This window comes from Hydrogenophaga sp., from assembly GCF_041913525.1.
Lineage (GTDB): Bacteria > Pseudomonadota > Gammaproteobacteria > Burkholderiales > Burkholderiaceae_C > Hydrogenophaga.
Map to the genome: position 1 here is coordinate 1 of NZ_JAYSFD010000003.1, position 110460 is coordinate 110460.

The window sequence follows — 110460 nt, forward strand, 5'->3', positions numbered from 1 at the left end:
ACGTGCTGGACGAGCCCAGCATCGGCCTGCACCAGCGCGACAACGACCGCCTGATTGCCACGCTGCAGCACCTGCGCAACCTGGGCAATTCGGTGCTGGTGGTCGAGCACGACGAGGACATGATCCGCACCGCCGACCACGTGATCGACATGGGCCCGGGCGCGGGCGTGCACGGTGGCCACGTGATGGCCCAGGGCACTTGCGAGCAGATCATGGCCACGCCCGGCTCCGTCACCGGCCAGTACCTCAGCGGCGCGCGCCAGATCGCGGTGCCATCGCGGCGCACGCCCTGGTTGCCCGTGGTGAAGGCCGAGCCCAAGGCCGCGCCGGCCAAGCCGCGTTTCCCCATGAGCCCGGCGGCCGAGCGACGCGCCGCGCGCCAGGCGGCGCACGAGGCCTCGCTGGGCGACCTGCAGGCCATTCGCGTGGTCAACGCCACCGGCCACAGCCTCAAGGGCGTGACGGTGTCGTTCCCGGTGGGGCTGTTCACTTGCGTCACGGGGGTGTCGGGCTCGGGCAAATCGACCCTGGTGAACGACACGCTGTACGCCGCCGTGGCGCGCACGCTGTACCGCTCGCACGACGAGCCCGCGCCGCACGACGCCATCGAGGGCATCGAGTTCTTCGACAAGGTCATCAACGTGGATCAGTCGCCCATTGGCCGCACGCCGCGCAGCAACCCGGCCACCTACACCGGCCTGTTCACCGGCATCCGCGAGCTGATGGCCGAAACCCCCACCGCGCGCGAGCGCGGCTACGGCCCCGGGCGCTTCAGCTTCAACGTGGCCGGCGGCCGTTGCGAGGCCTGCCAGGGCGACGGCGTGGTGAAAGTGGAGATGCACTTCCTGCCCGACGTGTACGTGCCTTGCGACGTGTGCCAGGGCCAGCGCTACAACCGCGAGACGCTGGAGGTTCAGTACAAGGGCAAGAACATCGCGCAGATCCTCAAGCTCACGGTGGAGCAGGCGCACGACTTCTTTGGTGCCGTGCCCACGCTGGCGCGCAAGCTGCAGACCCTGCTGGACGTGGGCCTGAGTTACCTCCAGCTCGGGCAGTCGGCCACCACGCTGTCGGGCGGTGAGGCCCAGCGCGTGAAGCTGGCGCAGGAACTCAGCAAGCGCGACACCGGCCGCACGCTCTACATCCTGGACGAGCCCACCACCGGCCTGCACTTCGCCGACATCGAGCTGCTGCTCAAGGTGCTGCACCAGTTGCGCGACGCGGGCAATACCATCGTGGTGATCGAGCACAACCTGGACGTGATCAAGACCGCCGACTGGGTCATCGACATGGGCCCCGAGGGCGGGGCGGGTGGGGGCACGGTGGTGGTGCAGGGCACGCCGGAAGACGTGGCCGCGCACCCTGAGAGCCACACCGGGCGTTACCTGGCGCGGCTGCTGCCGGGCTTGGCAACTGACGCCGCGGCCTAGTCGCTGCGGTAGGCCAGGCCCACCGAGGCGCCATACACGGTGCGGCTGGTCACCAGCGGGCTGCGCGCGGCGTCGCCCTGCAGTTGCGAGACGCTCACGCCCGCAAACCCCACCCAGCGCCGGCTCAGGGCCGAGGTGAGCCGCCAGCCGATGGAGGCGCTGTCAATCCCCGAACCCAGGGTGTGGAAGGGCAGGCCGGTGGCGGCGGCGCTGGCGGCGTCAATGCCGTAATGCGTGCGGTTGTAGGTGCCGTTGGCCCAGCCCAGGCCAAGCGACAAGTCCCAGTGGGTCTGGTCGGAGATGGGGTAGCGGTAGCTCAGGCCACCGTCCAGGCGCAGGCCGCCGTCTCGGCCCAGCAGGTCTTGCGAGGCGCGCAGCGAAGCCGAGAGCCGCGATGTCAGGCTGGTGCTGGCGGTCAGCCGTCCGCGCAGGGTGGAGCGCACATCGGGCAGGCCCCGGTACACCGGGTCTTTGTCCCAGTCGCGCCCCTCCTCAAAAGAGAGCGAGGCACTGAGGGTGGTGTGGGTGGTGGCGCGCAGTTCGGTGCTCACGCCCGAGTCCACGCGTTGGCGGCCCTGGCTGAGCAGGGCGCTGGCGCCCGAGGTGGCAAAACGGAAGCGCCCCAGTTGGAAGGCCCACATCGCGCCCGCGCTGATGCGCTGGTCTTCGGTGCCCAGGTGGGGGCGGCTTGAACTGATGGAGGCGCCCACCAGGTAATCGCGGCTGGCCTCCAGGGTCGGGTCGGCCGCCTGCGCGGCGGCCCATCCGCCGGCCAGGGCCGGCAGGCAGGCGAGGGCGCGCGGCAGGCGTGCGCCGGGCATGGTCAGAAGCGGCCCAGGTCTTCGATGGCGTCGATCACCATGCTGGTGCCCACGGCGATCAGCAGGATGTCGGCCGCCACGCGCACATATTTGTAGCCGGCAGGCGGCACGCCCAGTTGCACCGAGACGCTGTTGGGCACGGGGTAATACACCACGTCAGACGGCAGGCGCGAGCCCACGCGCCACTTCTTGGCCTGGCCCGGGGGCTGGCAGCCATTGCCTTTCTTGGCCAGGCCGGGCGGGCAGTTGCCCGAGCGGAACTGCGAGCCGTAGTAGTCGTAGGCGGCGCGGCGCTGGGGCTCGCCGAAGTAGCCACCGATCTGGATGTTGATGGAGGTGCCGCCGCCGTAAGAGCGATCGCGGTCACCGCCTTGCACGTAGCGCGGGCCGTCGTCGCGATCGCGTCGATCGCCGCGCTCGCGGCGCTCATCGCGATCGTGCTTGTTGCCCCGGTCGCCCTTGTCCGATTTCTCCCATTTGTCCTGTTTGCCGCCGCCGGCGTGGTCGGGCTTTTCGGCCACGGCGCAGCCGGCGCTCAGGGCCATCACCAGGCTCAGGCCCAGCAGTTTGAGGGTGGGTTTCTTCATGGCTTGTCTCGGTTCAGGGGAAGGTGAAGTTGGCGCTCAGGTCACCGGTGGTGGTGCTGGTGTCGGTGTCGGCGATCAGGGTCAGCGGGCCGGCGTCTTTGGTGATGCCGTTGGCCACCGCTCGAACCGTCAGTTTGCCAGCGACCGTGGTGTCTGTGGCAAAGGTCAAGGGGGCGCCCGAGGCCGAGTAGGTGGCCACGCGCGGGTCGTTCAGCGGCAGGCCAGCGAAGGCGTAGTTGCCCTGGGTGGTGGCGGTGGGCGTGGCCGAAAGCACGGGCAACGCCGCCAGTTCAATCGGCAGCCCACCCGAGAGCGCCTGGCGCAGGCTCACCAGGGCGTCCACCGCCGTGGCCTCGGTGGTGCTCACCTGGCCGGAAACGGTGGCTGTCGCGCCAGGGGTGACGCCGTCGGTGGACACGTCTTGCGCGATGGGGGCGCTGCCCACCACCACGGTCTGGCCCGAGGGCACGCTCACTTCTTTCACCACGGCGGTCGCGTAGCCGGGGCGGGTGATGACCAGGGTGTAGCTGCCCGGCTCAATCGGGCGCAGCACAAAGTTGCCCTGGGCGTCGGCCACGGTGGCGCGCACCGGGGTGCCCGCTTGTTGCAGCGAGACGGCCGATCCCACCTGCGCCACGGCGCCAGAGACGCCGGTGAAGGTGCGCGGAATCACGCGCAACACCGGCTTGAGGTTGTACTTGCCCGAGCTGCCCGCCACCACCACCGACTTGCAGGCATCGAAGTCGATCACGAAGTCGGCCACCTGGTTCGGTTGCACCGTCATGTTCACGTTCAGCTTCAGGCCCGACTGCTGGGCGCTGGGGGTGTCCAGGGCGATCTTGGCCGTTTGGCCCTCCTTGACGATCCAGTTCGCGTCAGCGTTGCCGCCGCTGTTGGCCGCCAGCACCAGGCGCAGCTGGGTGTAGCTGCCCGCGGGCAGGGCGGTCTGGCCCAGCTCTTCCAGGGCGCCGTTGGTCAGGTCCAGCAGATCGATGGTCTTGGGCTGGGCCAGCACAATCTCCGACCAGCCAGCCGCGTTGTCGGCCGCGCCACTGCTCTGGTGCACCCGCACGCGCTCCACGGTGACGTTGACCGATTCGTAGCCGCAGGCGGGCGCGTCGGTGAGGGCCAGGCGCAGCGTGCCGGTACCGGCACCATCGCCGCCGCCGCCACAAGCGGCCACCGTAGCCAGCAGCGCAGCAGCGCCCAGCGATTGCAATGTCTTTTTCATGGGTGTCCTCCGAGCAGGTGAGCCCCATGCCGTCGCGGCATGGGGTTCCGAATTCTGGGCACCCCCATACTCTCGGGGGTTACCAGATGTAATGTTTGCCGCTGATGCGCTGCCAGCCCGCCGCTGGTCGGATCGGGTGTTGGCTGGCAGACTCAGAGGCTTTCCCTCACTGGTGGGCTCATGCCCCTCGGCTGCCATGGCACAGGAAACCGAACTCAAGCTCAGCCTTGCCGCTGACGACCTGCCCCGCTTGTTGGCGCACCCCCTGTTGCGCACCACACCGCGGCGGCAGCACCTGCTCAACACCTATTTCGACACCCCCACCCTGCAGCTTCGCCAGCAGCGCATGGCGGTGCGCGAGCGTGTGGTGGGGCGGCAGACGCTGCTCACGGTGAAAACCGCCGGGCAGTCGGTGGGCGGTCTGTCGCGCCGTGGCGAGTGGGAGGCGCCCACGCGCCCGGGGGCTTTTGATTTCGCCGCGCTGGTGGACGAGCCCACGCTGGCCGCGGCCCTCTCGCGCGTGGCCTGGCAACTGGTGCCGGTGTTTCGCACCGACTTTCACCGGCGCACCTGGTGGCTGGACCACGCGGGCGCGCGCATCGAGGTGGCGCTGGACGAAGGCGCCATCACCAGTGGCGCCGCCCTGGCCCAGCCGATTCTGGAACTGGAGCTGGAGCTGCTCGACGGCCCGGTGGACGCCCTGCTGGACCTGGCCCACACCCTGACTCTAGGCCCGCAGGGCGACGCCCGCCATGCCCTGCGCCTGCGCCCTGCCCAGCGCAGCAAGGCCGAGCGCGGTTACGCCTTGTTTCTGGGCGAGCGCGCCCAGCCGGTGAAGGCCGCGCCCCTGGCGCTGCAGCCCGACATGCACCCGGTCGAGGCGTTTCGGGCGGCCGCCTTGTCGTGCCTGGCGCACCTGCAGGCCAATGAAGACGGCGTGCAACTGCCCGAGCCAGACCCCGAGTTCGTGCACCAGGCCCGCGTGGCCCTGCGCCGCCTGCGCACCGGGCTGCGCCTGTTCCAGCGCCACCTGCCCCCGCGCTTCGCGCGCCATTGGGCCGCCGAATGGAAGGCCTTGGCGCAGACTTTGGGCGAGGCCCGCAACTGGGACGTGCTGGTCACTGAAACGCTGCCCGCCCGCTTGCCGGAAACCGACCGCAGCCCCTCGGCGCGGGCGCTGCGCGAGTGGGTGCAGGCCCAGCGCCAGGTGGCCGACATGCGGGCCGCCGCCGCCCTGGCCAGCCCGGCGCACGCGCTGCGGGTGCTGGCCTTCACGCGTGGGGTGCTGGCCTTGTCTGCGCCCGACGCCAAGGCCCAGGGCAAGGCGCTGGCGCGCTGGGCCGCCGCCCACCTGCGCCGCCGCCACGCACGCCTGCGTCAGCAAGCCCGTGAGGCCCGCCAAGCCGGCCCGGAGGGGCGGCACGCCTTGCGCCTGGCCGTGAAACAGCAGCGCTACGCCCTGGAGTTTCTGGCCAGCCTGTTGCCCGCCAAGCGCGCCGCGCAGGCGGCCGCCACCCTGGCTGATGCCCAGGCCTTGTTGGGCGACTTGAATGACCTCACCACCGCCCAGTTCCTGCTGGCCGAGGTGCCCGCCGGCCTGGCCGATGAGGCCGTGGCCGAGGTGCAAGAGCGCCTCACCGAGGCCCTGAGCCAGGGCTTGCGCGGCCTGCCGCGCCTGGAGCGGGGGCTGGAGCGCACCGAGCGCCCCTGGGGCTGAGAGGCCGCCGCGCCCTCAGACCAGGGCGCTGGGCCGCTCGGCCACGCGGTCGCGCCAGGCCTGCAGGGCTTGCAGGCCATGGTCGGCTGGCTTGAAGTGGGCCAGTCGGGCGAAGTCCACCGCGCAGAAGGCGGTGATGTCGGCAATGGTGAAGCGGTCACCGGCCACCCAGGGCTGGCGCTGCAGTTCCGTATCCAGCCAGCGCGCACCCTCCAGCGCCTTCTGGAACTGCGATTGCCCGTAATCGGGGAACTGCGGCTGCTCCAGCGGCGCCAGGCCGGGGTGGGTGTGGCGAATCGAGTTGGCCATGGGCAGCATCAGGTACCACTCCACGCGGCGGTCGGCCATTTCGATGAAGGCGCGCTCTTCGGCGGTGCGCCCCATCAGGTTGGGCTCGGGCACGCGGCCTTCCATGAAGGTGCAGATGGCGCGGGTTTCGGTGAGCACGCGGCCGTCGTCCAACTCCAGCGCGGGCACGCGGGCCAGCGGGCTCTTGGCGCGGTACTCGGGCGTCTTGTGCTCCTGGGCGTTCAGGTCCACGTTCACCAGGTCCAGGCCACTGATGTTCTTTTCCACCAGAAACATCAGCACGCGGCGCGGGTTGGGCGCGCGCGGCGACACGTACAACTTCATGCGGGGGTCTCCTCTTGTTGTCGGGGCCTCAGCCCTTGAGGCTTTGGCCGGTCTCCACGATGGTGCGGGCGTTGGCCGAGAAGCGGGCGGCGGCCTCGTCGCCGTCGCGCGTGAGGTCCACCTGCGAGGGCGGCGCCTCAATGCCGCGCTGCACCGCCGGGCGCGCGCGGATCGCATCGCGCCAGCGCTTGAGGTGGGGCAGGTCGTCGATCTCCACGCCCGACCAGCGGTGCGTGCGCACCCAGGCCCAGTTGGCGATGTCGGCAATGGAGTAGTCGCCCGCCAGGTATTCGTGGTGCTGCAGGTGGCCGTCGAGCACCCGGAACAGCCGCTTGGTTTCGCCTTGGTACCGGTCAATCACGCTTGTGATTTTCTCCGGAAAGTAGCGGAAGAACACATTGGCCTGGCCCATCATGGGCCCCACCCCGCCCATCTGGAACATCAGCCACTGCAGCACGCGCGAGCGGCCCTTGGCGTCGGTGGGCATGAGGCGCCCGGTTTTTTCGGCCAGGTAAATGAGGATGGCCCCCGACTCGAACACCGCGAAGTCGTCGGCCTCGCGGTCCACGATGGCGGGGATGCGGCCATTGGGGTTGATGGCCAGAAACGCGGGCGTCTTCTGGTCACCCCGGCTCAGGTCAAGCACCTGCAGCGTGTAGGGCAGAGCCAGTTCTTCGAGCGCGATGGACACCTTGTGCCCGTTGGGCGTGGCGGCGGTGTAGAGATCGATCATGGGCACCCCGGCAAAAAAGCTGGCCCATGCTAGGCCGTGGGGTGCCCGGTGGCTGTCGCGCAGGCAACGCGACAGCGGGCCTTCAGCCGCGGGCGGCCTGCAGCTCGGCGCGGGTGCGCTCGGCCACGGTGCGGGCGGCGGCGGCGAAGTCGGTGCCGCTGCTGGCGTAGAGGATGGCGCGCGAGGAGTTGACCACGATCGGGCCTGTGACCTCAACGCCCTGCGCGCGCAGGCCGGCGCGCACCGTGGCGGTGGCGTCGCCGCCCTGGGCGCCCACGCCCGGAATGAGCAGGGGCAGCGTGGGGGCCAGGGCGCGCACGCGCTCGATCTCGGTGGGGTAGGTGGCGCCCACCACCAGGCCCAACTGGCCGTTGAGGTTCCAGGGCCCTTGGGCCAGGCGGGCCACGTGTTCGTACAGCAGGGGCTGGCCGTCCACCGAGGCCAGGCGCTGGGCCTGCAGGTCGTCGCCGCCGGGGTTGGAGGTGCGGCACAGCAGGAAGGCGCCCTTGCCGTGGTACTTCAGGTAGGGCTGCACCGAGTCAAAGCCCATGAAGGGCGAGAGCGTGACGGCGTCGGCCCCGTAGCGCTCGAAGGCCTCGATGGCGTACTGCTCGGCGGTGCTGCCGATGTCGCCGCGCTTGGCGTCCAGAATCACCGGCACTTGCGGGGCGACGCGCTTCATCAGCGCCACCAGGCGTTCCAACTGGTCTTCGGCGCGGTGGGCGGCGAAGTAGGCGATCTGGGGTTTGAAGGCGATGGCCAGGTCGGCCGTGGCCTCGACGATGGCGGCGCAGAAGTCGTAAATGCGGCTGGCGTCGCCCTTGAGGTGGGCGGGGAACTTGGCCGGGTCCGGGTCCAGGCCAACGCACAGCAAGGAACGGTTTTGGCGCTCGGCGCTGCGCAACATGTCGAGGAAGTTCATGCGCGGATTTTAGGCGGCCCCTACACTGCGCCCCCATGCCCGCCCTGAACCGCCGCCAACTCATCCTGCTCGCGCTCGTCACCCTGGTCTGGGGCATCAACTGGCCGATCATGAAGTTCGGCGTCACCGGTTACCCGCCGCTGACCTTCCGCACCCTGTGCATGTGGCTGGGCCTGCCGCTGCTGGGCGCCTTCGTGCTGTGGCGGCGCGAGCCACTGCGCATCGGGCGCGAGCACTGGCGCGAGTTCGGCGTGCTCACGGTGTTCAACATGCTCATCTGGCACACGCTGGCGATCCTGGCGGTGCAAAGCCTGTCCAGCGGCCGCGCGGCGATTCTGGGCTACACCATGCCGGTGTTCTCGGCCGTGATCGGCGCGCTCTTCCTGAGCCAGCGCCTCTCGGCCCGCGCCTGGGGCGGGGTGGGGGCCGCCGCGCTGGGGGTGGTGCTGTTGCTGTGGCACGAGGTCACCACGCTCACCGGCCGCCCGTCGGGCGTGGTGATGATGCTGGTGGCGGCTTGCGCCTGGGCGGTGGGCACCCAACTCATGCGGCGCACGAAGCTGCCCCAGTCCACGCTGACGCTGTCGTTCTGGATGACGGTGGTGGCCACCGTGTGGATGACGGCGCTGGCCGTGCTGTTCGAGCGCCAGTACTGGCACTGGCCCACGCCCGGGCAGTGGGCTTCGATTCTTTACAACGCGGTGGGCGTGTTCGCCTTCGCCCAGGTGGCGTGGCTGATGCTGGCGCGCGAGCTGCCGCCGGTGGCCTCCACCCTGTCGGTGATGTTCATTCCGGTGCTGGGTGTGTTCAGCGGCGCCTGGTGGCTGGGCGAGACCCTGCACTGGCAGGACTGGGCGGCGGTGGGGCTGGTGATGGTGTCGATCGGCTCGGTGTTGCTGCCTTCGCGCGCTGGGCGCTGAGCTCAGAAGATCGTCTGCTTGTCGAGTTTGGCCTTCACGATCAGGTCCACCACCGGCTGTTCGCGCTTGTTGGCGCGCATGCAGTGGTCTTTCTGAAAGCGGTCGGTCACGCGAATGACGAAGCGTGCCCAGCGCTTGTGCTCGCGCACCCGCCAGGCATGCGACGAGATCGATTCCCACGCGTAGCCGTTGAACACGGTGGCGTTCACGAAGTGGTCGAGTGCGCGAACGCCGGCGCGGCCGCGCGCGTTGGGGCCGAAGACGCCGATCCACACCAGCAGCAGGTAGCCCAGCACCGCCAGCGGCACCACGGCGCACATCAGCAGAAAACCGGCCGCGCGTTCTTTCACCGTGCTCATGCCGAGCCCTCCCGCCGGTGCAGGGTGAGGCGCACGCCGTTGGCCGAACGAATGGTGAGCCGGCCCACCGGGCGCGGCACGTGGCCCGGCACCGCGGCCAGGCGGTAGCGCCGCAGCAGGCTGGCCAGGATGAGCGTGGCCTCTTGCAGCGCGAAGGCCGCGCCCAGGCACACGCGCGGGCCCATGCCAAAGGGCAGGTAGCCCTGGCGCAGCGATTCGCGCGAGGCGTCGCCTTGGTAGCGGTCGGGGTTGAAGGCGTCGGGCTCGGCCCACAGGCCGCGGTGGCGCTGGATGAGCCAGGGCGCCACCACCACCGTGGCGCCTTCGCGCACCGGCTTCTTGCGCAGGGTGCAGGCGCCGGCCGACTGCCGCGCCATGAAGCCCACGGGCGGAAACAGGCGCAGCGTTTCGCGAAACACATTGCGCGTGAGCGCCAGCGCTTTCATGTCACCCACCTCGGAGGCGCGATCGCCCAGTTGCGCCAGCGCCTCGGCGTGGGCGCGCTCTTGCACCTCGGGCGCGTTGGCCAGCAGGTGGGCGGCCCAGGTGAGGGCGCTGGCCGAGGTTTCGTGCCCGGCCAGGAACAGCATGGCCACCTGGTCCACCAGCTCGTCAAAGCCGAAGGGCTGGCCGCTGGTGGCGTCGCGCGCTTCCATGAAGCTTTGCAAGATGTCGCTGTGCGCGGCCGCTTGCCCGGCCTGGTGGGCGTCAAAGCGCGGGCGAATGAGTTGCTCCAGCAGGCCGCGAATCTCGCGCGCGGCGCGGCGGCTGTGCCACACGTCCCAGGGCCACACCAGCCAGCGCAGGCCATAGATGGAGGGCAGCAGCAGGCGCGGGGCGATGGCCTGGAAGCGGGCGAAGGCCTCAAAGATGCGGCGCGCATCAGCCCCTTCCATGGGCACCGAGAAGATGGTGCGGAAGATGATGTCGGCCGTCACGTGCGTCATCTCCACCTCGATGTCGTGCTCGGCGCCGTCTGGCAGCGCGGCCAGGCGCTGCAGCATGGCCTGGGTGGCGGCCTGCATCACCGGGAAGGCCACCGCCAGCCGCGCCTGCGCGAAGGCCGGGTCCATCATGTCGCGCTGGCGGCGCCACTGCGCGCCGTTGGTGGTGAAGATGCTCTCGCCCAGCAGGGGTTGCAGGGCCTCGCCCAGCAGCGGGCTTTTGGGGAACTGCTCGGCCTCGTCGTCCATCACGCGGCGCACCAGCGCCGGGTCGTTCACCATGTACAGGTCAAGGCCGGGCAGGTGCACCTCGCCCATTTGCATGGCGTAGCTGCGCTCGTACAGCGCGTCCAGCCACGAGCGGCGGGCGCTGAAGAACATCAGCAGGCTGGAGGCCTTGCTCTTGCGGGGCTTCGGGTAGGCGGGGCAGAAATGCATGGGGTCAGGGCGCGGGCGCCAGCGTTCGCAGGTGTGGCTTGAGCGCGCGCGCCAGCCAGCGGGCGTAGGTGCCGCGATGGTAGTGGTGGTCGGCGCGGTCGCGGCGCTGCCAGGCGGGGCTCACCAGGCCATCGGGGCCGAGGCTGGCGGCGCGGTCGTCCAGGTAGGGCACGCCCAGCGCGGCGCAGGCGGCGGCCACGCGGTCGTTGAAGGCCAGGGTGAGGGCGGTGCGCTCGGCCTGGGTGTGGGGCAGTGCCTTGCGGGTGGTGCCCACGGCGTTGGCGGGCTCGAAGTCGTCGGGCAGGGTGGGCAGGGGCGCGCTCACCACCAGCAGGCGGTGGTGGGCGGCGAGTTCGGTGATGAAGGCGATGTAGCGGTCGGCGGCCTGCTGCATCAGGCGTTGCGGGGCCTGCGCGTCCTGGGCTTCTCGGGCGGCGCGGGCCCAGATGGTGTAGCCCGTGTCCACCTCGCCCAGGTTGAGCACCACGCTGTCGTGCGGCACCGACCGCAGCGCCGCCAGAAAGCGCGAGGCCGCCTGGGTTTGCGACTTCGGGTTGGGCAGGCCGGTGGCGGTGCCGCCGGGCACGTATTCGATGTGCCAGCGCACGCGGGGCAGCGCCCACAGAAACCACCAGTGCTCAAACACCCGCACGTGTGAGTCGCCCAGCACCAGCACGGTGTGCGTGGCGCGGCGTTCGCGCCGGGCCTGGGCCCAGCGCAGCAAGGGCAGGCGCCAGTCAGCCACCGGCCGCCCCCGCTGGGCGTGGCACCAGGCGCACGCGAATGCCCTCGTCTGAGCGCACGGTGAGCCGGCCCACCACGCGCGGTGTGGGGCCGCTGCCGGGGTGCAGCTCAAAGCGCTGCAACAGGCTACCCAGAATGAGCGCCGCCTCTTGCTGCGCAAAGCCCGCGCCAATGCAGGCGCGCGCGCCCAGGCCGAAGGGCAGGTAGGCCCCCTTGGGGTGCTGGCTGTGGCCCCCGGGCCCGAAGCGGCTGGGGTCAAAGGCGTCGGGTTCGGTCCACCAGCGGCGGTGGCGGTGCAGCAGCCAGGGCATCACCAGCAGCGCGTCCCCCCGGCGCACGCGGGCGCCGCGAATCTCGTGGTCGGTGGTGGCCTCGCGCGGGAAGTAGCCCACCGGGGGGTACAGGCGCAGCACCTCGCGAAACAGGGCGTGCAGGCGCACCAGGCGGCGCGCATCGGCGGCCTGCAGCTCGCCGCCGCCGGTGACGTCCTGCCACTCGGCGCGCAGGTTGTCTTGCAGCTCGGGGCATTCGGCCAGCAGGTACAGGCACCAGCTCAAGGCGCTGGCCGAGGTTTCGTGCCCCGCCAGAAAGAGCATGCAGATTTGGTCCAGCGCCTCGGTCTCGCTCAGGCGTGAGCCGTCTTGGGCGTCTTGCGCGCTGCGCAGCCCGGCCAGGATGTCGGCGCCCTGTGCCTCTTGTTCGGGCGCCAGCGTGGCGAAGCGCTCGTGCACGCGCTGCGCCAGAAAGCCGCGAATCACCGCCGCGTGGCGCTGGCGCCGCCGCCCCAGGCCCAGCGAGGGCAGGCGCAGCAGCTTCAGAAACACCACCCGCTGCGACAAGCGCTGGTAGCGGGTGAAGGCGTCGAACAGGCGCTCGGCTTCGTCGCCGCGCAGCGGCCGCGAGAAGATGGTGCGGTAGACGATGTCGGCGGTGACGTGCGTCATGGCGCCGTCCACGTCCAGCTCGCCGGGGGCCAGGCGGCCCAGCATGTCGGCGCAGGCGGCCTGCATCAGCGGGAACACGCGGCCCAGGCGGGCGTGGCCAAAGGCCTGGTCGAGCATGGCGCGCTGGCGCTGCCACAGTGGCCCGTTGGTGGTGAAGGGGCTGGAGCCAATGAGCGGCTCCAGCGCCTCGTGCATGTGCCGGTGCTTGGGGTAGTGCTGCGGCTCGCTCACCAGGATGCGCTCTACCCAGGCCGGGTCATTGATGACGAACACCCGCATGGCCGGCAGCCAGAAGTGGCCCATGAGCATGTCGTAGCTGCGCGCGGTGAGCGCGTCCAGCCACGAGTGGGCCACCCGCGCGAAGCCGCGCAGGCCCAGGCGGCGCTGGCTGGAAGGTTCGGGGCGCGGCGGTATCACGGCTCCCCCTTGCGTTGCACCTGCTCGGCCAGCGTGCGCGGGCCGTAGAGCACGTCCAGCGGCTGGAAGTTGCCGGGCTTGTCCGGTGTCATGAGGTAGAGGAAGTGGGTGGTGAGCTTGTCGCGCCGGATGTGGGCCCAGCGCGCGGGCTCGTACATCTGGAAGAACTTGGCGTTGTGCCGCAGCGGCTGGGGCGCGCCCCGGTGCGGCACGCCGCTGCCCGCCAGGGGGTGCACGTTGTAGAAGCACAGCGGGTCAATGCGGGCCGTCACGTCCCACCACATCAACCGGGGGTGGTGGCTCAGGCGGTGCAGGGCCTCGCGCAGGTGGGTGGCGGTGGGCACCAGGGCCACGAAGGGAATGCACTGGCCCAGGGTGACCATGCGCGTGGGCTGGCTGGCGGGCAGGGCTTGCCAGCGCGGGTCGGCCAGCAGCAGGTCCACCGCGTCCACCATCACCAGCGTGCCCACGCTGTGGCCCACCAGCAGCACCTCGTCCACCGGGTCGGCCTGCTGCATGGCGATCACGGTGTCGGCCCATTCGCGGGCGCGGGCCTGCATCTCGGGCAGCGGGGCGCGCCCGCTGCGGATGATGAAGGTGAAGATGCGCAGCAGCCAGAACAGGCCCTGCTTCGCGCCAAAGGCCCAGAGCCCCGCCACCAGCGCCGCGCCCAGCGCCCAGGCCAGCGGCCCGATGAGCAGCGCCAGCAGCGCACCGGCCAGCGCCCCCAGGGCCAGCGTGCCCAGCAGGTACACCGCCGGCAAGATGCCGGTGAGAAACGCGGTGCGCGACAAGGCCCTTGCCCGCATGGGCCCAACGCCTTGTGCAATGCCGGCGTAAGTGCCGAAGAACTCGCGCAGCAGCGCGCCGGGGCGGCGGCTCCAGTGGCGGCGAATGATGTCGTCCCAGCCCATGAACACGTGCTCGGTGTCCACCGCCGGGTGGCCATCGGGCTGGGCGTGCCATTGCACGCGCCAGCGGCTGTTCAGGGGCGAGAGGCGCTCGCGCCGGCCCACGCTGAAGTGCCCGCCCTGGGGCTGGGGCTTGGCGGCTTCGTCGCGGCACAGCCGGTGGTAGAAGGCCGGGCCGCGCGGGTCGAAGCCGCTGAAGTAATGCACGCGCCGGCGACGCAGCGCGGGTGCTTCGTTCATGGTGGGCGTCAGGTGGCCAGCAGGTCACGCAGCGCGTGGCCTTGCTGGTCTTTGGCCGAGAGCAGCGGGGGCTCGCCCAGGTCGGGCCAGGCAATGCCCACCTCGGGGTCGTTCCACATCAGGCAGCGCTCGTGCGCGGGGGCGTAGTAGTCGGTGGTTTTGTAGAGGAAGTCGGCCACTTCGGTGAGCACCACGAAGCCGTGCGCCAGGCCGGGCGGAATCCAGAGCTGGCGGTGGTTGTCTTCGCTCAGTTCCACCCCCACCCAGCGGCCAAAGGTGGGCGAGCCCACGCGAATGTCCACCGCCACGTCAAACACGGCCCCGCGCACCACGCGCACCAGCTTGCCCTGCGGCTGCTGCACCTGGTAGTGCAGGCCGCGCAGCACGCCCTTGCGGCTGCGGCTGTGGTTGTCTTGCACAAATGGCACGCTCAGGCCGGTGGCTTCCTGGAAGCTGCGCTGGTTGTAGCTTTCCAGAAAGAAGCCACGGGCGTCACCAAAGAGCTTGGGCTCCAGGATGAGAACGTCGGGGATGTCGGTGCGGGTGACTTGCATGCGATTCGATGGTGTGAGGGTTTTGTGCGGTCAGGGCAAGGCCTAGGGTCAGCCCTTGAGCCAGGCGTGCAGAAGGATACGGGCCTTGCGGGCCTGCCGCCGCGCCCAGCCGCTGCGCAGCGCGTCCAGGCCGCCGCTGGCGACCAGCGCGTCGCGCTCGGCCTGCAACTGGCGCAGCACCGCCATGCAGGTGGTGTGGCCGCGCAAGGTCCAGTCCCAGTAAATGGGGTAGCGCAGCAGCGTGCCGGCCACCAGCTCGTCCAGGCTGAGCTGGCGGTGCCGCCGCGCCAGGGCCGCGCCACCCACGGCGCGGTCGTCGGTGAGGCCCCAGCCGGCGTAGAAGGGCTGGCCGTGGGTGACCACGCGCTTGCCGCGCAGCAGCGCATCGAAACCGGCGAGCGATGTCATGGTGTGCAGCTCGTCGCAGGCGTCAATACAGCTCACCACCGAGAGGTGGGGCTCCACGTGGTCGGCCCACTGGCGGGCCTGGGCCAGCGCCAGGGCACCCGCGCGGTTGCCGCTGCTCACGTCGGGGTGCGGCTTGTAGACGATGAAGGCATCGGGGCAGGCAGCGCGCGCGGCTTGCAGCAGCGCTGCGTTGGTCTTGACGGTGGTGCAGCCCAGGCGAATGGAGGCGTCGTCTTCCACCTGGCCAGGCACCAGCACCACGCGCCGGCCTTGCGTGGCCCAGCGGGCGGGCTCGCGCGGCTCGTGGTTGTATTTGGTGATGCCGTGGGCCACGATGAACGCCCGCACCCGCGCGGCCTCGGCCAGTTCGTCGGCGCCAAATGGCGCCGTGGCCAGCAGGCGCTCTAGCGCGCTGGGCTGGCTCGGGTCAAAGTAAATGCCCTCGGCGTCCAGCACCAGCGAGCGCGGGCGAATGAGGTCTGAGCCCAGGCCCACCGAGCGCACAAAGCCGTCTTCCACCCGCACCAGGCGCGCGCCAGTGCGCTGCGCCAACTCGGCCATGCCCGGCTTGGGCGTGCCCCAGCTCACCAGCGCGTCTGCGGCGGTGGGGTGCAGGGCGGCGGCGGCTTCGGCCGTGGGGGCGTGTGTCAGCGCCGGCAGGTGCACGCCGAGCATGGGGCTCAGGTTGTATCGGCGCCAGCGCGGAAAGCCCACGGTGATGCCGCGCCGAATGGGCGGGCGGGTGTCGTCCAGCAAGCCCGCCTCGCGGCGCTGGCGGGCCAGCCAATGGATCACGTTAAGAATGGTGCCGCGCTGCAGGGTGTCGGGGTTCAGGTAGCGCGCGTGGTGCAGGTAGGCCGCGGCGAACAGCTCGTCCACCGAGCGCGTGCGCGTGCGGCGCGGGCAGCGCTGGCGGTCTTGGGTGGCACCCCAGCCCGCGTACCAGGGCAGGCCAAAGCAGGTGACAGGTTTGCCCGCCAGCAGCGCCTCAAACCCCAAGGTGGAACTGACCACGTACACATGGTCCATCTCGCGCAGCAGGCTGGCCGGCTCAATGGCCTGGCGCAGCACCACCACGCGATCGCTGTTGCCCAGCGCGCCAAAGTGCCCGCCCTTGCGCCCGGCCGACACCTCGGGGTGGGTTTTCACATACACGGTGGCCTGCGGGTGCTCGGCCAGCGCGGCGGCCAGCATGTCGGCAAAGGTCTGCGCGCTGGCGCCGCCCAGGGCAATGCTCAGGTCACCCGCGGTCTGGTCCACCACCAGCACGCGCTGGCGGTCTTGCGGGCGCAGCAAGGGCGGCAGGCCCTGCGCCGCCTGCTGCGCTTCCACCTGCGCCAGCGGCGGTGCGTGGTTGTATTTGCTCAGGCCGTGGCGCTGCATCAAGGCCCGCGCCTGCGCCACCGTGGCCCTGTGGCCGGCCAGCACATCCACCTCGCTTTGCAGCAGGTTCTCCAGCGCACTAGGGCGGGTGCTGTCGTAATAAATGCCCACCTCGTCCACCACGATGGACAAGGGCGGAAAGCGGTCACCCGTGCCGAAGGAGCGCAGAAAGCCGTCTTCCAGCCGCAGCAGGGGCAGGCCGCGCCAGCGGGCCAGCCAGCGCGCCCGCTGCGCGCTGGGCTTCTGGCCCCAGGCCAGCACGCCGCGCCCCGGCCCGGCGTGGCGCACCGGGGCACCCAGCAGCGCGGGCAGGCCCGGCAGGCGGCGCAGGGCAGGGCTGGCCGTGAGCCAGGGCAGGGCTTCAGCCATGGGCGGCCCCCGCGTCGAGGCGGCGCAAACCCTCGGCCTGCCAGCGGGCCAGCCAGGCAGCCTCTGCCGGCCAGGCGTGGCGGTGCCCCGGTTTCTGCTGTGGCAGCGCCAGGTGGTAAGGCTGCTGGCGTGGACCGACCCCAAAACCTATGCCCGCCGCGCGGATGCCCGCCCAGCCCCGGCCCGCGTTGAGCGAGCGCAGCCACTGCAGTATGAGCACCCCCGCGCTGGGCGGTGCCTGCAAGGTGGCCACACAGGCGCGCCACTGGGGCAGGGGCACCGTCAACACGGGTGTGTCCTGCTGCAGCAGCGGGCCCAGGTAGCGCCAGTCTTGCAGCCGAAACAGCATGTCGGGGCCAGACACCACCACCCAGCGCACCGCCGCAGGGGTGGGGCCGTCGTACCCGGGCGACACCACCCACACATCGGTGCGCTGGCCTACGTCGGCCGCCCATTGCGGGCCAGTGGCAAATTGGTTGAAGCGCACCACCAGTTCAGCGGCGTCAATGGCAGCGCCCAGGCTCTGGCCGCGCAAGCCTGCGGCATTGCCCACCACCTGCACGCCACGCCCATTGGCGGCGCGGGCCACCTCAGCCGCGAAGGCATGGCGCCAATCGGCCTGCAGGCGCGCCACCCGGGCCAGGGGGCTGGCGGGCAACACGTTGGCGGCCACGGGCGGCACATGTGGCGCAGCATCGGCCAGCCAGTGCGGCTTCACTTGGCCAACGCTCTCTGGGCGCGCCTCTGCCAGCAGGCCCAGGGCCGCCCGGCGCCGCGGCGCCTCCAGCCGGGGCAAGCCATCGCGCAGGGCAGGCACGAAGCGCGCCGGCACCGGCAAGCCCATGTCTCGCCGAAACGCCAGCCAGGCCAGCAAGCGGGCAGGGGTGGGCTGTTGGCGCCAGGCCGCCAGGTAAGCGGCCAGCGTGGCCCGCGTGTAATGGCCCAGGCTGCGCTGCCGCGCGGCCCACAGGCCCCTGGCATGGGCAAGCAAAGGCGGCATCAGTCGGTCAGCCCCAGCACATCGGCGCGCCACTGGCGTGCCACCGCGTGAATATCGGCCAGCGGGCGCACGCGCTCGCGCAAGCCGCGCGGCTGCCAGCCCTGGCGCAGCAGGGCGTGGGTGGCTTCTTCAAAGTCGGCCGGCGAATCGACCATCACCGCGCCCGCGTCGGCAAAGCGGGCCGCGTCGGGCAGCGCAGAGCACACCGTGGGAATGCCCCACCACGCCGCCTCCATCACCTTGATGGCCGATTTGCATTCGGTAAACGGCGTGGCCTCCAGCGGGGCCAGGTTCACGTGCACGCCCCGAAACAGCTCGTGGTAACGCTCAAACGGCACCTTGGGCTGGTGCACCACGCGCCCGGCCCCCTGCGCCACACCCGGCACATCGAAATTGAGCGGCCCCGTGACCGACAGGCGCGCCTCGGGGTGGCGCTGCAGCACCCGGCCCAGGCCGCCGGCCACCGTGGCGAAATCGCGGTCATGGCTGCGCGTGCCGGGCAGGTAGCTCAACACAGGCTCAGGCCCCGGCTCGGGGTGGGCGTGCATGCTCAGCCACGACCAGTGCAGCGCATTGGGCACCACCACCACCTTGGCCGCTGAGCCCGGAATGGCCTGGGCATGCACCGCCAGAGGGGGCGTGGACACGGTGATCACATCAAACCGCGCCGCCGCCCGCTGGTGCGAGCGGAACTGCGCCTGCGTGGCCTCCAGCGACACCAGGCCGTTCAGCACCCCAGGGCTGTAACGGGCCAGCGCCGGGTCAAACACCAGGTCGTCGAAATCGGCGATCAGCTTTGTGCCCCGGCGGGCCAGCCAACGGGTCAGGAATCGCAGGCGCCAGGTGTCACGTGGGCGGTGGAACACCACGGCGTCCCAGGGTTGCCACCAGGGGAGTTGGGTGATGTGGCCGGTCCAAAGATGCAAGTTGAGGTCAACATTTCCGCCGGATACGTTTGAGCAGCGATAAAGAAACGCCGGATCAGAGTTTATGAATCTGGGGTTCTTCGCTGTGGTGGCGAATGAAATTCTCATTCCGTGAGCACAAATTTCATGATTGACTCAGTAAATAGATCTTGCCGAAGGATATGGATACTGTCTTCGTGTCCATTTCGTGGATCTATCTGATCTAATCCGATGCGAGTGGTGTGTTTTCCGTTTGGCTGAAAAGAAGTTGTATTAATTGTCTTTTGATGCTCTGAGTTCAAAGCCGAGCTCGGCAAAGAACCGCTTACTCCGTTCTGAGTCAGGCGCAGTTACAGCCGCCCACGCCTTGAGAAATTGGTCATCCATAATTAAATCAGAAGCGCCCCTCAGATATGGGTAGAGTGCAAAAGCATGGGCCTCGGTGTCGGGGATGACATTTGAAAGGTATCGCTCGGCATTTCCTGTGAAGATGATATCTGGCTTGATGAGGGTGATCATCTCGGGGTGAAGGAATCGGGTACGTAGGCAAATCACCCGCGAAAACACCGCACTGAGATGGTCTAGCATCATTCGGAAGAAACTGTCCCCGAGCAATAGCACCGTCTTGTCCGCTAATGCTTCGGTATTGAACACGACGTCCACCATACCGTCGTTGAAACCACCAGAGCTACGGAATTTTTTCTGTGGCCAATCGGGCTCTAGCACTAGCCCCTCCTGAAACAATGGTGGGTCGAACTTACTTCCTAGGTCGCCCTGCCAGCGCTGCGGTCGAACAATGCGCGAACGGATTCGATCCAGTGCGACATTTGCTTCCATGCCGATTGCCTGCAACATCATTCGTAGGACCGCCAATGAGCCGAGATCTGTCATGTGGGTATCTAGCGGCAGATAAGGATTTTCCGTCTCGAGCTTCAATTGGTCGGCGGGCCAAAGGACATGCGCCTTGAGTGCTGGGCCTAGCTGCGCCATGTAGGCGTCACCTAGCCGATGCAAGGGGGTGATGGGAAAGGCATTGCTCAGCACTGAGTGCTTGTCGGGGAAAATGACATGCAAATATGGGCATCTTATGTTTTGGGCTAGTGCGACGCGGCTAACGATATTTGCGCGAAAAGCAGCTAGCGATTTCGCAGAAGGACGGAGTTCGCCGGTCGCAAACTTCAGCACGGCATGGTTACCGCCGATCAGGAAAGCGACATTGTCCCGAGTCAGCAATACTTCACCTTCGGTGCGCCAAGTGGGTGAGGCAGCCAATTTTTCCGCTAATGCCTGCAGGACAGCCACTATACCGCTCCAAGAGGGCATCCCGAGCGGGCCTTGTTCCACCGCATGTGCCGGCAAATTCAAGCGTATCGCGGCTCCGATGGCCGGTAATTGAGTATTGATACGGATGAATTGCGGTGTTTCTCCACGTTGGCGGATTATCGGTTCCGTGGCGCTTTCCCAATCGAGACATGGCTGGCTGTGCCAGAAGCCGGATGCTGTGCTGAACAGACGATCGAGCAACGCCGACAAATCGCCACCACCGGCTGACACCACAAACGCTTGACAACTGGCCAGCGGATATCGCTGCAACATTTCAGCGGGTGTGGGCTGCCCTGGATGCCGATCAAGCGGCACTAAGACCAATCCGGCCTCGGCTAGTTTCGATACCCCGGTCGCCCCGAGGATTTGCATCAGCACATCCAGCCAGATCGAACGTCCTGTCAGAAGCACTGGTTTGCCGACCTTTTCACGGGCTTTTCGCGCCAATGCAACGAGGTCCTCCTCGACGGTTGCCACAGCCCGGTCGTAGGCGGTAATAGCATCCAGACCATCGAACAGCAGTCCGTTCAGCAACAAATAGCCGACTTGTGAGGGGTGCGAAGATGTGTCGATGAACAGGCGTCGCACGTCATGCATTGGCCTGCGCAGCAGCGGTGACAGGTCAATAATCTCCAGGTCTGGAAGGGCCGCAGTGATTTCGTCGTAGTTGAATACCGGGTGGTGGTACCGGCCTTCACCGACGTACTTGCCTGCCAAGCGGTCATGAACCTGACGGCCGAACAGACACCAAAAGACATACTGAGCACGTTCGCCAAAGCGCTGGTGCCACAAATGCAAAGCGTCCATGCCGCGCTTCAGCATGAGACGGTCGTTTTCAGTTGTTAAGGCGGCCGGGTTGATGCCGAGAAAACCATCTTGTTGCAGTGGCCCCGCGTTTGCTTTTGAGTCAAGAACGATTTCGTTCCCGAAACGAAAATCAGGTACAAGTAGTATGATTCTTCCTGCCTCATCTAGCGCGGAGACTGATTGCTCGAACAGAGTGCTAGACCAAACTGGGGCTCCGCCAACGCCGAAGAACCGATTCGCTGAAAGGCGACTGGGGATTAATCCATCCCGTAGGTGCCATTGCCAGCGAACCGCATGGCTGGAGCCAACGACTTTAAGCACATTTCCACAAGGGGGGGCTGACGTCTTTTGAGAGTCAAATCTATTCCCTGTTTGCCGGGCGCCTAGGAGGGATTTGGGAAGAGTGTTAACAATCTTTTCATATTCCTCCATGTAAGCACGGTAACCCGATGGTGATCTTCGGTAAATCTCGGGGTGGGGATGATAGTTCGTTATTGTCTTCTCTAGCCCAAGCGAAATTGCCTTGGCGGCTGGATACTTCACACCATGCCAATGCACAATACTTGCCTCTTCGTTAAACCCCCAGTATGGTTTCCAATTAAATTTGGGATCGAGTCGGTTTAATCTGCCGCGGAAAAAATCGTTAATATGGCCTTGATCATAGGGGTCGCCCGATGAGGTCTTTAGATTTCCACTCAAGATCTTTTCTGTAAAATCCGGGATCTCTTGTCGGAGGCCGGGTAGATTGATGAGGAGAACGCCGGAATTTATGTGATTGTAGTTTTCTATATTCATTTCCGGCGCCGCAGCCATAATGGTTGGCGATAGGCTGGAGAAATCTGGATCTGACCGAAACATGACATCAACGTCAGTGTAAATGGCGTATCCATCGCCCTTGTCAAGTAGCGGGATGTCTAGGCGAAGAAAAGCGCCAGATGCAACGTCAAAGTTAACCGAGCTTTTATTGCAGACATCGCGCAATCTTCCTTTGAAAGATAGCTCGTGCTGAATAATTGAACATCCAAGGTCCTGTAGCTGTCTGATATAGTCAGTTATAGGGCCATCGTAGATAAGATGGGTTGAAAGGTTCGTGTTTTGCACTGACGACTGCACTGTAACCGCCACATGAACCTTGTATCGATCACCAAGTGCAGTAAGTCCGCTTTCATTAATGCATATGTAGTGATTCATTCTGGGGTGTGATGCAGACAGCCTCACCATGCTAATGCCCCTTTTCTCGTTGAACTCGCCATCGGTGCTCGCTTATTCTGCAAAGCCTGCTCCATTCGAACATGCATCTTTATGGCCAAAGGCTCCGGTTTTTCGTTAAGTGGAGCATCAGGTGTCAGGGGGGCAGACATAACCCACCCGGCCGCACTTGCTGCATGGCCAAATAGACGCTCGATCAAGTGCGCCAGGGCACCATCATTTGTCCCCGTCTCAGGCGCAAAGGAGGTGATTGAAAGCTTTAGTTCGTCCACTAGCGGCTGAAGGCAATGGGGTCGAACCCAGAACATCGTGCCAGCGAAGAAACCCTCCGCCTCTGCTTCGCCAAGTACCAACTGCGAGAGCACGCCCTGATCGTGATAGGGGTACTCTTTCAGTCCCAGATAGTGAGGCTCGGGACCGACCATGGTCAAATGTTGCCTAGAACGGAATGCATCTAGGATGGCCGAGATCCGCTCACGACTTCCCAGCAAAGCATCGAAGGCTTCCTCGCGCCAGAGGTCACCGAGTTCTGAGCGCAGTTTCCCCGCCACGTAATAACCACGCTTGGTCTGGATCTTCAGAACCGCATCGTAATTTTTACTCATGAGCACTGGCAATAGATCGCAAAACGGGCCAATATCGCGTCCTCGATTAGCGGCGCGATAGAATGCGGCTGCCGGGTAAACTTTTCGTACCATTTCCTCAATGCGTCGAGCCCCCCACGTGGGCATCGTGACGATCAGATCGAATGCTTCTGGAATCATTTGTAACCTTTCCAGAATATCGGGGACCAAATCGCGGTAATACAGATGCGCGACAACTGCAATACGTCGACCGCTGCGCGCGATCTGGTCCCGCAGTTGTTTCAAGTCCTTTTCACGCAGAGCTGACTCCTCCGCTTCAAGCGGATGGTCGGCAAGGTAATCGCTGCCCATTGACAGGAGGAAATCTGCCGCCGTGGACAAATTTTCTACCAACTCCTGTTGCGTGACACCTGGAAGGCGAGCCTGAGGGGCGCGTTTTTCTCCGAGGCCATACAAAACATAATGAGTAAGCGGATCAATTCCTGCTCTTTTGACGTCGGGGTGTAAGTCCAAATAATGTTCTGGGTTCAGGATATTCCCAGTAATAACAATTTTTTCTATGCCGCCTGGGGTCGCCAAGGTTTCATTTAACCATCGAGTGAAGGTTTGTGTGGTATTGAGTTCTGTTTGCGTGATTAGGCGGCGTGTCGCAGGTATCCAGGGGGCAATTTTATCCTCAAGCTCACGCTGGATCTCGGTGTTGGGCTTATTGTCTGGGATGCGTGGGGCGTGGAATTCTTGATTTCCAGGTTCTGATTTTCCGGAAAAGGCCAGCGATTCGGCGTGCGTTTGGATCGAGGGTGAGGTGACCTCCCAGAAGCCTCTGGCCACTGCGGCTGGGTTGTCCCCTTGATGGCGGTAAAGTCGGTCCATCAATGCGATTAATCGCTCGAAAGTCGAAATTTCGGAACGAACTCGCTGCGGTTGCAGATATCCCCCGAGGAAGAAACGACGCAACCAGCCAATCCCTTGGAGATACGCTGCATGATCGAATCGTCCTTCAAGGAAATCGTCCAGAGTAGGGAACAGATCGCGAGGTTTATAGACTGCCTCGCCCAGCACGACCACTGGCTTGTCGAAGTACAGGGCTTCAAAACCAACCGAGCTGTTCACCGTCAGTACAACATCGCACATTGATATCAACTGGGAGTTCTCAGGGCGCTCACTCCCAGGCTCAAGCCAGATTACCCCTTCAGCCCAATCACTCAAAGCAGCTTTGGCCATTGCTGTCGTATACGCCCCTTGAGGTCGATGCCTGGTAGCGGGATGCGGCGTGATGATGACGGTGTATCCCGCAGTAACCAACTTCGGTACCGTGTCAAGCACGACATCGCTCAGCGTGTCGTAAGGAGAGAATCGCAGCAGGTTGGCGTCGTCGAAAAGTTGTAACGGTAGAAAGGCAAGCTTTTTTGCCTTGGAAATCCGATGAATGCAATCGCCAGGTAGTGGCTGAAATTGCTGGGCATAAGGCTTGGCTTCAATACTCTGAGAATATGCCAGCAGTGCTTCTTGTCGCGACATTGGTATGCCCCCAACGATGTCGCGTATATCAGTAATTGAGAGTTTAGGAACCACCCCCGCGCCGTTGGTACCGTATGGATCCATCACCACAGTGTCAAGGAATGGCGGTCGTGTACATCCGAGCTCCATCGCAATCCGGGTGATCGCGCGATCCTTGATAAATTCTGTCACGGCGCCGTTCTCTCCCCAATGAACGATGATGTCGAAGGGGAAACGCTGCCAGATCCGTTTCAGAACCCTTTGGTAATCTTCGCTGACCTTACCCGTGCCTGCCATGAGATCAAGCCACACAGGAATTCCCTCTGAAAGCCAGTTCACGTTGTAACGGTCAAAGATTTCCTCCTCCTCGTTTGTTGAATGGATCAAATGCTTCTCATGAGGTGTAATCGATTCTTTGATTAGGGAGAATGTGGCGCGATTGGCAAACATCCTGGCGTCAATCTGTGGGCTGTTTGATAATAGAGGTAGAAAACCCTTGGCCACTGAATGAAAATGAGTCTTTTCGTCGCGAAGAGGATGTGGCTCGATATAGAAAAGGACTCTCATTGAAGTTCTCCCAGCGCAATGTAGCTTTCAACGGTACTATTTTCTTTTAGGAATGTAAAGTTGCGCGCAATCAGTGCGCGCTGGGTGGTGCTGTTTAGTGGCTCGGATAAGGCTTCATACCAAGCGTCTAGATCGGCTGCAAGTGTTAAATGATTTGGTCCGATAGCCTGCATGTCTGGAATCGGGCTGGCAACAAGTCGGCAACCCGAAAGTGCGGCCTCCAAGAACTTGACCCTTGATTTACATGCGTTGAACGCGCTGTCTTCAAGGGGGGCGATAACGGTGTCGCACTTGGTCATTAATCCCGGTAGCCGCAAATAATTTACTACCGGCGCGATTGAGACGTTCGGGAGCGATGCGATGCTTCTTGGCACGGCAACCGGGCCCACGATCATTAGCTTGGAGTCCCTGTTTTCCGAGAGTACACGATGGAGGGCTGCTTCGACCACGGGAAAGTCTCGGTCGTGGCTCTTGGTACCAGCAAAATAACCGATTGTGCAAGAAGGGCGTTTCCTTAATGGCGTCCCAAGCGACTCATGAAACGAGATCACAGATTTGGAAACTATATTGGGTGCCACCATAACTTGGGCGTCCGGGTTGTATTCCCGCACTCGATCTGCCAACGGTGCAGTAGACGCGGTGACTTTATCGAAGAATATTAGTCCTTCGAGATTGCTTGCAAATGCATCAATCGCACGCTCGGGAGTTAGGGTGCGATTTTTGACTGCCGACGAGTCAAGCGCAAGCTCCTCGTTGCCAAAAATGAGGTCGTCATAGTCTGCAATCAACGTGCGTTTGAGCCTTCTCAGACCTGTGACGACTTGGCGAAACGTCGCGCGAGCCATGTTGGGCCGATGAAAGATATAGACGTCGTAGTCGAAGCAAGGGTTCTTATAGAACTGACTAGCAGAGTAGATGGTGCAGAAGTGCCCTGCGTTCAGCAGCGCCTCAGCGGGATGATATGCGCGATACCGAACAGATGGATCGTTTAATGGTCGATCGCCCTGTCCTGTTTCAGATATAAAACAAATGGTTTTGCGTCTCATTGAATTTCTCGTGATGGCAATTGCAAAAGAATGGAGATGTCCGCATCGTTTTCTTTGGCATCCGAAGTCGTAGGACCCAAATCAACATCCACGCAATAGACACTTCAAATGAGTGGGGTACAGGATTTCTAAGGAGCAAGGTCCAGCCACTGCAGCCAAGGGCTTCGGGCAAGGGGAGCATTCGAGGGGGTGGGTACAGAAGCACGGATGTTGTGATTGAGCGCTCTGGTCGGGGGCTGTGTTGATCGCAGTGACTGCTCTTGGATCAAGACGCTGTCCACTCGGGCCTAGTTGTGAATGGAGTCACCGATTGCGACGAAATCCATAGACAACCTAAAGTCATGTGGAGCACCAGCAGATGTGCCACATTGGGTGCCTATGTTGGCCCGGCCAGCGCTATCTCTGGCAGGTTGAGGGGGTATCCGTATTGCCGCGCGCTAGCGCAACGCTGGGCGCTGCTGTGCCACGCTTTAACCTCGAGCTGCACCGCGTTGCTGTCGCGGCCCACCCGGTGGGGGGTGGCCTGAACATCAGGGGCTTGATCCTGCACGGGCTGCTTGGTGGATGTCTGAAACAGTTTCACGGTTGGATGGGGTGGGTTGGGTTCGATAACGGGGCGTCAGCGCGGGTCGCCCATGGCGGCGGCGAGGGCGTGCGTGATCTGGGCGGGTTCGGGGCGGACTGGCGGCACGACGAAGACCGCCATGCGGTCCACTTCAGTGAGCGGCTTGAGAAGGGCTGCTGCACCGTGGTAGTGGGGGCGGTCGGTGTAGTCGTCAAACAAGACGCGACAGCCCGCGGGTGCGTTGAGCAGCGTGGCAAGGAAGCACGCCAGGCGGAAGCGGCCGTCAATCAGCACCAGGTCTGGCGCCAGGCCCATCTGCTGGCACTTCGCCCATGGCGACAGGGGGTATTGCCAATAGTTCTTCCAGTGCGAGTCGTCCACCGGGTAGCCCAGCGCCTTGGTGGGGCCGATGTCGACGTGCATGGGGTGCAGGCGGTCTTTGGCGCCCTTGATGGCGAAGGCTTTGTCGAGCACGCCCTTGAGCCATGCCGGGTCGCTTTCCACCGAGACGATGTGTTCGGCCGGCGAGCGCGCGGCCAGCAGGGTGCTGCCGCCCGAGCCGTATTCAAGATATACGCGCGAAGCGCCCAGGGCAGAGGTGAGCAGCTCAATGCAGGCCGCGGGCATGGCGGGCTGGTCGGGGGTGCTGTTTGCTGCGGCTTGCTGCGGCCGGTTGGGGCCGGTGTATCGCCACTGGGCGTGACCGCTGCCCGACAGCTTGGCTTTTTGCGCGCCGTCCACGGCGTGGAAGGTGCTGGTGTCCAGGTCGGCCGCCAGCAGTGCGTCGTGGGGCAGGGCGAACTCGGCGAGAAAGCCGCAATGAAGACCGGCCGAGGGGAAGCGGCGCGCCACGTCGGGCCGTTCACGCTTCACCAGCGTCGAGCTGATGGCCGATCCACCGGGCCACTCGATCAGAAGCGCCGGGCTTTCGGCGGTGCTGATCAGGGGGCTCCAGCCGGAGACGCTAAGCCGACGCGCATCAAGGGTTACCTGGTCGACGTGTCCCACCAGGGGGGGCTCATCCACGCGAGGGCGGGGAGCACCTTGGCGGAAGGCCACGGCATCGAGCAGGTGCCGAGGGAGGATGGACTTGAGCTTCACGATCTCTTTCTGAAGGCGGGCGAGGTGGTCGCCTGAGGCGGGGTCTTCCACCTCGTTGCGGTCGTGGTGAAAAAAGTAGGCGTCGCCCTTCACCCGGCCGGGCGTGGTGGCGCTGCCGTTGGGGCGCTTCTTGGCGTCGAACTCTTCTCTTGACTTGAGCACGTAGTGGTCGAGCCGCACCGGCGACCACACGACGCGATCGCTCAGGCCCACTCCGCGATCGGGGTGGTGGAGCAGGGGGGTGCCATCGGCCAGCACATAGCGAAAGCCGTTCTGCAGCGAGAACATGTGCGGCGTGCCGTGGGTGTTGGCGTAGGCCCGGGTGCGAACAAGGCTTTTGTAGTGGTGGTTGTCGATCACCGATGGCTCGGCACGCCAGCGAAACCGGGCCGCCACCGGAGCGTCTTCGTAGCCCGCCTGATGCCCAGAGCCGTAGATCGCCCAGTTGATGGCGATGGCGCCCACGTCGGGCGCCTGGCCCAGTGCATCCACCAGTGCGGGCAGCGTCAGCGTGGGTGGATCAAAGCGGAAGAACTCGTCCGCATCGATGAAGGCCATCCAGTCCACCGCCTGGCCGTGGCGGCTCATGATCTCGCGGTAAGCGCTGAGCTGGGGAGGCTTGCCTTCTTCGCTGGGGAAGGGGATGTGCACGATCAGCCCTTGCCGGTGGAGTTCTGCGAGCAAGGTGGTGGAGCCGTCGGTGCTGTTGTTGTCGGCGATGCAGATGAGGTGGGCGCCAGCCAGGCGGCAGGCCGCGATCCATTCCAGCAGGTAAGGGCCTTCGTTCTTGAAGATGGCGGCAATGCCCACCGTGGGCAAACCGGGCGCAGGCAGGGTGGGATGGGGGGCTTGTTCAGGCACGGTGGTCACGGCAATCAGGGGGTGACCATCCCCAACGAGTAGTCGGAGTGGATCAGGCTGAGGTTGGGGTTGTAGGCAGGGTCGCGGTCGAGCAGGGCACCCCAGCGCGTGCGCATGGCATTCACTTCGCTCTCGAAGCGCGCGCGCTTCTCGGGGGTCTGGTCGGGCCCGCGCGTGGCCGATTCGTGGTGGTACAGCAGGGCGTGGGGCGTGCAGAGGTTGCGGTAGCCGCGCGCGAGCACCTTGAGGCACAGGTCCACGTCGTTGAAGGCCACGCGCAGGTGCTCGGCGTCGAGGCCGCCCACTTCGTCGAACACGGCCTTTCGCATCAGTAGGCAGGCCCCTGTGACGGCGCTGGGGTTGTGGGTGGCCCACAGGCGGCCAAAGTAGCCCGGCGATGAGGCCGGCAGCTGGCGCAGCGCGTGGTTGGCCACGCCGCCAATGCCCAGCACCACGCCGGCGTGCTGGATGGTGTCGTCGGGGTAGAGCAGCTTGGCGCCCACGCAGCCCACGTCGGGGCGCACGGCGTGGCTGACCATTTCGGTGAGCCAATCGGGTGAGATGACCTCGATGTCGTTGTTGATGAGGCCGATCACGCTGCCGTAAGCCTGGGCCACGGCGTGGTTGTTGATGGCCGAGTAGTTGAAGGGGTGGTCGTAGCGCAGCACGCGAACCCGGCTGGACGGGAGCCCAGAGGGGTGGGCTTGTTGCCCGCACTGTGCGAGTGCCGAGAGGTAAGCAAGCGTTTGTTCGCAGCGGCTCTGGTTGTCCACCACCAGAATTTCGTAGGCGGGGTAGTCGGTCTTTTGCAGGATCGAGTCGATGCAGGTTTTCAGCAGTTCGTAGCCGTCGCGGGTGGGCACGATCAGGCTCACCAGCGGGGGTGGCGAGGGCAGGGGCCAGTGGCTGCGGTAGATGCCAGGGGCGATCAGGCTGACGCTTGTGCCCGGGTGGTGCCGGTCCATGTGCTCTTGCAGGGCGCGTCGGCCGGCTTCGCTGGCGTAGTCCTTCTGGTCGTGGCCGAGGGCCGTGGAGCCCTCGGCCATGCGCCAGTGGTAGAGCACTTGCGGAACGTGAACGATGTCGGCCGGGTCTGGCGTCTGGGCGATGCAGCGCAGCAGCAGGTCATAGTCTTGGCTGCCTTCAAAGCCTTCGCGAAAGCCGCCCACTTGCTGCACCAGCTCGCGGCGGTACACGCCCAGATGCGATACGTAGTTTTGCGAGAACAGCAGGTCGGGCGACCAGTCGGGTTTGAAGAAAGGCGAACAGCGCGCGCCGTACTCGTCGAGCTTGTCTTCGTCTGAGTAAACCAGTTGGGCGGTGGGGCGGGCTTGCAGTGCCTCGGCCACGGCGAACAGGGCATGGGGGGCCAGCGTGTCGTCGTGGTCGAGCAGTGCCACGAAGTCGCCACTGGCCAGGGCCAGCGCCGAGTTGCTGGCGGCCGAGATGTGGCCGTTGCGCTCGCGCAGCACCGGCCGAATGCGCGCGTCGGCCTGGGCGTAGTCGGCCAGGATCTGCCGCACCTCGGGGTGTGTGGAGGCATCGTCGGCGATGCAAAGTTCCCAGTGCGGGTAGGTCTGGGCGAGCACGCTGTCCAGGCACTCGCGAAGCCACTCCGGCCGCGTGTTCCAGGTGGGCACGATCACCGAGAAGCGTGGCTGCAAGGCCCATGCCTGCAAGCGCGCTTTCTGCTCGGTGAGGCTCGGGGTTTGTGGCGCTTCAACCTCGGCGATCCAGCGCGCGTAGTCTTGCGGGGTTTCGGCGGTGAATTCAAACAGCGCGTTGTAGTCGGCCCAACAGGCCTGTGGGTCGGGCCATGTGGTGGCGGCCTTGTGGCGTGGGTGCAGCCGTCTGAGCTTGCGTTGTATGCGCTGCAAGGCCGAGCGCTCCAGCATGCGAACCAGGCGGAAATGCCTCAAGGTGAAAGGTCCCGCATGGGCCAGCGGGTCAAAGCGAAGTCGCGCGTTGTGGTCTACGCGGAGCAGCCTCTTGCACACCTGGCCGGAACGAACCGGCAGCCCGAACGACAGGTCTTCGCTTTCACCGTGGCCTTGGTCGAGATAGAAGCGCGCTTGGCCTTGTCCTCCAGGGAATTCCAAGGCCACTTCGGCCATGTACCAGCCCGCTGGCAAGGGGGGGCGCAGGCGGAACTGCGGATCAGGCCCGATGGCCAGGTGAGGGTGCGCAGACCCTGCCTCGGGTGCCTCGATTTGGACGCTGGCCACCAGGTCTTGCGCGGTGAACTGCAGCCGCAGTCGCTGCCGCCAGGTGAGGGCGATCGGCTGGTGGTTGGCCATCTCAGGACTCACGCCTGCCATCTCAGTTGATGCCAAACACCACGCCCGCCGTGATCGCGATCTGCGACAGGATGCGGGTGATGTCGAGCGCGAACTGGCGGTTCTTCACGTCCACCTTGGGCAGCACCAGCACCTGGTCGCCGGCGTTCACGCGGGTGTTGCGGTCCAGGTCGCTGGCGTCGGCCTGCACGAAGCTGCCGTCCACGCGGGCCACCACCACGCGGGCGTTGTCGGCGTTTTGCGTGAAGCCGCCGGCGCGCTGGATGTAGTCGTTCACGCTCAGGCGCGGCTCAAAGGCCACGCTGTTGGGGAACAGCACTTCGCCGCTGATGAGCACCAGCCCGTCGCGGGTGGGGATGCGCAGCACGTCGCCGTTTTCCAGCATCAGCTCATTGCGGTTGCCGTTTTGCGCGATGAGCACCTGGCCCAGGGGTTCGATCTGCTTGGCGCGCTCCACCCACTGCAGGGTGAGATTGGCCTCTTGGGTGCGCAGGGAGGCTTCTTCGCCGCTGCCGCTGCGGGCGGTGAGCAGGGCGGTTTCCAGGCTGCGCAGGCTGGTGGCCAGCAGGTCTTTCTGGCGCTGCTTCACGCTTTGGCGGAAGAGCTGCACGTTTTGCATCTGCGAGCGGTCGTTGAGCTGGATGCGGCTGAGCAGGTCGCCCAGTTGGCTGCCATAGGGCAGCACGTATTCCTGCGGGCTGTCGTGTTCGCCTTCCACGCGCACGGTGATGGTGCCGGGCTTTTTGTCGGCGGTGAATTCGAGTTCGTCGCCGTTGCCCAGGCTCACCTGCGCGGCCTCGCCCAGGGCGTAGTACTCGGTGTTGCGCACGGTGCCGGTGTTGCGCACCACGCGCACGTGGGTGGCGGCGGCCTGGGGTTTGGCCAGGGCCATCAGGTCGGCCACGGTGCGGCGCTCGCCGCTGAACTCGAAGCGCCTGGCGTTGGCGGCCAGGCCGCTTACCTTCACGGTGTTCTGGCGCGGGGGCACGAAGATCACGTCGCCGCTGGCCAGTTGCAGCGTGGGCATGTGGCCTTGCAGCAGGAAGTCATACAGGTTCACGCGGCCACGGGTCTGCCCGTTGCGCTGCACTTGCACCTCAAGAAAGCTGCCGCGTTCGGGGTCGATGCCGCCGGCCTGGTCCAGGTAGTGCAGCAGGCTGTCCATGCTGGTGCCGCTGTACAGGCCGGGGCGCGGCACGAAGCCGCTGACGAACACGCGCACCGGTTGGGCTTCGGCCAGGCTGGCGTAGCTGCTCACGTTGGAGCGGTACACCCGGCCCACGGCGCGGGCCACCGTGGCTTGCAGGTCGGCGTTGCGCACGCCTCGCACGGCCACCGGGCCCACGTTGGGCACGAACACATTGCCTTGCGGGTCCACCACGAGCTGGGCGTCAAATTCAAACGCGCCCCACAGGCGCACCTGCACGCTGTCACCGGTGGCCACCACGTAGTCGGGGTTGAACACGGTCGCGCCCTCGCGGGCAAATGCGCCGGTGAAGAGCTGGGCGCCGAACACGTCGCTGCTCACCAGGGGGGCCGCTGTGGGCATGGGCGTCACGCGTGGCGCTGCTGCTGCGCCCAGGCTGGGCGCGCTGGCGCGGCCCTGAAACAGCGAGCCGGTGCGCCCGGGGGCTTGGGGCGAGGTGCTTAGCGCCGGGCTGGCAGCGCTGCCGCCTTGGGCATTGATGGCGTTTTGCAGGGCTTGCTGCTGTTCGGCGGTGAGCTGGGCGTGGGCCGCTGGCGCGGTGGAAATGGTCAGGGCCAGGGCCAGGGCGGGCAGGCAAGAGCAAAAAGAAAGGCGCATGGGGGTCAGTCCTGGTGGTCGCGCACGATGGCCAGCAGCAGTTGCAGCACGCCGGCCACCAGCAAGGCGGCCAGCGCGTACACCGTGGCGTTGTACAGGCGGCGGGGTTGCAGCGGGTGTTCGGGCAGGTTGGGCGACTGCATCACCTGCACCTTCTTGAGCGTGCGCGAGGCGTCCACCCGGCCGCGCTCCAGCGAGGTGAGGGCGGTGGTGAGCACGCGCTGGGCGAATTCGGCGTCGAGTTGCAGGCGCTGGAACTCTTCCACCGTCTTGTTCAGCGTGCCCCCCTCGGGCGCGGCCAGGCGGGCGCGTTCGCGCTTGAGCTGGTCTTCCACGGCGGCGATCTGCGCGTTCACCTCGGCCAGTTGCGGTGCCTTGGGTTGCAGAAAGCTCTGCAGGCCGGTGCGGCGGGTTTGCAGCTCGGCCAGCTGGGCCTCAAGCCGGGCCACGATGGCGGCCAGGTTCTCGGCCGTGGCCTGGGGCGAGACCAGGCCCTTGCGGTTCTGGTAGCTCAGCACGGCGGCGCGGGTCTGCTTCACGCGCTCGTTGAGTTCGCCCACCTGCCGCTCCAGAAACTGCACCTGCTCTTGCGCCAGCTCGTGGCCCAGCGCGTTCATGTGGCGTTCGCCCTCGGCCAGCAGGGCGGTGGTGATGGCCTGCGCCATCTCGGGCGTGTAGGCCTGGGCCTGGATCACCAGCACGCCAGAAAACTCGTCCAGCTCCACGCTCACGCGCTTGAGGAAGTGGCGGTGGAATTCTTCGATGGGGGCGTCGGTCTGCCACAGGCGCGAGAGCCAGTCGCCCTGGCCGCTGAAGTGCTCACGCAACTTGAGTTCGGCGTCGAGCTTGCGCAGCATGTCGATGGAGCGCAGGTGGTCGCGCAGCAGCAGCTGGTCGGCCCGGTTGCCGCCGGTGGCGCCGCTGATGAGGCTGGCGAAGTCCATGGTCTGGCCGCTGGAGAGGTCGGCCCGGGCCAGGGTCACGCGGGCCTCTGACACATAGCGGTCAGAGGCCACTGCCAGCCAGTAGGCGGTGCTCAGGGCAATGAACAGCGCGGCGGCCCACAGCACGGGGGCGCTGCGCCAGCGTGGCAGGCGAGAGAGAAGGCTCATGCGGAAATGCTTTCTTGGTACGCGGCCAGGGCGTCGTCGATGCGGTCGAACCAGTGGGCCTGGCCTTCGTGCAGCCAGATGCCCGCGGTGCAGAACTGTTTGAGGGTGGTGGCGCTGTGCGAGGTCATGATCAGGCTGGAGCGGCCCACCAGGTCTTTGAAGGCTTTGGCGGCCTTGGCCTGGAAGGCGGCGTCGCCGGTGGAGGTGACCTCGTCAGAGATGTAAACGTCGAAATCAAAGGCCAGCGACAGCGCGAACTGCAGGCGCGACTTCATGCCGCTGGAGTAGGTTTTGACGGGCTCGTCGAAGTAGCGGCCGATCTCGGCGAAGGCCTGAATGCGGTCGAGGATCGGCCCCATGTTGTCTTGCTGGCCGTGGATGCGGCAGATGAACTTGGCGTTCTGCCGCCCGCTTAGCGAGCCTTGCAGACCGCCGCCAAAGCCCATCGGCCAGGACACGCGGCAGGCGCGCACCACCTCGCCGCGGGTGGGCTGATCTGCCCCGCCGATGAGCCGAAGCAAGGTGGACTTGCCCGCGCCGTTTCTGCCGATGAGGCCCACATTGGTGTTCTTCGGGATCATCAGTTGGATGTCTCGAAGAACCCAAGGGCCTGCGCCGTGGTCGGTCTGGTAGCGCTTGTAGATGTTTCGCAGCTCAATCACAGGGAAATCAGTCGAGAGCGAAACCGGGCTTGCAGGGCCAGGCCAAGAAAAATGAGGACCAGGGTGCAGGCGTAAATAAAGCCCATGCTCATCTCTGGTGCGTGGTGGTAGTAGGGCGAGATGCCGGCCCGCACGGCTTCAACCCCGTGCGCGATCGGGTTGAACATGACCCATTCGCGCCACCCATGGGGAATGGCGGCGAGCGGGAAGACCGCTCCCGAAATCACCATCAGCGGCATCATGGCCAAATTCAGAATCTCCTTCGCCTCGGGAATCAGCTCAGAGGCAACCGATGCCGCGAGGCCCCACCCCAGCCCCAGCAGCCACAGGCCCAGGATGGCGTTGAGCACCAACAGGGGGTCTTCCAGCTGGAGGTGCACCCCCAGCAGCGCTTCGCCGGCAAAGACAATGACGGCCGTCAGCAGCATGACCAAGCCCTCCAGCCAGCTGCGCACCAGCACCGTGTCCACCGGGCGAACTTGTCGATAGGTGTAGAGGGCCAGGTTGGCGCCAATGGCGGCGGCGCCCTGCGTCGCAACCCGGCGGAACAGGAAGAAGGCCAGCATGCCCGAGGTAAGCCAAAGTGCGGTGTCCATGCCGCCCACGTGCGTCGCCCGGATGAGCCCAAACATCGCGACCATGAACCCGATCTGCGACACGGGCTCCATCAGCAGCCAAATGATTGCGCCCCGTCGCGAAAACATGCGCGCCACCGCTTCGCGCAGCAGCAGCGCGTGCCAGACCGACCAGGTGATGTGCCAGGCAGACCGGCTCATGGCGCGGGGTGGGCTTGCACCGACCAGAGTAGCGGCTCGCTGGCCAGGTCGTACACGTGGCAGGGCACCTGGGTGAGCGCGATGAGCTGTTCGATGAAGTGGTGGGTGTGCTCAGGGCTGGGCGGTGGCGTGCTGGCCCAAAAGTCGTCCAGCGGGCCACTGAAGCACAGCTTGGGCTGCTTGTAGAGCGCATCGCCCAGCACCGCCAAGGGCTTGTTGCGCATGAGCGCCTGCAGCCCCACCGTGCTGTTGATCACCACGACGCCCCGGGCATTCGTCACCAGCGTGGGGGTGTGGCCTTCCACCAGGTACACCACGCGGTCTTGCACGCCGAGCTGGCGCGTGAGTTCGCGCAGAAAGCGCGCCGGGCCGCGCCCGCCACGGGCGTGCGGATGCTGGCGCACCACCAGGCGGGTGTGCGCGGGCGCATGACGGGCAAAGGACGTAACCACCTCCACCAGAAAGTCGGTGGTGTTGTCGAAGCGGCTGTGGTGGGTGATTTGAGAGTCGCCGTCGTGCTGCAGGGGTACGAAGTAATAGGGCTGGTCGGCCAGGGCCTTCACCCGGGCGTGGTCGGGCAGCCACCGCCAGTGCTTTTTGAGCCACGAGGTCACCCAGTAGCGGCTGTGGTGCACCACGTCGGTTGGGCGGTGGTGCTGGTAGTGGGCAGACAGCGGCTGGCCCCAGTGCAGGTGCCAGTAGTGCCGGCAGGCGAACCAGGCCATCTGGCGGAAATGGTGATCAGACGGCGCCGGTCGCTGTGTCTGCACTCGCGGGCCCGGTGACACCGGCACCCACTGGTAACGCTGCAGGGTGTTCGAAAACCCGTTCACGCCGCCCAGTTCCATGGTCATGTAGCCCGGGCGGACGTATCCCTCTTCGGTGACCACCACTGCCAGGCCTCGTGCATTTGCCTGGGCGATGGCCAGGGCATGCAAGCGACGCGCTTGTCCGAACAGCACCAGGGTGTCGATACCCAGGCGTTGAATCAGCTCGTCCAGAAAAGCGGGCCACTCGCCGTGACCGCCGGAGTAGGCAATGGGGGTGAGGGCCTGGCAGTCGCGCTTGTCACCGGGGTGGAACACCACGCGGTGCACCTCGGCCCCCTGGGTGCGCAGCCAGCGCGTGAGGCGATCGAAAAAAGGGCCCACAGGCCCTTGCAGCAGGAGCACGCGTTTGGCGTGGGCAAGGCGCAGCAGGGCAGGATTGGATGACACCGCCGCGAGTGCTGGCGGGTGTGCGGGTGCGGGCGAGGCGGCCGTGCCAGCCTCAGGCAGCGGGTTGGTCAGCCATCTTGCCAATGGGGCGTCCTTCCTTGAATTTCCAGCGATTGCCCGTTGACAGGGCGTTTTCTTTTTGTCGCTGTGGCCAGTTCGCACGGCTCGTGGTGTGCGTTGGCTTGTAGGTAATCTGGACGATATTGTAGGTGTTTGACCTGAAGGAAATGAGCCTAGTGAAGAGGCGGAGAAACTTTAGCGTGAAAAATTGGCGGCTTTAAAACGAAGGCGCAGCCTAGGTGGGTGTGCCTTAATTCGTCTGGCGTAGCCCGCAGTGGGGACGGCTCGTTGACAGCCCTACGGACGAGGCAATTCACGGGCTCGGCTGGGCGTCGGGCGTGGGTTGGCCCAGGCCAGGTCTGGCGGCCCGCAGGAGAAGATGTGGGGGCGTTAGCCCGCAGGGTGGACGGTGGAGGCCGCGGCCAAGGTGTCCATCGCCAGGCACAGGTCGGCCCAGGCCTTGGCCTTGTCGGCCGGGGTGCGCAGCAGGTAGGCGGGGTGGTAGGTGACGACCACCGGCACGCCTTCGTAGTGGTGCACGCGGCCGCGCAGGCGGCCGATGGGGTCGGTGGTGTTCAGCAGGCTTTGCACCGCGAATCGGCCCATGGCGATGATCACGCGAGGCTTCACCAGGGCCACCTGGCGGGCCAGGTAAGGCTCGCAGCGCAGCACCTCATCGGGCGCGGGGTTGCGGTTGGCTGGCGGGCGGCACTTGAGCACGTTGGCGATGTACACGCCGCGCTCGTCGGTGGCCTGGCGGTCGTGCTGGATGGCGCGCAGCATGGCGTCGAGCAACTGGCCAGCCGGGCCCACGAAGGGCTCGCCCTGGCGGTCTTCCTGCTCGCCCGGGGCTTCGCCCACGATCATCACATTGGCCTGCGTCGAGCCCACGCCGAACACGGTTTGCGTGCGGCTGCGGCACAGGCCGCAGGCCTCGCAGGCGGCCACGGTGGCTTGCAGCTCGGGCCAGTCCATGCTGGCCACGGCTGAGGCAGGGGGGGCTTGAATCGGGGCCGGGGTGGCCGTGGGTGGCGCGGCTGGCTCGGGCGGGCGCGCCGAGGGGCGAGCGGGCGGCGCAGCCACGGGCGCGGCGGGTGCGGCGGGCGCGATGGCGGGTTCTGGCTGTGCCGCAGGCACCGGTGCTGGCGCTGGTGCGGGCGCTTCGGTGGCGGCTGGCGCCCACACCCGCACGCCCATCTCGGCCAGCATGGCGCGCTGGCGCGGGTCAAGCTGGGCCACGTAACTGGTGTCGGGCTCGCTCATGGCTGGCCTCCGATGCCCAGGCTCATGACGATGGCGTCTTCGCGCTCGAAGCTGCTCACCGGGTAGTAGCCGCGGCGCACGCCCACTTGCCGAAAACCGTAGCGTTCGTACAGGCGCCGCGCGGGGGCATTGCTTTGTCGCACCTCCAGCCACAGGGTGTTGGCGCCTTGTCCGCGCGACCAGGTGACCAGCGCGTCCAGCATGAGCCGCGCCCAGCCCTGGTGCTGGTGCACCGGGGCCACGGTGATGTTGAGCAGGTGCACCTCTTCCACGCCGGGCATGGCCACGAGGTAGCCGATAAGCACCTCTCCGCCGGGCACGGTGGGCAGGCCGGCGTCGCCGGGCAGGGGCTCACCCAGCAGCATCACGGCCGGGTAGCCCGAGTGCAACGAATCGTGGAAATGCCGGCGGTTCCAGGGGTGGGCATAGGCGGTGACCTCCACCGCGTGCACGGCGTCCAGCGCGTCTTCGCGCATGGGCACGAAGTGCACGCGCCGCGCGGGCGAGGCGGTAACGGGCTCGGGCCAGCGCAAGGCCGTGGCGGTGGTGTTCACGGCGTGGCCCCCTGGGCGCGTTGCTCGCGCTCGGCGGTCGTTTGGGCCACCTTGTCGCGCACATACAGCGGCATGGCCTGGCTGGCGGGCACGGCCGCACCCTGGGCGAACAGGGCCGGGGCCAGGCGCAGCAGCGCGGTGGCGGTGGGCAGGGCGGTGCGGCGCTGGCCGGGTGCGTGGGCCAGGCGCTCGGCGTAAGGGGTGAAGGCGTTGCCGGCCAGCAGGATGTGATCGTCGGCCTGCACCGGTGGCTGGGCCAGCCAGTTGGCCAGGGCCTCGGGCGCGCACAGGCGGGCGGGTGCCACGGCCTCAAGGCCTGACGGCGTGAGGGCGTAGGCCGCCAGGTAGATCTCGTTCATGCGCGCGTCCAGAAGGGGCACGAGGGTGCGGGGCGCGGACAGGCCGTCGGCCTCGTGGGCGTGGCGGGCTTCTTCGGCCAGCACCAGCAGCGTGTCCACCGGCAGCACGGGCAGGCCTTCGGGGTGGGCGTCGGTGCGGATGCCATAGGCCAGGCCCTGCGCCACGGCGCAGGCGGTGCGCAGGCCGGTGAACGAGCCGGGGCCTCGGGCAAAAGCGATGGCGCTGAGGTCGGCCAAGGCCCAGCCGGCCTCGGTCAGCAGGTGTTGCACGGCGGGCAGCAGCGTGGCCGAGGCCTGCGCCGCGCCCGGGCCGCTGTGGGCCCACACCGGGTCGCCCGGCTGCCCGGTGCCCAGCGCCAGCGACAGGGTGTCGGTGCTGGTTTCAATGGCCAGGAAGCGGGGCGGTGGGGGCGGCAGGGGCATCGGCGGATTATCGGCCACGCCGGTCATGGGGCAGGTCGATAATGCCGCGATGCCCCGCCTCGCTGACCGCTTTCGTTTGTGGACACGCTCGCGCCTGGTCGCGGGCTTGTGGCTCTGCCTGGCCCTGCCGGCCTGCGCGCAATTTCGCGAGCCCTTGCCGGCCTCGGTGAACGGCGCCTTGCAGCGCGCCCAGGTGCCGCCCTCGGCCATGTCGGCCCTGGTGGTGGCGGTGGACTCGGGCGGCGCGGTGAAGCTGCGCCACCAGGCCGGCGAGCCGGTGAACCCGGCTTCGGTGATGAAGCTGGTCACCACCTACGCGGCCATTGATTTGCTGGGGGCTGACTACACCTGGCGCACCGGTTTCTACACCGATGGTGTGGTGGACAACGGCGCCCTGCGCGGCAACCTGTACGTGCGCGGCGGCGGCGACCCCAAGCTGGTGATCGAGCGGCTGCAAGAGGCGTTCGGGGCGCTGCGCGCGCGCGGGGTGTCGGTGATTTTGGGCGACATGGTGCTGGACCACAGCGCCTTCGATGTGCCCGAGCGCGACCCCGGCGCCTTCGACGGCGAGGCCCTGCGGCCCTACAACGCCACGCCCGACGCGCTGCTGGTGAACTTCAAGTCGGTGCTGCTGCGCTTCGTGCCCGACCCGGCCGCCGGCGTGGCGCGGGTGGTGAGCGAGCCGCCCCTGGCCCGCGTGGCCATTGACGCCACCGTGCCCCTGGGCCAGGGCCGCTGTGGCGACTGGCGCAGCGGCCTGCGCGCCGATTTCGGCCGCCCGGACGCCATTCGCTTCGCCGGGCGCTACCCGGCCGCCTGTGGTGAGCTGCAGTGGCCGGTGGCCTACCAAGAGCCAGGCAGCTACGCGGCGCGGGCGTTTGAAGGCATCTGGCGCGCCAGCGGCGGCCTGCTCACGGGTGTGGTGCGCGGCGGGCTCACCCCGCCTGGGGCCACCTTGTTGCACGAGGCGCGCTCGCTGCCGCTGGCGGACATCATCACCGACGTGAACCAGTGGAGCAACAACGTGATGGCGCAGCAGGTGTTCCTCACCCTGGGCCAGCTCGCGCCCGACCCGGTGCCCCAGCCCGCGCCCGCCGCCGCCCCGCGCAGCAGCTTCGAGCGCGCCCGCACCGTGGTGGCCGGCTGGTGGCGGCGCACCTTTGGCGAGCGCTTGCCCCAGCCGGTGCTGGACAACGGCTCGGGCCTGTCGCGCGACGAGCGCCTAACGTCCGAGGCGCTGGCGGGCCTGTTGCGCCACGCCGCGCGCCACCCGCAGGGGCAGCAGTTCATTCAAAGCCTGTCGCTGGCCGGTGTGCAGGGCACGGCCCAGCGCTACGGGCGCGACCCGCGCCAGGCCGCGCACGCCAACGCCTGGCTGAAAACGGGCACGCTGCGCGACGTGGTGGGCGTGGCCGGCTACGTGAACGGCCCGGGGGGTGTGCGTTACGCGGTGGTGGGCTTCGTCAACCACCCCAACGCCAGCGCGGCGCGCCCGGCGCTGGAGGCGCTGGTGGAGTGGGCGGCCAACCTGTCGGACGCCGCGCCATGAACTGGGCCGAACCCGTTGGCTTCGCCGCCGCTTTCCTCACCACGGCCAGCTTCGTGCCGCAGGCCTGGCTGACCTTCCGCACGCGCGACGTGAGCGGCATTTCGCTGGGCATGTACAGCGCCTTCACCCTGGGGGTGGCGCTGTGGCTGCTGTACGGCCTGAGCCTGCGCGCCTGGCCGGTGGTGGTGGCCAACGCCATCACCCTGGCCCTGGCGCTGGCCATCCTGGTGATGAAGCTGCGCTTTGGCCGGCGCCCGCCGGGCTGAGGCCTCAGCCCGCGCCGGCCAGGGCTGAGAGTTCGTGCGCGGCCTCGCCCAGCAGGGCCACGATGCGCTCCATGGCGGCGTCGTCCACCCGCGCGCTGGGGCCGTACACCGCCAGCGATCCCAGCACGCGCTGGTCGCCCGCGAACACCGGGGCGGCCATGGCCACCGCGCCTTTGATGAGTTCGTCGCGGCTGATGGCGTAGCCCTGGTCGCGGATGCGCACCAGCGCCTGGCGCAGCGCGGGCAGTTGCGCGGCCGGCACCTTGTCTTGCAGATAGGGCTCGGCATCGGGCACAAAGGCCAGGATGGCCCGGCCACTGGCGCCGTTGACCACGTTTTCGCTGTGGCCCACGCCGCGCTTGAAGCTCAGGGGCTGGGGGCTGGGCAGTTCGGCCACGCACACGCGCTCGCTGCCGCGCAGCAGCAGCAGGGCCACGGTCTCGCCGGTGGTCTCCCACAGGCGGCGCATCACCGGCTGCGCCAGATCGGCCAGGTTGGTGCCCGAGCCCCACACGTGCGCCAGGTGCGCCACCGACGGCCCTAGCTGAAAGCGCTGCGGCTCACCCGAGGCAAGGATGAAGCCGCGCATCTCCAGCGTGCGCAACAGGCGGTACAGCGTGGGGCGGCTCAGGTCCACCCGCTTGAGCAATTCGCTGGCGCTCAGGCTGCGGTCGCCCTGGCGAAAGGCCAGCAGGATGTCGAGCGCGCGGTCGACAGCGCGCACGCCCTCGGTGTCTTTGTTTTTCGGTTCCATGGTGGTGCTGGGCGGGGCCAAGCCCTCGACTTTAGGGTGATTTTGTCCGCTGTGTGGACATTGTGTTCATTTTCTTTGACTTGGATCAAATCGCATTTCCATAATGGACTGTCGTCTCAACAGGCGTACAGATTTGACCCCGTCGCCCCGCCCCCCGAGGAGAACACCATGAACAAAGAAATGTCCGAAACCCTGACCCGCGTCGGCCCCGGCACCCGCATGGGCAACCTGCTGCGCCGTTATTGGGTGCCCGCGCTCATGTCCAGCGAGATCGCCGAGCCCGATGGCCCGCAGGTGCGCGTGAAGCTGCTGGGCGAGAAGCTGCTGGCCTTTCGCAACAGCGACGGCCAGGCCTGCCTGATCAGCGAGTTCTGCTCGCACCGTGGCGTGTCGCTGTACTTCGGCCGCAATGAAGAAAACGGCATCCGCTGCGCCTACCACGGCGTGAAGTTCGACGGCATGGGCCACTGCGTGGACGTGCCGTCTTCTCCCCAGGCCTGTGCGCGCATGCACATCAAGGGCTACCCCTGCATCGAGCGCGGCGGCATTGTGTGGACCTACATGGGCCCCGCCAACGAGCAGCCCGCCCCGCCCGAGCTGGAGTGGTGCACCCTGCCGCCCGAGCACGTGTTCGTGTCCAAGCGCCTGCAGTACTCCAACTGGCTGCAGGCCATGGAGGGCGGCATCGACACGGCGCACGTGTCGTACGTGCATCGCTACGAGGTGGACACCGACCCCATGCACCAAGGCGTGAAGGCACTGGACTACATCAAGGCCGACGGCAACGTGGTGTTCGAGATCGAGAAGCAGCCCTTCGGCCTGAGCCTGTTTGGCCGCCGCAACGGCGAGCCCGACAGCTACTACTGGCGCATCACCCAGTGGCTGTTCCCCTGGTTCACGCTGATCGCCCCGTTCGGCGAGCACGCCCTGGGCGGCCACGTGTGGGTGCCCATTGACGACGAAAATTGCTGGGCCTGGAGCATCAACTGGCAACCGCACCGCCCGCTCACGCAAGAAGAGCTGGACGCCATGCGAGCCGGCCAGGGCATTCACGTGGAGTACGAAGCCCCGGGCAGCTTCGTGCCCAAGGCCAACCGCGACAACGACTACATGATCGACCGCGTGGCCCAGCAGGAAAAGCGCTCGTATAGCGGCGTGTTCGGCTTCTCGGCACAAGACTATTCGCTGCAGGAAAGCATGGGCCCCATTCAAGACCACGAGGCCGAGCAACTGCTGCCCACCGACAAGGCCATCGTGATGGCGCGGCGAATGCTGCAAGAGGCCGCGCTGGGCTTGCAAGAGGGCCACACCCCGCCCGCCCTGGACGCCAGCGTGCAGCGCGTGCGCCCGGCCGGCGTGCTGCTGCCGCGCGAGCAAGACCCGGTGGAATGGGCCCGCGAGCAACTGGCCGACAGCCTGGACAAGCCGGTGATCAGCCTCTGAGCCCCGGCCACTTTTTCCCCACGACAACACAGGAGACAACCATGAAGAACTTCCGACAACTCGCCGCGGCGGCGGCCATCGCCCTGGGCACCACCTTGGCGTGCGGCGCGGCCTGGGCCCAGGCGGACTGGGCGCCCAGCAAGCCGGTGCGCATCGTGGTGCCCATCGTGGGCAGCACCAACGACGTGCTGGCCCGCATCGTGGCGCCCAAGCTGCAAGAGGTGTTTGGCCAACCCTTCGTGGTGGAGAACAAAGGCGGCGCGGGCGGCAACATCGGCGCGCTGGACGTGGTGCGTTCGGCGCCTGATGGCCACACCCTGCTGGTGGGCTACAACGGGCCGCTGGCGATCAACGTCACCTTGTTCGACAAGATGCCGTTCGACCCCACCAAAGACCTGGCGCCCATCACCCTGGCGGTGAAGGCCCCGCAGTACCTGGTGGTGAACCCCGCCACCGGCATCACCTCGGTGCAAGACTTCATCGCCAAGGCCAAGGCCAACCCGGGCAAGTACTCCTACGGCTCGGTGTCCATGGGCAGCGCCTCGCACCTGACCATGGAAATGATGAAGTCGGCCGCCGGCTTTCGCATGACCCACATCCCCTACCGTGGCGCCGGCCCCGCCGTGGCCGACCTGGTGGCGGGCAATGTGCAGGCCGGCTTCTTCGTGCCCGGCAACGTGCAGGGCTTCGTGAAGGAAGGCAAGCTCAAGCTGCTGGCCACCTCTGGCCACAAGCGCTTCCCCAGCACGCCCGATATCCCCACGCTCAGCGAGTCGGGCCTGAAGGACTTTGAGGCCACCTCGTGGATCGGCTTCCTGGCCCCGGCCGGCACGCCTGCCCACATCGTCAACCGCTACAACCAGGAGATGGTCAAGATCCTCAACTCGCCCGAGGTGAAGGCGCGCCTGGTCGAAATGGAGTTCGACGTGGTGGCCAGCTCGCCCAAGCAGTTCAGCGACTGGATCCGCACCGAGATCACGCGCTGGGGCCAGGTCATCAAAGACACCGGCGCCAAGGCGGAGTGAGCGGCATGAGCGAACCCAGAATGGCGGGCCGCCGCGCCCTCATCACCGGTGGCGGTGGCGGCATCGGCGCGGCCACGGCGCGCGTGTTCGTGCAAGAGGGCGCGGCCGTGCTGCTGGTGGACGCCGACGCCCAGGCCCTGGCCCGCACCCAGGCCGCGCTGCTTCAGGCCCACCCCGATGCCCGCGTGCTCACCGTGGCCGCCGACGTGAGCGACGAGGCCGCCGCCCAGGCGGCGGTGGACCAGGCCGTGGCCGCCTGGGGCGGGCTGGACGCCCTGGTGAACAACGCCGCCATGCGCAACTACAGCGCCGCCGCCAACGCCACGCCCGCCGAGTGGCAGGCCATGGTGGCGGTGAACCTGGTGGGCATGTCCAACTACTGCCGCGCGGCGCTGCCGGCGCTGCGCGCATCAGGCCAGGGCAGCATCGTGAACGTCTCGTCTTGCTACGCCGTCACGGGCCGCAAGGGCATGGCGCTGTACGACGCCACCAAGGCCGCGCAGCTCGCCTACACCCGCTCGCTGGCCTTTGAGGAATCGCCCAATGGCGTGCGCGCCAACGCGGTCTGCCCTGGCTCCACGCTCACCGACTTTCACGTCGGCCGGGCGCAGACGGCCGGCAAGAGCGTGGAGCAGCTCAAGGGTGAGCGGCGCGACACCTCGCTCATCGGCCGCTGGGCCGACCCCGAAGAGATCGCCTGGCCTATCCTCTGGATGTCATCGCGCGAGGCATCGTTCATCACCGGCACCACGCTGCTGGTGGACGGTGGCCTGCACATCATGTGAGGCCCGGGGCCCCAGCCGGGGCCCCGTTTTCTTTTTCTTTCTCCCTCTGCTCATGTCTTCCCCCACCTTGCAGGCGCTGGTGTTCAACCTGCGCCACGAAGCCCGCGGCATCATCAGCGTCGAACTGCGGCCCGCCCCTGAGGGCGAGCGCTGGCCCGAGGTCGAGGCCGGCGCCCACATTGACCTGCACCTGGGCAACGGCATGGTGCGCAGCTACTCGCTCACCAACCCCGGCGAGTGCCACCGCTACGTGGTGGCCGTGCTGAACGACCCGCGCAGCCGAGGCGGCTCACGCTACGTGCACGAGCAGTTGCGCGTGGGTCAGGTCATCACCATCGGTGCGCCGCGCAACCACTTCCGGCTGGACGAGGCCGCGCCGCAATCGGTGCTGCTGGCCGGGGGCATCGGCATCACGCCCCTGCTGGCCATGTGCCGCCGCCTGGTGGCGCTGGGCCGGCCGGCTCAGTTGATCTACTGCGCCCGCTCGCGGCGCGAGGCCGCTTTTCTGCAGGCCATCGAGGCTGAGCGCGAGCGCTCGGGCGGCGCCCTGCGGGTGAGCCTGCGCTTCGACGATGAGCACGGTGGCCCGCCCGACTTGCAGGCCCTGCTGGCCGGCCGCCCCGCCGACACGCACTTCTATTCCTGCGGCCCCGGCCCCATGCTCGACGCCTTCGAGCGCGCCTGCGAGGCCCTGGGCCAGACCCATGTGCACCTGGAGCGCTTCGCCGCCGCGCCCACTGCCGAGGCACCCGCCCCGGCAGCGGGCGCGTACACGGTGGAGTTGCGCCAATCGGGCAAGACCTTCGCGGTGCCAGCAGGCGTGTCGCTGCTGGACGCCATGCTGGAGGCGGGTGGCGACCCGGCCTTCAGTTGCCGCGAAGGCGTGTGCGGTGCCTGCGAGACCCGCGTGATCGAGGGGGAGGTGGACCACCACGACCACATCCTCACCAAGTCGGAGCGGGCGGCCAACAAGTCCATGATGATTTGCGTCTCGCACTGCCGCTCGGCGCGGCTGGTGCTGGACGCCTGAGGCACACCGGGGGCGGCCGGCCCCCGCAAAAACCCGCTGTTCGCCGCCGGTGTCCGTCCCCTAGCATGGGGACGCAATTCCACTTTGTGCAATTCAATTGGAGACAAACGATGCGGCAAGTGCGGTGGTGGGCAGTGGCAGCGGTGACGGGGCTGTTGGTGGCGTGCGGCGGCGGGGACAACCCGCCACCGGTCACCACCTCGTCGGTGAAAGTGGTGGGCGACAGCCTCGCCGACAGTGGCACTTTTTCTGGCCTCAAGTTCACCGTGCAGGGCAACGCCATCTGGACCGAGCGGGTGACGAGTTCGGTGGGTGCGCCCGCCCTGTGCCCGCGCTACATCGCGCAGAGCGCCAGCCTGGTGGTGGCCAACCCCACGGCCACGGCCTGCACCAGCTATGGCGTGGGTGGGGCGCGCATCAACCCCGAGGGCCTGGTGGGCGACACCACGCCCTTCTCGGTGGTGCAGCAGCTCGCCACGCTGGCGTCCGAGAAGCCCTACAGCCCCGACCAGCTCTTGCTGGTGGACGGCGGTGGCAACGACGTGGCCGACCTGACGGGCAAGTACCTGGCGGCGGGCGGTGACAGCGGCCTGGCCTTCACCACGCTGGCGGGTGAACTGCTCACGCCCCAGGAAATCACCGGTGCAGGCACCCTGCCCGCCGTGGGCACCCTCTACATGCAGCGCCTGGCCGACAAGCTGGCCGATGCCATCACCACCCACGCGCTCAACCGCGACGCCAGCCGCGTGGTGGTGCTCACCGTGCCCGACGTGACCGTGACGCCGCGCTTCCTCGCGGTGCTGGCCGGCGTGGCTCTGCAAGTGAACAGCCAGCCGGGCGCCTCGCCCGGCGACGGCGAAGCCGTGGCGGCGGACGTGAAGGCCCTGGTCAATGCCTGGGTGCAGGCTTTCAACGCCCAGTTGCGCTCGCGCCTGGGCGCGCAGTCGCGCGTGGCCATTGTGGATTTCTACGCCTCGCTCAACCAGTGGGTGAGCGCGCCGGCCAGTTATGGCCTCACCAACGCCACCACGCCGGCGTGCCCGCGCGTGGGCACTGACAGTTCGGGCCTGCCCACCTACGACATCGCCAATTGCACCGCCACGCTGCTGGACACGCCGCCGCTGCCCGTTGGCGAGACCGCCGCCGGCTGGTGGCAAACCTATGTGTTCTCCGACAACTTCCACGGCACCCCGCGCACCAACGAGCTGATGGCGCAAACCGTGGTGCAGGCCCTTGTGGCCAAAGGCTGGAAGTAAGCCGGCCCAGGCGTGGCCGCTCAGGCGGCGGCGCGCTGCAGGCGGTCGCGCACGCCGTCCCACTCGGGCGCGGCGGGCGGCGTTTCCACCCAGATCAGCTTCACGCCGCTGGCGTCCAGTTCGCGCAGGGCGGCGAACAGGTCTTGTGCGCAGGCGGCCGCGTCAAGCGGCATGGGGCGCAGGGTCACGCCGCGTGCGGCCTTGAGCGGGGTGCGCGCGTACACCGCGATGTGCCGGGCGTCAGGCCCCAGCAAATCGAGCGCGGCTTGCAGGGCCTGGGCGTCCATCAGGCGCACCTTGGCGCTGGGCGCGTAGTGCGAGGCCAGCGTGCCCGAGGCCTTGGGCGCGGCCTCGTCGCGGGCGCGAATGGGCTGGCCGGCCACGGCCTGCAATTGTTCGGGCGTGATCATGCCGGGGCGCATGAGCACCGGCACGCCACGCGAGGCATCGACGATGGTGGACTCAATGCCCACCGGGCAGGCCCCGCCGTCCAGGATCAGCAGCTCGGCATCGCCCAGTGCCTCGAACTCGCTGGCCACGTGGGCGGCGGTGGTGGGGCTCACGCGGCCAAAGCGGTTGGCGCTGGGGGCGGCCACGCCGTGCACGCCGTGGCGCGCGGCGGCGCTCAGCAGCGCCTGCGCCACCGGGTGTGAAGGGCAGCGCAGGCCCACCGAGCTTTGCCCGCCTGCGGCCACGGCGGCCACCTCGGGCCGGCGCGGCAGGATGAGGGTGAGCGGGCCAGGCCAGAAGGCCTCCATCAGGCGCCAGGCGAAGTCGGGCACGCTGTGCGCGTAGTGCGAAACGCCCGCGCGCCAGCCGTGCTCGCCCTCGCCGGGGGCCAGGTGCACGATGAGCGGGTGGTCGGCCGGGCGGCCCTTGGCGGCGAACACCTGGCTCACGGCCGTGGCGTTGTCGGCATCGGCGGCCAGGCCGTACACGGTTTCGGTGGGCATGCCCACCAGCGAGCCGCTGGCCAGGCGCTGCGCGGCCTGCTCAATGGCGGCGGGGGCTTGCGCTTGCAGCAGCAGCGGCATGGCGGGTCAGCCCACCAGGGCCGGCAGGCCCAGCAGGGCCAGGACGCGCGCGGTGGTCTCGCGCACGGCGGCCACGCTGGGGCCAGTGATGTTGAGGTGGCCCATCTTGCGGCCGGGGCGCGCGCTGAGCTTGCCGTACAGGTGCAGGTGGGTGCCGGGCAGGGCCAGCACCTGCGCCCAGGGCGGCGACACCGCCTCGGCGCTGGCCTGCGGGCGCACGCCGTTGGGGTTGAACCAGAGGTCGCCCAGCAGGTTCACCATGATCGCCGGGCTGTGCTGGCGCGGGGTGGGCAGGGGCAGGCCGGCCAGGGCGCGCACCTGCGCCTCGAACTGCGACAGGTCGCAGGCGTTCTGCGTGTAGTGGCCGCTGTTGTGCGGGCGCGGGGCCATTTCGTTGACCACCAGGTCCAGGGCGCCGGCCTCGTTCTTCACCACGAAGTACTCCACGCACAGCACGCCCACGTAGTTCAGGTGCTGGGCAATGGCCAGGGTGGCGGCCTGGGCGCGCTGGGCCAGATCGGCCGGCACGGCGCCTTCGAACACCTCGGTCAGCGCCAGGATGCCGTCGATGTGGGTGTTCTTCTGCACCGGGAAGCTCACGGCCTGCCCGTCGGCGCCGCGCGCCACGATGACCGAGCATTCCGACACCAGTTGCAGGCGCTTCTCCAGCACGCAGGCCACGCTGCCCAGGCCTTGCCAGGCGCTGGCCAGATCGGCGCGGCTGGCCACGCCCACCTGGCCCTTGCCGTCGTAGCCCAGGCGGGCGGTTTTCAGGATGCCGGGGAAGAGGTGGTCGGGCACCTGGGCCAGGTCGGCCTCGGTCTCGATGGCCGCGTTCGGGCCCGGGGCCACGCCGCTGATGGCGGCGGCCTGCGCGAAGTGGGCCTTTTCCTTGATACGGTCTTGCGCGATGCCCACGCACTTGGCCGAGGGCGCCACCGGCCGGTGCGCGCCCAGCGTGACCAGCGCGGGCGCGGGCACGTTTTCGAACTCGGTGGTGATGGCGTCGCAGCGCTGCATGAGCTGGGCCAGGCCCTGCTCGTCGTCGTACGCGGTCTTGATGTGGTGGTGGCTGATCAGGCCGGCTGGGCTGGCCGGGTCGGGATCGAGCACCGCCGTGAAATAGCCCATTGCCTGCGCGGCCTGCACGAACATGCGGCCGAGCTGGCCGCCGCCCATCACGCCCAGGGTCATCTGTTGGCCGCGGTCGGACAGGGCGCCGGGCAGAAGGGTCTTTTGGCTCATGGGTCTTGGGTTCAAACGGGAAGCGTCATGGCGCGGGCGGCTTCGGTCTGCTGCGCACGGAAGGCCAGCAGCTTCTCGCGCAGGGCCGGGTCTTCGTTGGCCAGCATGGCCACGGCAAACAGCGCGGCGTTGGCCGCGCCGGCCGCGCCGATGGCGAAGGTGGCCACTGGCACGCCCTTGGGCATCTGCACGATGCTGTGCAGCGAGTCCACGCCCGACAGGGCCTTGGTCTGCACCGGCACACCCAGCACCGGCACCACGGTTTTGGAGGCGATCATGCCGGGCAGGTGGGCCGCGCCGCCGGCGCCAGCGATGATGGCCTTCAGGCCCCGGCCCACGGCGGCTTCGGCGTAGGCGAACATGTCGTCGGGCATGCGGTGGGCCGAGACCACGCGGGCCTCGTGCGCGATGCCGAAGTCCTTGAGGATCTGCACGGCGTGTTGCATGGTGTCCCAGTCGCTGCTGGAACCCATGACCACGCCCACGGAGATGGCGTTCATGGGGGGGCTTTCTGCCGGGGCGCGTGCGCCAGGGCGGTGTCGGGGTGGGAAGGGGCTCGGAAGCCGGGGGCGGCTCCGGTAAAGTGGCGATTTTACGTTTCGTCCCCGTTTCGAGCCGAGCCGCCATGATCAACGTCACCATCGCCAATTTCGAAGCCGAGGTCATTGAAGCCTCCATGCACACGCCCGTGCTGGTGGACTTCTGGGCCCCCTGGTGCGGCCCCTGCAAAGTGATCGGTCCCCTCCTGGAAAAGGTGGAAGCCGAATACGCCGGCCGCTTCAAGCTGGTGAAGATCGATTCCGATCAAGAGCAGCAACTGGCCGCCGCCTTCGGCATTCGCAGCATCCCCACCTGTGTGCTGCTCATGAACGGGCAGCCGGTGGACGGCTTCATGGGCGCGCTGCCCGAGGGCCAGATCAAGGCCTTCCTCGACAAGCACCTGCCCGCCGCCAACGAACTGGAGGCCCAGGCCGAGGAAGAGCAGGCACAGGAAGCCTTGCTGGAAGGCGACACCGAGGCCGCGCTGGAGAAGCTGCAGGCCGCCGTGCAGGCCGACCCCGAGAACGACGACGCCCGCTTTGACCTGGTGAAGCTGCTGCTGGAGCTGGGCCTGGACGACGACGCCAAGGTGGCCTTCGCCCCGGTGATCGCCAAGGCATCGGGCGTGCGCCGCCTCGATTCGCTGCAGCGCTGGATGGCCGCCCGCGACGCGCAGGACGGCATCGACCCCGACGCCCGCGCGGCCGAGCTGCAGGCCCGCATCGCCACCAACAAGCGCGATTTCGACGCCCGCTTCGCCCTGGCCCAGTTGCTGTTCGCTTACGGCCAGTGGACCGCCGCCATGGACGAGCTGCTGGAAATCCTGATGCGCGACAAGACCTGGAACGACGACGTGGCGCGCCGCACCTACATCGCCATCCTCGACGTGATCGAGCCGCCCAAGCCCAAGGTGGCCGAAGGCCAGGTGCCGCCCGAAGACCCCACCGTGGCCACCTACCGCCGCCGCCTCTCCAGCGTGGTGTTGAGCTGATTCAACAGACAACCGGCCCCGCGTCACGGGGCCGGCCACCGCCGGGCTTTAGCCCACCAGGCGCGTCAGCGCTTCCTGGTACTTGGCGGCGGTTTTCTCGATGACCTCGCGCGGCAGGCGCGGTGCGGGCGGGGTCTTGTCCCAGGGCTGGCCGTTCACCTTGGCGGTTTCCAGCCAGTCGCGCAGGAACTGCTTGTCGTAGCTGGGCGGGTTCTGGCCCACCACGTAGCTCTCGGCAGGCCAGTAGCGCGAGCTGTCGGGGGTGAGCACCTCGTCCATCAGCACCACCTGGCCTTGCGCGTTCAGGCCGAACTCGAACTTGGTGTCGGCAATGATGATGCCCTTCTTCGCGGCGATCTCGGCGGCGGCCTTGTACAGCGCGATGGCGTAGTCGCGGATCTGGGCGGCCACGTCGGCACCCACCATGGCCACCGTTTGTTCGTAGGTGATGTTTTCGTCGTGCTCGCCCAGCTCGGCCTTGGCGGCCGGGGTGTAGATGGGCTCGGGCAGTTTCGAGGCGTTCTGCAGGCCCTCGGGCAGCTTCACGCCGCAGACCGAGCGGCTTTCCTGGTATTCCTTCCAGCCACTGCCGGCGAGGTAGCCGCGCACCACGGCCTCCACCGGAATGGGCTTGAGGCGCTGCACCAGCATCGAGCGGCCCTTGACCTGCGGCACTTCCTCGGGCGACACCGCGCTCTCGGGCGCTTCGCCGGTGAGGTGGATGGGGCAAATGTTGAGGCCCTTGGGGCCAAGCTGGTCAAACCAGAACAGCGAGAGCTGGGTCAGCAGCTCGCCCTTGCCGGGGATGGGCTCGCCCATGATCACGTCAAAGGCGCTGATGCGGTCGGACGCCACCATGAGGATGCGGTCATCGCCCACGGCGTAGTTGTCGCGCACCTTGCCGCGCGCCAGCAGGGGCAGGGAAGTCAGGGCCGAGGTGTGCAGGGCAGTCGTCATGGCGGTGGGGCAACAGGAGGTACCAAGAAAAAGGCCCGTTGAACGCCAACGGGCCTCGTGCAGTTCGGGGCGATTATCGCAAGAACCGGTCGGTTTGCCTTTACTTCACCAGCTGGGCCAGTTCGCCCTTGGCGTACTTGGCGGCCATGTCCACCAGGGTCAGGCCCTTGATCTTGGCGCCCTGGCCTTCGCAACCGAATTCGAGGTAGCGCTGCTTGCACACGGCCTTGGCGGCTTCGCGGGCGGGCTTCATCCACTCGCGCATGTCGAACTTCTCGGGGTTCTCGGCCAGGAACTTGCGCACCGCGCCGGTCATGGCCATGCGGATGTCGGTGTCGATGTTGATCTTGCGCACACCGTGCTTGATGGCTTCCTGAATCTCGGCCACCGGCACGCCGTAGGTTTCCTTCATGGCGCCGCCGTACTGGTTGATGATGGCGCGCAGTTCCTGCGGCACGCTGGAGGAGCCGTGCATCACCAGGTGGGTGTTGGGGATGCGGGCGTGGATTTCCTTCACGCGCGAGATGGCCAGGATGTCGCCGGTGGGCGGGCGGCTGAACTTGTAGGCGCCGTGGCTGGTGCCGATGGCGATGGCCAGGGCGTCGAGCTGGGTGGCCTTCACGAACTGGGCGGCCTCTTCGGGGTCGGTCAACATCTGGCTGTGGTCCAGCTTGCCTTCGGCGCCGATGCCGTCTTCTTCGCCGGCGTCACCGGTTTCCAGGTTGCCCAGGCAGCCGAGTTCGCCTTCCACGGTGACGCCCACCTGGTGGGCCATCTCCACCACCTTGCGGGTGACGTCGACGTTGTAGTCGAAGCTGGAGGGGGTCTTGCCGTCTTCCATCAGCGAGCCGTCCATCATCACCGAGCCGAAGCCCAGGTCAATGGCGCCGGCGCAGACCTTGGGGCTGGTGCCGTGGTCCTGGTGCATGACCAGGGGGATGTGCGGGTAGGCCTCGGTGGCGGCCTGGATGAGGTGCTTGATGAAGGACTCACCAGCGTACTTGCGGGCACCGGCGCTGGCCTGCAGGATGACCGGGGCGCCCACTTCGTCGGCGGCGGCCATCACGGCTTGCACCTGCTCGAGGTTGTTGACGTTGAAAGCCGGAATGCCGTAGCCGTTGGCGGCGGCGTGGTCGAGCAGTTCGCGCATGGAAACGAGCGCCATGTGATTCCCCTAAAGCGGTTGGAGTGATCGGTTGGTAACCGGTTGGTAACCGGCGATTTTAGCGGCGGCCCAGGCAGCCGCCCCGCTCAGCGCGCCCGGCAAATCTTGAGCGTGTTGGTGCCGCCGGGCTGGCCCATGGGCTCGCCCACGGTGATGGCGTACACGTCGCCGCTTTGCATCACGCCGCGGCTCTTCAGGTCGGCCTCGGCCTGGGCCAGCGCGGTGTCGCGGTCGGTGCTGGTCTCCATGTGCAGCGGGCGCACGTTGCGGTAGAGCGTCATCTTGCGCTGCGTGGCCAGCTTGGAGGTCACGGCGTAGATGGGCATGCGCACGTTGTGCCGGCTCATCCACAGCGCGGTGGAGCCCGAGTCGGTCAGGGCCACGATGGCCTTGGCCTTAAGGTGGTGCGCGGTGAACAGCGCGCCCATGGCGATGGCCTGGTCAATGCGGGTGAAGTGCGCGCCCACGAAGTCGTCGTCCAGCGGGTCGTAGTCGGTTTTTTCGGCTTCCTGGCAGATGGCGGCCATCTGCTGCACCGTCTCCAGCGGGTACTTGCCGGCGGCGGTCTCGGCGCTGAGCATCACCGCGTCGGTGCCATCCAGCACGGCGTTGGCCACGTCGCTCACCTCGGCGCGGGTGGGCACCGGGTTCTGGATCATGCTCTCCATCATTTGCGTGGCGGTGATCACCACCTTGTCCATCTCACGTGCGAGCTTGATCATGCGCTTCTGCAGCGCCGGCACGGCGGCGTTGCCCACCTCTACCGCCAGGTCTCCGCGCGCCACCATGATGCCGTCCGACACCTTCAGGATGTTGGCCAGCTCGGGAATGGCCTCGGCGCGCTCAATCTTGGCGATCAGCCCGGGCTTGTGGCCGTCGGTGGAGGCCACGTTGCACAGCTGGCGCGCCAGTTCCATGTCGGTGGCGTTCTTCGGGAAGCTCACCGCCACGTAGTCGGCCTTCAGGTTCATGGCGACCTTGAGGTCTTCCATGTCCTTGGCCGTGAGCGCCGGCGCGGTCAGGCCGCCGCCCTGCTTGTTGATGCCCTTGTTGTTCGACAGCTCGCCGCCCACCTTCACCGTGGTGTGCACCGCGTGGCCCGCCACCTGGTCCACCGTGAGCACGATCAGTCCGTCGTTCAGCAGCAGCGTGTCGCCGGCCTTCACGTCGCGCGGCAGTTCCTTGTAGTCCAGGCCCACGCCGCCGATGTCGCCCGGCTCGGTGCGCGAGGCGTCCAGCACAAAGGGCTGGCCCGGCTCCAGCATCACTTTGCCAGCCGCGAACTTGCCCACGCGAATCTTGGGGCCCTGCAGGTCGGCCATGATGCCCACCTCGCGCCCGGCGCGTTGCGCGGCTTCGCGCACCAGGGTGGCGCGGTCGATGTGGTCTTGCGCCGTGCCGTGCGAGAAGTTCAGTCGCACCACGTTCACCCCCGCTCGAATCATGGCTTCCAGCATCTCGGGCGAGCTGGAGGCGGGGCCAAGGGTGGCAACGATCTTGGTGGCGCGAAGGGGCATGGGCAAACTCCGTTAAGAACTGGGTTGGGTGTGAGGCGATTGTGCGTCAGCCAACTGGCTGGCGGTCGGCTGCCCACAAAGGCCGCAGGGCCCACAGGCCCAGCGCCGGCCCCACGGCCAGCCAGGGCAGCAAATGGGCCAGTGGCACGTGGCGGGCCAGCGCCACGAACAGCAAGATGCTCACGATCGACAGCGCAAAGCCCGCGCTGTTGGCCAGCGTCAGCACGCTGCCCACCAGGGCCGGTGGCGCGTTGCGCGCCGTGAGCGTGGAAAACTGCGGCGAATCGCCCGCCACGGTGGTGCCCCACACCAGCAGCCACAGCGCAAACAGCGCATCCGGTGCCGCCATGGCCCAGGGCGCCAGCAGGCAGCACAGCCCACTGGTGGCCAGTTGCGTGCCCGCCACCCGCGCGCTGCCCCAGTGCAGCGCCAGCCAGCCGCCCACCGCGCAGCCCAGCGCGCCCGAACCGATCACCCCAAACGCCGCCCATGACAGGTCGGTGCCCTGCAGCCGCGTGGCCAGGATCAGCGGCACCAGCACCCACAGCGTGTACAGCTCCCACATGTGGCCGAAGTAGCCCAGCACCGAGCTGCGCACGCGCCGGTCGGTCCAGATCACGCCCAGCGCCCGCCATTGCAGCGTGCTCACCCGCGCCACCGTGGCTGGTGCGTCGCCCGTGCCCCAGTACAGCAGCAGGCCGCCGGCCGCCGCCAGCGCGGCCACGCCCAGCATCAGGCTGGGCCAGGGCAGGGTGCCCGACAAGGCCCGCAGGGCGTGCGCGCTGGCCGAGCCCAGCACCAGCGCCCCGATCAGCAGGCCCATGGCCGCGCCCAGGCCGCGCGTGTACCACTGCGCCGCGATCTTCATGCCCACGGGGTAGATGCCCGCCAGGCAAAAGCCCGTGGCCAGGCGCCAAGCCAGCAGGGCGGGGTAGTGGCGCACCATGGCCCAGGCCGCCACCGTGCACAGGGCCCCGGCCAGCGAGCAGGCCAGGAACACCGCCCGCGGGCGAAAGCGGTCGGCCACCGACAGCACCGCGAACACCAGCGTGCCCGCGATGAAGCCCAGTTGCAGCGCCGAGGTCAGCGCCCCCACCGCCGCCGCGTCCCAGCCCTGCTCGCGTTGCAGGTCGGGCATCACCGCGTTCACGGCAAACCACAGCGAGGTGCCGGCGAACTGCGCCAGCACCAGCAGCGGCAACACGTGGCGGGGGACGGAGGGGTTGGCCATCTCAGCACGATAGCCGTGCCCGGCCCCGGCCGCGTCGGTATTGCCCCGGGTCAGACCCCGCGTGCGCGGTCGTCGCGGAAGCGCGCGCGGAAGGCGCTGAAGGTGCCGGCGTCCAGCGATTCGCGCACCTCGCGCATGAGGTTCAGGTAGTAGTGCAGGTTGTGCACCGTGGCCAGCATGGGGCCGAGCATCTCGCCGCAGCGGTCCAGGTGGTGAAGGTAGGCGCGGCTGAAGCCTTCGCGTCCGCCGTCGGCCCAGCTCACGCCGCTGCGCCCGGCGCAGGCGTAGCAGGTGCAGGTCTCGTCCAGCGGGCGGTGGTCGGCCTTGTGGCGCGCGTTGCGAATCTTGAGGTCGCCGTAGCGGGTGAACAGCGTGCCGTTGCGCGCGTTGCGCGTGGGCATGACGCAGTCGAACATGTCCACGCCCTCGGCCACGCCCTGCACCAGGTCTTCGGGCGTGCCCACGCCCATCAGGTAGCGCGGCTTGTGCGCCGGCAGGCGGTGCGGCGTGTGGGCCATGATCTCCAGCATCTGCTCCTTGGGCTCGCCCACGCTCACGCCGCCAATGGCGTAGCCGGGGAAGTCCATCTCCACCAGGGCCTCCAGCGACTCTTGCCGCAGGTGGGGGAACATGCCACCTTGCACGATGCCGAACAGCGCGTTGGGGTTGCCCAGGCGCTCGAACTCGGCCTTGGAGCGCACGGCCCAGCGCCGGCTCATTTCCATGCTCTTGCGTGCCTCGGCCTCGGTGGTGAGGTGGCCGTTGGTTTCATACGGCGTGCACTCGTCGAGCTGCATCACGATGTCGCTGTTGAGCACCGTCTGGATCTGCATGCTCACCTCGGGCGACATGAACAGCTTGTCGCCGTTCACCGGGCTGGAGAAGTGCACGCCTTCCTCGGTGATCTTGCGCATGGCGCCCAGGCTCCACACCTGGAAGCCGCCCGAGTCGGTGAGGATGGGCTTGTCCCACTTCTCGAAGCCGTGCAGGCCGCCAAAGCTCTTCATGATGTCCAGCCCCGGGCGCATCCACAGGTGGAAGGTGTTGCCCAGGATGATCTGCGCGCCCATGTCGTGCAGGCTGGCGGGCGTCACGCCCTTGACCGTGCCGTAGGTGCCCACCGGCATGAAGATGGGCGTCTGCACCACCCCATGGTTGAGCGTGAGGCGGCCGCGCCGGGCGTGGCTGTCGGCGTCTTGTTGGAGCAGTTCGAATTGCAGCATGGAGGTGTGGGGCGTGGAGCCGGGCATTGTAAAGACGGGGGGCTGTGCACGGCGGCATCCATTGAGGGCACTCAATGGCGGACGCGGGGGCTCTTCCTACGATGGGTTTCCTCTGCAACCACTGGAGCCATGCCATGAACACCACTTTGCGGCGGCTGATGGCCGTGTGCCTGGCGCTGGGCGGTGCCACCGCCTTCGCCCAGCCCGCCACCACCGACTACGGCAAACTCGAATTCACCGACAAATGCGCCGTGTGCCATGGGGTCGATGGCAAGGGCAACGGGCCGTTGGGCAACCTGCTGCAGCGCAGCCCGCCCGACCTCACGCAACTGGCCAAGAAGAACCAGGGCGTGCTGCCGGTGAACCGCCTCTACGCGGTGATCGAAGGCTCGGCGGCGGTGCCCAGCCACGGCACCCGCGACATGCCGGTGTGGGGCCAGGAGTTCCGCGCGGAAGACATGCAATCGCTGCGCGAAGCGCGCGGGCGCTACGACCCAGCCGTGCCGGTGCGCATGCGTATCCTCACGCTGCTGGAATACATCAGCCGCATCCAGGCGCAGTGAAGCGTTGCCGCGGCCTCAGCGCCGCTGCAGCAGCATGGCGTCGCCGTAGCTGAAGAAGCGGTAGCGCTGGGCGATGGCGTGCTGGTACAGCGCCATCACGTGCTCATAGCCGGCCAGGGCGCTCACCAGCATCATCAGCGTGCTCTTGGGCAGGTGGAAGTTGGTGATCAGCGCGTCCACCACCCGGAAGCCGAAGCCCGGGGTGATGAAGATTTGCGTGTCGCCCTCGGCATGGCCGCTGCTGGCCCAGCTCTCCAGCGTGCGCACGGTGGTGGTGCCCACGGCCACCACGCGGCCGCCACGCGCACGACAAGCCTCGATGGCCGCCATGGTCTCGGGCGGCACGCGGTACCACTCGGCGTGCATGGTGTGCTCGGCGATGTTCTCGGTCTTCACCGGCTGAAAGGTGCCCGCGCCCACGTGCAGCGTCACCTCGGCCGTGTGCACGCCACGCTCGCGCAGCGCGGCCAGCACGCCTTCGTCAAAGTGCAGCGCGGCGGTGGGCGCGGCCACGGCGCCCGGGTGCTTGGCGAACACGGTCTGGTAGCGGCGCTCGTCTTCTGCGGTGTCGCTATGCTCGATGTACGGCGGCAGCGGCACGTGGCCGTGTTCGGCCATCAGCGTGTACGGGTCGCTCGAGAAGCGCAGGCGGAACAACTGCCCGTTCTCGTCAGGCCAGCGGCCCACCAGCGTGGCGGTGAAGCCGCCCACCATGTGCATCACGCCGCCCACTGCCGGCTTCTTGCTCACCTTCATGTGGGCCACCACCTCGTGGTCTTGCAGCACGCGCTCCACCAGCAGCTCCAGCTTGCCGCCGGTGGCCTTCTCGCCGAAGAGCCGGGCCTTGATGACCTGGGTGTTGTTGAAGACCAGCAGATCGCCCGGCTGCAGCAGGCCGGGTAACTCGCGGAACACGCGGTCCACCGGCGCGGGGCCGCTGCCATCGAGCAGGCGCGAGGCGCTGCGCTCGGGCGCGGGGTGCTGGGCAATGAGGTCGGGGGGCAGAGCGAAGTCGAAATCGCTCAGGGTGAAGGCCCGTGGGGCCAGAGAGTTCGTCATGTGCTTGAGGGCCGGACAGACCCGTTCCAAGTGGGGGAAAAGCGAAAGGCACAATTCTCCCATGACCGCCCCCGCGCCAGCCGACCGCAAGCCTTTGTCCGCCCCCCAGAAGGCCATGCACAAGCTCGGCCTGGTGCGCGACATTGACCTCGCCCTGCACCTGCCGCTGCGCTACGAAGACGAGACCCGCATCGTCAAGCTGCGCGACGCCCGCGACGGGCAGATGGTGCAGATCGAAGGCACCGTGACCGACGTCGAGATCACCTACCGCCCGCGCCGCCAGCTACTGGTGACGCTGGACGACGGCAGCGACACCTGCACCCTGCGCTTCTTCAGCTTCTACCCCTCGCACCAGAAGACCCTGGCCGTGGGTGCCCGCATTCGGGCGCGCGGCGAGCTGCGCGGCGGCTTCGTCGGCCGCACCCTGCTGCACCCGGCCTTCAAACTGGCCGGCGGTGAACTGCCCGACGCCCTCACGCCGGTGTACCCCACCAGCGCCCAGTTGCCCCAGCCCTACCTGCGCAAGGCGGTGGCCGGCGCGCTGGGGCGGGCCGACCTGAGCGAAACCCTGCCGCCCGAACTGCTGCGCAGCCTGGGCGAGGTGGTGCGTGGGTCATGGACGCTGCGCCAGGCCCTGCAGTACCTGCACCACCCGGGGCCTGACGTGTCGCTCGACGCGCTGGAAGACCGCAGCCACCCCGCCTGGCAGCGCCTGAAGGCCGAGGAACTGCTGGCCCAGCAGCTCGCCCAGTTCACCGCCAAGCGCGAGCGCGACGCCCTGCGCGCCCCGGCCCTGCCCACGCGCGCCGGGGGCTTGCCCGAGCAGTTGCTGGGCGTGCTGCCCTTTGGCCTGACCGCCGCCCAGCGCCGCGTGAGCGAGGAAATTGCGCGCGACCTGTCGCGCACGGTGCCCATGCACCGCCTGCTGCAGGGCGACGTAGGCTCGGGCAAAACCGTGGTGGCGGCGCAGGCGGCGGCCATCGCCATCGATACCGGCTGGCAGTGCGCCCTGATGGCGCCCACCGAAATCCTGGCCGAGCAGCACTTTGGCAAGCTGGTGGGCTGGCTGGAGCCGCTGCTGGCGCCCCTGGGCAAGCGCGTGGCCTGGCTCACCGGCAGCCAGAAAAAGAAACAGCGCCAGGAAATGCTCGACCTGATCGCCAGCGGCGAGGCCGCCCTGGTGGTGGGCACCCACGCCGTCATTCAAGACCAGGTGCAGTTCAAGAACCTGGCCCTGGCCCTGATCGACGAGCAGCACCGCTTTGGCGTGGCGCAGCGCCTGGCGCTGCGCAGCAAGCTCGGCGCCGACGACCAGGGCGCGGCGCAAGAGCCGCACCTGCTCATGATGACGGCCACCCCCATCCCGCGCACCCTGGCCATGAGCTACTACGCCGATCTGGACGTGTCCACCATCGACGAGCTGCCGCCCGGTCGCACGCCCATCGTCACCAAGGTGGTGAGCGACAGCCGCCGCGCCGAGGTGATTGAGCGCATCCGCGCCCAGGTGGCCCAGGGCCGCCAGGTGTACTGGGTGTGCCCGCTGATCGAAGAAAGCGAGGCGCTGGACCTGTCCAACGCCACCGCCACCCACGCCGAACTGAGCGAGGCCTTGCCGGGCGTGCTGGTGGGCCTGCTGCACTCGCGCATGGCGCCGGCCGAGAAGAAGGCGGTCATGTCGATGTTCTCGGGCGGGCAGATGGGCGTGCTCGTGTCCACCACCGTGATTGAGGTGGGGGTGGACGTGCCCAACGCCTCGCTCATGGTGATCGAGCACGCCGAGCGCTTCGGCCTGAGCCAGTTGCACCAGTTGCGCGGGCGGGTAGGGCGCGGCGCGGCGGCTTCCGCCTGCGTGCTCATGTACACCCCGCCCGACGGCGGGCGACTGGGCGAAACCGCCCGCGAGCGCCTGCGCGCCATGGCCGAGACCAACGATGGTTTCGAGATTGCCCGCCGTGACCTGGAGATTCGCGGGCCAGGCGAGTTTCTGGGCGCCCGCCAGTCGGGTGCGCCGCTGCTGCGTTTTGCCGACCTGGCCACCGATGGGCACCTGCTGGACTGGGCGCGCGAGGCTGCGCCGTGGATGCTGGCCCACCGCCCCGTGCAGGCCGAGCAGCACATCGCCCGCTGGCTGGGCACGCGCTCGGCCTATTTGAAAGCCTGAGAGCCTGAGGGCGGCGCGCAGCGATCCCGGGCCTGAGCGACCGTTGGAGCGAAAAAGAGGGGGGATGGGTGGGAGGGCTTGTCGATAAAGGCGGGGCTTGCGCCCCGCCTCCACCTCTGGCACTTTGTGCCTTTTCTCCCTGACAGTGCCGTGTGTGACGCACTGAGACAGGAATCTACGAGAGTTAGAACCAAAGCATCCAGCCGACCTGTCAGATTTGACAGGCGCACAATATCGACCATGACGCTGACCGAACTGAAATACATCGTGGCAGTGGCCCGTGAGAAGCACTTCGGCAAGGCCGCGGAGGCATGCTTTGTGTCCCAGCCCACGCTGTCGGTGGCCATCAAGAAGCTCGAAGAAGAGCTGGAGCTCAAGATCTTCGAGCGCAACGCCAGCGAAATTTCGGTCACGCCACTCGGCGAGGAAATCGTCCGCCAGGCGCAAACGGTGCTGGAGCAGGCCGCGGCCATCAAGGAAATCGCCAAGCGCGGCAAAGACCCGCTGGCCGGCCCGTTGCGCCTGGGCGTCATCTACACCATCGGCCCCTATCTGCTGCCCGACCTGGTGCGCCGTGTCATCGACCGCACGCCCCAGATGCCGCTGATGCTGCAAGAGAACTTCACCGCCAAGCTGCTGGAGCAGCTTCGCCTGGGCGAGATCGACTGCGCCATCCTGGCCGAGCCATTTCCCGACACCAACCTGGCCATCGCCCCGTTGTACGACGAGCCCTTCCTGGCCGCCGTGCCGCACACCCATCCGCTGGCCAAGCAGGGCTTCATCACCGCCGAAGAGCTCAAGCGCGAAACCATGCTGCTGCTGGGCACCGGGCACTGCTTCCGCGACCATGTGCTGGAGGTCTGCCCTGAGTTCGCCCGCTTCTCCAATGACACCGAGGGCATCCGCAAGAGCTTCGAGGGCTCGTCGCTGGAGACCATCAAGCACATGGTGGCCGCCGGCATGGGCGTGACGCTGGTGCCGCGCCTGTCGGTGCCGTCCTCCGCGCTGGACGGCACGGCCAACCCGGCGCAAGACTTCGGCGACTCGGCCTACGTGCGCTACCTGCCCTTCAAGGGCGATGCCCCCACGCGCCGCGTGGTGCTGGCCTGGCGGCGCAGCTTCACGCGCTACGAGGCCATCGCCGAACTGCGCAACGCCATCTACGCCTGCGAACTGCCAGGCGTCAAACGCCTTTCATGAACACCGCCATGCCCGCCCCGGGCGCGCCCTCGCGCCTGTCGCTTTACCTTGACCTCATCCGCTGGAACCGCCCGGCCGGCTGGTTGCTGCTGCTGTGGCCTTCGCTGGCCGCGCTGTGGGTGGCCGCCGACGGCTTTCCGGGCTGGCACCTGCTGGCGGTGTTCACCCTGGGCACCATCCTCATGCGCAGCGCCGGCTGCTGTGTGAACGACGTGGCCGACCGCGAGTTCGATCGCCACGTCAAGCGCACCGCGCAGCGCCCCGTGACCAGCGGGCGCCTGAGCGCCACCGAGGCCCTGGGCGTGGGCGCCGCGCTGGCCCTCGTGGCCTTCTTGCTGGTGCTCACCACCAACCTGGAGACCATCGCCTGGTCGGTGGTCGGCCTGGGCCTGGCGCTGGTCTACCCCTTCGCCAAGCGCCTGGTGTCCATGCCGCAAGCGGTGCTGGGCGTGGCTTTCAGCTTCGGCATTCCCATGGCCTTTGCGGCGGTGCAGGGCGGCCCGGCCTGGGCGTTGTGGACGCACCCTCAGCGCGTGGCCGAGCCCGGTTTCCTGGCCGCGGTCTGGGCCAGCGTGCCCTGGCAGGCCTGGGCACTGATGCTGGGCAACCTGTTCTGGGTGCTGGCCTACGACACCGAGTACGCCATGGTCGATCGCGACGATGACCTGAAGATCGGCATGAAGACCTCGGCCATCACCCTGGGCCGTGCCGACGTGATGGCGGTCACGGTGTTCTACCTGGTGTACCTGTCGATCTGGACCGTGGTGCTCATCGACCGCGTGCACTCACTCACCTGGGGCCTGGCGCTGATCGCCGCCGTGGTGCAGGTGGGCTGGCACTTCAGCCTGATCCGGCACCGCACCCGCGAAGGCTGCTTCCAGGCCTTCCGTGCCAACCACTGGCTGGGCTTCACCTTGTTCGCGGGTGTGGTGCTGGGCCTCTGAGCCCGGCGTGCCTCAGCGCCCGAAGTCGCGGCCCAGTTCCTCGGCGCGGCGCTGGGCGGCGAACAATGCCTCTTCAAAGCTGGCCTTGATGCCCGCTGCGTCCATGGCGGTGAGGGCGGCGTAGGTCGTGCCGCCCTTGGACGTGACGCGTTCGCGCAGCACCTGCGGCGGCTCGCTGGAGCGCTGGGCCAGGGTGGCCGCGCCCACGAAGGTGCCGGTGGCCAGTTGCAGCGCCACGTCGGCCGGCAGACCCATGCGCTCGCCGGCGTCGCGCATGGCTTCCAGGAAATAAAACACGTAAGCCGGGCCCGAACCCGACAGGGCGGTCACGGCGTCCAGGTCGCGCTCTTGCGCCACCCACACCAGCTCGCCGGTGGTGCGCACCACGCGCTCGGCCAGGGCGCGGTCGTCGGTGCTGGCCTCCGGGCGGGCGAACAGGCCCGTCATGCCCAGGCCCACCAGGGCCGGCGTGTTGGGCATGGCGCGCACGATGCGCCCGGTGCCCAGCCAGCTCACCATGCTGTCGGTGGTGATGCCGGCGGCCACGCTCAGGTGCAGGGCGCCGCCCAGGTGTGGCGCGCTGGCCAGGGCCGCTTCCTTGAACATCTGCGGCTTCACCGCCCAGATCACCAGGTCGCTGGTGCGCAGACCGGCGTCGGCGCTGGTGAACAGGGCCACGCCGGGGAACTGCTCAGTCAGGCGGGCGCGTTGCTGGTCCCAGGGTTCGACGATTTGCAGTGCGCTGGGCGGGTGACCCTGGCGGAGCAGGCCGCCGATGATGGCGCTGGCCATGTTGCCGCCGCCGATGAAGGTGATGAGGGCAGGGGTGTTGGTGTTCATGCCCGGTATTGTCGCGCCCGCCCGGGGCTGCGAGGCTTCACGGCGCGAGCGTCTGGCGCACCGCGTGCTCCCAGGCGGCCATGCGCTCGGCGGCCTCGGCGGCCTGCATGCGGGGCTCGAACACGCGCTCGGCCCGCCACAAGGCACTCAGCTCATCCAGCCCGGCGTACACACCCTCGTGCAGGCCGGCCAGGTAAGCGGCGCCCAGGGCGGTGGTCTCCACCACCGCTGGGCGCACCACGGGCACGCCCAGCAGATCGGCCTGGAACTGCATCAGCAAGTCGTTCACGCTGGCGCCGCCGTCCACCCGCAGCTCGCGCACGGGCGTGCCACCGGCGGCCTCGGCGTCGCGGCCCATGGCCTGCAGCAGGGCCGCACTCTGGAAGGCGATGCTCTCCAGCGCCGCGCGCGCAATGTGCGCCATGGTGGTGCCCCGGCTCAGGCCGGTGATGCTGCCGCGCGCATCGGCCCGCCAGTAGGGCGCGCCCAGGCCCGTGAAGGCCGGCACCAGCACCACGCCGCCCGCGTCGGGCACGCTCTCGGCCAGGGCCTGCACCTCGTGGCTGGCGTCAATGGCGCGCAGGCCGTCGCGCAGCCACTGCACCACCGCCCCGCCAATGAACACGCTGCCCTCCAGCGCGTACTGCGGGCGCCCCGGTGCCTGCGCGGTGGCCGTCGCGATCAGGCCGTTGCGGCTGTGCAGCACCTGCTCGCCCGTGTTCATCAGCAGGAAGCAGCCGGTGCCATAGGTGTTCTTGGCCATGCCCGCGCCAAAGCAGGCTTGGCCAAACAGAGCACTCTGCTGGTCGCCGGCCACGCCGCCGATGGGCAATGGCGCGCCCAGCCACTCGGGCGCAATGGTGCCGAAGTCGCCGCTGGACGGGCGCACCTCGGGCAGCACGCTGGGGGGAATGTCGAGCATAGCCAGCAGATCCGTGTCCCAGCGCTGGCGAGCGATGTCAAACAACATCGTGCGCGAAGCGTTGCTCGGGTCGGTCAGGTGCCGGGCCCCGCCGGTCAGGCGCCAGATCAGCCAGGAGTCAACGGTGCCAAAGGCCAGTTCGCCTCGCTCGGCCTGGGCTTGCGCGCCCGGCACGTGGTCCAGCAGCCAGCGCAGCTTGGTGCCCGAGAAATACGGGTCGATCACCAGCCCGGTGCGCTCGCGCACCAGCGCCTCTTGGCCCGCCTCGCGCAGGGCCTGGCACAGCGGCTCGGTGCGGCGGTCTTGCCAGACGATGGCCCGGTGCAGCGGCTCGCCCGTTCGCCGGTTCCACAGCACCGTGGTCTCGCGCTGGTTGGTGATGCCCACCGCGCGCACCTGTGCCGCGGTCACGCCAGCCTTCGCGAGGGCCTCGCGGGCGGTGTCGAGTTGCGTCTGCCAGATCTCCATGGCGTCGTGCTCCACCCAGCCCGGCTGTGGGTAGTGCTGCGGCAACTCGCGCTGCGCCATGGCCACCACGTGGCCTTCGCGGTCAAACACGATGCTGCGGGAACTGGAGGTGCCCTGGTCCAGGGCGAGCAGGTAAGTCATGGTGAAGGCGTCGCGGCGTGAGTCGGCGCAACGGTAGCGGAAAAGCCTCGGGCAGGGCCTGGGCGCTAACCCCAACTGGCGGGCCTGCCACGAATGCGCCATCATCGGCCGCCATCCTGTTGCCCAAGGGCAGCTTCTCCCATTGACCATGCACCGCAACGAACGCCTCGATTACCTGTCTCGCCTGGACACCGTGGACCTGGCGGTCATCGGCGGCGGCGCCACCGGTTTGGGGGTGGCGCTGGATGCCGCCCTTCGTGGTCTGTCGGTGGTGCTGTTCGAATCGCACGATTTCGCTGGCGGCACGTCTTCCCGTTCCACCAAATTGCTCCACGGCGGCGTGCGCTACCTGGCCCAGGGGCATCTGCCGCTGGTGTTCGAGGCACTGGCCGAGCGCGCCACCGTGATGCACAACGCCTCTCACCTCGCCCAGCCCCTGGGCTTCGTGATGCCCTCTTATCACTGGTGGCAGACCCCCTTTTATGGCGCCGGCCTCAAGCTCTACGACGCCATGGCCCGCCGCGCCGGCCTGGGCCCCACCCGATGGCTGGGGCGCGAACGCGCCCTGGCGCTGCTGCCCGGTGTGCAGCCCAAGGGTCTGCTGGGTGGGGTGGAGTATTGGGACGGCCAGTTCGACGACGCGCGCCTGGCCATCGCGTTGGCGCGCAGCGCCGAGGTGGCCGGCGCCAAGGTCATGAATTACATGGAGGTGCTGGATCGCCACTGGGCCGACGGCCACAGCACGCTGCGGGCGCGAGACCGCATCGAAGGCCGCGAAATCACGGTTCGGGCCCGTTGCGTGGTCAATGCCACCGGGGTCTGGGTGGATGCCCTGCGGCCCCCCAGTGGCCGGCCCCGCCCTTTGGTGCAGCCCAGCCAGGGCGTGCACCTGGTGGTGGACCGCGAGTTCCTGGCCGGCGACCACGCCCTGCTGGTGCCCAAAACCGAAGACGGGCGGGTGCTGTTCGCCGTGCCCTGGCTGGGCAAGCTCATCCTGGGCACCACCGACACCCCCCGACAAGACCTTCCTCGCGAGCCACTGCCACAGGCGCAAGAAATCGATTTCATCCTGCGCGAGGCCTCGCGCGTGCTGTCACGCCCCGTGCGACGGGAAGACATTCGCAGCCAATGGGTCGGTCTGCGGCCCCTGGTGGCGGCCGACCCGGGCCAGCGCACCGGCGCCCTGTCGCGTGAGCACACCATCGTGGTGGAAGACGGGCTGGTCACCGTCACCGGTGGCAAATGGACCACCTACCGGCCGATGGCCGAAGACGCGCTGAACCAAGCCATGGAAGCCGGTTTGTTGCCCCAGCGCCTGGGTGGGCTCACCGAGCGCCACCGCCTGATGGCCTGTCCGACGGACGGCGAGCCTGGCGTGCCGCTTCATGCGCCGCCAGGGTGGCACTTACTGGGCACCGATGCCGCTTCCGTGCGCCAGACGCAGGGCGCCGGGCACCTGATCGGCATGGGCCTGAATGCCGCCATGGTGCGCCATTTTGTACGGGCTGAGTATGCGCTCACTGTTGAGGATGTTCTTGCCAGGCGTTGGCGTGCGCTTTTTCTGGATGCTCAGCAGGCCGCCACCATGGCCCCCGAGGTGGCCGACTTGCTGCGGCGAGAAGGCGTGGCTCAGCCGCGCCTGGACGACTTCCTTGCCCTGTGCCGAATTTACGCCGCACAGGCTTGACAGGCCGCAGATCGGGTGCGATACTGCGCGGCTTCGTCTGAAAAGGCGATAGCTATCTGCCCACCGAAGGGGGCTGCGCCAGGTGTCTGGTGCGGTTCGCAACGACGGGCCCAAGACTGATCACTTCCGGCCGTGGTGGCGGGGAGGATTCAAGTTGGGACTTAAATCAAATGATCCAAACGCAATCTCGACTCGATGTTGCTGACAACACGGGCGCCAAGTCCGTGATGTGCATCAAGGTGCTCGGTGGCTCCAAGCGCCGTTACGCCAGCGTGGGCGATGTCATCAAAGTCAGCATCAAGGAAGCAGCGCCCCGTGGCCGCGTCAAAAAAGGCGAGGTCTACAACGCTGTGGTGGTCCGCACCGCCAAGGGCATCCGTCGTCAGGACGGCGCCCTGATCAAATTCGACGGCAACGCCGCCGTGCTGCTTAACGCCAAGCTCGAGCCCATCGGCACCCGCATCTTCGGCCCCGTGACGCGTGAACTGCGTACCGAGAAGTTCATGAAGATCGTGTCCCTGGCTCCCGAGGTTCTCTGAGGTATCACCATGAACAAGATTCGTAGTGGCGATGAAATCATCGTGATCGCTGGCCGCGACAAGGGCAAGCGCGGCAAGGTTGTGAGCCGCACCGACGAGACCCATGTGGTCGTCGAAGGCATCAACATCGTGAAGAAGCACGCCAAGCCGAACCCCATGAAGGGCGTGCAGGGCGGCATCATCGAGAAGACCATGCCCATCCACCAGTCCAACGTGGCGATCTTCAACGCCACCACCGGCAAGGCGGATCGCGTGGGTGTGAAGGTCCTGGCTGACGGCAAGAAAGTGCGCGTCTTCAAGTCCAGCGGCGAAGAAATCAAGGTGGCATGACCATGGCACGCTTTCAAGAAATCTACCGCGACAAAGTCGCGCCCAGCCTGATCGAGAAGTTTGGCTACAAGTCGGTCATGGAAGTGCCTCGCATCACCAAGATCACCCTGAATATGGGTGTGAGCGAAGCTGTGGCCGACAAGAAGGTCATGGACAACGCCGTGGGCGACCTGACCAAGATTGCAGGCCAGAAGCCTGTGGTGACCAAGGCCAAGAAGGCCATCGCTGGTTTCAAGATCCGCGAGCAGCAGCCCATTGGTTGCATGGTGACCCTGCGCGGTGCCCGCATGTACGAATTCCTGGACCGTTTCGTCACCGTGGCCCTGCCCCGCGTGCGTGACTTCCGTGGTATCTCGGGTCGTTCCTTTGACGGTCGCGGCAACTACAACGTTGGCGTCAAAGAACAGATCATCTTCCCTGAGATCGAGTACGACAAGGTCGATGCCCTGCGCGGCCTGAACATCAGCATCACGACAACCGCCAAGACCGACGACGAGTGCAAGGCACTGCTGGCTGGTTTCCGTTTCCCGTTCAAGAACTGAGGTGGCGCGTGGCTAAACAAGCACTACTCCAACGTGAACTCAAGCGCGAGAAGCTCGCTGCCAAGTTCGCCAACAAATACAACGAGTTGAAGGCCGTGGCCGGCGACGCCAAGCGCAGCGACGAAGAGCGCGACGCTGCCCGCCTGGCGCTGCAAAAGCTGCCCCGCAACGCGAACCCGACCCGCCAGCGCAACCGCTGCGAAATCACCGGTCGTCCGCGTGGCACCTTCGCCTATTTCGGTCTGGCGCGCGCCAAGGTTCGTGAGCTGGCGTTTGCCGGCGAGATCCCCGGCGTCACCAAAGCCAGCTGGTAAGCCTTAGGAGAACCCCACATGAGCATGAGTGATCCTATCGCCGACATGTTGACCCGCATCCGCAACGCGCAGATGGTCGAAAAGACCAGCGTGTCGATGCCGGCATCCAAAGTCAAGACCGCCATCGCCCAAGTCCTGAAGGACGAAGGCTACATCGACGGTTTCCAGGTGAAGTCCGAGGCCGGCAAGACCGAACTCGAAATCACCCTGAAGTACTACGCTGGTCGCCCTGTGATTGAGCGCATCGAGCGCGTCAGCCGCCCTGGTCTGCGTGTCTACCGTGGCCGCAACGCCATCCCTCAGGTCCAGAACGGTCTGGGTGTGGCCATTGTGACCACCCCGCGTGGCGTGATGACCGATCGCAAGGCCCGCGCAGCCGGTGTCGGCGGCGAAGTCCTGTGTTACGTCGCCTGATGCGGGCATTGAGGAGAGACTGAATGTCACGTATTGGAAAACTGCCGGTCACCGTTCCCGCTGGGATCGAAGTGGCCGTGGGCGCCGAACTGATCAGCGTGAAGGGTGCCAACGGCGCCCTGACCCTGGCCCAGAACGCCCTGGTCAAGGTTGAGAACAATGCTGGTTCGCTGAGCTTTACGCCGGTGGACGACTCTCGCGAAGCCAATGCCATGTCCGGCACCATGCGCCAGCTGGTGAACAACATGGTCAACGGCGTGAGCAAGGGTTTCGAGAAAAAGCTGACGCTGATCGGCGTGGGTTACAAGGCCCAGGCACAAGGCGCCAAGCTGAACCTCACGGTGGGCTATTCGCACCCCGTGATCATGGACATGCCCGCCGGCATCAAGGTCGAGACCCCGACGCCCACCGAAATCGTCATCAAGGGTGCCGATCGCCAGCGCGTGGGTCAAGTGGCTTCCGAAGTGCGCGCCGTTCGTCCTCCCGAGCCCTACAAGGGCAAGGGCATCCGTTATGCGGATGAGAAGGTCGTGATCAAGGAAACCAAGAAGAAGTAAGGACTGATCATGCTGACGAAAAAAGAGCAACGCCTGCGTCGTGCGCGCCAGACCCGCATTCGCATCGCCCAGCAAGGTGCTGTGCGTTTGACGGTCAACCGCACCAACCTGCACATCTACGCCAACGTGATCTCCGGCGACGGCGCTCGCGTGCTGGCCTCGGCCTCCACGGCCGAAGCCGAAGTGCGCGCCCAACTCGGCGCCTCCGGCAAGGGTGGCAACACCGCCGCTGCCGCCCTGATCGGCAAGCGCATCGCCGAAAAGGCCAAGGCCGCTGGTGTCGAGAAGGTCGCCTTCGACCGTTCCGGTTTTGCCTACCACGGCCGCGTGAAGGCCCTTGCAGACGCCGCCCGCGAGGCCGGTCTGCAGTTCTGATGAAACGGGATACACAACATGGCTAAGTTTCAGGCAAACGTAAAGAACGAAGCGAACGACGACGGTCTGCGCGAGAAGATGATCGCGATCAACCGCGTGACCAAGGTGGTCAAGGGTGGTCGTATCCTCGGTTTCGCTGCGCTGACCGTGGTCGGCGACGGCGATGGCCGCGTGGGCATGGGCAAGGGCAAGGCGCGTGAAGTGCCGGTGGCTGTTCAAAAGGCCATGGAGCAAGCCCGCCGCAACATGATCAAGGTTTCCTTGAAGAATGGTTCGCTGCACCACGCCGTCAATGGCGAGCACGGCGCGTCCAACGTGATGATGCTGCCCGCCACCAAAGGTACCGGCATCATTGCGGGTGGCCCGATGCGCGCTGTCTTCGAAGTGCTGGGCATCACCGATGTGGTGGCCAAGAGCCACGGTTCGAGCAACCCGTACAACCTGGTGCGCGCAACCCTGGACGCCCTGAAGAACTCGACCACCCCCGCCGAAGTGGCTGCCAAGCGTGGCAAGTCGGTGGAAGACATTCTGGGTTGAGAGGAAAGAGCATGAGCACCCAAAACACCGTCAAGATCCAACTGGTGCGCAGCCCCATTGGATGCAAGCAGGATCACCGCGCCACTGTTCGTGGCCTGGGTCTGCGCAAGCTCAATAGCGTGAGCGAGCTGCAGGACACCCCCGCTGTGCGCGGCATGATCAACAAGATCAGCTACCTGGTCAAAGTCCTCTGATCGGAGTCACTGAGATGGAACTCAACACTATCAAGCCCGGCGAGGGCGCCAAGCACGCCAAGCGTCGCGTCGGCCGTGGCATCGGCTCCGGCCTGGGCAAGACCGCTGGTCGTGGTCACAAGGGTCAAAAGTCGCGTTCGGGGGGCTACCACAAGGTGGGCTTCGAAGGCGGCCAAATGCCCCTGCAGCGTCGTCTGCCCAAGCGTGGCTTCAAGTCCGCTTCCCTGCAGTTCAACGCCGAAGTGACCCTGAGCGATCTGAACGCTCTGGATGCAAAGGAAGTCGATCTGCTGGTGCTGAAGCAGGCAGGTCTGGTGCCCAATCTGGCCAAGCGCGTGAAGATCATCAAGACTGGTGAGATCACCCGTGCCGTGTCCCTCAAGGACATCGGTGCCACGGCTGGTGCCAAGGCCGCTATCGAAGCCGCTGGCGGCTCGCTGGCCTAACGCCTTTCCAACGGAAGCAGCCTGTGGCAACTGCTAAGACGACCCTGGCCAAGACCGGCAAGTTCGGCGACCTCCGTCGCCGACTGGTGTTCCTGTTGTTGGCGCTGGTGGTTTATCGCATTGGCGCCCACATCCCGGTGCCGGGCATTGACCCGGCCCAACTTGAACAGCTGTTCAAGGGGCAACAGGGCGGCATCTTGAGCCTGTTCAACATGTTCTCGGGTGGCGCCCTGTCGCGCTTCACCGTGTTCGCGTTGGGCATCATGCCGTACATCTCGGCCTCGATCATCATGCAGCTCATGACCTACGTGGTCCCCACGTTTGAGCAGCTGAAGAAAGAGGGCGAGGCAGGGCGTCGCAAGATCACCCAGTACACCCGTTACGGTACGCTGGGTCTGGCGATCTTCCAGGCCATGGGCATCGCCTTGGCACTCGAAGGTCAAGCCGGTCTGGTGATCTCTCCGGGCATCGGCTTCCGCCTCACCGCGGTGGTCAGCCTGGTGGCAGGCACGATGTTCCTGATGTGGCTGGGCGAACAGATCACCGAACGAGGCTTGGGCAACGGGATTTCCATCCTGATCTTCGCCGGTATCGCGGCGGGTTTGCCCAATGCGGTCGGTGGTTTGCTCGAGCTGGTGCGCACCGGTGCCATGAATATCCTGGTGGCTCTGTTCATCATCGTGCTGGTGGGTCTGGTGACCTACCTGGTGGTGTACGTGGAGCGCGGTCAGCGCAAGATTCTGGTGAATTACGCACGCCGTCAGGTGGGCAACAAGGTGTACGGCGGTCAGTCGTCGCACCTGCCGCTCAAGCTGAACATGGCAGGCGTGATCCCCCCGATCTTCGCTTCGTCCATCATCCTGCTGCCTACCACGGTGGTGAGCTGGGTGAGCACCGGTGACTCGACCCGTTGGTTGCGCGACATTGCTTCGGCCTTGTCGCCCGGACAGCCGATCTACGTGGCCCTGTATGCTGCTGCGATCGTTTTCTTCTGCTTCTTCTACACGGCGCTCGTGTTCAACAGCCGCGAGACCGCCGATAACCTGAAGAAGAGTGGCGCCTTCATTCCGGGCATTCGTCCGGGTGACCAGACCGCCCGTTACATCGACAAGATCCTGCTGCGGTTGACGCTGGCCGGCGCTGTGTACATCACTGCGGTCTGCCTGCTGCCGGAGTTCCTGATCCTCGAATACAACGTGCCGTTCTATTTCGGTGGAACGTCTCTGCTGATCATCGTGGTGGTGACCATGGATTTCATGGCACAGGTGCAGAACTACATGATGTCGCAGCAGTACGAATCGCTGTTGAAGAAGGCCAACTTCAAAACCTCCCTCGGCAACTGAGTTTCGTATGGCCAAGGACGACGTCATCGAGATGCAGGGGGAGGTGATCGAGAACCTCCCGAACGCGACCTTCCGGGTCAAGCTCGAAAACGGTCACGTGGTGCTGGGGCATATCTCCGGCAAGATGCGGATGCACTACATCCGTATCCTGCCGGGAGACAAGGTGAAGGTCGAGCTCACGCCATACGACCTGACCCGCGCCCGAATCGTGTTCCGCTCCAAGTGAGCGACCCGCAGTTGATAGTTTTTGGAATTTCTAGGAGAAGACAATGAGAGTTTCGGCTTCGGTTAAGAAGATGTGCCGCAACTGTAAGATCATCAAGCGTCACGGCATCGTGCGAGTGATTTGCACGGACCCGCGTCACAAGCAGCGTCAAGGCTGATTGGCAAGTTCAGAGGACCCACATGGCTCGTATTGCAGGCATCAACATTCCGCCGCACAAGCACGCTGAAATCGGCTTGACGGCAATTTTTGGCATTGGCCGCACCCGCGCTCGCAAGATCTGCGAAGCGTGCGGTATCGCCTACGACAAGAAGATCAAGGATCTGACCGACGCTGAACTCGAAAAGGTGCGTGACCAGGTTGGCACGTTCACCATCGAGGGTGACCTGCGTCGTGAGACCACGATGAACATCAAGCGCCTGATGGACATCGGTTGCTACCGTGGCTTCCGCCACCGCCGTGGTCTGCCGCTGCGTGGTCAGCGCACCAAGACCAATGCCCGCACGCGCAAGGGTCCCCGCAAGGCCGCCCAGTCGCTGAAGAAATAATTGGATTGAAGGATCCCCATGGCTAAGTCTCCCGCCAGCAACGCCGCGGCTCGCGTTCGCAAGAAAGTCCGCAAGAACATTGCCGACGGCATTGCCCACGTGCACGCCTCTTTCAATAACACCATCATCACCATCACCGACCGCCAGGGCAACGCCTTGTCGTGGGCGTCGTCGGGTGGTCAGGGCTTCAAGGGTTCGCGCAAGTCAACTCCCTTCGCTGCCCAGGTGGCTTCTGAGGTGGCCGGCCGTGCCGCCATGGAACAAGGCATCAAGAACCTGGACGTCGAGATCAAGGGTCCCGGCCCCGGCCGTGAGTCCTCCGTTCGTGCCCTGGGCGCCCTGGGTATCCGCATCTCGTCGATCTCTGACGTGACCCCGGTGCCCCACAACGGTTGCCGTCCGCAGAAGCGTCGTCGCATCTGATGCGCGTTGTACCGGCTTGACGGTACAATCACGGGTTCTGAATTTTCGAGAGCCACCGCAGTTCGCTGCGGTGGCGTTTTTGCTAAGCCCACCGCCCCCGACTGTCGGGTGGCTCCCACGGCAACAGGCCGTGGCAGATCAATCAAGGAAACCAAGTGGCACGTTACCTCGGCCCTAAGGCCAAACTTTCCCGTCGCGAAGGCGCAGACCTGTTGCTCAAGAGCGCACGCCGCTCCATCAGCGACAAGGCCAAGTTCGATTCCAAGCCTGGTCAACATGGCCGCACTTCTGGCCAGCGCACCTCTGACTTCGGCGTGCAGCTGCGCGAGAAGCAAAAGGTCAAGCGCACCTATGGCGTGCTCGAGCGTCAGTTCCGCCGCTATTTCGCCGAAGCCGACCGTCGCCGTGGCAACACCGGCGCCAACCTGCTGTTCCTGCTGGAGTCCCGCCTGGACAACGTGGTGTTCCGCATGGGTTTTGCCTCCACCCGCGCCGAAGCCCGCCAGATGGTGTCGCACAAGGCCATCACGGTGAACGGCCAGTCGGTGAACATCCCCTCGTACTCGGTGAAGGCCGGTGACGTCGTGGCGGTTCGCGAAAAGTCGAAGAAGCAAGGCCGTGTGGTCGAAGCTCTCGAGTTGGCCAAGCAGATCGGCTTCCCGGGTTGGGTTGACGTCTCGGTTGACAAGGTCGAAGGCGTCTTCAAGAAGACCCCGGACCGTGATGAGTTCGGCTCCGACATCAACGAATCGTTGATCGTCGAACTGTATTCGCGTTAATTCCCCGTTCCCGGCTTGCGTCGTCAGCGGCGCGGCCGGGCCATGCTCCGTCTGCCTTATCGGTGTAACGAGCCGAGGGTCCTGAAGGAAGTTTGAATGCTGAACAATCTGCTCAAGCCCAAGTCCATCAATGTCGAGCAAATCTCGACGAACCGCGCCAAGGTCACGCTGGAACCTTTCGAGCGCGGCTATGGGCACACCCTGGGCAACGCCCTGCGCCGTGTGCTGCTGTCGTCGATGGTTGGGCATGCGCCTACCGAAGTGACGATCGCTGGCGTCGTTCACGAGTACTCCTCGATCGATGGCGTTCAGGAAGACGTGGTTAACCTGCTGCTGAACCTCAAGGGCGTGGTGTTCAAGCTCCACAACCGCGACGAGGTGACGCTGAGCCTGCGCAAGGATGGCGAGGGTCTCGTGACCGCCGCTGACATCCAGACCCCGCACGATGTCGAGATCGTGAACCCAGAGCACGTGATCGCCACGCTGTCCGCGGGCGCCAAGCTCGATATGCAGATCAAGGTGGAGAAGGGCCGCGGCTACGTGCCGGGCAACATGCGCCGTGGCGACGATCCGTCGCGCTCCATCGGCCGCATCGTGCTGGACGCCTCGTTCTCGCCGGTCAAGCGCGTGAGCTACACCGTGGAAAGTGCCCGCGTTGAGCAGCGCACCGACCTGGACAAGCTCGTGCTCGAGATCGAAACCAACGGCTCGATCGGTCCCGAAGAGGCCGTGCGTGCCTCCGCCAAGATTCTGGTGGAGCAGCTGGCCGTGTTCGCACAGCTCGAAGGCGTGGAGCTGTCGGCGTTCGATCAGCCGGCTCAGCGCAGCTCGCAGCAGTTCGACCCGATCCTGCTGCGTCCTGTGGACGAGCTCGAACTGACGGTGCGTTCGGCCAACTGCCTGAAGGCCGAGAACATCTACTACATCGGTGACCTGATTCAGCGCACCGAGAACGAGCTGCTCAAGACCCCGAACCTGGGTCGCAAGTCGCTGAACGAAATCAAGGAAGTGCTGGCTTCTCGTGGCCTGACCCTGGGCATGAAGCTGGAAAACTGGCCGCCTGCCGGCCTGGACAAGCACTGATCTAAACCCCATCCGCCGGCGCCCGGCTTGTCCGCCGGGGCCAGACGAACCGCCAGTACCTGACACGGCTGGCGGCAAAACACTGAAAGGAAATCACCATGCGTCACGGCCACGGACTTCGCAAACTCAACCGCACCAGCGAGCACCGCCTCGCCATGCTGCGCAACATGATGAACTCGCTGCTGACGCACGAGGCCATCAAGACCACCGTCCCCAAGGCCAAGGAACTGCGCCGTGTGGTCGAGCCCATGATCACCCTGGCGAAGGAGCCCACGTTGGCCAACCGTCGTCTGGCCTTTGACCGCCTGCGCGACCGTGATGTGGTCGTGAAGCTGTTCAACGAACTGGGTCCGCGCTTCAAGGCCCGTCCTGGTGGTTACACCCGCATCCTGAAGATGGGCTTCCGCGTGGGCGACAACGCCCCGATGGCCCTGGTTGAACTGGTGGACCGCGCAGAACCCGCTGCCGCTGAAGGCGAAGCTGAAAAAGCGTGATATAATTCAAGTCTTGACGCGCGGTGGAGCAGCCTGGTAGCTCGTTGGGCTCATAACCCAAAGGTCGCAAGTTCAAATCTTGCCCGCGCAACCAATACTTCAGGTACCAGCCTGGCAAAAAGCCTCCCAATCGGGAGGCTTTTTTGTTTGGGTTGAACGCTTCGGTGATTGCTCAACCGCCGCATTTGATCGGTGGCTGCATCCGGTATGCCGTTTGGCTTGGAATGGGCCGAACGGCGCCGAATGTCGCGCTCAGCGCCCGGTCCAACGGGGTGCGCGCTTTTCGATGAAGGCGCGCGGCCCTTCCTGAAAATCTTCGCTGGCCTTCACCCGCTCGATCGCCTCTTGCGACAAGCGCCGCAGCGCGGCCTCGTCGTGGTCGAGCGCCAGGCGCGCCAGGCGCAGGCTTTCGCGCACCGCCACGGGAGCGTTGCTGGCGATTTCATTGGCCAGGGCCAGTGCAGCCCCGGCCAGCGCTTCGCTAGGCACCACGCGGGACACCATGCCCCACTGAAGGGCCTGCTGCACCGTGATCGGACGCCCCGTGAGGATGTGTTCCATGGCCAAGCGGGGCGGAATCGCGCGTGGCAATCGCACCAGGCCACCGGCCGCGGCAATGAGGCCGCGCAGCACCTCGGGCAGGCCAAAGCCGGCGTTCTCGCTGGCCACGATCAGGTCGCAGGCCAGTGCGATCTCAGTGCCCCCGGCCAGGGCCTTGCCTTGCACGGCGGCGATCCAGGGCTTGCGGCGCTCGCGTGAGGTGATGCCGGCAAAGCCGCCGCGCTCGGTCCACAGCGCGTCGGACCGGCCGGCGGCCACTTCCTTCAGGTCGGCCCCGGCACAAAAGGCATCGGGCCCCGCGCCCGTGAGCACGGTGACCCAGGTGTCGGGGTCGCTTTCGCAGCGGTCGATGGCGGCCTCAAGGCCCTGTGCCACCGCGGCATTGACGGCGTTGCGTGCCTGGGGGCGGTCAATGCAGACCCAGGCCACGTGGGGGGCGGCCATGCGCATCCAGACGGCGTCGGACAGGGCGATGGTGGAGTGGTCAGTGTTCATGGCGAGGGGTGTCGGGAGGAGATGGCCAGACTAGCAGCGCAGACCGCAGGGGTGTCTGCGGGCAATCCATGGCGCGCATGACCAATAGACACAAGACCTGTGCCGCTCGCATGCCCACCATCGGCCAGTTGACCCCACACACAACACGAGGAGACCCCCATGCTGAACGAGCGCCTGCGGTCGCACGACTGGTACCACCGCACCATCCCCCAACTGTTTGCGCAGACCTGTGCGGCCCACCCCGACAAGGTGGCCATCGTGTTCGCGGAGCGCGAGATGCGCTTTGGCGAGCTGCACGCGCAGGTGCAGCGCGTGGCACAGGGCCTGCTGGACCTGGGCGTGGGCAAGGGCGATGTGGTGTCTACCCTGCCGAGTGCCACGCCGGAGTTCGCGGTGCTGTACTACGCCACGCTGCAGGTGGGCGCCATCGTCAACCCATTGAACCTGTTGTGGGGCACCACCGAGTTGCGCGGCGTGCTGCAACGCAACGCGCCGAAGGTGATCTTGGCGGTGGACCAGCAAGGCCCACGCGATGTGCTGGCCCTGCTGCAGGGCGCCTTGCCCGACCTGGTGCGTGAGGGCGACCGTGCCCGCAGCGCGTCGCTGCCCTCGTTGCAGCGCGTGGTGTGCGTGGGCCGCAGCGCCCAGGTGCCCGCCGGCTACATTGACTTCGAGACCCTGCGCGACCCGTCGCGCGCCGTGGACACCGCGCGCCTGCAAGCGCTGGTGGACCAGGGCCAGGCCACCGACATCCAGTTCATGTGCCAGACCTCGGGCACCACCTCGCTGTCGAAGAGTGCGCTGTGGGACCACCGCCCGCCGCTGGCCACCGCCCACTTCGGCGCGCGCAACCTGCGCATCACCGAGGACGACCGCTACATCAACCTCGCGCCCTTCTATCACAACAGCGGTTTGTTCGCGCTCACGATGAACCTGGCTTACGCCGGCACCACCCTCTACCTCATGGACGGCTTCCAGCCCCAGGCCGCGCTGGAGTTGATCGACCGCCACGGCTGCACCTGCACCTTCGGTTTTGATGCGCACTGGCAGGGCATGCGCCGCGTGCCGAACTTCGAGACGTACCGCTTCACCATCTGCAAGGCCATCCTCGCGGGCGAGCCGCGCACCTACGACCTGGTGCGCGGCATGTGCCCACCCGGGGCCACCATCAATAACCTCTACGCCCAGACCGAAAACGGCCCGCTGGTCTCGCTGGCCGACCACGACTGCGTGAACGAGGACATCAACAAGTTCACCCACGGACGCCCGCTGCCGGGTGTGCAGGTGGTGATCAAAGACATCGACACCGGCGCCCGCCTGGTGCAGGGCGAGGCCGGCGAGATTTGCTACAAGAGCCCGTACCTGTTTCGCGGCTACCGCCAGCAGCCCGATGAGACCGCCAAGGCGTTTGATGCCGAGGGCTACTTCCACAGCGGCGACTACGGCCACCTCGACAACGGCTACGTCACCTACCTGGGCCGCCTGGGCGGCGTGGTGAAGTCGGGCGGGGAAAACGTGTCCACCACCCGCGTCACCACCGACCTGCTGAACATCTTTGGCGAGGCCTTCGACGACGTGAAGACCGTGGGCATTGACGACCCCTATTGGGGCACCAAGGTGGTCAGCTTCGTTCGCATGCGTGGCGGCCAGTCCATGCCCTCAACGGCCGAACTGCGCGAGGCCTGCAAAGGCCGCATGGCGGTGTACGAGATCCCGCGCGACTTCCTGGCCTGGAGCGGCGACTGGCCTGTCACCCCCGAGGGCAAGATCGACTTCAAGCGCCTGCAGGCGGTGGCCAAGGAGCAGTTGGCGGCCACGGCTTGAGGGGTGGATCAGTGGGCGGGCAGGCGGCGGCTGTAGGCCAGAAACACCGTGTCCCGTGCCCAGCCCAGTGACTCGTAGAGTCGCTGGGCGGTGGTGTTGGTGCGGGCGGTGGTCAGGTCCAACCGTGCCAGGCCATCGGCCGTGGCCCTCGCCTCGGCCGCCAGCAGCAGTTGGCGGCCCGCGCCTTGTCCTCGCGCTTCGTGCAGAACGAACAGGTCGTACAACACGCCAATGGGCCGAGCCTCCACCGAGCAGAAGCTGGGGTAGAGCTGGCAGAAGCCCACCAAGGCACCACTGGCGTCTTCGGCCACCAGGATCACCGACTCGTTGCGCTCGAGGCGTTGCCGAATGAAATCGGCGGCGCGCTGCGCGTCGGCGACCTGCTCGTAGAACTGGCGGTACAGGTCGAAGAGCCTGGCGATGGCGGGCAGGTCGGCGGCTTGGGCAGGGCGGGTGGTGGTGGTCATGCGGGCTCCCTTAAAGGGAGCGCAGTGTAGGGAGATGGCGTTTGCGCGGATGGGCCCGTATCCCGGATGGGCCGAGCCGTCCGGGCTCACTGCCAGATCTCGTCGCAGGTCTTGCTGCCGTCCACCAGCGGGCCGATCTCGGCCAGCAGCTTGTGGAAGGCGGGGTCCATCGCGGCTTTGCGGGTGAGGGCTTGCGAGGCGTCGATGGACTCCATCTCGTAGGTGAAGCGCAGGCGGGTGGGGGCGCCGGTCACGGGGCGTGAGAGGCGCAGGGTCACGCCGTGGGCGTCCTGGTAGTACTTCGCGATGGCCTGTGCGATGGGGGCGCCGCGCAGGGCATCGATCATGGTCTTGAACGTGACTTCGCGAGTGAAGGTGTACATGGCAGGGCCTTTCGCCGTGTTGAGCCCAAGCACTTTAGGCATTGGCCCGCTCGCCGCATTGAGCGTGCTCACCGCGTCAGCACGTGACGGCCGCGTCCACGAAAAAGCCCCGCCTGCGCGGCCAGCGCAGCGGGGCTTTGCTCGGTGCGAGGCCCTGTGTCAAGGGCCTTGGCACACGCAGCATCAGCGCATGCCGTGCACCTTCACGTCCACCTTGGAGTAGACCTCGTTCCAGTACAGGTCGGCCAGGGCGTCGGCGTTTTCCACGGGCTCCACCAGCTTGACCCACTTGGTCACCAGCGGGCGCATGGCGGCCACGAGTTCGTCGGCGCGCTTGACGTTGTGTTGCTTGGTGTAGGTGGCGGCGATGTTGGGGATGTCGGCCTCGATGGCGGCGCGCGATGCCTTCACCAGCTCGGCGTCGGCCTTGTGCACCTTGGCGCCCTTGGCCACCACCTGGTCCACGTCGCGCTTGGCGTAGGCGTGGTAACGGTAGGTGACCTGAGCGCCCATCACGGCACCGGCGCGCAGCATGCCGCGGCGCTGGGCCTCGGTGAGCTTGCGCCACACGTCGATGTTCATGTTGGTGGTGGCGCCGGAGAACACGCCGCCGGGCACTTCGGGGGTGATGTCGGTGGTCACTTCCTTGAGGTTCAGGCCGCTGAGTTCGGGGGCGGACTGGATGCTGCACTCCACCACCTTTTGCTTCATGGCCTCGAAGATTTCGTTGCCGGGCATGGACACCGGGGTGGCGCCCACCTGGCGGGCCCAGCGGGCCCAGGCCGCGCCGCCCGAGCGCAGGCGCGCGCCCTTCAGGTCGGCCAGGGTGCGCATGGGCTTGGTGCACAAGAGCATGTAGGGCGAGCTGCCACCGGTGCCGGTGTAGACCTGGCCTTGCTTGGCGAAGTCGGCGTTGCACTCGGGGCAGTGGAACATCACGAACTCGGCCATGGCACCGCCGAAGGCCAGGCCGGCCTTGTCGCCGGGCACGTTCTGCAGGGCCAGCAGCATGGACAGTTCCGAGGCCATGTTCAGGTGCGGGAACTCGGCCGGGGTGTACTGGGTGAGCACGTAGCCGATGTCGGCCAGGCCCTTGCCCAGGCCGGAGGACATCTCGGCCAGGTTCAGCAGCGACAGGTCGTACACCTTCAGGTTGACCGAGTTGTCGGTGTATTTCTTCACCGCCTCGGCGTAAATGCGGGCCGACTCGGGCGCCGCGCCGGTGGGGAAGCCCACGGCGTAGCGCAGGGTGGTCTGGGCCTGGGCGGCGCCCAGCAGGCCGGCGCCCAGGGCGGTGGCGGCCAGGATGGAACGGACGTATCGCATGCTTGTGTCTCCTCTTGTGGTGTTGCCCTCGGTGGGGCTGGTGATGGAATCGGTCGGGGGGAATCAGTCGCGGAACACGGGGGCGCGCTTCTCGCGGGCGGCGGCCACGGCCTCTCGCAGGTCTTGCGAATACAGCATGGCCGCGTTCCAGGTGGCCACGTGGTCCAGGCCTTCGGCCACGCGGTGGTCGCGGGCGTGGTTGAGCATGTGCTTGGTGCCGCGCAGGGCCAGGGGCGACTTGGCCGCCAGCGTACGGGCCACCTCGTCCACGCCCTCGGCCAGGGCCGCGTCGTTGCTGAAGCAGCGGTTGACCAGGCGCATGCCCTGGGCTTCGGCGCCGCTCACGCGGCGGCCGGTGAAGGCCATCTCGCGGGCCAGGCCTTCGCCCACCAGCTTGGGCAGGCGCTGCAGGGTGCCCACGTCGGCCACCAGGCCCACGTCGATTTCTTTCACGCAGAACCAGGCGGCTTCGCTGCAGTAGCGCAGGTCGCAGGCGGCAATGATGTCGATGCCGCCACCCACGCAGGCCGCGTGCACCGAGGCGATCACGGGCTTGGTGCAGCGCTCGATGGCGGTGACGGTGTCTTGGATGTCCAGGATGTGCTCGCGCAGGCGCTCGCGGGCGCGGCCTTCGCAGGCGTCTTGCGTCAGGGCCTGCAGCTCGTCGAAGGTGGCCAGGTCAAGCCCGGCGCAGAAGTGGCGCCCGCGCGCTTCCAGCACGCCCACGCGGGCGGCATCGGTGCGCGTGAGCCAGCGCATGGCTTCGCGCAGCTCGTCCCACATGCGCAGGTTGATGGCGTTGGCCTTGTCGGGGCGATTCAGCGCGATGCGGGCCACGCCGTCTTGCAGGCTGATGGCCAGGGTGTCCATGTCGGGAACGGTCATGGCGTCAAGCCTTTCGCCCAAAGCGCGGGGCGCGCTTTTGCACGAAGGCGGTCACGCCCTCGCGGGCATCGGCGCTGGCGCCGCAGGCCACCATGCCCAGGTGTTCTTGCGCGAGCTGCTCGTGCAGGGTGTGGCGCGCGGCCTGGTCCACCAGGGACTTGATGCGCGCCAGCGAGCCGGTGGCGCCTTGGGCGAGCGACTGCACCAGCGCCTCGGCCGCGGGCATCAGGGCGTCGTCGTCGTGCACCTCGGCCACCAGGCCGGCGGCCAGGCACTGCTGGGCGTCCAGGGGCTGGTTGGTGAACAGGATGTGCTTGGCCCGCATGGGGCCCACCAGGCGCGTGAGCGCCCAGGACACGCCCACGTCGGGGCTGAGCGCGATGGCCGAATAGCCGCCGCGCAATTTCATGGAACGCGAGGCAATCACCAGGTCGGCGCACAGCGCGATGCCGATGCCGCCACCGCCCAGCGAGCCGTTCACCGCGCTCACCACCGGCACGGGCAGGGTGCTCAGGGTGTGGATGGCCTCGTGCAGCGGGGGAATGGTGCGGTCCAGCAGCTCGGCGATGTTGTCGGCCGCCACGAAGCCGCGAATGTCGCCACCGGCGCAGAAGTGCGGGCCCTTGGCGGCCAGCAGTACGGCGCGCACCTCGCCACGCGCCCAGGCGCCGGCCACCTGGCGCACCACGCCAATGAAGGCCTGGCCGGTCTCGTCGTTGAGCACGTTGGCTTGCTCGGGCCGGTTGAGGGTGATGCGCGCGATCGCGTCGCGAATCTCCAGCAGGATGGGGGGCGTGGGGGTGCTTGGCATGGGGTGTCTCGTGGTCGGGTGGCCGCGCTCGGTGGCGCGGCTTGCGGCGCAGTGTGGGCGGGGGGCGCGCTGTCGTCTTGCGTCAACTGGCTGAGGCCCCGGCAGCCATTCGGCGCAAGACCGTGGCCGCTCTCGTGTGCACACTGAAAGTGCTTGATTGCCCTTGCCACTGCTGAGAGAAAACCCCTATGCCTTTGCCGCCGCCCGACGCCGCCCGTGAACCCCTGAACCGCCGCGAAATTCGCATTGAGGGCTTTCGCCGCGCCGATGGCCTGTGGGACGTGGAGGGCCATCTGTTGGACACGATGGCGAATGACATCGTGTTTGCCGGGGGCTCGCGCCGCGCGGGCGAGCCCATGCACATCATGGGGCTGCGGCTCACGGTGGACCTCAGCGCCACCATTCGCGCCGCCGTGGCCAGCTCGGACGCGCACCCTTTCGCGGGCGTGTGCGACCGCATCGCGCCGGCCTACGGGCAACTGGTGGGCGTGCGCGTGGGGCCGGGCTTTCGCCGAAAGGTGCGCGAGCTGTTCCCGCCCGCGCAAGGCTGCGCCCACCTGAGCGAACTGGTCATCACCCTGGGCACGGGTGTGCTGCAGACGCTGGCGCCCTTCATCGCGCAAGACCCGACCATCAAGCCCTTCAGCCTGGACGGTTGCCACGCGCTCATGACCGACGGCCCGCAGGTGCGCGAGTTCCACCCGCGCTGGTACCGCGCGCCGGTGACGGGCTGAGTGGCCGTTGGGGGCTCAGGCTTTTTTGTCGCCGTAGCTGCGCTGCATGCCGGCGCGCACGTCCATCTGCACGCCATAGGGTGGGATGGGGTAACGCAGGCCATTGCGGGCCAGGCGCTCCACGCCGGCCACGGCCTGGGCCAGTTGCGCGGGCTTGAGGGCCAGCAGCAGCTCGTCGTCGGCCACGCCGCCATAACGCCGCTCGGGGAAGCAGGGCAGTGCCAGGCTGGGCTCGCCGGTGGCCAGGGCGCGGCCCCAGGAATCGGCGCAGGCCGACTCGCCCACTGCGCCCCATTCGAGCTTGCGGTAGCCGGCCCACTGCAGGCCGTTGATGAGCAGAATCATCTGCGCCGGGTTGGCGTAGACCAGGGCGATGTCGGGGTCGCTCAGGCGCCCGGTGTTCAGCGGCGACACGGCCATGGCGTGGTAGCGGCCGTGCGGCACGCAGTGCATGGCGCGCTGGTGGGCGGCGGCGTCGGCCGGGGTGGCGAACCACACGCCCACAAAGGGCTCGCCGCGCAACCACGCTTCGTCTTGCGGGGCCAGGCCCAGCACCGCGCCGCACTGCGGGCCCACCAGGTCGTCGGCGGTGATGCCCACGGTGAAGCCCAGGCGCGCGGCCTGGCCGACGATCTGGTCGGCGGTGTGAATGGCGCCGCTGGGCCGGCGAATCTTGGGCACGGCCAGCATGTCGTCCACGCGCTCGAAGAGCTTCATGGCCACGGGCGTGGTCTTCAGGCGCAGCAGGCGAAACAGGGCGTCGACCAGGGCGGCGCCGTCAACGTCGGTGGGGGTGTCAGGGGCAGAAGTGTTCATGCGGCCAGTGTCGGCCGAGGCCGGCGCGCGGTCTTGTGCGCAGTGGCTGCGCGGCGCGCGCCACCTGGGTGTGGCCTCGGGCATACCCGCGGGTAGCCAATTGGCACAAGACCGGGGCGGGGTGCGCCCGTAGCATGGACCGAAAAAGGCCAGGGCCGGGGCGTGCGCGCCCGGCCCATCAACCCCCGGAGACAAGACACCATGAGCGCCACTTCCGCCTCTCTCACCCCATCGGCCCTTGACATGAACCTGGTCGAGCGCGTCAACGTGGGCGACATCGTCCTGCGCGCGGCCGACGTGGTCCCCGACAACGTGGCCGTGATCGAAGGCGAGCGCCGCCTGAGCTACGCCGAGTTCAACACCCAGGTGGACCGCCTGGGCCACGCCCTGCTGGGCCTGGGCCTGAAGCACCAGGACATCGTGGCGCTGATGTCGCGCAACACCACCGAGCTGCTCATCACCTACTTCGCCTGCGCGCGCGCCGGGCTGATCTGCATGCCGGTGAACCTGGGCCTGCGCCCGCACGAAATCGCCTTCTGCCTGCGCGACGCCAAGGCCCGCGTGCTGATCGCCGAGCACGCGCTGCGCGAGGTGGCCGAGGCCGCGCTGAAAGACGGCCCGCCCGAGTTGAACCAGGTGTTCTGGTTCGGCGGCCCCTGCGCGCCCGAGCAAGACTTCAACCGCCTGCTGGCCAGCGGCAGCGACGCGCCGCTGGAGGTGCTGGTGAACGACCGCGACATCGTGCAATTGCTCTACACCAGCGGCACCACGGCCAACCCCAAGGGCGTGCTCACCAGCCACCTGGCGGTGACCATGGCCGGCCTGTCCAACGCCATTGGCCACCAGTGCGGGCCGGGCTCGGTGGCGCTGGTGGGGCTGCCGCTGTTCCACTGCGCCATGCTCAACTCGGTGACCATGCCCTTCCTCATCGTGGGTGGCACGGTGGTGCTCACCAAGGGCTTCGAGCCGGGCGAAACCGCACGCGCCATTGACGAGCACCAGGTCAACGTGATGGTGCTGCTGCCCATGATGTACGGCATGTGGCTGAGCGACCCGGCCTACCAGGGCCGCACCTTCCCGTCGCTCAAGCGCGCCATGTACGCCATGGCGCCCATGCCGCCCGAGCGGCTGAAGGCCATTCACGAGATGTTCCCCAACGCCGACGTGGTGCTGGGCTCGGGCCAGACCGAGTTCACCCCGGCCACCTGCATGCAGCGGCCCGAGCACCAGTGGTCCAAGGCCAACACCTGGGGCACGGCCACCGCCATGACGCGCGTGGCCATCATGGACGACAGCGGCCGCCTGCTGCCGCGCGGCGAGACGGGTGAGATCGTCTACCGCGGCCCGCAGGTGATGCAGGGCTACCTGAACCTGCCCGAGGAAAACCAGAAGAGCTTCCGCCATGGCTGGTTCCACAGCGGCGACGTGGCCCACATCGACGAAGACGGCGCCATCTGGTTCAAAGACCGCTACAAGGACGTGGTGAAGTCTGGCGGCGAGAACGTGGCCTCCATCGAGGTGGAGCGCTGCCTGATGCAGCACCCCGCCGTGGCCGAGGCCGCGGTGGTGGGCGCGCCGCACGAGAAGTGGGGCGAGGCGGTGGTGGCCAGCGTGGTGCTGGCGCCGGGCCAGTCGGTGGACGAGGGCACGCTGATCGCGCACTGCCGCGAACACCTGGGCGGCTTCAAGGTGCCCAAGGCCATCGTCATCGTCAAAGAGTTCCCGCGCACTGGCACGGGAAAGATTCAGAAACACATCATCCGCACGCAGGTGAAAGACCTGTTCCACCAGGCCTGATCGGCCATTCCGTTTCCCTTCTCGCATGAGCACACTCGATTTCGACGCCCTGTTCAACCTGCGCGGCAAGACCGCGCTCATCACCGGTGCCTCCAGCGGCATTGGCCTGCACGTGGCGCAGCTCTACGCCCGCGCGGGCGCCAAGGTGGCCCTGGCCGCGCGCCGGCTGGACCGCACCGAGGCCGCCGCGCAGGCCTTGCGCGACGAGGGCCACCAGGCCTGCGCCGTGCCGCTGGACCTGCTGGACGACGCCTCCATCGTCGCCGCCATGGACAGCGCCGAGGCGCAGCTGGGCGCGCCGCTGAACCTGCTGTTCAACAACGCCGGCATCCTCTACGCCGCGCGCTTCGTGGACCAGGACATGGCCGAGGTGGACAAGGTGTTCGACACCAACCTGCGCGGCAACTTCCGCGTGGCGCAAGAGGCCGCGCGGCGCATGGCCAGGCAGCGCGACGGCGTGATCGTGAACGTGGCCTCCACGGCCGCCTTCGGCCCTGGCGCGCAGCTCTCCAGCTATTGCGCGTCCAAGGCCGGCCTGGCCCACCTCACCAAGGTGATGGCGGTGGAACTCGCCCCGCGCGGCATTCGGGTGAACGCGCTGTGCCCGGGCAACTTTGAGACCGACATGGCCCAGACCTTCCGCGACAAGGGCTTTGACGACAACCTCATCTCGCGCACCCCCATGCGCCGCTTCGGCCAGTTGCCCGACCTCGACGGCGCGGCCCTGCTGCTGGCCAGCGACGCCGGGCGCTACATGACCGGCGTGGCCCTCACGGTGGACGGCGGCCAGCTGCTGAGCTGGATGTGACCCGGTTCGCCGCCGCCTCTTCTGATTTCTTCTTGCAAGGCTCGCCCCATGGCTTTTGAACCCACCCCTCGCGTCGTTGAGCTCAAGCAGCGCCTGAGCGCTTTCATGGACGAGCACATCTACCCCAACGAGGCCCGCCACCTGGAAGAGGCCGAGCGCCTGGGCCCCTGGGCCGTGCTGCCGGTGATCGAAGAGCTCAAGCCCCTGGCGCGCGCCGCCGGCCTGTGGAACCTGTTCCTGCCCGAGAGCGAGCACGGCCCCGGCCTGAGCAACCTGGAGTACGCGCCGCTGTGCGAAATCATGGGCCGCTCGCTGCTGGCGCCCGAGGTGTTCAACTGCTCGGCGCCCGACACCGGCAACATGGAGGTGCTGGCCCGCTACGGCACGCCCGAGCAGCAAGAGCGCTGGCTCAAGCCGCTGCTGGCGGGCGAGATTCGCTCGTGCTTCGCCATGACCGAGCCCAAGGTGGCCTCCAGCGACGCCACCAACATCGAGTCCAGCATCCGCCGCGAGGGCGACGAGTACGTGATCAATGGCCACAAGTGGTACACCACCAACGCCACCGACCCGCGCTGCAAGATCGCCATCTTCATGGGCAAGTCCGACCCGGACAACGCCGACCGGCACAAGCAGCAGTCGATGATTCTGGTGCCCATGGACACCCCCGGCATTCGCGTGCTGCGCTCGCTGCCGGTGTTCGGCTTCTACGGCATGCCCGACCGCGCCGCCGAGGTGGTGTTCGACAACGTGCGCGTGCCCGCCAGCCACATGCTGCTGGGCGAGGGCCGGGGCTTCGAGATCGCCCAGGGCCGCCTGGGGCCGGGGCGCATTCACCATTGCATGCGCCTGATCGGCCTGGCCGAGCGCACGCTGGAGAAGATGTGCCGCCGCGCGCAGGAGCGCGTGGCCTTTGGCCAGCCCGTGGCCACCCAGGGCGTGACCATGGAGCGCATTGCGCAGGCGCGCATCCTGATCGAGCAGACCCGCCTGCTCACGCTGAATGCCGCCGAGCGCATGGACACCGTGGGCAACAAAGAGGCCAAGGCCGAGATCGCCATGATCAAGGTGGCCGCGCCCAACATGGCCTGCCAGGTGGTGGACTGGGCCATTCAGGTGCACGGTGGTGGCGGCACCAACAACGACTTCGGCCTTACCCACGCCTACGCCATGGCCCGGCTGCTGCGCCTGGCCGACGGGCCGGACGAGGTGCACCGCAACCAGATCGCCAAACTGGAGCTGCGCAAGCACCGGCCGTCGCCCGCGGTTCAGGGTTAACCCTGGAAAAACACCCCCTTCCGGTGCCGAATGTCGCCAAGGCGAAAGTCATAGCCATTTGACACAAGATGCCCCCGGGGGGTTTGCCTACACTGGGGCAAAAGGCGGAAACCACCGCCACCGCGGCGACCAACAGCCGCACGGCGCTCCCAACTCGGGAGCATCGAACACAGGAGACTCAGAGATGCGTGTGGATCAGGATCGAACGGGGCCCTTGGTGGTGCGGCGCAGCGCCAGCAACGAGCGGGTGATGTGGATCACCCCCGATCGCGTGTTCTACGTGGGCCTGCTGGGCGCGCCCTCGGTGCGCAACTTCGGTGCGGTCAGCGTGTACGTGGGCCTGGACTGCCCGGTGAGCGTGAGCGTGGACGGCGGTGAGTGGGAAACCAGTCACGTGGCCGTGGTGCAGCCCTACACCCCGCACCAGGTGGCCTACGCCTCGCGCAACATCGCCGTCATTCACATCGAGCCCGAGAGCGTGGACATGGCGGCCCTGCCCAAGATGCTGCGCCACGGCAATGGCGCGGTGCAGGCCGACGAGTTCCGCGCCCACGTGCTGCGCTGCCACCAGGCCATCATCCGCAACGGCCAGAACGCCGTGGAGCCCATGCTCGATTTCGACACCCTGGTGTTCGGCTCGCCGCTGGCCTCGCGCACGGTAGACCCGCGCATCGCCCAGGTGCTCGATCGCATCCGCCGCGACCCCTCCAGCCAGGCGCAGGCGCAAGACTGCGCCGAGCAGGTGCACCTGTCGTTCTCGCGTTTCCTGCACCTCTTCAAGAGCGAGGTGGGGGCATCGTTCCGCAGCTTCCGCACCTGGAAGCGCGCCCGCAGCCTGCTGCACTACGTGGTGGACCAGAGCACCACGCTCACCGACGTGGCGCTGGGCGCGGGCTACCCCGACTCCACCCACTTCAGCCATTCCATCCGGCAGGTGTACGGGCTCAAGCCCAAGGACATCTTCGCCGGCTCGCGCAAGCTGCGCGTGATCGGCCCGGGCCTGTTCGCCTGAGCCTTCGGGGGCCAGCCGGCCCCAGTCCCCACCCGGCCTGACCGGGTTTGATTCAAGCGGTGCCGCCTGCGGGCGGGCCGGGGTGGCGCTCGCCTGTGCGGGCAGCGCCGGGCGGGGCGATCGGGCCTCGCCGTGGGTTTTCCGACGGATTGTTCAGAGGATCGACATGCCACACCAGCCAAACCCCCAGGCCAGCCAGTTGAAGGCGCAAGTCGCCGCCTTCATGGACGAGCACATCTACCCCAATGAGGCCCGCTACGCCGAGGCGCTCAGGCAATCGCCCAACGGCCACGCGCCGGCCTTTCTGCAAGCACTCAAGGCGAAGGCCCGCGCGCAGGGCCTGTGGAACCTGTTCCTGCCCGGCCACCACGGCGCCGGCCTGAGCAACGCCGAGTACGCGCCCCTGGCCGAGCTGATGGGCCGGGTGTCCTGGGCGTCGGAGGTGTTTAACTGCTCGGCGCCCGACACCGGCAACATGGAGATCCTCTCGCTCTACGGCACCGAGGCGCAGAAAGAGCGCTGGCTCAAGCCGCTGATGGCCGGCGAGATCCGCTCGGCCTTCTCCATGACCGAGCCGGCCGTGGCCTCCAGCGACGCCACCAACATCCAGTGCGAGATTCGCCGCGACGGCGACCACTACGTGATCAACGGGCGCAAGTGGTACACCTCGGGCGCGATGAACGCGGCCTGCCAACTGCTCATCGTGATGGGCAAGACCGACCCGGACAACGCCGACCGGCACAAGCAGCAGTCGATGATCCTGGTGCCCATCGACACCCCGGGCGTGACGATCGTGCGCAACATGGCCGCCTTCGGCTACGAAGACCTGCCCGGCGGCCACCCCGAGGTGGTCTACGACAACGTGCGCGTGCCGGCCGAGAACCTGCTGCTGGGCGAGGGCCGGGGCTTCGAGATCGCCCAGGGCCGCCTGGGCCCGGGGCGCATTCACCACTGCATGCGCCTGATCGGCTGCGCCCAGCGCGCGCTGGAGCTGATGTGCCAGCGCGCCACATCGCGCGTGGCCTTTGGCAAGGCCCTGGGCGAGCACGGCTCGGTGCGCGAGGACATTGCCCACTCGTACTGCGAGATCGAGCAGGCCCGCCTGCTCACCATGATGGCGGCCGAGAAGATGGACCGCGAGGGCAACAAAGCCGCGCGCGATTTGATCGCGGCCGCCAAGATCGTGGTGCCGTCCATGGCCGCGCGCGTCATCGACCGCGCCATTCAGGTGTTTGGCGCGGCCGGCGTGTCGCAAGACACCTTCCTGCCCGAGGCCTATGTGTACGCCCGCTTCATCCGCATTGGCGACGGGCCCGACCAGGTGCACCTCTCGGCCCTGGGCAAACAACTGCTCAAGCAACACGGCGCGGCGAGGGCGGCATGAGCGCGGTGGTCAGCGCCCCCCCGCTGGACCTGCCCCGGCTGGAGCGCCACTTCGCCACCCACGTGCCCGGCGTGGGCCGCGTGCTGGAGGCCACGCGCCTGGTGGGCGGCAACTCCAACCCCATCTGGCGCCTGCGCGCCGAGGGCGGCCTCTACATCCTGCGAACCCAGCCGGCCGGGGCCTTGCTCAAGTCGGCCCACGCGCTGGACCGCGAGGTGCGCGTGATCCAGGCCCTGCACGGCACGGCCGTGCCGGTGGCGCGCATCCACCACCTGTGCCACGACCCGGGCGTGATCGGCGTGCAGTTCTATTTGATGGATTGCGTGGACGGCGAGGTGCACCGCGAGGTGGCCCTGCCCGAGGTGCCGCGCGAGCAGCGCGCCGCGATCTACCACGCCGCGCTGGACACGCTGGCCACCATCCACCGCACCGACCTGGCCGCCACCGGCCTGAGCGACTTCGGCCGCCCCGGCAACTACTTCGAGCGCCAGCTCCACCGCTGGAGCCAGCAGTACCGCACCGCGCTGCCCGAGGGCCTGCCGGCGGTGGACGCGCTGATCGACGCGCTCACGCCCCTGGTGCCCCAAGGCCATGCCCCCACCGTGCTGCTGCACGGCGACTGCCGGCTCGACAACCTCATGTTCGAGCGCGGCACGCCGCGCGTGAAGGCCGTGCTCGACTGGGAACTCTCCACCCTGGGCCACCCGCTGGCCGACCTGGGCCAGTTCCTGGGCGTGCAGGAACTGCCGCCCGACTACCTGCTGCCGGGTCTCGCCGGCGTGGACCGCGCGGCGCTGGGCATTCCCAGCCAGCGCGAGATGGCGCGGCGCTACCTGGGCGCCATGGGCCTGGACGGGCTGGACACCGAGACCGACCTGCGCTTCTTCAAGGCCTTTGCCCTGTTCCGCCAGGCCGCCATGTCGGCCGGCCTGCTGCGCCGCGCCCGCGAAGGCACGGCCGTGGCCGAAAGCGCCCTGGCCTTTGGCGAAACCACCGAGGTGTTCGCCGAGGTGGGCCTGGCCGTGCTGGCCGCGCCCGACGTGCACTGACACCGGAGACCGCCATGCCCCGCACCTTCACCGACGAGCAGTTGCGCGACATCGCCACCCCGCCCGAGCAACACGCCCTGGCCGCCCTGGCGCGCGGCGACCTGCCGGCCGTGCAGCGCTGGCTGGACGAGATGGCCGCTGGCCACGCCGGGCTGGACGCGCTCTCGCTGCACGCGCTGGCGCGCAAGGCCGGCAAGCTGCGGCAAGACGTGGGCGAGGCAAAGGCCCTGCAGACGCTGGCGCGCGTGGGCCGCCAGCTCATGGCCACCTGGACGGCGCAGTGGCAGGCCGGCGACGCGCGCGGCGCCATTGCCGACCTGGTGGCCGTGTTCCGCCACCAGGTGGGGGCTGGCCTGGCCCCGCTCACCGAAGACGACGAGCACGTCACCCTCTGCCTCACGCCCTGCGGCAGCGGCGGCCGGGTCGACCGCCAGCGCCTGGCCGACAAACACCCCGCGGCCTACGGCGGCTGGGCCGACGGCGTGAACAGCTACTGCCAGGGCTGCAAGGCGCAGCAGCGCGCCCTGAACGACAGCTTGGGCTTTGATGCCTGGACCAGCGAGAAGCGCCCCGACGGCGCCTGCGTGCTGCGCTTTCACAAGGGCGCGCAGCGCGGCCAGGCCCTGTTCACCGAGGCCGAGCGAAGCGAGCTGACGCAGACCCGCGTGCAGCGCGCCCGCGCCCGGCTGGCGCAGGGCAACACCGAGGTGGCGGCGCTGATCGACGGCCAGCGCAAGGAATGGATGCCCTGGCACGACTTCGCCGTGGTGTGGCTGGCCCACCTCTACGCCGCCGCGCTGGAGATCGGCGGCCAGCCCTACCTGGACGAGCTGCTGGCCCAGACCTACGAGCCCGCCTTCGTGGCCGGCTTCCCGCGCTACGCCGCGCTGGACGACGAGGCCCTGGCGCGCGAGATCGCCCGCACCTGGAACTACCACTGCGCCGACTTCCGCCTGCACGAAGAAAACGAGCGTTTCGTCTTCACGCTCGACCCCTGCGGCAGCGGCGGGCGCCTGCTGCGCGGGCAGATGTGGCGCGACATGTTCCATTACGGCGCGCCGCTCTCGCCCCTGATCGCCGAGCCGCAGCCCATCAACTTCATGCGGCGCGACGCACCGTCGTACTGCACCCACTGCGCCGCGTCGAACCGCGCGCAGTTGCGCGGCGCGGCCGACCCGGCGGTGCCCCTGTTCTTCGTGATCGACGGCCACGCCCAGATGGCCCCGGGCATGCCCTGCCGCACCTACGCCTACAAGCGCGGTGCCGACCGGGCCCGCGTTGACGCCGCCCTGTTCCACGAGGTGGGCCTGAGCGCGCCCACCCCACCCCAACCTTGAGGAGAACGAGCATGAGCACCCCCACCCCGCGCCACCCCTTTGACCTGAGCGGCAAGGTGGCCCTGGTCACCGGCTCGACCATAGGCATCGGCGAGGCCACGGCCCGCGTGCTGGCGCAGGCCGGCGCGCACGTGGTCATCAGCAGCCGCAAACAAGAGGACTGCGATCGCGTGGCCGCCGAGTTCCGCGCCCAGGGCCTGAGCGCCGAGGCGCGCGCCTGCCACATCGGCCGCATGGAAGACATCGCCGCCATGGGCGAGCACCTGCACGCCACCCACGGCGGGCTGGACATTCTGGTGAACAACGCCGTGCTCAGCCCGCTGCGCAGCATTGACGACACCGAACTCGGCCTCTTCACCAAAACCGTCGAGGTGAACCTGCGCGGTTACTGGTACCTCTCGCTGGAGGCCACCAAGCGCATGAAGCCGCGCGGCGGCGGCAGCATCGTGAACATCGCCTCCATCGCCGCCCTGCACCCCGACCGCAACCTGGGCCTGTACTCCACGCTCAAGACCGCGCTCATCGGCATGAGCCGCAGCTTCGCGCTGGAATACGGCGCCTTCGGCATTCGCGTGAACACGGTGATGCCCGGCCTCATCAAGACCAAGCTGGCCAACGCCTACGACCCCGAGCAGCAGGCCCGCACCATCGCGCGCACGCCCGTGGGCCGGCTGGGCGAGGGCGAAGACATCGGCAACGCCGTGCTGTACCTCAGCAGCCCGGGGGCGTCTTTTGTGTCCGGCGCCAGCCTGGTGGTGGACGGTGGCCTGACCGTGGCCTCGCAGTGAAGGAGCGCGCATGAAAGCGGTGTTGTGTGAACAGTTCGGGCCACCGTCGTCCCTGGTGGTGAAAGAGATTCCTTCGCTGCAGCCCGGCCCCGGCCAGGTGGTGGTGGCGGTGCACGCGGCCTCGGTGAATTTCCCCGACGGTCTGATCATCGAGAACAAGTACCAGTTCAAGCCCACGCTGCCCTTTTCGCCTGGTGGCGAGGTGGCCGGCACGGTGAAGGCCGTGGGGGCGGGCGTGAGCGGCTGGGCCGTGGGCGACCGCGTGATCGGCGTGTGCGGCTGGGGCGGCTTCGCCGACGAGGTGGTGGTGGACGTGCGCAAGCTCGTGCGCCTGCCCGAAGGCATTGCGATGGACGCGGCCTCGGCCCTGGTCATCACCTACGGCACCACGCACTACGCGCTGCAGGTGCGCGGCAAGCTGCAGCCGGGCGAGACCTTGCTGGTGCTGGGCGCGGCCGGGGGCACGGGCCTCTCGGCCATCGAGCTGGGCAAGCTCATGGGCGCGCGCGTGATCGCCGCCGCGTCGAGCGAAGAGAAGCTGGCCCTGTGCCGCCAGGCCGGCGCCGACGACACCATCAACTACGCCAGCGAAGACCTGCGCGAGGGCATCAAGCGCCTGACCGGCGGGCGCGGCGTGGACGTGGTGTACGACCCGGTGGGCGGCGACTACACCGAGGCCGCGCTGCGCAGCATGGCCTGGGAAGGGCGGCTGCTGGTGATCGGCTTCACCACCGGCACCATCCCGCGCCCGGCGCTCAACCTCACGCTGCTCAAGGGCTGCTCGATCGTGGGCGTGTTCTACGGCGCCTTCAGCGAGCGCGAGCCCGCCCGCTACGACGCGCTCATGCAAGAGCTGCTGGGCTGGCTGCGCGAAGGGCGCATTCGCCCCATCATCAGCGCGCACATGCCGATTGAGCAGGCCACGCAGGCGCTGGAGATCCTGGGCCGGCGCGAGGTGAAGGGCAAGATCGTGCTCACCACTGCGCTGGGCCGCGAAGGGGGGCTGCCATGAACATCGCCGGCTCGGTGGTGGTCATCACCGGCGGGGGCAGCGGCATTGGCGCGGCCATGGCGCGGCGCTTCGCGACAGAGGGCGCGGCCCACGTGGTGGTGAGCGACCGCGACGCCGCCGCCGCGCAGGCCGTGGCGCGCGAGATCGGGGGCCATGCCGTGGCCGCCGACGCGGCGCAGGAATACCAGACCCGCGCCCTGATCGAGTGGACCGAATCGCACTGCGGCCCCATTGACCTGTTCTGCGCCAACGCCGGCGTCACCGCCCACGGCGGGGTGGAACTGCCCGATGCCCAGTGGCAGCGCCTGTGGCAGGTGAACGTGATGGCCCATGTGCACGCCGCGCGCGAGCTGGTGCCGCGCATGACGCAGCGCGGCCGTGGGCACCTGCTGTTCACGGCATCGGCCGCCGGCCTGCTGTCGCAGTTCGACGCGCCTTACGCGGTGACCAAACACGCGGCGGTGGCCTTGGCGGAGTGGTTGTCCATCACCCACGGCGACCAGGGCCTGGGCGTGAGCTGCCTGTGCCCGCAAGGCGTGGACACGCCCATGCTGCGCGCCGAAGACGACACCCGGCGCGAGCTGATGTCGCAAGGCCTGCTGAGCGCCGACGCGGTGGCCGACGCCGTGGTGCGCGGCCTGGCCGCGGGCGACTTCCTCATCCTGCCGCACCCCGAGGTGGCCGACTACATGCGCCGCCGCGCCGAGGACCACCCGCGCTGGCTGCGCTCCATGCGGCGCCTTCACGCGCAGGCCAACGGTGGCTGACGCGGGCGCGCGGGTGCGCGGGCTTCTGCTGAGCGCCACGCTGCTGTGGGGCGTGAACCTCACCGTGCTGAAGTGGCTCACCGGGGTGTTCGACCCGGTGCTGCTCTCTGGCGTGCGCATGCTGGCCGCGCTGTTGCCCATGCTGGTGCTGCTGCGCCACTGGCGTTGCTGGCAGAACCCCACCCGCACCCAGTGGGGCAAGCTCATCGCCTGCGGGGTGCTGATGGTCTACCTCAACCAGTGGCTGCTGGCCGAGGGCTTGACGCGCAGCACCGCCACCAACGGCGCGCTCATCACCGCGCTGAACCCGCTCATGGCCTCGGTGCTGGCGCTGTGGCTGCTGCGCGAGCGGCTGACCGGGCGGCGCCTGCTGGGCGTGCTGCTGGGCCTGGCCGGCGTGGCCCTGGTGATCTTGAGCCGGCCCGGCGCCGAGCTGGCGCAAGGCGGGCTGGGCGATGGCCTGGTGATCCTGGCGGTGCTGGTGTTCACGCTGGGCGCGGTGCTGGTGCAGCGCCTGGCGGCCCGCCTGCATGTGGTGGTGATCGGCCTGTGCGTGCACGCCACCGGCGCGGCCTGCCTGCTCTTGCAAACCTTGTTCACCGCCGGTTGGAGCGGTGCCGCGCCGCGCCTGCCCACCGAGTGGTGGCCATGGGTGGTGGCGGTGCTGTCGGGGGCCTTGTCCACCGGCATCGGCAACCTGGCCTGGAACCGCGCCATCGGCCTGGTGGGCATGGCGCGCGCGGCGGTGTGGCTGTACTGGGTGCCCCTGTTCGGCGTGGCGTCTGCCGTGACCTTTCTGGGTGAGCCGCTCACGCCCTGGCACGTGATGGGCCTGGTCTTGGTGTTGCTGGGCACGCGCCTGGGCACCCGGGCCGCACCGGCGGCATCGCCCGCCGCTTGAAGGAAGCTGCGATGGGAAAAATTCTGCTGGTGCGCCACGGGCAGGCCTCGCTGCTCTCGGCCGATTACGACCAACTCTCGCCCCTGGGCGCCGAGCAGGCTCGCCTGCTGGGGCGCTGGTGGGCCGCGCGCGGTGACGCGGTGCACCAGGTCTGGTCGGGCAGCCTGAAGCGTCAGCGCGACACGGCCCTGGCCTGCTTCAGCGAATGGCCCACGCCCGCGCCCACCTTGCAAATCGACGAGGGCTTCAACGAGTACAGCCACCACGACGTGTTCGCCAGCCAGGGCCAAGCCATTGCCGACCCCGCGGTGCTGGCCGAGACCCTCCAGCGCAGCGACAACCCGCGCCGCCTGTTCCAGCAACTCTTCTCGCAGGCCTTTGACCACTGGGTGCGCGGGCAGCACACCACGCCCGGCGCGCTCACCTGGGCCGGTTTTCGCGGGCGCTGCATGGCCGCGCTGCGCCGCGTGGCGGCCGACTGCGGCAGCGGGCAGACGGCGGTGGTGGTCAGCTCGGGCGGGGCCATCGCGGCGATGTGCCAAGAGCTGATGGGCGTGCCCGATACCCACGTGGCCGAGCTGCACTACGCGGTGCACAACACCTCGGTCACGCGCCTGTTGTGCCAGGGGGAGCGCATCACCCTGAGCGCCTTCAACGCCTTGCCCCACCTCGAAGCGCCGGGCGTGCCGGCCCACCTCATCACCTACCGTTGAGCCCGTTGAGCGGCTGGGTTGCGCGCGCGCCACACGCCATTCGTCACGTCTAGGGCAAACCCCGTTGGCGCATAGCCAGTGGGCGCAAGTGCACACGGCGGGCCACTTCTAGCATGGACCCGCTGCATTGCCGCACCGGTGCAATTCGGTTGGGCAACGGCAAGTGGTACGCCATTCCTTCACACACAAGGGTCTTCAACAGACCCAGGAGACAAGCCATGAGCAACTGGATTCGCAAAGCCCTCTGCGCGGCCACGGCGGTGGCCGCCGCCGCCACCCTGGCACTGCCCGCGCAGGCCCAGAACCGCGAGCTGCGTTACGCCATTGGCCAGCCGCCCAGCGCGCTGCCGGTGATTGGTGGCCAAGAACTCGCCAAGGCCGTGGCCAAGGCCAGCGACGGCAAGCTCACGGTGAAGGTGTACGCCATGTCGCTGCTGAACATGGCCGAGACCTCGGCCGGCCTGCGCGACGGCATTGCCGACATTGGCTTCGTGCTCACGCCTTACTTCCCGGCCGAGTACCCGCACACCAACCTGATCTCCGAGGCGTCCATGATGCTGCGCCTCATGGGCGACAAGGTGCGCGGCAAGGAAGGCCTGGCCTACATCCCGGCCATGACCGAGTTCATCTTCACCAAGTGCCCCGAGTGCCACCAGGAGTTCGCCAAGCAGAACCAGGTCTACACCGGGCACGTGGGCGGGTCGAGCTACGGCCTGATCTGCAACAAGCCGGTGAAGTCCGAGGCCGACATGAAGGGCAAGCGCTTCCGCGTGGGCGCGGCTAACTGGTCGCGCTGGGTCACGCAGATGGGCGGCTCGCCCGTGACCATGTCGGCCAACGAAATGCTCGAAGCGCTCAAGCAGGGCGTGGTGGACTGCATCGTCTTGTCCTCGCCCGAGATCCGCAACTTCGGCCTGACCGAGGTGGTCACCGACATCGCCATGGGCGCACCGGGCGGCATCTTTTCCACCGCCGGCTCCAACGTGAACCTGAAGGTGTGGCGCAGCCTGAGCAACGAACAGCGCGCGGCCCTGCTGCGCGGCGCGGCCGTGGCGGCGGCCAACGTGCCCTTCGCCTACCACCGGGTGGAGAACGAGGTGCTGGACCAGATGAAGAAGCGCGGTGCCCGCATCCACGACACAGACCCGGCGCTGGTGCAGAAGTCGCAGGCCTTCATCGAGCAAGACATGAAGACCATCACCGACTACTTCGCCAGCAAGCACGGCGTGAAGCGCGGCCAGCAAATGCTCACCGAGTTCCGCCCCATCCTGGCCAAGTGGGTGGACCTGGTGCAGACCGTGAACACCGAAGAGCAGTACGCCGACCTGTACTGGCGCGAGGTGTTCTCCAAGGTGAACCCGGCCACCTTCGGCATGCAGTAAGCCAGCCAGCGGCGCCTCGGCGCCGCGTTGAAGAGACTGACCTTTGGTGCCCTCTGTGGCCCGTCCTGGCGGGTGGCAGAGGGCTTTTTGCTGAGTGCGGCGGTGCCACCCGTCAGCCGCGCGGGCGGCCCCCTTGAGTGGGTGGCGTGGGCGGGAGGATCATGGCCGGCTCGCACCGAAGCAGGAGGGCAGCATGTCCACCCCATCTCCCATCGCGAACGCCGTGCAGGCGCACTACACCCGCGCCGACCTGGGCGAGGCCATCCTGGCCGCGCTGCGGCGAGCCGGCAAGGACCCGGACCACCTCACGCCGCCAGACCTGACCCCGGTGGATTCGTTCCACATTCGCGGGCGCGTGGCCACGCTGGAGTTGGCGCGCGCGGCCGGGCTTGAGGCCACCCAGCGCGTGCTCGACGTGGGCTGTGGCATTGGCGGCACCTCGCGCTGCCTGGCCAGCGAGTTCGGCTGCCAGGTCACGGGTGTGGACCTGACCGAGGCCTATTGCCGCGTGGCCGCCATGCTCACCGAGAAGACTCGCCTGGCGTCGCTCATCGACTACCGCCAGGCCGACGCCACCGCCTTGCCCTTTGACGAGGGCACGTTCGACGTGGTCTGGACCGAGCACGTGGCGATGAACATCCCCGACAAGGCCCGGCTGTACGCCGAGTTGCACCGCGTGCTCAAGCCGGGCGGCACGCTGGCCATTTACGACATCCTGGCCGGGCCGTCTGGCCCGGTGCTGTTCCCCGTGCCGTGGGCGCGCACGCCCGACAGCAGCTTTCTGGTGAGCCCCGACGACTTGCGCACGCTGCTGCAAGGCGCCGGCTTCACCGTGCAGCGCTGGGACGACACCACCGACGCCGCTCGCGCCTGGTTCGTGGCGCTGGCCGAGAAGATTCGCCAGAACGGCCTGCCCGCGCTGGGCTTTCACCTGCTCATGGGCGCCGACTTCGCGGCCATGGCGCAGAACCAGCGCCGCAACCTGGAAGAGGGGCGAATCGTGCTGGCGCAGATCGTGGCCAGGAAGTAGGGCGCCGCCGGTGGCCGGGCCGAAAGGTCTTGACACAAGTATTTGCGCAAATATAATTGAGGCAAATTCAATTGGGTGCTGCTGATCTGCGGTGGCCGCCCGGTTGACCGGTGTCTCACTGACGCCGAAGCCCTTGCAGGGCTTGTTGTCCGGCCCGGCCATCGGGTCGGCCGTGTGGCGTTCTGCTGCCGCACACCCGCCGCCCCGGCACTGCCCGGGGCCTGCCTTTCATCCCCATCCACCGGAGGTACCGATGTCCCGTCTTCCCCTGTCTCTCGCCGCCGTGTCCGCCGCTTTGCTGCTGGGCGCCTGCGGCCAGAAAACCGAAGCGCCCGCCAACACCCAGACCGCGTCTGAATCGGCGTCCGCCCAGGCCTGTGGCCGCGTGCGCATCGCCAACATGACCTGGCAGTCGGCCGAGCTGCTGGCCAACGTGGACAAGCTGATCCTGAGCGCCGGTTACGGCTGCGATGTCGAGCTGGTGGCGGGCGACACCATGCCCACGCTCACCTCCATGATCGAGAAGGGCCAGCCCGACATCGCGCCCGAGGCCTGGGTGAACGCCATTCGTGAGCCGCTGGAGAACGCCGTGAAAGACGGCCGCCTGCACTACGCCGCCCGCTCGCTGCCCGACGGCGGCGTGGAGGGCTGGTGGATTCCGAAGCACGTGGCCGACGCCCACCCCGAGATCAAGACCATCGACGACGCGCTCAAGCGCCCCGACCTGTTCCCCTCGGTCGAGGCAAAGGGCAAGGGCGCGGTGCACAACTGCCCCTCGGGCTGGAGCTGCCAGATCACCACGGAAAACGCCTTCAAGGCCTGGGGCGCGAAGGACAAGGGCTTTGTGCTGGTGGACACCGGCTCGGCCGCCGGCCTGGACGGCTCCATCGCCAAGGCCAGCGAGCGCAAGGAAGGCTGGCTGGGCTACTACTGGGCGCCCACGGCCATTCTGGGCAAGTACGAGATGGTGAAGCTCGACGCCGGCGTGCCGCACGACAAGGCCGCCTACGAGGGCTGCAACACCCGCGCCGATTGCGAGCAACCCGCCAAGACCGACTGGGGCCACACCGAGGTGGTCACCGTGGTCACCACCGACTTCAAGCAACGCGCCGGCCAGGCCATGGACTACCTGAGCACGCGCGGCTGGAGCAACGACACCGTCAACCGCCTGCTGGCCTGGATGGGCGACAACCAGGCCACGGGTGAAGACGGCGCGCGCCACTTCCTGCGCACCCAGCCCGAGCTGTGGAAGACCTGGGTGAGCCCCGAGGTGGCCACCCGGGTGGAGGCCTCGCTGTGAGCGCCGGCACAGGAGGGACGCCATTGATGAGCTGGGCACAAACCTTCCCCGCGCTGGGCGAAGACACCCTGCGCAGCCTGCGCCAGGGCATTGACGGCACGTTTCGCGAGTTCACCCGCGAGCACGGCGAAACGCTGGAGCGCCTGTTCGACCCGCTGCGCGAGTTTCTGCTGGCCAGCGAGCGGCTGCTGACCACCTCGCCCTGGCCGCTGGTGGTGCTGGGCCTGGCCGCGCTGATCTGGCTGGCCACGCGCTCGTGGCGCATCGTGGCCGGCGCCCTGGCGGCGCTGCTGCTGGTGGGCGCCTTCGGCATGTGGGACGACCTCATGAAGACGCTGTCGATGATCTTCGTGAGCACCGTGGTGGCGCTGGTGGCGGGCATTCCGGTGGGCGTGCTCATGAGCCGCTCCGACCGCGTGCAGCGCTGGGTGAACCCGCTGCTGGACGTGATGCAGACGCTGCCCAGCTTCGTGTACCTGATTCCGGTGGTGATGCTGCTGGGCATTGGCCGCGTGCCGGGGCTGATCGCGGTGGTGATCTACGCCATTCCGCCCATCATCCGCTTCACCAACCTGGGCATTCGCCTGGTCAGCCGCGACCTGCTGGAGGCGGCCGACGCCTTCGGTTCGTCGGGCTGGCAGAAGCTGCGCCAGGTGCAGTTGCCGCTGGCGCTGCCCACCATCATGGCCGGGGTGAACCAGACCATCATGATGGCGCTGTCGATGGTGGTGATCGCCTCGATGATCGGTGTGCAAGGCCTGGGCCAGCCGGTGCTGCGCGCCATCACCAACCAGTACTTCGCCATGGGCCTGTTCAACGGCCTGGCCATCGTGGCGATCGCGGTCTTGTTTGACCGGGTCTCGCAGGCCTATGGCCGTCGCCTGCAGAAGCACCAGGGGGTGAACCATGGCTGATCCGATCGGCATTCGCATTCAGAACCTTTACAAGGTCTTCGGGCCCTCGCCGCAGAAGCACATCGACGACGTGCGCGCCGGCATGAGCAAGGACGAGCTGCGCGACCGCCACGGCCACGTGCTGGGCCTGCGCGACATCAACATCGACATGCCGGCCGGGCAGATTCAGGTGGTGATGGGCCTCTCGGGCTCGGGCAAGAGCACGCTCATTCGCCACATCAACCGCCTAATCGAGCCCACCGCGGGCGAGCTGTGGGCCGGCGAGCAGGACGTGATGGCCCTGGGCCCGCGCGCGCTGCGGCAGTTCCGCCGCGAGCGCACGGCCATGGTGTTCCAGAAGTTCGCGCTGTTCCCGCACTTCACCGTGCTGGAGAACGCCGAGTACGGCCTGCAGGTGCGCGGCCTGGGCCGCAAGGCGCGGCGCGAGGCGGCGGCGCAGTGGATCGAGCGCGTGGGCCTGAAGGGCTACGAAGACCACTACCCCAACCAGCTCTCGGGCGGCATGCAGCAGCGCGTGGGCCTGGCCCGGGCGCTGGCCAACGACGCGCCGATCCTGCTGATGGACGAGGCCTTCTCGGCCCTTGACCCGCTGATTCGCAGCGACATGCAGCAGGTGCTGCTGGACCTGCAGCAAGACATTGGCAAGACCATCGTGTTCATCACGCACGACCTGGACGAGGCCCTGCGCCTGGGCGACCGCATCGCCATCCTGCGCGACGGCGAGGTGGTGCAGCAGGGCACGGGCCAGGAGATCGTGCTCAAGCCGGCGAACGACTACATCAGCAGCTTTGTGCGCGAGGTGAACCGCGGCCGCGTGATCCGCTGCCGCACGCTCATGCAGCGTGGCCCGGCCGTGGAAGGCCCGCCGGTGGACGGCAGCCTGGTGATCGAGGAGGCGGCCCGCCTGCTCAGCGCCGAGGGCAAAGAGGCCGCCAACGTGGTGAACAAGCGCGGGCAGGTGCTGGGCACCGTGGCCATGGCCGACATCATCGCGGCCATGGTGCCGCCGCGCGAAGAGGCCTGCCCGGCCTGACGCGGCCCCGGGCCTACAGTTCGGCCAGCGGAATGCCGCCGGCCTGCTCGTCGGCCTTGAGGGCGGCCATCAGCGCGGTCATGCCCTCTTGCAACTGCGCCAGGGCCGGCGCGGGCAGGCGGCGCAGCGCACGCGGCAGCACGCCTTCATGGGGGCCAGGCACCTGCGCCAGCAGGGCCTGGCCTTCTGGCGTGAGGTGCATTTCCACCGCGCGCCGGTCCAGCGTGGAGCGGTCAGAGCGCATCAGCCCGCGCTTGAGCAACTGGCGCACCAGGTTGCTGGCGGTGGACTGGTGCACGTCCATGGACGCTGCCAGCTCGGCCATGCCCAGGCCGGGGCGCTGGCCCACGATGCTCAGCGCCCACACCTGCGCGCCGCCAATGCCCACCTGTTTCTCGATCTGCTGAAAGTGGTGGCGCACCTCGGCGAACACCACGCGGAACTGGCGCAGCACCTGCGCCGGGTCGGCGGTGTCGAGGGAGGCGGGGGCAACCGGAGTGGCAACCAAAGGCGTGGTTGGGCGGCGGGCGGGCATGGGCGAGGGGGTATTCGGCGAAGACCCGAATCATGCCCCAGCCAGGGGCATCCGGGGCCGTGGTTGACGTGTCACGCGCACAAGTTCATTGTGTGCGAGGCATCTGCCGGGTGTGCCGGCAGAGCCCCTTTCAACCCCCTCAGGAGCAGACATGTCGAAAGTGCTGGTGCTGTATTACTCCACCTATGGCCACCTTGAGACCATGGCCCAGGCCATGGCCGAAGGCGCCCGCTCGGCCGGTGCCACGGTGGACGTGAAGCGCGTGCCCGAGACTGTGCCGGAAGAGATCGCGCGCAACGCGCACTTCAAGCTCGACCAGGCCGCGCCCGTGGCCACCATCGCCGAGCTGGTGAACTACGACGCGATCATCGTGGGCTGCCCCACGCGCTTCGGGCGCATGCCCTCTCAAATGGCGGCCTTTCTGGACCAGGCCGGTGGCCTGTGGGCCAAGGGGGCGCTGCACGGCAAGGTGGGCGCGGCCTTCACCTCCACCGCCACGCAGCATGGTGGGCAAGAGGTGACGCTGTTCTCGGTGATCACCAACCTGCTGCACTTCGGCATGGTGATCGTGGGCCTGCCCTACAGCCACCAGGGCCAGATGACGCTGGACGAAATCGTGGGCGGCAGCCCCTATGGCGCCACCACCATCGCTGGCGGGCAAGGCCAGCGCCAGCCCAGCGCCATTGAGCTGGAAGGCGCCCGCCACCAGGGGCGGCTGGTGGCGCAGACGGCGAACAAGCTGTTCGGCTGATCAGCCCAACTGCTTCGCCACCGAGGCCGGCACCTTCACCGGCAGGTCCAGCAGCATCTGGCCCATGCCCTTGCCCAGCGGGTCCATGCGGCTGGAGGCGGGGCCGCCGCCGTCCAGTGCGTCGGCCATGACGATGTTCATGGCGTGCAGGCCGGGCAAGTAAAAGCGCTGCACGTCGCCGTGCACCAGGTGGGCGAAGTAGGCCTTCACCACCTCGGGCGTTAGGCGCGCCCAGATCAGGGGCATCCACTCGGGGCGGCGGGCAATGAGGCCGATGTTGGAGATGTTGCCCTTGTCGCCGCTGCGGGCCCAGGCCAGCTTCACCAGCGGCACCTCCACCTGCGGCTCGGCCGGCTCGGCCCAGGCCTGGGGGGCTTGGCGGGCCGGGGGCTCGGCGCTGCCTGTGCCCGGGGCGATGGCCACGGCCTGGCGCTGGCCGTCGATCACCATGCTCACCGGCACCTCGGTTTTCTTCACCAGGAAAGACAGGGGCTTGATGTTGGGCGAGGCGCTGGGGCGGCCGCTGCTGGGGCCGGTGGTGCCGGGCGACCACGAGGTGCCCGAGGGCGCGATCTCGCGGGCGAAGATTTCCAGGGCCTGCTTCATCGGGTGCGTCACCGAAATGCGCACCATCACCTCGCGGCTGGCCTGCGTGCGGGCGTGCGGGCCGTACAGGGTTTCGGCGCCCAGCAGGGCCACGTTGGCGCTGGTGTAGTCGGGCAGGCCCAGGCTCTTGAAGATGGCGCGCGTGCGGGCAATGACCGAATCGCCCGTGCGCTGCGCCTTGGCGGCCGCGTCGATGCCGATGATCACCATGGTGCCGGCGCAGCGGTAGCCGTCAAACTGCGTGGCCGAGACCTTGTAGCTGTCGGTGGGCGCGCGGCCCTTGGCGCCGCTCACGCGCACGCGGTCGGGGGCGACCTGCTCGATGCTCACCGGGCGGAAGTCGCAGGTCACATCGGGCAGCAGGTAGGCGCCCGGGTCGCCAATTTCGTACAGCAGTTGCTCGGCCACGGCGGCGCGGGCGATCAGGCCGCCGGTGCCGGCGGGCTTGGTCACGTCAAAGCTGCCGTCGGCGCGGCACTCGATGATGGGGTAGCCGATGTTGGGCCAGTCTTCCACGCGCTCCCAGTCGGTGTGCAGGCCGCCGGTGGCCTGGCAACCGCACTCCACGATGTGGCCCGCCAGGCTGCCGTTGGCCAGCTGGTCGAGGTCGTTGGGCGTCCAGCCGAATTCGTGGATCAGCGGGCCCAGGGTGGTGGCGCTGTCCACGCCCCGCCCGGTGATCACGATGTCGGCGCCCGCGGCCAGGGCCTGCGCCACCGGGAATGCGCCCAGGTAGGCGTTGGCGCTGATGATCTTCTCGGGCAGGGCCTCGCTGGTGAACATGTCGCGCGTGTTCTGCTCGCGCAGGCGCGGCATCTGGGCGCTGATGTCGTCGCCCTCCACCACGGCGATGCGCGGCGTCAGGCCCATGCTGGTGGCCAGGGCCTGCAGCGCGTTGGCGCAGCCCTGCGGGTTGATGCCGCCCGCGTTGGCCACCACCTTGATGCCCTGGCGCATCACCTCGGGCAGCACCGCCTTCATGGCGATGTCCACGAAGTCGGTGGCGTAGCCCATCTCGGGCTTCTTGGTGCGCGCAGCCGCCAGGATGGCCATGGTGGTCTCGGCCAGGTAGTCGAACACCAGGTAGTCGATCTGACCCGAGTTCACCAGTTGCGGGGCACCCAGCATGCTGTCGCCCCAGAAACCCGAGGCGCCGCCGATGCGGACGGTCTTGTCTTGTTTGGCCATGTCGTTCTCCGTTGCACGGGGCGCGCTGCCCCTGATGTCTTGCCAGCGTAGCCCGCTTGCGCGGCCCTGGCTTGCGGCAAGTGGCTGGCCCCGGGCTAACCCCGATGTGGCCCGACCAATCGACGCAAGACTTGCCCCGCGCGGGGGCGAGACACTGCCTGCAAACGCCCCCGTCGGGGCCGCAATTCGATGGGGTCAACAGGGTGGCCAGACTGTCTCGCGTATCGGCTGACAACGCCAGGGGCCACGTGCCCGGTTCTTTCTTTGTGCTCGGCGAAGGCGAGTGCGCGCACTGGGCGGCCCTGGCCCTGATGGCCTGCCTGCGCGAGCAGGGCCTGCGCATTGCCGCGCTCATGCCGCTGGCGCGCGACGCGCAGTGGCAACAAGGCCGCTGGCACAGCGAGCGCGTGGCGCAGTTGCAGGCCGCCAGCTCTTTCGCCTTTCCGGCCACGGCCTTGTGCCCCTGGCCGCAACCCGACCCCACCGACCCCAGCGAGGCCGCGCACCGCCCCGCGCCCAACCCCGACGAACTGGCCGACAGCTTCGCCGTGCTGGCCACCTGGGCCGACCTGGTGGTGGTGGACGGCGCGGGCGACCCCGAGGAATCGCTGGCCCCCGGCCTGGCCATCGACGACATGGTGCAGGCCCTGGGCCTGCCGGTGGTGGTGGCCTGCGAGAACAGCGACACCTCGCGCCGCCAGGCCAAGGCCGCGGTGACACGCTGCCGCGAGCGCGGGATTCCAGTGATTGGCTGGGTGGCCGCCGGCGAGCCGCTGAATTGCCCCATGGCGGCGCCCTGCCTGGGCCAGATACCGGCCGACGAACTGCACGACCCGGCGCGCGCCTCGCGCCGCATCGACGCCAGCCACCTGCTCGGTGTGCTGGGCGTGGGCGTTCAGGGGCCGGGCCAGGCGCGGCACTGAGGCAGCGCCTCAGCCAATGCGCGCAAGACAGCGCGCGAGGGGGCGGCGAACAATCGCCGCCAGTCATTCCACACCGAAGGCCGCCCTCGCCATGACCTTGCGTTCCACCCTCGACTTCTTCCTCAACGACTGGATTCGCGCGCCCGAGCTTTGCGCCCGCGAGCGCTTCGCTGACCATTCCGCCGACACCTTCGCCGCCGTGCTCGACCTGTCCGAGCGCCTGGCCGCCGACAAGTTCGCGCCCCACAACCGCCTGGTGGACGTGCAAGAGCCCGCCTTCGACGGCGAGCGCGTCACCCTGCCCGAGGCCACCCGCGAGGCCACGCAGGCCCACGCCGAGGCCGGGCTGCGCGCGGCCGGCCAAGACCAGTCGGTGGGCGGCATGCAGCTGCCCTATGTGGTGGAGGCCGCCTCGCGCACCTTCTTCATGAAGGCCAGCATCGGCATTGACGCCTACGCCATGCTCACCACCGCCAACGCCAACCTGCTCATGGCCCACGGCACGCCCGCGCAGCGCCAGGCCTTTGCCGTGCCCGAGCTGGACGGCCGCTACACCGGCACCATGTGCCTGAGCGAGCCGCAGGCCGGCTCCAGCCTGGGCGACATCCTCACCCGCGCCGTGCCCGATGGCGAGGGCTTCGAGGCCGACCCGCTGGGCCCGCGCTACCGCCTGCAGGGCAACAAGATGTGGATCTCCGGCGGCGAGCACGAGCTGTCGCAAAACATCGTGCACCTGGTGCTGGCCAAGGTGCCCGGGCCTGACGGCAAGCTGCCCTCGGGCGTGAAGGGCATCTCGCTCTTCATCGTGCCGCGCGTGCTGGTCAACGCCGACGGCAGCCTCACCGGCGAGCGCAACGACGTGGCCCTGGCCGGCCTGAACCACAAGCTGGGCTACCGCGGCACGGTGAACACCTTGCTCAACTTCGGCGAAGGCCGCTTCCCCGCGCGCGGGCAGGCCGGCGCCATTGGCTACCGCGTGGGCGAGCTGGGCGAGGGCCTGAAGTGCATGTTCCACATGATGAACGAGGCCCGCATCCAGGTGGGCCTGGGCGCCACCATGCTGGGCTACGCCGGCTACGAGTGCGCGCTGGACTACGCGCGCCAGCGCCCGCAAGGCCGCCCCAACGGCCCGGCCGGCAAAGACCCGGCCAGCCCGCAGCGCCCCATCATTGACCACCCCGATGTGCGCCGCATGCTGCTGGCGCAGAAGGCCTACGCCGAAGGCGGCCTGGCCCTGGGCCTGTACTGCGCGCGCCTGGTGGACGAAAAGGCCACCGGTGACGCCGCCAGCGCGGCCGACGCCGCCACCCTGCTGGAACTGCTCACCCCCGTGGCCAAGAGCTGGCCCAGCGAGTGGTGCCTGGAGGCCAACAACCTGGCCATTCAGGTGCACGGCGGCTACGGCTACACGCGCGACTTCGCGGTGGAGCAGCACTGGCGCGACAACCGCCTGAACATGATCCACGAGGGCACGCACGGCATTCAGGCGCAAGACCTGCTGGGCCGCAAGGTGCGCGCCGAGGGGGGCCGCGCGCTCACGCTCTGGCTGGCCCGCGTGCACGACACCGCCACCCAGGCCCGCGCCCAGCCCGCGCTGGCGCCGCTGGCCGACGCGCTGGAAGACGCCGCCGCCCTGATGGGCGCGGCCACCCAGGCCGCCTGGCAAGACGGCCGGCCCGACGTGGCCATGCACAACGCCATGGGCTACCTGCGCGCCTTCGGCCACGTGGTGCTGGCCTGGCTGTGGCTGGACGTGGCCGTGCTGGCCGCGCGCCAGCGCCAGGCCGGGCAGGGCGACGCCGCCTTGCTGGACGGCAAGCAACAAGCCGCGCGCTATTTCTTTGCGCGCGAGCTGCCCCAGGTGGGCGCCTGGCTGGCGCCCGTGCTGGAGGGCGACGACCAGTTCGCCACGCTTGACCCCGCCGTGCTGTGAGGCCCAGCCCTGGCAGCAGGCCATCAGGGCCTTCCCTGAGGCCGGGTCGCGGTAGCCACTTGGCACAAGCCGCCCCGCCACCCGCTTCCTAGAATGAAATTCACCCCCGGGTGGGTCGGTCCATCCTGACCGGCCGCCCGCCAACGAGAGCCGCCACCATGTTTGACAGCCCCTCCGCCCCGCATTACTTCACGCCCGACCACGACGCCTTTCGCGACGCCCTGCGCGACTTCGTCTCGCGCGAGATCACGCCGCACGCCGCTGCCTGGGACGAGGCCGAGACCTTCCCGCGCGAGCTGTACCAGAAGGCCGCCGAGCTGGGCATTCTGGGCGTGGGCTACCCCGAGGAATACGGCGGCACCCCGGCCGACATCTTCTACCACCTGATCGTCTCGGAAGAGATGGGCCGCTGTGGCGTGGGCGGTGTGGCCGCCTCGCTGCTGTCGCACACCATCGGCCTGCCGCCGGTGGCCGCGCATGGCAGCGCCGAGATGAAGCAGCGCGTGATTCCGCCCGTGCTGCGCGGCGAGAAGATCGCCGCCCTGGCCGTGACCGAGCCCTCTGGCGGCTCTGACGTGGCCGCCCTCAAGACCACCGCCGTGCGCGACGGCGACCACTACGTTGTCAATGGCGAGAAGGTGTTCATCACCTCCGGCATGCGCGCCGACTACTTCACCGTGGCCGTTCGCACCGACCCCAACAGCAAAGGCCCGGCCGGCATCTCGGCCCTGCTGCTCGAAGGCGACATGCCCGGCATCTCGCGCACCAAGCTCGACAAGATGGGCTGGTGGGCCTCTGACACCGCGCACCTGCGCTTCGAGAACGTGCGCGTGCCGGTGGCCAACCTCATTGGCACCGAGAACGCCGGCTTCAAGGTGTTCATGAACAACTTCAACAGCGAGCGCCTGGGCATGTCGGCCCAGGCCTGCGTGTACGCCCAGGTGTGCCTGGAAGAGGCACTCGACTGGGCGCGCCAGCGCAAGACCTTCGGCATGAGCCTGTCCGAGCGCCAGGTGATTCGCCACAAGCTGATGGACATGTACGCCCGCATCGACGCCGCGCGCAGCCTCATCTACGACCTGTCCTGGCGCCTGCACCACAAGGTGGGCGACCCGGGCCAGCTCGTGGCGCGCACCTGCATGGCCAAGGTGCTGTCCACCCAGGCCATGCAGTACTGCGCCGACCAGGCGGTGCAGATTCTGGGCGGCATGGGCTTCATGCGCGGCACGCGCAGCGAGCGCATCTACCGCGAGGTGAAGGTGATGATGATCGGCGGCGGCTCCGAAGAAATCATGAAAGACCTGGGCGCCCGCCAGCTCGGCATCTGAGAGCCTCTGAGAAAGACCCCCATGCAAGACACCTGCCGCGACCTGCTCGACGAATACCGCGCCCTGGCCGATCTGTGCGCCACCCTCAGCCCCGAGGACTGGCAGCGCACCACCGCCTTCTACGGCTGGACGCCCTGGGACGAAATCGCCCACCTGTGCTACTTCGACCAGACGGCGCTGCTCTCGGTGACGAACCCGCAGGGCTTCATCGACGGCGCCAAGGCATTGGCGGCGGAAATGGCCACGGGCAAGGAGATCAGCGCCATCGCCCGCGAGACCTTCGCCGGACTGGATGGCGCGGCCCTGCTGGCCGTGTGGCGCGATCGTTTCGAGACCCTGGTGGCCGAACTCGCCAAGCAAGACCCCAAGGCCCGCCTGAACTGGTACGGCCCCACCATGAGCGCCAAGTCGTTCGCCACCGCGCGCCTCATGGAAACCTGGGCCCACGGCCAGGACGTGTGGGACGCCATGCGCCGCCCGCGCCCGGGCAGCCACCGCCTCAAGGCCGTGGCCCACATCGGCGTGAGCACCTACGGCTGGACCTTCGTGAACCGC

The 110460-nt window shown here is 67.6% G+C and carries 106 protein-coding genes, 1 tRNA gene and 1 pseudogene (1 of these 108 only partly in view); 59 read left to right on the forward strand and 49 right to left on the reverse strand.

What is annotated here, in order from left to right; all coding sequences use genetic code 11:
- Positions 1-1430: pseudogene (locus ACE3RQ_RS05000) on the forward strand (excinuclease ABC subunit UvrA); the annotation flags it as partial.
- Here the strand turns inward: ACE3RQ_RS05000 and ACE3RQ_RS05005 are convergent.
- The 3 genes from ACE3RQ_RS05005 to ACE3RQ_RS05015 are packed head-to-tail and all read right to left on the reverse strand — an operon-like array spanning position 1427 to position 4069.
- Positions 1427-2251, reverse strand: a complete 825-nt coding sequence (locus ACE3RQ_RS05005; protein ID WP_374520536.1) for a MipA/OmpV family protein — start codon at positions 2249-2251, stop codon at positions 1427-1429. The pseudogene ACE3RQ_RS05000 and the gene ACE3RQ_RS05005 overlap by 4 nt on opposite strands.
- A 2-nt stretch (positions 2252-2253) precedes the next feature.
- Positions 2254-2838 carry a hypothetical protein gene (locus ACE3RQ_RS05010; RefSeq protein ID WP_374520538.1) on the reverse strand — a complete coding sequence of 195 codons (585 nt, stop codon included), beginning with the start codon at positions 2836-2838 and terminating at the stop codon, positions 2254-2256.
- A gap of 13 nt (positions 2839-2851) precedes the next feature.
- The gene (locus ACE3RQ_RS05015; protein ID WP_374520540.1) at positions 2852-4069 is read right to left on the reverse strand and encodes a DUF4382 domain-containing protein; all 1218 of its coding nucleotides are present in this window, start codon (positions 4067-4069) and stop codon (positions 2852-2854) included.
- 196 nt (positions 4070-4265) lie between these two features.
- Between ACE3RQ_RS05015 and ACE3RQ_RS05020 the strand changes: the two genes are divergently transcribed.
- Complete coding sequence (locus tag ACE3RQ_RS05020) at positions 4266-5786, forward strand: CHAD domain-containing protein (protein ID WP_374520542.1); 1521 nt, start codon at positions 4266-4268, stop codon at positions 5784-5786.
- A 15-nt stretch (positions 5787-5801) separates the two neighbouring features.
- On the opposite strand, the gene ACE3RQ_RS05025 is transcribed toward ACE3RQ_RS05020, so the two are convergent.
- The 3 genes from ACE3RQ_RS05025 to pyrF all read right to left on the reverse strand — a co-directional run bounded on the left by ACE3RQ_RS05025 (position 5802) and on the right by pyrF (position 8074).
- On the reverse strand, positions 5802-6419 hold the full coding sequence (locus ACE3RQ_RS05025; RefSeq protein ID WP_374520544.1) for a glutathione S-transferase family protein: 618 nt from the start codon (positions 6417-6419) through the stop codon (positions 5802-5804).
- A 28-nt stretch (positions 6420-6447) separates the two neighbouring features.
- The gene (locus tag ACE3RQ_RS05030) at positions 6448-7152 is read right to left on the reverse strand and encodes a glutathione S-transferase family protein (RefSeq protein ID WP_374520546.1); all 705 of its coding nucleotides are present in this window, start codon (positions 7150-7152) and stop codon (positions 6448-6450) included.
- A gap of 82 nt (positions 7153-7234) precedes the next feature.
- Positions 7235-8074, reverse strand: a complete 840-nt coding sequence (gene pyrF / locus ACE3RQ_RS05035; protein WP_374520548.1) for an orotidine-5'-phosphate decarboxylase — start codon at positions 8072-8074, stop codon at positions 7235-7237.
- 35 nt (positions 8075-8109) lie between these two features.
- Between pyrF and ACE3RQ_RS05040 the strand changes: the two genes are divergently transcribed.
- Positions 8110-8994, forward strand: coding sequence for a DMT family transporter (locus ACE3RQ_RS05040; RefSeq protein ID WP_374520550.1), 885 nt, complete (start codon positions 8110-8112; stop codon positions 8992-8994).
- A gap of 2 nt (positions 8995-8996) precedes the next feature.
- Here ACE3RQ_RS05040 and ACE3RQ_RS05045 read toward each other — a convergent pair whose 3' ends face one another.
- The 22 genes from ACE3RQ_RS05045 to tsaB all read right to left on the reverse strand — a co-directional run bounded on the left by ACE3RQ_RS05045 (position 8997) and on the right by tsaB (position 38700).
- Positions 8997-9353, reverse strand: a complete 357-nt coding sequence (locus ACE3RQ_RS05045) for a hypothetical protein (protein ID WP_374520552.1) — start codon at positions 9351-9353, stop codon at positions 8997-8999.
- Complete coding sequence (locus ACE3RQ_RS05050) at positions 9350-10735, reverse strand: cytochrome P450 (protein ID WP_374520554.1); 1386 nt, start codon at positions 10733-10735, stop codon at positions 9350-9352. Before ACE3RQ_RS05050 ends, ACE3RQ_RS05045 begins: the two co-directional genes overlap by 4 nt.
- Before the next feature lie 4 nt (positions 10736-10739).
- A complete protein-coding gene (locus ACE3RQ_RS05055) occupies positions 10740-11480 on the reverse strand; it encodes an SGNH/GDSL hydrolase family protein (protein WP_374520556.1) in 741 nt (246 codons plus the stop codon).
- Positions 11473-12840: a cytochrome P450 gene (locus tag ACE3RQ_RS05060; RefSeq protein ID WP_374520558.1), complete on the reverse strand. Its 1368-nt coding sequence runs from the start codon at positions 12838-12840 to the stop codon at positions 11473-11475. The genes ACE3RQ_RS05055 and ACE3RQ_RS05060 overlap by 8 nt, the downstream gene beginning before the upstream one ends.
- The gene (locus ACE3RQ_RS05065) at positions 12837-13991 is read right to left on the reverse strand and encodes a hypothetical protein (protein ID WP_374520560.1); all 1155 of its coding nucleotides are present in this window, start codon (positions 13989-13991) and stop codon (positions 12837-12839) included. Before ACE3RQ_RS05065 ends, ACE3RQ_RS05060 begins: the two co-directional genes overlap by 4 nt.
- An 8-nt stretch (positions 13992-13999) precedes the next feature.
- Positions 14000-14545: a dTDP-4-dehydrorhamnose 3,5-epimerase gene (gene rfbC, locus ACE3RQ_RS05070; RefSeq protein ID WP_374520562.1), complete on the reverse strand. Its 546-nt coding sequence runs from the start codon at positions 14543-14545 to the stop codon at positions 14000-14002.
- Positions 14546-14593: 48 nt separating this feature from the next.
- Positions 14594-16705: a capsular polysaccharide biosynthesis protein gene (locus ACE3RQ_RS05075; protein ID WP_374520564.1), complete on the reverse strand. Its 2112-nt coding sequence runs from the start codon at positions 16703-16705 to the stop codon at positions 14594-14596.
- Complete coding sequence (locus ACE3RQ_RS05080) at positions 16698-17705, reverse strand: glycosyltransferase family 29 protein (RefSeq protein WP_374520566.1); 1008 nt, start codon at positions 17703-17705, stop codon at positions 16698-16700. Before ACE3RQ_RS05080 ends, ACE3RQ_RS05075 begins: the two co-directional genes overlap by 8 nt.
- On the reverse strand, positions 17705-18631 hold the full coding sequence (locus tag ACE3RQ_RS05085; RefSeq protein WP_374520568.1) for a hypothetical protein: 927 nt from the start codon (positions 18629-18631) through the stop codon (positions 17705-17707). The genes ACE3RQ_RS05080 and ACE3RQ_RS05085 overlap by 1 nt, the downstream gene beginning before the upstream one ends.
- A 252-nt stretch (positions 18632-18883) precedes the next feature.
- Complete coding sequence (locus ACE3RQ_RS05090) at positions 18884-21931, reverse strand: glycosyltransferase (protein ID WP_374520570.1); 3048 nt, start codon at positions 21929-21931, stop codon at positions 18884-18886.
- Positions 21932-21954: 23 nt separating this feature from the next.
- Positions 21955-24600, reverse strand: coding sequence for a rhamnan synthesis F family protein (locus ACE3RQ_RS05095; RefSeq protein WP_374520572.1), 2646 nt, complete (start codon positions 24598-24600; stop codon positions 21955-21957).
- Positions 24597-25646: a glycosyltransferase gene (locus ACE3RQ_RS05100; RefSeq protein ID WP_374520573.1), complete on the reverse strand. Its 1050-nt coding sequence runs from the start codon at positions 25644-25646 to the stop codon at positions 24597-24599. Before ACE3RQ_RS05100 ends, ACE3RQ_RS05095 begins: the two co-directional genes overlap by 4 nt.
- A 619-nt stretch (positions 25647-26265) precedes the next feature.
- Positions 26266-28182: a glycosyltransferase family 2 protein gene (locus ACE3RQ_RS05105; protein WP_374520575.1), complete on the reverse strand. Its 1917-nt coding sequence runs from the start codon at positions 28180-28182 to the stop codon at positions 26266-26268.
- Between the two features lie 5 nt (positions 28183-28187).
- On the reverse strand, positions 28188-30482 hold the full coding sequence (locus tag ACE3RQ_RS05110) for a glycosyltransferase family 2 protein (RefSeq protein ID WP_374520577.1): 2295 nt from the start codon (positions 30480-30482) through the stop codon (positions 28188-28190).
- A gap of 10 nt (positions 30483-30492) precedes the next feature.
- Positions 30493-32274, reverse strand: a complete 1782-nt coding sequence (locus ACE3RQ_RS05115) for a polysaccharide biosynthesis/export family protein (protein WP_374520579.1) — start codon at positions 32272-32274, stop codon at positions 30493-30495.
- Between the two features lie 5 nt (positions 32275-32279).
- Positions 32280-33386, reverse strand: a complete 1107-nt coding sequence (locus ACE3RQ_RS05120) for a chain-length determining protein (RefSeq protein WP_374520581.1) — start codon at positions 33384-33386, stop codon at positions 32280-32282.
- Entirely contained in the window at positions 33383-34048 is a 666-nt protein-coding gene (locus ACE3RQ_RS05125) for an ABC transporter ATP-binding protein (protein WP_374520583.1), read from the reverse strand. Before ACE3RQ_RS05125 ends, ACE3RQ_RS05120 begins: the two co-directional genes overlap by 4 nt.
- A complete protein-coding gene (locus ACE3RQ_RS05130) occupies positions 34045-34824 on the reverse strand; it encodes an ABC transporter permease (protein WP_374520585.1) in 780 nt (259 codons plus the stop codon). The genes ACE3RQ_RS05125 and ACE3RQ_RS05130 overlap by 4 nt, the downstream gene beginning before the upstream one ends.
- Positions 34821-36125 carry a capsule polysaccharide biosynthesis gene (locus ACE3RQ_RS05135; protein WP_374520587.1) on the reverse strand — a complete coding sequence of 435 codons (1305 nt, stop codon included), beginning with the start codon at positions 36123-36125 and terminating at the stop codon, positions 34821-34823. Before ACE3RQ_RS05135 ends, ACE3RQ_RS05130 begins: the two co-directional genes overlap by 4 nt.
- 366 nt (positions 36126-36491) lie before the next feature.
- A complete protein-coding gene (locus tag ACE3RQ_RS05140) occupies positions 36492-37364 on the reverse strand; it encodes a uracil-DNA glycosylase family protein (RefSeq protein WP_374520589.1) in 873 nt (290 codons plus the stop codon).
- Positions 37361-37840, reverse strand: coding sequence for a ribosomal protein S18-alanine N-acetyltransferase (gene rimI / locus ACE3RQ_RS05145; protein WP_374521196.1), 480 nt, complete (start codon positions 37838-37840; stop codon positions 37361-37363). Before rimI ends, ACE3RQ_RS05140 begins: the two co-directional genes overlap by 4 nt.
- 74 nt (positions 37841-37914) lie before the next feature.
- Positions 37915-38700 carry a tRNA (adenosine(37)-N6)-threonylcarbamoyltransferase complex dimerization subunit type 1 TsaB gene (gene tsaB / locus ACE3RQ_RS05150; protein ID WP_374520591.1) on the reverse strand — a complete coding sequence of 262 codons (786 nt, stop codon included), beginning with the start codon at positions 38698-38700 and terminating at the stop codon, positions 37915-37917.
- Between the two features lie 49 nt (positions 38701-38749).
- On the opposite strand from tsaB, the gene dacB reads away from it, so the two are divergent.
- The gene (dacB, locus tag ACE3RQ_RS05155) at positions 38750-40249 is read left to right on the forward strand and encodes a D-alanyl-D-alanine carboxypeptidase/D-alanyl-D-alanine-endopeptidase (protein ID WP_374520593.1); all 1500 of its coding nucleotides are present in this window, start codon (positions 38750-38752) and stop codon (positions 40247-40249) included.
- Positions 40246-40515 carry a SemiSWEET transporter gene (locus tag ACE3RQ_RS05160; protein WP_374520595.1) on the forward strand — a complete coding sequence of 90 codons (270 nt, stop codon included), beginning with the start codon at positions 40246-40248 and terminating at the stop codon, positions 40513-40515. The genes dacB and ACE3RQ_RS05160 overlap by 4 nt, the downstream gene beginning before the upstream one ends.
- A 4-nt stretch (positions 40516-40519) precedes the next feature.
- On the opposite strand, the gene ACE3RQ_RS05165 is transcribed toward ACE3RQ_RS05160, so the two are convergent.
- Positions 40520-41269, reverse strand: coding sequence for an IclR family transcriptional regulator (locus ACE3RQ_RS05165; RefSeq protein ID WP_374520597.1), 750 nt, complete (start codon positions 41267-41269; stop codon positions 40520-40522).
- 168 nt (positions 41270-41437) lie between these two features.
- On the opposite strand from ACE3RQ_RS05165, the gene ACE3RQ_RS05170 reads away from it, so the two are divergent.
- From ACE3RQ_RS05170 to ACE3RQ_RS05190, 5 genes are all read left to right on the forward strand, one after another.
- Positions 41438-42712, forward strand: a complete 1275-nt coding sequence (locus ACE3RQ_RS05170) for a Rieske 2Fe-2S domain-containing protein (protein ID WP_374520599.1) — start codon at positions 41438-41440, stop codon at positions 42710-42712.
- A 41-nt stretch (positions 42713-42753) separates the two neighbouring features.
- A complete protein-coding gene (locus ACE3RQ_RS05175; protein ID WP_374520601.1) occupies positions 42754-43737 on the forward strand; it encodes a Bug family tripartite tricarboxylate transporter substrate binding protein in 984 nt (327 codons plus the stop codon).
- Positions 43738-43742: 5 nt separating this feature from the next.
- Positions 43743-44522: an SDR family NAD(P)-dependent oxidoreductase gene (locus ACE3RQ_RS05180; protein WP_374520603.1), complete on the forward strand. Its 780-nt coding sequence runs from the start codon at positions 43743-43745 to the stop codon at positions 44520-44522.
- Positions 44523-44574: 52 nt separating this feature from the next.
- Positions 44575-45552, forward strand: a complete 978-nt coding sequence (locus ACE3RQ_RS05185; RefSeq protein WP_374520605.1) for a 2Fe-2S iron-sulfur cluster-binding protein — start codon at positions 44575-44577, stop codon at positions 45550-45552.
- Positions 45553-45662: 110 nt separating this feature from the next.
- Positions 45663-46808 (forward strand): SGNH/GDSL hydrolase family protein, encoded by a 1146-nt coding sequence (locus ACE3RQ_RS05190; RefSeq protein WP_374520607.1) that lies wholly within the window; start codon positions 45663-45665, stop codon positions 46806-46808.
- 20 nt (positions 46809-46828) lie between these two features.
- Here the strand turns inward: ACE3RQ_RS05190 and ACE3RQ_RS05195 are convergent, their stop codons facing one another.
- The 3 genes from ACE3RQ_RS05195 to purE are packed head-to-tail and all read right to left on the reverse strand — an operon-like array spanning position 46829 to position 49587.
- Positions 46829-47836, reverse strand: a complete 1008-nt coding sequence (locus tag ACE3RQ_RS05195; protein WP_374521198.1) for an L-threonylcarbamoyladenylate synthase — start codon at positions 47834-47836, stop codon at positions 46829-46831.
- A 12-nt stretch (positions 47837-47848) separates the two neighbouring features.
- Positions 47849-49087 carry a 5-(carboxyamino)imidazole ribonucleotide synthase gene (locus tag ACE3RQ_RS05200; protein ID WP_374520609.1) on the reverse strand — a complete coding sequence of 413 codons (1239 nt, stop codon included), beginning with the start codon at positions 49085-49087 and terminating at the stop codon, positions 47849-47851.
- A gap of 11 nt (positions 49088-49098) precedes the next feature.
- Positions 49099-49587 (reverse strand): 5-(carboxyamino)imidazole ribonucleotide mutase, encoded by a 489-nt coding sequence (purE, locus tag ACE3RQ_RS05205; RefSeq protein WP_374520611.1) that lies wholly within the window; start codon positions 49585-49587, stop codon positions 49099-49101.
- Positions 49588-49712: 125 nt separating this feature from the next.
- On the opposite strand from purE, the gene trxA reads away from it, so the two are divergent.
- The gene (gene trxA, locus ACE3RQ_RS05210) at positions 49713-50618 is read left to right on the forward strand and encodes a thioredoxin (RefSeq protein ID WP_374520613.1); all 906 of its coding nucleotides are present in this window, start codon (positions 49713-49715) and stop codon (positions 50616-50618) included.
- 48 nt (positions 50619-50666) lie between these two features.
- On the opposite strand, the gene ACE3RQ_RS05215 is transcribed toward trxA, so the two are convergent.
- The 5 genes from ACE3RQ_RS05215 to tgt all read right to left on the reverse strand — a co-directional run bounded on the left by ACE3RQ_RS05215 (position 50667) and on the right by tgt (position 56711).
- Positions 50667-51575: a phosphoribosylaminoimidazolesuccinocarboxamide synthase gene (locus ACE3RQ_RS05215; protein ID WP_374520615.1), complete on the reverse strand. Its 909-nt coding sequence runs from the start codon at positions 51573-51575 to the stop codon at positions 50667-50669.
- A gap of 100 nt (positions 51576-51675) precedes the next feature.
- Complete coding sequence (gene fba / locus ACE3RQ_RS05220; RefSeq protein WP_374520617.1) at positions 51676-52740, reverse strand: class II fructose-bisphosphate aldolase; 1065 nt, start codon at positions 52738-52740, stop codon at positions 51676-51678.
- 86 nt (positions 52741-52826) lie between these two features.
- Entirely contained in the window at positions 52827-54257 is a 1431-nt protein-coding gene (gene pyk / locus ACE3RQ_RS05225; RefSeq protein WP_374520619.1) for a pyruvate kinase, read from the reverse strand.
- 46 nt (positions 54258-54303) lie between these two features.
- Entirely contained in the window at positions 54304-55488 is a 1185-nt protein-coding gene (locus tag ACE3RQ_RS05230; RefSeq protein WP_374520621.1) for a nitrate/nitrite transporter, read from the reverse strand.
- A gap of 50 nt (positions 55489-55538) precedes the next feature.
- Complete coding sequence (gene tgt / locus ACE3RQ_RS05235) at positions 55539-56711, reverse strand: tRNA guanosine(34) transglycosylase Tgt (RefSeq protein ID WP_374520623.1); 1173 nt, start codon at positions 56709-56711, stop codon at positions 55539-55541.
- Between the two features lie 134 nt (positions 56712-56845).
- On the opposite strand from tgt, the gene ACE3RQ_RS05240 reads away from it, so the two are divergent.
- Entirely contained in the window at positions 56846-57274 is a 429-nt protein-coding gene (locus ACE3RQ_RS05240) for a cytochrome c (RefSeq protein WP_374520625.1), read from the forward strand.
- Positions 57275-57289: 15 nt separating this feature from the next.
- On the opposite strand, the gene queA is transcribed toward ACE3RQ_RS05240, so the two are convergent.
- A complete protein-coding gene (gene queA / locus ACE3RQ_RS05245) occupies positions 57290-58333 on the reverse strand; it encodes a tRNA preQ1(34) S-adenosylmethionine ribosyltransferase-isomerase QueA (RefSeq protein ID WP_374520627.1) in 1044 nt (347 codons plus the stop codon).
- A 61-nt stretch (positions 58334-58394) separates the two neighbouring features.
- Here queA and recG point away from each other — a divergent pair, with 61 nt between their 5' ends.
- The 3 genes from recG to ACE3RQ_RS05260 all read left to right on the forward strand — a co-directional run bounded on the left by recG (position 58395) and on the right by ACE3RQ_RS05260 (position 62638).
- On the forward strand, positions 58395-60494 hold the full coding sequence (gene recG / locus ACE3RQ_RS05250) for an ATP-dependent DNA helicase RecG (RefSeq protein WP_374520629.1): 2100 nt from the start codon (positions 58395-58397) through the stop codon (positions 60492-60494).
- 240 nt (positions 60495-60734) lie between these two features.
- On the forward strand, positions 60735-61694 hold the full coding sequence (locus ACE3RQ_RS05255; RefSeq protein WP_374520631.1) for a LysR substrate-binding domain-containing protein: 960 nt from the start codon (positions 60735-60737) through the stop codon (positions 61692-61694).
- Positions 61691-62638 (forward strand): 4-hydroxybenzoate octaprenyltransferase, encoded by a 948-nt coding sequence (locus tag ACE3RQ_RS05260; protein WP_374520633.1) that lies wholly within the window; start codon positions 61691-61693, stop codon positions 62636-62638. The genes ACE3RQ_RS05255 and ACE3RQ_RS05260 overlap by 4 nt, the downstream gene beginning before the upstream one ends.
- A gap of 12 nt (positions 62639-62650) precedes the next feature.
- On the opposite strand, the gene proC is transcribed toward ACE3RQ_RS05260, so the two are convergent.
- Entirely contained in the window at positions 62651-63478 is an 828-nt protein-coding gene (gene proC, locus ACE3RQ_RS05265; RefSeq protein ID WP_374520634.1) for a pyrroline-5-carboxylate reductase, read from the reverse strand.
- A gap of 37 nt (positions 63479-63515) precedes the next feature.
- Positions 63516-65009, reverse strand: coding sequence for a glycerol kinase GlpK (gene glpK, locus ACE3RQ_RS05270; RefSeq protein WP_374520636.1), 1494 nt, complete (start codon positions 65007-65009; stop codon positions 63516-63518).
- Positions 65010-65157: 148 nt separating this feature from the next.
- Here glpK and ACE3RQ_RS05275 point away from each other — a divergent pair, with 148 nt between their 5' ends.
- From ACE3RQ_RS05275 to ACE3RQ_RS05370, 20 genes are all read left to right on the forward strand, one after another.
- Positions 65158-66696: an FAD-dependent oxidoreductase gene (locus tag ACE3RQ_RS05275; RefSeq protein ID WP_374520638.1), complete on the forward strand. Its 1539-nt coding sequence runs from the start codon at positions 65158-65160 to the stop codon at positions 66694-66696.
- Positions 66697-66866: 170 nt separating this feature from the next.
- Positions 66867-67235 carry a 50S ribosomal protein L14 gene (gene rplN / locus ACE3RQ_RS05280; RefSeq protein ID WP_009514936.1) on the forward strand — a complete coding sequence of 123 codons (369 nt, stop codon included), beginning with the start codon at positions 66867-66869 and terminating at the stop codon, positions 67233-67235.
- Between the two features lie 9 nt (positions 67236-67244).
- On the forward strand, positions 67245-67565 hold the full coding sequence (gene rplX, locus ACE3RQ_RS05285) for a 50S ribosomal protein L24 (protein ID WP_374520641.1): 321 nt from the start codon (positions 67245-67247) through the stop codon (positions 67563-67565).
- A gap of 2 nt (positions 67566-67567) precedes the next feature.
- A complete protein-coding gene (gene rplE, locus ACE3RQ_RS05290) occupies positions 67568-68107 on the forward strand; it encodes a 50S ribosomal protein L5 (protein WP_374520643.1) in 540 nt (179 codons plus the stop codon).
- 8 nt (positions 68108-68115) lie between these two features.
- The gene (gene rpsN / locus ACE3RQ_RS05295; protein ID WP_374520645.1) at positions 68116-68421 is read left to right on the forward strand and encodes a 30S ribosomal protein S14; all 306 of its coding nucleotides are present in this window, start codon (positions 68116-68118) and stop codon (positions 68419-68421) included.
- An 18-nt stretch (positions 68422-68439) separates the two neighbouring features.
- The gene (gene rpsH / locus ACE3RQ_RS05300) at positions 68440-68835 is read left to right on the forward strand and encodes a 30S ribosomal protein S8 (protein ID WP_374520647.1); all 396 of its coding nucleotides are present in this window, start codon (positions 68440-68442) and stop codon (positions 68833-68835) included.
- Between the two features lie 23 nt (positions 68836-68858).
- Positions 68859-69392, forward strand: a complete 534-nt coding sequence (gene rplF / locus ACE3RQ_RS05305; RefSeq protein WP_374520649.1) for a 50S ribosomal protein L6 — start codon at positions 68859-68861, stop codon at positions 69390-69392.
- Between the two features lie 9 nt (positions 69393-69401).
- Positions 69402-69767 carry a 50S ribosomal protein L18 gene (gene rplR / locus ACE3RQ_RS05310; RefSeq protein ID WP_374520651.1) on the forward strand — a complete coding sequence of 122 codons (366 nt, stop codon included), beginning with the start codon at positions 69402-69404 and terminating at the stop codon, positions 69765-69767.
- Between the two features lie 18 nt (positions 69768-69785).
- Positions 69786-70304, forward strand: coding sequence for a 30S ribosomal protein S5 (rpsE, locus tag ACE3RQ_RS05315; protein WP_374520653.1), 519 nt, complete (start codon positions 69786-69788; stop codon positions 70302-70304).
- An 11-nt stretch (positions 70305-70315) separates the two neighbouring features.
- Positions 70316-70498, forward strand: a complete 183-nt coding sequence (gene rpmD, locus ACE3RQ_RS05320) for a 50S ribosomal protein L30 (protein ID WP_374520655.1) — start codon at positions 70316-70318, stop codon at positions 70496-70498.
- Between the two features lie 14 nt (positions 70499-70512).
- Entirely contained in the window at positions 70513-70944 is a 432-nt protein-coding gene (gene rplO, locus ACE3RQ_RS05325; RefSeq protein ID WP_374520656.1) for a 50S ribosomal protein L15, read from the forward strand.
- A 23-nt stretch (positions 70945-70967) separates the two neighbouring features.
- Positions 70968-72287 carry a preprotein translocase subunit SecY gene (gene secY / locus ACE3RQ_RS05330; RefSeq protein ID WP_374520658.1) on the forward strand — a complete coding sequence of 440 codons (1320 nt, stop codon included), beginning with the start codon at positions 70968-70970 and terminating at the stop codon, positions 72285-72287.
- Between the two features lie 7 nt (positions 72288-72294).
- Positions 72295-72513, forward strand: coding sequence for a translation initiation factor IF-1 (gene infA / locus ACE3RQ_RS05335; RefSeq protein WP_086118896.1), 219 nt, complete (start codon positions 72295-72297; stop codon positions 72511-72513).
- Positions 72514-72556: 43 nt separating this feature from the next.
- On the forward strand, positions 72557-72670 hold the full coding sequence (rpmJ, locus tag ACE3RQ_RS05340; protein ID WP_084236402.1) for a 50S ribosomal protein L36: 114 nt from the start codon (positions 72557-72559) through the stop codon (positions 72668-72670).
- Between the two features lie 22 nt (positions 72671-72692).
- Positions 72693-73058: a 30S ribosomal protein S13 gene (gene rpsM, locus ACE3RQ_RS05345; RefSeq protein ID WP_374520661.1), complete on the forward strand. Its 366-nt coding sequence runs from the start codon at positions 72693-72695 to the stop codon at positions 73056-73058.
- A gap of 18 nt (positions 73059-73076) precedes the next feature.
- A complete protein-coding gene (gene rpsK, locus ACE3RQ_RS05350) occupies positions 73077-73481 on the forward strand; it encodes a 30S ribosomal protein S11 (protein WP_374520663.1) in 405 nt (134 codons plus the stop codon).
- Positions 73482-73636: 155 nt separating this feature from the next.
- Positions 73637-74260, forward strand: a complete 624-nt coding sequence (gene rpsD / locus ACE3RQ_RS05355; protein WP_374520664.1) for a 30S ribosomal protein S4 — start codon at positions 73637-73639, stop codon at positions 74258-74260.
- A 96-nt stretch (positions 74261-74356) separates the two neighbouring features.
- Complete coding sequence (locus ACE3RQ_RS05360; RefSeq protein WP_374520666.1) at positions 74357-75343, forward strand: DNA-directed RNA polymerase subunit alpha; 987 nt, start codon at positions 74357-74359, stop codon at positions 75341-75343.
- Between the two features lie 98 nt (positions 75344-75441).
- On the forward strand, positions 75442-75837 hold the full coding sequence (gene rplQ, locus ACE3RQ_RS05365; protein ID WP_374520668.1) for a 50S ribosomal protein L17: 396 nt from the start codon (positions 75442-75444) through the stop codon (positions 75835-75837).
- A gap of 17 nt (positions 75838-75854) precedes the next feature.
- A tRNA-Met gene (locus ACE3RQ_RS05370) sits at positions 75855-75931 on the forward strand.
- A 158-nt stretch (positions 75932-76089) separates the two neighbouring features.
- Here ACE3RQ_RS05370 and ACE3RQ_RS05375 read toward each other — a convergent pair.
- Positions 76090-76893 carry an enoyl-CoA hydratase-related protein gene (locus ACE3RQ_RS05375; protein ID WP_374520670.1) on the reverse strand — a complete coding sequence of 268 codons (804 nt, stop codon included), beginning with the start codon at positions 76891-76893 and terminating at the stop codon, positions 76090-76092.
- Positions 76894-77052: 159 nt separating this feature from the next.
- On the opposite strand from ACE3RQ_RS05375, the gene ACE3RQ_RS05380 reads away from it, so the two are divergent.
- Positions 77053-78717, forward strand: a complete 1665-nt coding sequence (locus ACE3RQ_RS05380; RefSeq protein ID WP_374520671.1) for a class I adenylate-forming enzyme family protein — start codon at positions 77053-77055, stop codon at positions 78715-78717.
- An 8-nt stretch (positions 78718-78725) separates the two neighbouring features.
- Here the strand turns inward: ACE3RQ_RS05380 and ACE3RQ_RS05385 are convergent, their stop codons facing one another.
- The 5 genes from ACE3RQ_RS05385 to ACE3RQ_RS05405 all read right to left on the reverse strand — a co-directional run bounded on the left by ACE3RQ_RS05385 (position 78726) and on the right by ACE3RQ_RS05405 (position 82589).
- Complete coding sequence (locus ACE3RQ_RS05385; RefSeq protein ID WP_374520673.1) at positions 78726-79184, reverse strand: N-acetyltransferase family protein; 459 nt, start codon at positions 79182-79184, stop codon at positions 78726-78728.
- 86 nt (positions 79185-79270) lie between these two features.
- Positions 79271-79567 (reverse strand): hypothetical protein, encoded by a 297-nt coding sequence (locus tag ACE3RQ_RS05390; protein WP_374520675.1) that lies wholly within the window; start codon positions 79565-79567, stop codon positions 79271-79273.
- A 183-nt stretch (positions 79568-79750) separates the two neighbouring features.
- Positions 79751-80893, reverse strand: coding sequence for a C4-dicarboxylate TRAP transporter substrate-binding protein (locus tag ACE3RQ_RS05395; RefSeq protein ID WP_374520677.1), 1143 nt, complete (start codon positions 80891-80893; stop codon positions 79751-79753).
- A gap of 63 nt (positions 80894-80956) precedes the next feature.
- Complete coding sequence (locus tag ACE3RQ_RS05400; RefSeq protein WP_374520678.1) at positions 80957-81778, reverse strand: crotonase/enoyl-CoA hydratase family protein; 822 nt, start codon at positions 81776-81778, stop codon at positions 80957-80959.
- Between the two features lie 4 nt (positions 81779-81782).
- Positions 81783-82589 (reverse strand): enoyl-CoA hydratase/isomerase family protein, encoded by an 807-nt coding sequence (locus ACE3RQ_RS05405; protein WP_374520680.1) that lies wholly within the window; start codon positions 82587-82589, stop codon positions 81783-81785.
- A gap of 188 nt (positions 82590-82777) precedes the next feature.
- Between ACE3RQ_RS05405 and ACE3RQ_RS05410 the strand changes: the two genes are divergently transcribed.
- Positions 82778-83323: a DUF2889 domain-containing protein gene (locus ACE3RQ_RS05410; protein WP_374520682.1), complete on the forward strand. Its 546-nt coding sequence runs from the start codon at positions 82778-82780 to the stop codon at positions 83321-83323.
- 15 nt (positions 83324-83338) lie between these two features.
- Here ACE3RQ_RS05410 and ACE3RQ_RS05415 read toward each other — a convergent pair whose 3' ends face one another.
- Positions 83339-84139, reverse strand: coding sequence for a DUF169 domain-containing protein (locus ACE3RQ_RS05415; RefSeq protein WP_374520684.1), 801 nt, complete (start codon positions 84137-84139; stop codon positions 83339-83341).
- A gap of 201 nt (positions 84140-84340) precedes the next feature.
- Here ACE3RQ_RS05415 and ACE3RQ_RS05420 point away from each other — a divergent pair, with 201 nt between their 5' ends.
- From ACE3RQ_RS05420 to ACE3RQ_RS05500, 17 genes are all read left to right on the forward strand, one after another.
- Positions 84341-85936 (forward strand): class I adenylate-forming enzyme family protein, encoded by a 1596-nt coding sequence (locus ACE3RQ_RS05420; RefSeq protein WP_374520686.1) that lies wholly within the window; start codon positions 84341-84343, stop codon positions 85934-85936.
- Between the two features lie 25 nt (positions 85937-85961).
- A complete protein-coding gene (locus ACE3RQ_RS05425; RefSeq protein ID WP_374520688.1) occupies positions 85962-86744 on the forward strand; it encodes an SDR family NAD(P)-dependent oxidoreductase in 783 nt (260 codons plus the stop codon).
- A 48-nt stretch (positions 86745-86792) separates the two neighbouring features.
- Positions 86793-88019, forward strand: coding sequence for an acyl-CoA dehydrogenase family protein (locus tag ACE3RQ_RS05430; RefSeq protein ID WP_374520690.1), 1227 nt, complete (start codon positions 86793-86795; stop codon positions 88017-88019).
- Between the two features lie 184 nt (positions 88020-88203).
- Positions 88204-89031, forward strand: a complete 828-nt coding sequence (locus tag ACE3RQ_RS05435) for a helix-turn-helix domain-containing protein (RefSeq protein ID WP_374520692.1) — start codon at positions 88204-88206, stop codon at positions 89029-89031.
- A 166-nt stretch (positions 89032-89197) separates the two neighbouring features.
- Positions 89198-90415 (forward strand): acyl-CoA dehydrogenase family protein, encoded by a 1218-nt coding sequence (locus ACE3RQ_RS05440; protein WP_374520694.1) that lies wholly within the window; start codon positions 89198-89200, stop codon positions 90413-90415.
- Positions 90412-91464, forward strand: coding sequence for a phosphotransferase family protein (locus ACE3RQ_RS05445; protein ID WP_374520696.1), 1053 nt, complete (start codon positions 90412-90414; stop codon positions 91462-91464). Before ACE3RQ_RS05440 ends, ACE3RQ_RS05445 begins: the two co-directional genes overlap by 4 nt.
- Before the next feature lie 14 nt (positions 91465-91478).
- A complete protein-coding gene (locus ACE3RQ_RS05450; protein WP_374520698.1) occupies positions 91479-92801 on the forward strand; it encodes a hypothetical protein in 1323 nt (440 codons plus the stop codon).
- An 11-nt stretch (positions 92802-92812) separates the two neighbouring features.
- The gene (locus tag ACE3RQ_RS05455; protein WP_374520700.1) at positions 92813-93589 is read left to right on the forward strand and encodes a glucose 1-dehydrogenase; all 777 of its coding nucleotides are present in this window, start codon (positions 92813-92815) and stop codon (positions 93587-93589) included.
- A 10-nt stretch (positions 93590-93599) separates the two neighbouring features.
- Complete coding sequence (locus tag ACE3RQ_RS05460; protein ID WP_374520702.1) at positions 93600-94601, forward strand: NADPH:quinone oxidoreductase family protein; 1002 nt, start codon at positions 93600-93602, stop codon at positions 94599-94601.
- Entirely contained in the window at positions 94598-95368 is a 771-nt protein-coding gene (locus tag ACE3RQ_RS05465) for an SDR family oxidoreductase (protein WP_374520704.1), read from the forward strand. Before ACE3RQ_RS05460 ends, ACE3RQ_RS05465 begins: the two co-directional genes overlap by 4 nt.
- Entirely contained in the window at positions 95361-96269 is a 909-nt protein-coding gene (locus ACE3RQ_RS05470; RefSeq protein WP_374520706.1) for a DMT family transporter, read from the forward strand. Before ACE3RQ_RS05465 ends, ACE3RQ_RS05470 begins: the two co-directional genes overlap by 8 nt.
- A gap of 11 nt (positions 96270-96280) precedes the next feature.
- On the forward strand, positions 96281-96982 hold the full coding sequence (locus ACE3RQ_RS05475) for a histidine phosphatase family protein (protein ID WP_374520707.1): 702 nt from the start codon (positions 96281-96283) through the stop codon (positions 96980-96982).
- Positions 96983-97200: 218 nt separating this feature from the next.
- Positions 97201-98364: a C4-dicarboxylate TRAP transporter substrate-binding protein gene (locus tag ACE3RQ_RS05480; protein ID WP_374520709.1), complete on the forward strand. Its 1164-nt coding sequence runs from the start codon at positions 97201-97203 to the stop codon at positions 98362-98364.
- A gap of 193 nt (positions 98365-98557) precedes the next feature.
- Complete coding sequence (locus ACE3RQ_RS05485; RefSeq protein ID WP_374520711.1) at positions 98558-99394, forward strand: class I SAM-dependent methyltransferase; 837 nt, start codon at positions 98558-98560, stop codon at positions 99392-99394.
- 253 nt (positions 99395-99647) lie between these two features.
- Positions 99648-100694 carry an ABC transporter substrate-binding protein gene (locus ACE3RQ_RS05490; RefSeq protein WP_374520713.1) on the forward strand — a complete coding sequence of 349 codons (1047 nt, stop codon included), beginning with the start codon at positions 99648-99650 and terminating at the stop codon, positions 100692-100694.
- Between the two features lie 26 nt (positions 100695-100720).
- A complete protein-coding gene (locus ACE3RQ_RS05495) occupies positions 100721-101608 on the forward strand; it encodes an ABC transporter permease (RefSeq protein WP_374520714.1) in 888 nt (295 codons plus the stop codon).
- On the forward strand, positions 101601-102641 hold the full coding sequence (locus ACE3RQ_RS05500) for a glycine betaine/L-proline ABC transporter ATP-binding protein (protein WP_374520716.1): 1041 nt from the start codon (positions 101601-101603) through the stop codon (positions 102639-102641). Before ACE3RQ_RS05495 ends, ACE3RQ_RS05500 begins: the two co-directional genes overlap by 8 nt.
- A gap of 13 nt (positions 102642-102654) precedes the next feature.
- Here the strand turns inward: ACE3RQ_RS05500 and ACE3RQ_RS05505 are convergent, their stop codons facing one another.
- Positions 102655-103176, reverse strand: coding sequence for a MarR family winged helix-turn-helix transcriptional regulator (locus ACE3RQ_RS05505; RefSeq protein WP_374520718.1), 522 nt, complete (start codon positions 103174-103176; stop codon positions 102655-102657).
- A gap of 151 nt (positions 103177-103327) precedes the next feature.
- Here ACE3RQ_RS05505 and wrbA point away from each other — a divergent pair, with 151 nt between their 5' ends.
- Positions 103328-103927 carry an NAD(P)H:quinone oxidoreductase gene (gene wrbA, locus ACE3RQ_RS05510; protein ID WP_374520720.1) on the forward strand — a complete coding sequence of 200 codons (600 nt, stop codon included), beginning with the start codon at positions 103328-103330 and terminating at the stop codon, positions 103925-103927.
- Here wrbA and ACE3RQ_RS05515 read toward each other — a convergent pair whose 3' ends face one another.
- Positions 103928-105721 (reverse strand): acyclic terpene utilization AtuA family protein, encoded by a 1794-nt coding sequence (locus ACE3RQ_RS05515; RefSeq protein ID WP_374520722.1) that lies wholly within the window; start codon positions 105719-105721, stop codon positions 103928-103930.
- 248 nt (positions 105722-105969) lie between these two features.
- On the opposite strand from ACE3RQ_RS05515, the gene bioD reads away from it, so the two are divergent.
- From bioD to ACE3RQ_RS05535, 4 genes are all read left to right on the forward strand, one after another.
- The gene (gene bioD, locus ACE3RQ_RS05520; RefSeq protein ID WP_374520724.1) at positions 105970-106644 is read left to right on the forward strand and encodes an ATP-dependent dethiobiotin synthetase BioD; all 675 of its coding nucleotides are present in this window, start codon (positions 105970-105972) and stop codon (positions 106642-106644) included.
- Positions 106645-106735: 91 nt separating this feature from the next.
- Positions 106736-108577, forward strand: a complete 1842-nt coding sequence (locus tag ACE3RQ_RS05525) for an acyl-CoA dehydrogenase (protein ID WP_374520726.1) — start codon at positions 106736-106738, stop codon at positions 108575-108577.
- Between the two features lie 158 nt (positions 108578-108735).
- Positions 108736-109905: an acyl-CoA dehydrogenase family protein gene (locus ACE3RQ_RS05530; RefSeq protein WP_374520727.1), complete on the forward strand. Its 1170-nt coding sequence runs from the start codon at positions 108736-108738 to the stop codon at positions 109903-109905.
- Positions 109906-109926: 21 nt separating this feature from the next.
- On the forward strand, positions 109927-110460 hold the 5' portion of the coding sequence (locus ACE3RQ_RS05535; RefSeq protein ID WP_374520729.1) for a TIGR03084 family metal-binding protein. Its footprint extends 264 nt past the window's final position; only the first 534 of its 798 coding nucleotides appear in the window; its start codon is at positions 109927-109929; its stop codon lies off the right edge, out of view.

What these genes read in the sequence shown, in the direction of transcription:
- rplX (WP_374520641.1), top strand. Translation starts at nt 67,245, where the DNA reads ATGAACAAGATTCGTAGTGGCGATGAAATCATCGTGATCGCTGGCCGC.
- ACE3RQ_RS05480 (WP_374520709.1), top strand. Translation starts at nt 97,201, where the DNA reads ATGAGCAACTGGATTCGCAAAGCCCTCTGCGCGGCCACGGCGGTGGCC.
- ACE3RQ_RS05230 (WP_374520621.1), bottom strand. Translation starts at nt 55,488, where the DNA reads ATGGCCAACCCCTCCGTCCCCCGCCACGTGTTGCCGCTGCTGGTGCTG.
- rimI (WP_374521196.1), bottom strand. Translation starts at nt 37,840, where the DNA reads ATGCGCGAAGACGCGCTGGACGCCGTGCACGCGGTGGAGGTCACCGCC.
- ACE3RQ_RS05410 (WP_374520682.1), top strand. Translation starts at nt 82,778, where the DNA reads ATGCCTTTGCCGCCGCCCGACGCCGCCCGTGAACCCCTGAACCGCCGC.
- ACE3RQ_RS05215 (WP_374520615.1), bottom strand. Translation starts at nt 51,575, where the DNA reads ATGACGACTGCCCTGCACACCTCGGCCCTGACTTCCCTGCCCCTGCTG.
- ACE3RQ_RS05360 (WP_374520666.1), top strand. Translation starts at nt 74,357, where the DNA reads ATGCTGAACAATCTGCTCAAGCCCAAGTCCATCAATGTCGAGCAAATC.
- ACE3RQ_RS05420 (WP_374520686.1), top strand. Translation starts at nt 84,341, where the DNA reads ATGAGCGCCACTTCCGCCTCTCTCACCCCATCGGCCCTTGACATGAAC.
- purE (WP_374520611.1), bottom strand. Translation starts at nt 49,587, where the DNA reads ATGAACGCCATCTCCGTGGGCGTGGTCATGGGTTCCAGCAGCGACTGG.
- ACE3RQ_RS05115 (WP_374520579.1), bottom strand. Translation starts at nt 32,274, where the DNA reads ATGCGCCTTTCTTTTTGCTCTTGCCTGCCCGCCCTGGCCCTGGCCCTG.
- queA (WP_374520627.1), bottom strand. Translation starts at nt 58,333, where the DNA reads ATGACGAACTCTCTGGCCCCACGGGCCTTCACCCTGAGCGATTTCGAC.
- ACE3RQ_RS05015 (WP_374520540.1), bottom strand. Translation starts at nt 4,069, where the DNA reads ATGAAAAAGACATTGCAATCGCTGGGCGCTGCTGCGCTGCTGGCTACG.
- ACE3RQ_RS05500 (WP_374520716.1), top strand. Translation starts at nt 101,601, where the DNA reads ATGGCTGATCCGATCGGCATTCGCATTCAGAACCTTTACAAGGTCTTC.
- ACE3RQ_RS05435 (WP_374520692.1), top strand. Translation starts at nt 88,204, where the DNA reads ATGCGTGTGGATCAGGATCGAACGGGGCCCTTGGTGGTGCGGCGCAGC.
- fba (WP_374520617.1), bottom strand. Translation starts at nt 52,740, where the DNA reads ATGGCGCTCGTTTCCATGCGCGAACTGCTCGACCACGCCGCCGCCAAC.
- ACE3RQ_RS05485 (WP_374520711.1), top strand. Translation starts at nt 98,558, where the DNA reads ATGTCCACCCCATCTCCCATCGCGAACGCCGTGCAGGCGCACTACACC.
- ACE3RQ_RS05025 (WP_374520544.1), bottom strand. Translation starts at nt 6,419, where the DNA reads ATGAAGTTGTACGTGTCGCCGCGCGCGCCCAACCCGCGCCGCGTGCTG.
- ACE3RQ_RS05465 (WP_374520704.1), top strand. Translation starts at nt 94,598, where the DNA reads ATGAACATCGCCGGCTCGGTGGTGGTCATCACCGGCGGGGGCAGCGGC.
- ACE3RQ_RS05120 (WP_374520581.1), bottom strand. Translation starts at nt 33,386, where the DNA reads ATGAGCCTTCTCTCTCGCCTGCCACGCTGGCGCAGCGCCCCCGTGCTG.
- ACE3RQ_RS05080 (WP_374520566.1), bottom strand. Translation starts at nt 17,705, where the DNA reads ATGCCGCCTTTGCTTGCCCATGCCAGGGGCCTGTGGGCCGCGCGGCAG.
- ACE3RQ_RS05475 (WP_374520707.1), top strand. Translation starts at nt 96,281, where the DNA reads ATGGGAAAAATTCTGCTGGTGCGCCACGGGCAGGCCTCGCTGCTCTCG.
- ACE3RQ_RS05385 (WP_374520673.1), bottom strand. Translation starts at nt 79,184, where the DNA reads ATGACCACCACCACCCGCCCTGCCCAAGCCGCCGACCTGCCCGCCATC.
- rplF (WP_374520649.1), top strand. Translation starts at nt 68,859, where the DNA reads ATGTCACGTATTGGAAAACTGCCGGTCACCGTTCCCGCTGGGATCGAA.
- ACE3RQ_RS05030 (WP_374520546.1), bottom strand. Translation starts at nt 7,152, where the DNA reads ATGATCGATCTCTACACCGCCGCCACGCCCAACGGGCACAAGGTGTCC.
- ACE3RQ_RS05130 (WP_374520585.1), bottom strand. Translation starts at nt 34,824, where the DNA reads ATGAGCCGGTCTGCCTGGCACATCACCTGGTCGGTCTGGCACGCGCTG.
- proC (WP_374520634.1), bottom strand. Translation starts at nt 63,478, where the DNA reads ATGAACACCAACACCCCTGCCCTCATCACCTTCATCGGCGGCGGCAAC.
- ACE3RQ_RS05460 (WP_374520702.1), top strand. Translation starts at nt 93,600, where the DNA reads ATGAAAGCGGTGTTGTGTGAACAGTTCGGGCCACCGTCGTCCCTGGTG.
- tgt (WP_374520623.1), bottom strand. Translation starts at nt 56,711, where the DNA reads ATGCTGCAATTCGAACTGCTCCAACAAGACGCCGACAGCCACGCCCGG.
- infA (WP_086118896.1), top strand. Translation starts at nt 72,295, where the DNA reads ATGGCCAAGGACGACGTCATCGAGATGCAGGGGGAGGTGATCGAGAAC.
- trxA (WP_374520613.1), top strand. Translation starts at nt 49,713, where the DNA reads ATGATCAACGTCACCATCGCCAATTTCGAAGCCGAGGTCATTGAAGCC.
- ACE3RQ_RS05240 (WP_374520625.1), top strand. Translation starts at nt 56,846, where the DNA reads ATGAACACCACTTTGCGGCGGCTGATGGCCGTGTGCCTGGCGCTGGGC.
- ACE3RQ_RS05390 (WP_374520675.1), bottom strand. Translation starts at nt 79,567, where the DNA reads ATGTACACCTTCACTCGCGAAGTCACGTTCAAGACCATGATCGATGCC.
- ACE3RQ_RS05170 (WP_374520599.1), top strand. Translation starts at nt 41,438, where the DNA reads ATGAACAAAGAAATGTCCGAAACCCTGACCCGCGTCGGCCCCGGCACC.
- ACE3RQ_RS05180 (WP_374520603.1), top strand. Translation starts at nt 43,743, where the DNA reads ATGAGCGAACCCAGAATGGCGGGCCGCCGCGCCCTCATCACCGGTGGC.
- ACE3RQ_RS05505 (WP_374520718.1), bottom strand. Translation starts at nt 103,176, where the DNA reads ATGCCCGCCCGCCGCCCAACCACGCCTTTGGTTGCCACTCCGGTTGCC.
- glpK (WP_374520636.1), bottom strand. Translation starts at nt 65,009, where the DNA reads ATGACTTACCTGCTCGCCCTGGACCAGGGCACCTCCAGTTCCCGCAGC.
- dacB (WP_374520593.1), top strand. Translation starts at nt 38,750, where the DNA reads ATGCCCCGCCTCGCTGACCGCTTTCGTTTGTGGACACGCTCGCGCCTG.
- ACE3RQ_RS05160 (WP_374520595.1), top strand. Translation starts at nt 40,246, where the DNA reads ATGAACTGGGCCGAACCCGTTGGCTTCGCCGCCGCTTTCCTCACCACG.
- ACE3RQ_RS05065 (WP_374520560.1), bottom strand. Translation starts at nt 13,991, where the DNA reads ATGAACGAAGCACCCGCGCTGCGTCGCCGGCGCGTGCATTACTTCAGC.
- ACE3RQ_RS05405 (WP_374520680.1), bottom strand. Translation starts at nt 82,589, where the DNA reads ATGCCAAGCACCCCCACGCCCCCCATCCTGCTGGAGATTCGCGACGCG.
- rplR (WP_374520651.1), top strand. Translation starts at nt 69,402, where the DNA reads ATGCTGACGAAAAAAGAGCAACGCCTGCGTCGTGCGCGCCAGACCCGC.
- pyk (WP_374520619.1), bottom strand. Translation starts at nt 54,257, where the DNA reads ATGCCCCTTCGCGCCACCAAGATCGTTGCCACCCTTGGCCCCGCCTCC.
- ACE3RQ_RS05185 (WP_374520605.1), top strand. Translation starts at nt 44,575, where the DNA reads ATGTCTTCCCCCACCTTGCAGGCGCTGGTGTTCAACCTGCGCCACGAA.
- ACE3RQ_RS05165 (WP_374520597.1), bottom strand. Translation starts at nt 41,269, where the DNA reads ATGGAACCGAAAAACAAAGACACCGAGGGCGTGCGCGCTGTCGACCGC.
- ACE3RQ_RS05380 (WP_374520671.1), top strand. Translation starts at nt 77,053, where the DNA reads ATGCTGAACGAGCGCCTGCGGTCGCACGACTGGTACCACCGCACCATC.
- ACE3RQ_RS05175 (WP_374520601.1), top strand. Translation starts at nt 42,754, where the DNA reads ATGAAGAACTTCCGACAACTCGCCGCGGCGGCGGCCATCGCCCTGGGC.
- rpsH (WP_374520647.1), top strand. Translation starts at nt 68,440, where the DNA reads ATGAGCATGAGTGATCCTATCGCCGACATGTTGACCCGCATCCGCAAC.
- tsaB (WP_374520591.1), bottom strand. Translation starts at nt 38,700, where the DNA reads ATGCCCCTGCCGCCCCCACCGCCCCGCTTCCTGGCCATTGAAACCAGC.
- ACE3RQ_RS05050 (WP_374520554.1), bottom strand. Translation starts at nt 10,735, where the DNA reads ATGCATTTCTGCCCCGCCTACCCGAAGCCCCGCAAGAGCAAGGCCTCC.
- ACE3RQ_RS05200 (WP_374520609.1), bottom strand. Translation starts at nt 49,087, where the DNA reads ATGAGCCAAAAGACCCTTCTGCCCGGCGCCCTGTCCGACCGCGGCCAA.
- rpsE (WP_374520653.1), top strand. Translation starts at nt 69,786, where the DNA reads ATGGCTAAGTTTCAGGCAAACGTAAAGAACGAAGCGAACGACGACGGT.
- rpmJ (WP_084236402.1), top strand. Translation starts at nt 72,557, where the DNA reads ATGAGAGTTTCGGCTTCGGTTAAGAAGATGTGCCGCAACTGTAAGATC.
- rpmD (WP_374520655.1), top strand. Translation starts at nt 70,316, where the DNA reads ATGAGCACCCAAAACACCGTCAAGATCCAACTGGTGCGCAGCCCCATT.
- rpsK (WP_374520663.1), top strand. Translation starts at nt 73,077, where the DNA reads ATGGCTAAGTCTCCCGCCAGCAACGCCGCGGCTCGCGTTCGCAAGAAA.
- ACE3RQ_RS05040 (WP_374520550.1), top strand. Translation starts at nt 8,110, where the DNA reads ATGCCCGCCCTGAACCGCCGCCAACTCATCCTGCTCGCGCTCGTCACC.
- ACE3RQ_RS05440 (WP_374520694.1), top strand. Translation starts at nt 89,198, where the DNA reads ATGCCACACCAGCCAAACCCCCAGGCCAGCCAGTTGAAGGCGCAAGTC.
- ACE3RQ_RS05005 (WP_374520536.1), bottom strand. Translation starts at nt 2,251, where the DNA reads ATGCCCGGCGCACGCCTGCCGCGCGCCCTCGCCTGCCTGCCGGCCCTG.
- ACE3RQ_RS05275 (WP_374520638.1), top strand. Translation starts at nt 65,158, where the DNA reads ATGCACCGCAACGAACGCCTCGATTACCTGTCTCGCCTGGACACCGTG.
- ACE3RQ_RS05450 (WP_374520698.1), top strand. Translation starts at nt 91,479, where the DNA reads ATGCCCCGCACCTTCACCGACGAGCAGTTGCGCGACATCGCCACCCCG.
- ACE3RQ_RS05400 (WP_374520678.1), bottom strand. Translation starts at nt 81,778, where the DNA reads ATGACCGTTCCCGACATGGACACCCTGGCCATCAGCCTGCAAGACGGC.
- ACE3RQ_RS05075 (WP_374520564.1), bottom strand. Translation starts at nt 16,705, where the DNA reads ATGGCTGAAGCCCTGCCCTGGCTCACGGCCAGCCCTGCCCTGCGCCGC.
- rplO (WP_374520656.1), top strand. Translation starts at nt 70,513, where the DNA reads ATGGAACTCAACACTATCAAGCCCGGCGAGGGCGCCAAGCACGCCAAG.
- rpsM (WP_374520661.1), top strand. Translation starts at nt 72,693, where the DNA reads ATGGCTCGTATTGCAGGCATCAACATTCCGCCGCACAAGCACGCTGAA.
- ACE3RQ_RS05045 (WP_374520552.1), bottom strand. Translation starts at nt 9,353, where the DNA reads ATGAGCACGGTGAAAGAACGCGCGGCCGGTTTTCTGCTGATGTGCGCC.
- rplQ (WP_374520668.1), top strand. Translation starts at nt 75,442, where the DNA reads ATGCGTCACGGCCACGGACTTCGCAAACTCAACCGCACCAGCGAGCAC.
- ACE3RQ_RS05090 (WP_374520570.1), bottom strand. Translation starts at nt 21,931, where the DNA reads ATGAATCACTACATATGCATTAATGAAAGCGGACTTACTGCACTTGGT.
- ACE3RQ_RS05020 (WP_374520542.1), top strand. Translation starts at nt 4,266, where the DNA reads ATGGCACAGGAAACCGAACTCAAGCTCAGCCTTGCCGCTGACGACCTG.
- ACE3RQ_RS05010 (WP_374520538.1), bottom strand. Translation starts at nt 2,838, where the DNA reads ATGAAGAAACCCACCCTCAAACTGCTGGGCCTGAGCCTGGTGATGGCC.
- ACE3RQ_RS05375 (WP_374520670.1), bottom strand. Translation starts at nt 76,893, where the DNA reads ATGAACACTGACCACTCCACCATCGCCCTGTCCGACGCCGTCTGGATG.
- ACE3RQ_RS05100 (WP_374520573.1), bottom strand. Translation starts at nt 25,646, where the DNA reads ATGAGACGCAAAACCATTTGTTTTATATCTGAAACAGGACAGGGCGAT.
- ACE3RQ_RS05525 (WP_374520726.1), top strand. Translation starts at nt 106,736, where the DNA reads ATGACCTTGCGTTCCACCCTCGACTTCTTCCTCAACGACTGGATTCGC.
- ACE3RQ_RS05530 (WP_374520727.1), top strand. Translation starts at nt 108,736, where the DNA reads ATGTTTGACAGCCCCTCCGCCCCGCATTACTTCACGCCCGACCACGAC.
- rplE (WP_374520643.1), top strand. Translation starts at nt 67,568, where the DNA reads ATGGCACGCTTTCAAGAAATCTACCGCGACAAAGTCGCGCCCAGCCTG.
- ACE3RQ_RS05095 (WP_374520572.1), bottom strand. Translation starts at nt 24,600, where the DNA reads ATGAGAGTCCTTTTCTATATCGAGCCACATCCTCTTCGCGACGAAAAG.
- ACE3RQ_RS05415 (WP_374520684.1), bottom strand. Translation starts at nt 84,139, where the DNA reads ATGAACACTTCTGCCCCTGACACCCCCACCGACGTTGACGGCGCCGCC.
- pyrF (WP_374520548.1), bottom strand. Translation starts at nt 8,074, where the DNA reads ATGAACTTCCTCGACATGTTGCGCAGCGCCGAGCGCCAAAACCGTTCC.
- rfbC (WP_374520562.1), bottom strand. Translation starts at nt 14,545, where the DNA reads ATGCAAGTCACCCGCACCGACATCCCCGACGTTCTCATCCTGGAGCCC.
- ACE3RQ_RS05495 (WP_374520714.1), top strand. Translation starts at nt 100,721, where the DNA reads ATGAGCTGGGCACAAACCTTCCCCGCGCTGGGCGAAGACACCCTGCGC.
- ACE3RQ_RS05515 (WP_374520722.1), bottom strand. Translation starts at nt 105,721, where the DNA reads ATGGCCAAACAAGACAAGACCGTCCGCATCGGCGGCGCCTCGGGTTTC.
- ACE3RQ_RS05425 (WP_374520688.1), top strand. Translation starts at nt 85,962, where the DNA reads ATGAGCACACTCGATTTCGACGCCCTGTTCAACCTGCGCGGCAAGACC.
- rplN (WP_009514936.1), top strand. Translation starts at nt 66,867, where the DNA reads ATGATCCAAACGCAATCTCGACTCGATGTTGCTGACAACACGGGCGCC.
- ACE3RQ_RS05445 (WP_374520696.1), top strand. Translation starts at nt 90,412, where the DNA reads ATGAGCGCGGTGGTCAGCGCCCCCCCGCTGGACCTGCCCCGGCTGGAG.
- recG (WP_374520629.1), top strand. Translation starts at nt 58,395, where the DNA reads ATGACCGCCCCCGCGCCAGCCGACCGCAAGCCTTTGTCCGCCCCCCAG.
- wrbA (WP_374520720.1), top strand. Translation starts at nt 103,328, where the DNA reads ATGTCGAAAGTGCTGGTGCTGTATTACTCCACCTATGGCCACCTTGAG.
- ACE3RQ_RS05395 (WP_374520677.1), bottom strand. Translation starts at nt 80,893, where the DNA reads ATGCGATACGTCCGTTCCATCCTGGCCGCCACCGCCCTGGGCGCCGGC.
- ACE3RQ_RS05430 (WP_374520690.1), top strand. Translation starts at nt 86,793, where the DNA reads ATGGCTTTTGAACCCACCCCTCGCGTCGTTGAGCTCAAGCAGCGCCTG.
- ACE3RQ_RS05490 (WP_374520713.1), top strand. Translation starts at nt 99,648, where the DNA reads ATGTCCCGTCTTCCCCTGTCTCTCGCCGCCGTGTCCGCCGCTTTGCTG.
- ACE3RQ_RS05140 (WP_374520589.1), bottom strand. Translation starts at nt 37,364, where the DNA reads ATGAGCGAGCCCGACACCAGTTACGTGGCCCAGCTTGACCCGCGCCAG.
- ACE3RQ_RS05190 (WP_374520607.1), top strand. Translation starts at nt 45,663, where the DNA reads ATGCGGCAAGTGCGGTGGTGGGCAGTGGCAGCGGTGACGGGGCTGTTG.
- ACE3RQ_RS05260 (WP_374520633.1), top strand. Translation starts at nt 61,691, where the DNA reads ATGAACACCGCCATGCCCGCCCCGGGCGCGCCCTCGCGCCTGTCGCTT.
- ACE3RQ_RS05255 (WP_374520631.1), top strand. Translation starts at nt 60,735, where the DNA reads ATGACGCTGACCGAACTGAAATACATCGTGGCAGTGGCCCGTGAGAAG.
- ACE3RQ_RS05455 (WP_374520700.1), top strand. Translation starts at nt 92,813, where the DNA reads ATGAGCACCCCCACCCCGCGCCACCCCTTTGACCTGAGCGGCAAGGTG.